The following is a 104,777-nucleotide window of genomic DNA, read 5'->3' as shown; positions in this document are numbered from 1 at the left end:
GCAGCCACCTCATAGACGGCTGTCTCACCGAGACCGGCCTGATCATCAGACCTGCCTGATCAGCAGCACGACATCACGAGTTCAGCCTCAGTAACCACCTGCTCGACAGCCGTCGAGCGCGGGCAACCCGCGCGCGTCGACCTGCGGGACCCTTTCTTCACCGCTCGGCTCCTCCGCCCGAGGCCCACACATCCGGCACGTGGAGTGCAGACGACTACGGGCCGCGCCCCCCGTCCGGCAAGGCCACGAGGGTCGCGGCGTAACGAGTTCCGGCGAACGTGTCGGCCGGGACGTCCTCGTCGATCCTGCCGAGGTCAGCCTAGGTCGTGGCCAGGTCGCTCATCCCAGTCGGCTCAGCGCCGCCGACACCAGCGTCCGGACACCGGGCAGCAGCACCGAAAGGTCGGGGGCGAACAGGGGGCTGTGGTTTCCCGGTACGTTGCCGATCTTCTCGGCCAGGTCCGCTCCGGGGGCCGCGTCCCACACCGCGGGTGGGGTCGACGTCACGTACCAGAAGTCGTAGGGCACGCCCCCGGGCGCGAGGAGGGAGAAGTCCTCACTGCCCATCGCTGGGCCGAAGTCGAGCACCGTGGGCGGTCCGAACAGTTCGCGGTGCACGGCGGCGATCTCGCCGTCGAGGACGGTGTCGTTGACGGTGTTCGGATAGCCGGGCCGGACCGTCACCCCCGGCGGGGTCGGGCAGCCGGCGGTCCGGCACTCGCCCTGAACGATGCGGCGGACGGCTCGAAGGACGCGGTCGCGCACCCGCGTGTCCTGGGTGCGCAGGTTCAGGGAGAGCCGGGCCTCGGCGGGGATGATGTTGTGCTTCGTACCGGCGTGGAACTGTCCCACCGTCAGCACCACCGAGTGGGCAGCCGCGACCTCGCGGGACACCACGGTCTGCAGGCGCGTGACGATGTAGGCGGCCGTCACCACCGGGTCGGTCGTCGACTCGGGGCGCGAGCCGTGACCGCCGACGCCGTGGACGACGACGTCGAGGTCGTCGGAGGCCGACATGATGAGGCCCGGAGTGTGCGGGTAGAACCCGGCGAGGCCAGGCGCGGCGTGCTGGCCGAGCACCATGTCGGGGAGGGGGAAGCGGCTGTGCAGCCCGTCGGCGACCATGGCCGCCGCCCCGCCGCCGGACTCCTCGGCGGGCTGCCCGAGGACGACGAGCGTGCCCGACCAGGTGTCGCGGGCCGCGGCCAGCGCGTCGGCGGCTCCGGCGAGCCATGTGACGTGCAGATCGTGACCGCAGGCGTGCATCACGCCGTCGACGGTGGAGGCGTACTCCAGACCCGTGGCCTCCTGGACCGGCAGTGCGTCCATGTCGCCGCGCAGCCACACGGTCGGACCGTCGCCGTTGGCGAGAACACCGACCACCCCGGTACGGCCGACGCCCTCCGTCACGGCGTAGCCGGCCGCCCGCAGCCGCGCGGCGAGCTTCGCGGCGGTGCGGTGCTCCTGGAAGGCGAGCTCCGGGTGGCGGTGGAGGTCCTGGTAGAAGTCCTGCAGGGCGACGGGCTTCACGTCGGCGGTGATCTCCTGCGTGAGGCGGGCGACGGCGGTCGGTTCGCTCATGCCGCTTCCTCCTTCTCTTCGAATGTCGGCACGCTCGCCAGGAGACGGCGCGTATAGGGGTGCTGTGGGGCGTGGTAGATGTCCCGCACGGGGCCCTGCTCCACCAGTTCGCCCTGACACAGGACAGCGACCTCGTCGCTGACGTGGCGGACGACGGCCAGGTCATGGGAAATGAAGATCATCGTCAGGGACAGGGACCGCCGTAGTTCCTCGAGGAGGTTGAGCACCTCGGCCTGTACGGAAGCATCCAGCGCCGAGGTGATCTCGTCGGCGATCAGCACTTCGGGCTCCACCGCGAGAGCACGGGCCACTGCGATGCGCTGGCGCTGGCCGCCGGAGAACTCGTGTGGGTACCTGTCAGCCGCGGAGCCGTCCAGCGCGACGGTCTCCAGCCACCGTTCGACCGTCGCCGCGTGCTTCCTGGCGTCGGCCCGCAGGGGGTCGACGGCCTCGGCGATGGCCTCACCGATCGTCATGCGCGGGTTGAGGGAGGCGTACGGGTCCTGGGAGACGAGCTGCACCCGACGGCGCACCGCAGCGAATTCCCTGCGCCCGAGGCCGGTGATGTCCTCTCCGTCGAGGAGGATGCGGCCCGCCCTGGCGGGCTGGGTGCCGACGATCGCCTTGGCGATGGTCGATTTCCCGGAGCCGGACTCGCCGACCAGGCCGAGGGTCTGCCCGGTCCGGACCCCGGTGGACACGCCGCGCAGCACGGTTCGCGCGCGCCGGCCGTGTCCGAAGGCGACGGTCAGCTCCTCGACGGCCAGCTTGTGCGGGGACGAGGTCATCCGGCCTGTACCTCCTGTCGTACGGCATGGCAGGCCACGTCGTCGATCAGACGCGGTCGTTCGGTCGCGCAGACCGCGATCGCCACCGGGCACCTGCTGGTGAAGGCACAGCCCCGTGGCCGGTCGGCCGGCGCCGGCGGGCGGCCCGGGATCGTGGCCAGCGGTGCGCGTTCTCCGCTGCCGGTGTCCCGCAGGCGCGGGCTCGCGGCCAGCAGCGCCCGCGTGTACGGGTGCCGGGCGCGGCCCGCCCGCAGGCCGGCCGCGGACAGTTCCTCGACGACACGTCCCGCGTACATCACCACGACCCGGTGGCACACCGTGCCGACGACACCGATGTCGTGGGAGATGAGGAGCACACTCGTGCCACGCCGGTGGTTGATGTCCTTCAGGACGTCGAGGACCTCGGCCTGGACGGTCACGTCGAGGGCGGTGGTCGGTTCGTCGGCGACGATCAGCCGCGGGCCCGGCAGCAGCGCGGCGGCGATCATCGCGCGCTGCCGCATGCCGCCGGACAGCTCGTGCGGATACTGCCTCATGACCCGCGCGGGCTCCTTGATCCGTACCTGCTCCAGGGCCTCGACGGCCCGCCGGTCCGCCTCCACCCCGCTCACGCCTTGGTGCACGCGGAGCGTCTCGGTGAGCTGACCGCGCATCCGCAGCGCCGGATTGAAGGAGGACGACGGGTCCTGGAAGACGACGCCTATCTCGGTCGCCAGCCGCTTGGGATCTGCTTCGGGGGCCACCAGGTCGAGGTCGTCCAGGGTCAGTTCCGCCGCGTGAGCGGACAGTCCCTCGGGCAGGAGCCGGGCCACGCTCATGGCCGTCAACGACTTGCCCGAGCCGGACTCCCCCACCAGGCCGACGATTTCGCCGGGCATGACGTGGAAGGAGATGTCGTCGACGAGACGGGTGCCGTCCGGCAGGACGACGGCCAGGCCGCCCACCGTCACCAGGGCGTCGGCGGGAGCCCGCTGCGAGGGCGTGGCCACGGCGGTGGGACGGACCGCCGCGGACTTCGCCCTCCCACCGCGGGGATCGAGCGCCGCGGCGAGGCCGTCGCCGACGAAGCCCGCGAGAACACCGGTGACGGTGATGGCGACCGCCGGGCCGATCGCCTCGGCGGGGTTGGTGTAGAGGGACTGCAGGCCGGAGTTGAGCAGTGCGCCCCAGTCGTAATCCGGTGCCTGCACGCCGACTCCCAGGAAGGAGAGGCCGGACAGGGCGACGAGCACGTTCGCGAAGGCCACCGACAGCAGTACCAGCAGCGGCCCGGAGATGTTCGGCAGGAGGTGCCGGACGAGCACGCGGTACGGCGGTACGCCCATCAGGCGCGCCTGCGTCACGAAGTCGCGCTGCGCCACGGAGGCCGCCATGTTCGCCGTGAGGCGGGCGAAGGCGGGGGCGCCGCCCAGGCCGATCGCGAGGACGGAGGCGACGGGCCCGGTGCCGAGGACCGTGGCGATCACCAGCGCGAGGATGAGCGCCGGGTAGGAGATCATCACGTCGATCAGGCGCAGGCCCAGCTCGCGGACGCGCCGTCCCGACACCCAGACGCCGGTGCCGAGCAGGATGCCGGCGACCGCGGCGATCGCGGTCGCGGCGAGGGTCATCTCCAGGGTCAGGCGGGTGGCGACCAGCGTCCGCGCCAGTACGTCGCGGCCGAGCACGTCGGTGCCGAGCCAGTGTCCGGCGCTCACGTGGGCGCGGGCGGCACCGCTCAGCGAAGTCGCCTCCTCCTCCAGGAGAAAGGGCGCGACGATGCCGACGGCGACGATCAGTCCGAGGCAGGCGAGGGATACGACCAGGGGTGCGTTCCACCGGATGCGGCGCATCAGCGGCCTCCCTTTCCGGCGAGGGTGCGGGGGTCGAGCAGCGCGAGGACGACGTCGACGAGCAGGTTGAGCAGGGCGGCGAGCAGCCCCAGGATCAGGACGCAGCCCTGGATGACGGGGTAGTCGCGGACGAGGAGCGCCTCCACGACGCGTTGTCCGATGCCGGGCCAGGCGAAGACGGACTCGACGACGACCGTGCCGCCGAGCAGCCCGGCGAGGATCAGCCCGCCGAGGGTGAGCGTGGCGGTCAGCAGGTTGGGCAGGGCGTGTCGGGCGTACAGGCGCAGGGGCGGCAGGCGGCGGCCCCGCGCGGTCCGCATGTAGTCCTGGGCAAGGACGTGGGTGGCCTCGCTGCGCACGATGCGGGCCATGACGCAGGTGGCCGGCAGCACCAGGGCCGCGATGGGGAGCACCATCGACACGATGGTCTCGGCGCCCGCCGCCGGGAACCAGCCCAGCTTGATGGCGAAGCCGAGGACGAGGAGGGTGCCGATGATGTACTCGGGTGTGGCGCCGACCGTCCCGGTGACGAAGGTGAACGAGGCGTCGGTGCGGCGGCTGCCGCGTGCCGCGGCGGTCAGTCCGATCGGTACGGCGAGCAGCAGCACCACGAGGACGGAGAGGAGCGCGATCTCGGCGGTGAACGGCAGGCGGCCGCCGATGATCTCGGCCACGGGCTCCTGCGTCTGGAAGGAGGTGCCCATGTCGCCACGGAGCAGGCCGCTGGTGTATGTGCCGAACCGTACGAGCAGCGGCTGGTCCAGGCCGAGGTCGTGGCGGGCCCGCTCCACGTCGGCAGGGGTCGCTTCGGCGCCTGCCACCACGCGTGCCGGGTCGCCGGGGATGAGCTGCACCATCAGGAACGTGCCGGCGACGAGCGTGACCGCGACGGCGGTGAGCCCGACGAGACGCCGGAGGAGAAAGGTGCCCCAGGGGCCCAGCCGCGCCGAGCCCCCGGCCCCCGCGGCCGCCCCTACGGCCGATGCCGCCGCCATCAGCCGGTGACCCGGATCGTGGAGACGGAGAGGGATCCGCCCGGCATCGCGAAGGAGACGCCCTTGCGGGCGACGTAGTGCACGTCGACCGTGGCCAGCGGGATCACGTCGTTGGCCTTGAGCAGCGCCTCCTGCGCCTTCTGCCAAAATGCGCACTTGGCGTTGCGGTCCGTGGTGGAGGTGGCGGCGACATAGTTCTCGGCGTAGGCCGCGTTCTGCACCGCGCCGTAGTTGAGGCCGCCCTTGGCTGGTTCGGGGCCCAGGAAGTAGGTGCCACCGCGCGCGAGGGTGCCGCTGATCAGCGGGAAGACGGTGACGTCCCAGTCGCCCTGGTTGGCGGTGACGTCGGTGGCCCAGGCCGCGTTGTCGGCGTTGGTGAGCTTCACCTCGGCGCCGGCGGCGCGCAGGGCCTCGGCGACGTAGGAGTTGCCTGCGCCGCCGGCCACCGCGTTGGATCCCTCCAGCTTGACGCTGACGCCCTTCAGGACCTGCTTCGCCGCAGCCGTGTCCGTCCTGGTCAGCAGGGAGCCGTCGGTGGAGACGCACGCCGCCTTGTCGTCCACGTACGACGTGAGGAGCTGTCCGGTGCCGCCGAAGACGTTGTTGAACGCCTTGACGCTGACCGCCTGCGCGATCGCCTTGCGGACCTTCGGATCGGCGCCCGGACGCCCGGGGCGCTGGTTGAAGGCGATGTAGTTGCGGATGAACGGCGCGGACTTGACCGTGAACGTGTCGTTGCCCGCGAACCGCGTGGCGTCCGTGCCGGTGAGGGGGACCAGGTCGAGAGCACCGGTCTGCAACTGGTTGGCGAGGGTCGACTCGTTCTTCGAGATCTGGACGCGCAGGCGGTCGGCCGGCTCCCCCGCGGGCATCGAGGCAAACCGCGGATACGCCTTGAATCCCTTGCGCAGCCGCAGTTCGTACGAGGCGCCGCGCCGTGCCGTCACCATCTCGTACGGTCCGGTGGCCGCGCCCTCGACGGCGCCCTGGGCGAGCGCGGCGGCGCCCGCGTCGAGGCCCGCCTCGCAGACGATCCCGGCGGCGGTGCCGGACAGGCCGGCGAGGACCTCGCCCCACGGAGTGGCGGTGGTGATGGTGATGGTGCCGGCCACGTCGTCGCCGGTGATCGTGGTCTTCTCCCCTGCGTTCGCGGCGCCGAAGGTGAGCAGGGCACCGGCCGAGTTCGCCCGGTAGCGCTTCAGCGAGGCGACGACCTGCGAGGCGGTGAGCGCCGACCCGTCGGAGCAGGTCAGGCCCTTCTTCAGAGTCAGTGAGGTCTTCGTCGGCGTGGACGTCCAGGTGTCGGCGAGACCGGCGACGACCGTACCGCCGTCGTCCTGGCCGACCAGCGGCTGGTACAGCAACGACGTGAGGGCGTAGTCCGTCGACCCCGCGCCCTTTGCCGGGTCGAACGAGGTGACGTCGGAGGTGAATCCGACCTTGACGGTGGCCCGGCCCTTGTCGCCGCTCGATGAAGGACCGCCGGTCGGGCCGGTGGTGCAGGCGGAGGCCAGAAGGGAGGTGACGGCGACCGTGATGGCGCCGGAGAGGAACCGCGAACGGGGCATGGAGGACTCTCCAGGACTGATAACCGAGAAGGGGCCGAGGGCTGGGAGGGGCGAAGGGCCGGTACGGGCCGGGGACTTGGACGGGCCGTGGGCCGGGCCGGGCCGAGGTCGGGGAGCGGGCAGTGCTGCGGTCTGTTGCGGCATACAGAACAGGCCACTTCCCTCCCGACCCCGCAATTGCAAGAATCCGCATCGGAAAGGTGATCGCATGCATGAATCCGCAGGGCCCATCGGCCTCAGGGCCGCCACCACCCCGTCCCGGGGAACACTCGATGAACTCGATCTCGCCCTCGTCAACGCCCTGCAGATGGCGCCCCGCGCCCCCTGGGCGCAGCTGGCCCGTCCGCTCGGCGTGGACGCGGCAACGCTCTCCCGACGCTGGTCCCGGCTGCGGGACTCCGGTGAGGCGTGGATCACCTGCTACGCGTCTCCCTCCCAAGTCACCTACGGTGCCCTCGCCCTGATCGAGGTGTCGTGCGTGCCGCAGGCCCGGGAAGCCCTGGCCGGCCGGCTCGCCCGGCACCCGCAGGCGATGAGCGTGGAACTGGTGGCGGGATCCTGCGACCTGCTCCTGACGGTGGCCACGGCGACCATGTCGTTGATGAGCGGGTACGTACTCGCCCTCGGCCGTATCGAGGCGGTGACGGCCACGCGCACCCACCTGGTGCAGCACGTGCACCGGGACGGCAGCGAGTGGCGCATGGACTCCCTCTCCCGCGACCAGAGGCGCGAGCTGGCGGAGACCGAGGACAGTGGCGCCCACACCGCCGTCGCGGCCACGCTCACGCCCGAGGACCGCATCCTGCTGCGCGTCCTCGCCGAGGACGGCCGCCGCTCCGTCACCTCGATCGCCGCCGAACTGGGCCGCCCGGAGTCAACGGTGCGACGGTCGCTGCACTCTCTGCTCCAAGGCGGCAGAGCGGTACTGCGCTGCGACGCCGCCCACCTGTACGCGGGCTGGCGCAGCTCGGCGACGCTCTGGATGTCCGTACCGCCCGCCCAGCTCATGGCGGCGGGCGACGCATTGAGTCGCCTGCGGAGCACTCGTATGGCGGCGTCGGTGTCCGCCGAGGCGAACCTGCTGAGCGTGGTGTGGCTGCATGCCTTGGACGACCTCGGTCGCTACGAGGTCCAGGCCGCCGCGCAGATCGCCTCCGTGCGCGTACTCAATCGGGCCGTGAACCTGCGCTGGATCAAGCGCATGGGCCGCCTGCTCGGTGGCGACGGCCGCAGCACCGGCTGTGTCCCGGTCGACCCGTGGCACCCGATCGTCTGAACCACCCCCGTCCGAACCGCCCCCTCTCTCCAGGTCTGGTCCGAGTCCTCCTTCCGAGCCTGCGGCTGCGCTTTCCGGCACACCGCCCCCGGTCCTGGCGGATTCATGCAATCCGCAGGCCGGGTGGGGCCGGTACCTGAGGCTGACACCACCGCCGGACGACAGCCGACCGACCGGCACGCCAGCCGGCACAGCGACCGACCGGCTTACCGACCGGCTTCAGCCTCCGTACGGGAAGGACGCCACGCCCATGTCCAGCCGCGCCCACGCCGCCGATGACCTCGTCCACCTCAGCGCTACCGACGCCCTCCAGCTCTTCGCCCGCCGTGCGCTGTCGCCCGTCGAACTCATGCGGGCCGTCGTCGAGCGTGCGGAGAAGGTCGAACCGCGCATCAACGCCTTCACCGAGCGGCTCTTCGACGAGGCCCTGGAACAGGCCCGGCACGCCGAGGCCCGCTACCTCGGCAAAGACGGCCTGGCCCCCCGTCCGCTGGAGGGCATCCCGGTCGCGGCCAAGGAGAAGCACGCCATCCTGGGCCGCACCCTGACCGAAGGCTCCCTCGCCCACGAGGGCCGCATCGCCACGGAGAACGCTCCCGTGATCGACCGCGTCCTCGGCGCGGGCGGCATCATCCACGCCCGCACGGCGACCCCGGAGTTCTCCCTCAGCACGTACACGCACTCCCGCATGTGGGGCATCACCCGCAATCCCTGGAACCCCGAGTTCACCCCCGGTGGCTCCTCGGGCGGCGCGGGCGCCTCCCTCGCCGCCGGTACGACCCTGCTCGCCTCGGCCTCCGACATCGGGGGCTCCACCCGCATCCCGGCCGCGTTCACCGGAACCGTCGGCTTCAAGGCCCCTTACGGACGCAACCCCGGCCTCGGCGTGCTCACCGCCGACCACTACCGCGGCGACGGTCCCATGGCCCGCACCGTGGACGACGTCATCGCCTTCCAGAACGTCCTGGCCGGCCCCGACCCCCGCGACCACGCCTCGATCCGACCCAAGTTGACCGTACCCACCGCGTACGAGGACGTGACCGGCGCACGTATCGCCCTGTGCGTCCGACTCGGCGAGTACGACGTCCATCCGGAGATCGAGGCGCACACCCGCGCCGCCGCCCAGGCCCTCGCGGACGCCGGCGCACACGTGGAGGAGATCACCCTCCCCTGGACGCGCCTCGACCTGCTCACCGCGGTCGCCGGCCATTTCTCGACCCTCTTCGGCGCCCTCGTCGTCGAGGCCGCCGAAACCCACCGCGACCTGCTCAGCCCGTACACGGTCGCCTTCGCCGACACCATGACCCGCGCCCGCACACGGGTGAGTTACCTCGACTCCCTGCGCGCCGAACACCGGTTGCAACGAGCGCTCGCCACCGCCATGGACGGATTCGACGCACTGATCTGCCCCACCACCGCCGTCCCCGGCTGGCACGCGGGCGACGATCTCGCCGGCGACAAGGTCGTGGTGCACGGCGAGGAGGTGGCCGACACCCTGTGGAGCGCCATGACCACGCCTTTCAACATCAACAACCGCTGCCCGGTCCTCAACGTTCCTTCCGGCATGTCGAGCTGGGGAGTCCCCACCGGCCTCCAGATCGTCGGCCGCCCCTACGACGACCCCGCCGTCTTCCGCATCGGCAAGGCACTGGAGACCCTCCGCCCTTGGTCGTACGCCCAGACCGAGGACGGCCTGCTGTAGCCCGGCGAGCGTTGCCGACGCCCCCGCCCACGCGGGAACGCGCGGTCGGCCCCTACCCACCATCAACCAGCCCACCGTCGAAAGGCAGCTCCTGTGACCGCCCCTGAACCCGATCTGCTCTGGCCGGCGTACGACCAGCCGGGCGCCCTGACGGAGATCGAGTCCATCGCGCTCGAGGACCGCGGCCTGCCCGGTTCCACGTACGCCGTCCTGGCCCGCGCCGCCGTGATGTGGCCCGACCGGCCGGCTCTCACCATGCTGCCCAGCGCGGAGCAGTGGACGCGCGGCGAAACCGTGTCCTTCGAGCAACTGCGCGATCAAGTGCACCGCATCGCCAACCTCTTCCACCGGCACGGCGTCCGCCGTACCACCGCCGTGGGCCTGCTGACCCCCACCGCCGCCCTGCTGCCCGCCACCCTCCTGGCTGCCCAGCTCGCGGGCTGTGCGGCACCGGTCAACCCGGCGCTCGCCGCCGATCACGCCGAACGGTTGCTGGGTCTGGGCGGGGCAAGGGTCCTGGTCGCGGCCGGACCCGAACTCGACTCCGACGCATGGCGGACGGCCCGCACCGCGGCGGCATCACTCCGCTGCTCGGCGCTGTTCGCCCTGCGTCCGGTCGGCGCACCCGAGCCCGCGCCCGAACTGGAACGGATCGAGGGGGTCCACGTCGCCTATCTGCACGTCGAGGCCGCCGCCCAGCCGGCAGAGCTCCATCCTGGTGTGGTGCCCCCGAAGGCCGGCGACCTGGCCGCGTACTTCCACACCGGCGGCACCACCGGCGCCCCCAAGCTGGCCGCGCACACCCACGCCAACGAGGTGACCGACGCCTGGATGATCGCGGCCAACAGCACGTTGGACTCCGATTCCGTAGTCTTCGCCGGGCTGCCGTTGTTCCACGTCAACGCCCTGGTCGTCACCCTGCTGGCACCGCTGTTCCGCGGTCAGCACAGCGTGTGGTCCGGCCCCCTCGGCTACCGCGAACCGGCGCTTTTCACACTCTTCTGGAAGATCGTCGCGCATTTCCGGATCGCCACCATGTCCGCGGTCCCGACCGTCTACGCCGGCCTCGCCCGGATTCCGCTCGACGCGGACATCACCTCGCTGCGCTTCGCAATAGTCGGCGCGTCCCCGTTGCCGCCGTCGGTACGTGCGGCGTTCGAGCACCACACCGGCGCCCCGCTCTGCCAGGGGTACGGCCTCACCGAAGCCACCTGCGGCAGCGCTCGGAGCTTTTTGCACGAGCACCAGCGCCCGGAGGCCGCGGGCCAACGCATGCCCTACCAGCGGATGAAGACGATACGGATCGACAACGACGGCACCTGGCACGACCTGCCGCAGGGGGAACCCGGCATTCTCGCCATCAGCGGCCCCACCGTCTTCCCCGGCTACGTCGTCGGCCACGACGACACCGGACCGTGTCTGGACACCCTCGGCAGTGTGCGCGACGGCTGGCTCAACACCGGCGACCTGGCGCGCGTGGATTCTGACGGATTCGTCCACCTGATCGGCCGCGCGAAGGACCTGATCATCCGCGGCGGCCACAACATAGACCCCGCCGTCATCGAGGACGCCCTCCTCACCCACCCGGCCGTCACCGGCGCAAGCGCCGTCGGACGCCCCGACCCTCACTCCGGCGAGGTCCCCATCGCCTACGTCACCCTCAGGCCCGGCACGACCGGCACCGGCCCCGACGAATTGATCGCCTTCGCCGCGCAGCACGTACCCGAGCGAGCCGCCGCCCCCAAGGACGTCATCGTCCTGCCGGCTCTGCCTCTGACCGACATCGGCAAACCTTCCAAGGTCCCTCTGCGCCTCGACGCAACGCGGCGTGCGATCTCCACAGCCCTGGCCGGTCTCGGCACCGCTGTCGCCGACGAACAAATCCGGTGCGAACTGGCAGACGGCCGCCCAATGGTTTCCCTGCCTCCCGTCGTCGACCCCGGCCAGCGCCGCCGGATCACCGCCCAACTCGCCCCGTACGACGTGAACTGGACGTTCACCGGCCTTGGCAGTTCGTGAGGCCGCCCTGCCGTCACCACAACATCCCGGCGGCCGACTGCCGGCAAGGTGGGCCGCCAGGGCGAAACACCTTCCTCCCCGCCCCGGAAGCCACGCCGTCGCTGCGGCGATACGCTCGTCAGCCCCTCGCGGCCTCGGCTCCGAGCCCCTGGCAGCCCGAGATTCTCCCGGAGCCCGCTGACCATACGGAGCCCGGGGCCACGAACCCGACATCATCACCCACCGCGCCACGAAAGCAACGTCCCGTAGCGGCGGACGGGCTCGGCCCGTTCAACGGGAGCGTCCCGACGGACGCGGCTGATCCCCGCCGAGTCGATGATCTTCCCCGAGGCGACCCCGGCCGGCCACGCCTCGGTCTCCTCGACGCGTCTCCCTCCAGAACTCGAGCGTCATATGAGCGTCAAGATTCCTCGAAAGAACCCCAGCAAGCGCCGCCGAATCGGCCGTACCTCTCAAGAAAACGCAGGTCAGGCCCCCTACAGGGCTCGATGCAGCCACTCAACCCCTTTACCTGGAGGAAACAGGTCGAGCAATCCGCCCGGGCCACAAAACCGCAGGTCAGGCACCCTTTTCTGCAGGCTCCAAAATAGCCACGCATTCAACATGCGAAGTCATCGGAAAAGATGTCGGCCTGGACGAGGAAAACACCAGGTCAGAGATGCTTTGCGGTCCGGAACGAGGGCCGCAGGGCGCCCGGAGCGTCAAACGAGCATCAAAAACCCGTAGGTTTGTCGTACGAGATGCCGATGCTCCTCGTGGCCTGACCGGTACCGGCAAGGCAGCGCGGAGCGTCGCCCTCAGGGCGGCGTCCCCTGAGCGGATCTCGCCGAGGTACTTGGACCCGCTGTAATTCGGCCGTTGCTGGGCCCGCCGGCGAAGACCACGGTGTCGCCGGGCTGTTTGCAGGGCAACTGGTGACACGCTCACGACGCCGGCAGGGTCGCCGCTCACAGGAGTAGGCGGTGCTGTCGAGTTCTGGAGCTGCAGTACCCGACGCGACAGGGTCCGGACCCCCAGGAGGGACCGTCGACTGGGCAGACCCCCAACCGACAGCGACGCGATCGACGCCTGACGCATACCTCCGGGAGGAGCGTTCGTAACGAAGACGTCTCGACCTGGTCCGTGCTCTGGCCAGGGGACGGGCATAGCACGGCACGAGGTCCCGGCAGTGGCTCAACGGCCGCCGCCGGGGCCTCGTCGTTCAGTGCGGATATCCATGGCCGGCAACACCGGCCCAGGTCAGCCGGCTGCTTATGGAAAGTGGCAGACCAATTCCTGAGGGCGGGCTGCCACCGAGTCCTGCGCGCAGACCCCCACGCGGGCAGCCGAGTTCGCCGGACCGAGGGTCAGCGGTCGGATGTGCGTGCGTGAGTCCGCTAATCAGCCTGCTGAAAGGACTACGAGCCCCACGTGGCTGCTGTCAGCTGTCCGCGCCGCTGCCGGCAACGACGCAGGACTGACTGTTCTCCCAGCCCCACCCGTCACCGTCGGGGTCGGACGAGCTGCCGTTGACGCAGTACGGGTACCCGTTGGGGGCCGTACCGTCGCCTGCCCCGCCACCGCTGTCGGCGCTGCCGCCCGGGATGACGCAGGACTGACTGTTCTCCCAGCCCCATCCATCACCGTCAGGGTCGGACGAGCTGCCGTTGACGCAGTACGGGTACCCGTTGGGGGCGGTACCGTTGCCCGTGTCGCCCCCGCCGCCGGGCTCGCCTCCGCCGCCGTAGATGGAGGCGGTCTCGGACGTGGCGGCGATGCCGTTGGCTCCGTTGATGAAGCGGTTGCCCCAGCTCGTCAGGGAGTTCGGGTCGAATCCGTTGGCCATGTCGAGGTACTCGACGCCGCTGCCGTTGCCGCTCCAGGACCAGCCGATGTAGCCCACGCCCAGGGACTGCGCGGTCGCCATGATGGCGCCCTCGTCCGGATTGCCGTCGCTGTGCGCGTCGCCGAACTCACCCACCACGATGGGCAGCCCGTTGTTCACGAAGTGGTTCAGGTAGTCCTGCACCTCGGCGGCGGTGTCGTACACGCCGTACATGTGGATCGAGAAGATGGTGTTGCGGTCGGGGTCGGACGCGAATACCGAGGCAGCGTTGGCCCTCATCGTTCCGGACCAGTCCTGCCCCCAGTTAGGGGCGTCCACCATCAGGGCGTGGTTGAGTCCGGCGCTCCGCAACTTACTGATCGCGCTCTTGGTGGCACCCGTCCAGGCAGAAGCGTTCGTGTTGCCGTACGGCTCGTTGCCGATGTTGACGACGACGTAGTCCTCCTGCCCCTCCAGTGCGCTCTTCACGCTGATCCAGTAGTCGGCGGCCTTGTCCAGGGTGGTGGCGGCGCCGTCCTCTCCGTAGCCGGTGGTGTCGTGAACCTCCAGCACACAGATGACCTTGTTGGCTTTGCACTGACCGATGAGACCGGAGACCTGGGAGGCACTGGTCTTCGTCCACCGGTCGCCGCTTCCGAGGACGACGCGGACGGTGTTGGCGCCTTTGGCCGCTATGTCGGCTATGGCGGTCGTCTGCTCGGGATACCAGGTGTAGGCGTGATTGATCCCGCGCATGACGAACTCGTCGCCGTTCGCCTCGACCACCCGTCCGTCGCTGACACGGATGCCGGTGGGCGCGGCCTGGGCCTCGCCGACGGAGGGACCGACGAGCGATCCCAGTAGGCCCAGTGCGGCGGCGAACGCCATGCCCGCCGTTGCCATCAGGGTACTTCTCGGCTTTCGCATCATTTCTCCTCGAGTTCGCGTGCGGGTGCGTGGACAGGTTGAGCGGGACGAGGCCGCAGGGCGGGCAACACTCACCTGACAACGATGTCTGCCGACCTTTGGGCGCGCTTGGTGAGCGCCGGGTGCAGTGCGGTGCGGGTGGCACCGAGGGCAGGCTTCGCCGGAGTCGTGATGGTGGGGGTAGCGCCGGGCAACTGACGTCGTCCAGCCGCGACTTCGGCCAGATGTGGCTCGAACGAGTCGCCGCCACACCATGAGGCACCGGGTGTTACGTCCCTGTCAATAGCGGGTTCACGATCCGTCCACCACGCACAAAACGCCTAGCAGACTAAACCGCTAAACTTCCTGGCCAGCTGCACCGCGAACCGAAGAAGGCTCTTCACCAGCAGAAATATGGCTTGCCCGATTGATTGACAGTCATACGTCACCGCCTTACGTTCCTGCTCAATAAACCGGTGCAGAACTGGAGTTCGCCTCGTCGAGCCGCCGAGGCCAGCTCGCCCACCCGTCGGCCTTCCCGAGGCTGCGGGCCGCTCCCTTCGGCCGAGAGAGACGCGATGCGTACCCACCCCCACGCTCGAACCAGGCGTCCATGGCCTCTGGCATTACTGCCCCTGGCCGCTCTGGCGGGCATCTGCCTGACACTCGTGCGCCCAGTCCCGGCATCGGCCGCCGCCGACTCCTTCGTGACGCGGTGCGGTATCCGCTTCTGCCTGGACGGCGAGGAGTACTACTTCGCCGGGGCCAACGCGTACGGTTCGGGCTCCGGCGACACGGAGACGGAGTACATGGACAAGGCGCGCATCGACGCCCACTTCGCACGCATGCGTAACGACGGTGTCGATGTCGTCCGGCTTTGGATGTTCAGTCACGAGGACTGGCACGGCTTCGAGAAGGCCGAGGGGTGTACAACGAGCAGCAGTTCGCCCAGTTCGACTACATCATCGAGTCAGCCCGAACCCACGGGTTGCGGCTCATGCCGGTGTTCGAGAACTACTGGGAGGCATACGGCAGTATCGACACCCGCCTCCGATGGGAGGGCCTGTCCGGCGGACAGCCGGCTCGCGCCGCCTCTTCGACAAGAAGCGGTGCCCGGATGCTTCACCTCGTACAAGAACTACGTGAGCTACGCCCTGAACCGGACGAACCACTACTCCGGCGTCAAGTACAAGGACGACCCGACGATCTTCGCCTGGGATTTGATGAACGAGCCGCGCTACGAAGCCCAGAGTCCGGAGGAGGACATCGAAGGGACCACCCTACGGGCCTGGGTCGACGAGATGGGCGCCTTCATGAAGAAGATCGACCCGAACCATCTCCTGGGCGCCGGCATTGAGGGGCACGGCACGCAGTACGGGTTCGGTGGCGACGAGGGTAACCCTTCGTCCACCTTCAGCAGTCGCCGTATCTGGACTTCACCTCAGCGCATCCATACCCGACCGAGCACTGGGCGGACCTGACACTCGAAGAGACGAAGAAGCTGATCCGGGCCTGGATCAGCGACTCGCACGACAAGGTCGGCAAACCGTTCTTCATGGGCGAGTTCAACGTCCACAACGTCGACCGCGCCTCCTGGTGGTACCAGGACCGCGAGATAGACGGAAAGTTCGGCGTATCCCAGGGCGGCCCCGAACTCACCGTCTTCCGCAACCACTCCGCTCACATGACCACCAAGAGTGGCCGCACACCGCCCACCACCCCCTCCCCGACCCCGACCACGTCACCCGCGGCCGCCGCCCCAGGCGAGGTCGCCTATCAGCTGTCCGACTGGGGCCCACCTTCAACACGGACGTCACGATCCGCAACACCGGCACCGCCGCGGTCGACCGTTGGGAGCTGTTTTCCACTTCCTCGGCGACCAGGCCATCACCCAGATCTGGAACGCGACCCGAACCCAGGACGGCCGGAGCGTGACCGTGACCCACCCCACCGGCTACAACACATCCATCGCCCCACGGTCCAGCGTGAACTTCGGCTTCAGCGGTACCTCACAGACCGGCACCAACGGCGCTCCGGCGGCCTTCACCCTGAACGGCGCAGTGTGCACCTCTACCTGACCCGACCCGAACACCTCGCCGGCTCCACAGCCGAGTGCGCTTGAGCCACGAAGGACGTCGTGTGCCGTGTGCCGCCGGTGGCCGTCGGCACACGGCATGAGCGCGTTGCCCCCTTGGGCATGATTCCGCACTCCATCAACATTACTAAACCTTGACCTTAACTAAACCGAAAACTAGACAACGTTGTCAGAAGCGGTCAGAGTGTCCTCCGAAATGACGAAGCAGCTCCCCTCACGAAAGGTGTGCGACGTGACGGTGTACGGAGCACTGGACATCGGCGGCACAAAGATCGCCGGAGCTCTTGTGGACGAAGCGGGCACCGTGTTCGTGCGCGCACAGCGGCCGACGCCAGCACAGAGATCCGCCGAGGAACTCATGGCGGCGGTGGCCTCGGTCGTCGACGAACTGACGGCCCATCCGGTGTGGGACGAGATGACCTGCCTCGGCATCGCCAGCGCGGGCCCGGTCGACACCGCCGCGGGCACGGTCAGCCCGGTCAACATTCCGGCCTGGCGGCACTTTCCGCTGGTCGACAAGGTGGCCGCCCACCCGCGTCTGCCGGTGGGACTGAGGCCGGTCCTGGTCGGGGACGCCGTGGCGATGGCTGCGGCGGAGCACTGGTTGGGCGCGGCGCGGGGTTTCGAGAACGCGCTGTGCATGGTGGTGTCCACCGGGGTCGGTGGCGGCCTGATCCTCAACGGTCGGCTCCATACCGGCCGGACGGGGAACGCCGGCCACATCGGGCACATCACGGTCGATCTCGACGGTTCGCTGTGCCCGTGCGGTGCTCCCGGCTGCGTCGAGGGTTTCGCAAGCGGTACGGCAATAGCCGCGCACGCACAGGCGGCCGGGTGGTCCGCGCCTGCCGGGGTGGCTCCGAACGCGGCTGCGGTCGCGGATGCGGCGCGTGCTGGGAACCCGCAGGCGCTGGCTGCCTACGAGCGGGCGGCCCAGGCACTGGCAGCGGCCATTTCGGCGTCGGCGGCGCTCGTCGAACTCGATGTCGTGGTGATTGGTGGCGGCGTGGCACAGGCCGGCGACACGCTGTTCGCTCCCTTGCGGCGGCGCATGGCCGACTACACAGTCCTCGACTTCACACGAGGGCTGCCCGTCGTACCGGCTCTCCTTGCTCTGGACGCCGGGCTCATAGGGGCGGCTGCTGTCGCCTCCTCGCAGCTCGGAACCAGCGCGCTGGCGGCAGGGACACGCTCGTAGCGCGTTTCCCCGTGTCGCCAATCCGTAGCCCGACAGCAACGCCAGAGGGGCGCACCGCGACCGTGAGGTCGGGCCGGTGACGCCCCCGAGAGGGACCAACGCATGGACCGCATGATCAATACCGTTCGTCACTACAGTTGGGGCTCCGCCACAGCCATTCCGGAACTGGCCGGAGTCGAACCGGACGGGACTCCGCAGGCCGAGATGTGGATGGGGGCCCACCCGGCGGCTCCGTCCCTGGTCCGGCGGCAAGGGGAGCCTCAGCCCCTCGACCGGGTCATCGGGGAGGGACCCGAAATAGAGCTGGGTGAGCCGGTTCTTCGACGCTTCGGCCCTCGTCTCCCGTTCCTGCTCAAGCTGCTGGCTGCTGAGGTGCCGCTCTCACTCCAGGTGCACCCGGGCCTGGCCGGGGCCGCCGCCGGCTTCAAGCGTGAGAACGGGCAAGAGATCCCGCTCGACGCCCCCCACCGCAACTATCGCGATGGCAATCACAAGCCTGAGATGGTCGTCGCCCTCGGCTCGTTCGAGGGGCTCTGCGGCTTTCGCACGGCGCGGGACTGTGCCGGACTTCTGAGTGCATTGCACCTCGACCGCATGGATCAGTACTGCGCGATGCTGCGTTCGGTGCCGGAGGAATCCGCGCTCCGCCAGGTTTTCTCGGCGTTCCTGGCCGAGGGGCCCGCGCTCGTGGACGACGTCACGTGGGCCGTGGCACGCGAGGCACGCACGGTCGGCCCGTACCAAGCCGCTTTCGCAGGCTACGCCTCCATCGCACGGGCGCACCCCTCTGACTCCGGGCTACTGGCGGCACTGATGCTCAACCACTTCCGGCTCGCTCCCGGCGAAGGACTGTTCCTCGGAGCCGGAATCCCACATGCCTACATACGGGGCCTGGGAGTGGAAGTCATGGCGACTTCGGACAACGTGCTGCGTTGCGGGCTGACTTCCAAGCACGTGGACTCCGAGGAACTCCTCCGTGTGATTTCCTTCTCGGCCGCTCCCGTACGCACCCTTCGGCCCACCACTACGGACAGCGGCGAGGAAGTGTTCGCCACCCCCGTCGACGACTTCCGACTGTCCGTCGTGCGGCCCGGCCCCCACCGGGAAGCCGTAACGCTTGACTTCGCTGCCCCGCAGATCCTTCTCTGCACAGCCGGCACGGTCTCCGCCATCGGCCCGGAGCGCGAAATCGCGTTGCCCGCCGGCAGCTCCGTATACGCGCCCGCTGGCGAGCCCGTGACGGTGGCCGGGAATGGGACCGTCTACCGTGCCACCGTGGACGTGAGCCTCTCCTGACGCACAGTCAGGGGCCTTCTGCCAATTGAACCGGAGCTAAGCTAGATCTGTTTGACCTCACCGGTTGCCACTCCGCACTTCCGCCTCTAATGTCGTTCCAAGTCGCCAAATTGCAAGGCGACGCACCCACGCTTATCAGCAATTCGAGCGAACTGCTCATGGGTGTTCTCTGGCGATCCAGAACCTCGTCGGCCGGTGAGAGCAGCAATGACTTTCCGGCCGGCGGGGACTCATCCGCCCGGACTGCATCTCTTAATGCAGCATGCGATGCGGAAGCCTCGTTCGTTGCGCCTTCGAAACACAGTCCGGGGCAGAGGAAACCGCCATTCACGGCAGAGCGTGACGCCCCGGCCGGAGATCCGTTCCGGTCCGCGTGCACGCCACCACAGGGGAGCGAGACCTGAGGAAAATCTTGGCCACCGCAGCGGGAGCGCTGCTGGCTGTCACGGCCGCCGTGCTCACGGCACCCTCCGCGGCTCAGGCCGCGGGGGCACCTACGGGGTTCCACGTCAGTGACGGCCACCTGCTCGACGCGAACGGCAACGACTTCGTCCTGCGCGGGGTCAATCACGCGCACACCTGGTACACGACCAGGACACCGCAGGCGCTCAAGGGCATCAAGGCCCTCGGCGCCAACTCGGTTCGCGTGGTGCTGAGCACAGGCGACCAGTGGACCAGGAACGACACCGCGGACGTCGCAGCCGTCGTCGAACAATGCAAGGCCAGCCGCCTGATCTGCGTCCTTGAGGCCCACAACACCACGGGGTACGGCGAGGCCGTTGCCGCCGTCCCGCTCTCCCGCGCGGTGGACCACTGGAGGGGAATCAAAAGCGCGGTCGAGGGGCAGGAAAAGCGCATAATCCTTAACCTGGGCAACGAACCGGTAGGAAACACGGGATACGAGAAATGGACCTACGGAACCGCCGACGCTATCAAGAGCATATGGATCGCCGGATTCAGGCACACCAATATGGTGGACGCCCCCAACTGGGTCCAGGACTGGTCCGGAACCATGCGGAGAGACGCGGCCGGCGTATTCGCATCCGACCCCGACAAGAACACGGTCTTCTCGATCCACATGTACGGCGTCTACGACGCGGCCGTCGAAGTTCAGGACTATTTGAACGGGTTCGTTGCACAGAAACTTCCGATTGTCGTCGGCGAATTCGGCGACGCGCACTCGGACGGCAACCCGACGAGGACGCGAACATGGCGGCTGCCCAGCAGTTGGGAATCGGCTACATGGGTTGGTCCTGGAGTGGAAACGGCAGCGGGGCCGAGTACCTGGACCTGGCCACCGACTTCGACGAGCGCCGCAAAGAGGTCGAGGCCGTGCCCCTGAAACCCGGGGCACGGCCTCGACCAATCTGCAATGACCTACCGCTGCGGCGCTGGTGCGGTGGATCCCCTAGGAGTGAGCGAAGGAGTCGGGACCTGAAGGTCTCCGGTGGGCATGCCCTCTATCAGAGCGAAGAGGGACCGAGCAACCTCCGCACCGAAGTGGTGAACATCGTGGCTCATGGCGGACAGTGGCGGGTGGGTGATCCGGCACAGGTGGGAGTCATCCCAGGCGAGCAGGGAGAGGTCGTCCGGGACCACGAAGCCCATCTCCGCCGCGACTCCCGCGCCGGCGACCGCCATGATGTCGTTGTCATAGATGATGGCGGTGGGGCGTTCCCCCGCCAGGAGGAGTGCGCGGGTCGCACGCGCCCCTTCCTTCCCATCGAAGCCGGTCGCTATCTGGTGTCCTTCTTCAAGTCCGAGCTCCCGCACCGTCGCGGCAAAGGCTGCCGTCCGGATGGCGCTGTGCCCGAACTCGGCTGGACCACCGACCCGCGCCAGCCGCCGGTGGCCGAGCGCGGCCAGGTAGCGGACGGCCTCAGCTGTCGCCGTGGCATCGTCGGTCCACACCGCGGGGAAGGACCCCGTGAGTGACGGGTGCCCGACCGCAACCGCGGGCAGCCCTACTGCCTGAAGCGCCGGAACCCGCGCGTCGTTCTCCTTGAAGTCGACCAGGACAGCGCCGGCGATCGTCTGGCTGCGCCACCACGTCCTGTACACGTCGATCTCTTCGTCGACATCGCGCACCAGCCGCAGAAGCAGCGAACAGGACCGTTCGGCCAGCACGCTCTCGATGCCGGAGATGAAGTCCATGTAGAACGGTTCCAGGCCCAGCAGCCGGGCCGGCCGGCACAGGGCCAGCCCGATGATGTCGACTCTCTGACTGGAGAGGCTGCGTGCTGTCTGATTCGGCGCCCAGCTCAGCTCCCGCGCGGCTGCGAAGATGCGCTCGCGCGTGATATCCGAAACACCCCGTTTGTTGTTGAACGCCAACGAGACGGCACCCTTGGAGACGCCAGCACGGGCTGCGACGTCCTTGATGGTGATGCGTGCCGGACCGGTCACTTGGTATCCGCGCAGTACAGGGCGGACCGCGCGTCCTCCGCGCTGATTTGGCCACAGCCGTCGATCCGGATCCGTACCTGCTCCCCGGGGAGCAGGGTGGTGAGGCCGCGGTCGGCGGCGGCGGTGGGGCTCAGCCGGTCTGCCTGAAGCAGGAGGTCCCTGACGAGGGTGTGTGCATCAACCACGATGTCCACCTTACCTTCGCTCCCCGTGACCGTCTCCACCTCGACGGCGAAGGACGGCTGGGCGTAGGCGAACTCCTTGTCGGGCACCGGGAAGTGCGTGGTCCGCAGGCCGTCGGCGTCGGCGACGAGGAATTCCTTGGCGCTGCGCTCGTCCGGCACCAGCTCGGCGGGAACCGGGAGTCGCGCGACGGAACGCGCGGCTACGGTCACCTCGTGCGTGCCTTGGCCGACGGTGGCACCGTCGGCTTCGAGGCGGCGCAGTGTCACCGTGGTGCGCCATTCGGTGGGGGCCTGGTTGATGGCTGCGAGGACGAGGCCCTCGTCGCCGGGCTGGAGGGTCAGCAGCCGGTCCGCGTAGACACGGCGCAACTCGTGGTGGAGCGGTTTGAGGCGGCCGTCCCCGTCGATCGCGGCCCAGGAGCTCACCGGCCAGCAGTCGTTGAGCTGCCAGACCACGGTGCCGGCGCATGTCGGCCAGTGGGAGCGCCAGTGCTCGATGCCTGCGGCGACGGCACGGGCCTGGACGACCTGGGTCAGGTAGTGCCACCGGTCGAAGTCGCCCTCGGGTAGGGTGAAGTGGCGGGCGACGCCGCGGTTGAGCTTGCCGTTGCCGTCCTCGGCCTTCTGGTGATGCAGCATGCCCGGGGAGTCGGGGGCCAGCACCTCGTTCGGAAGCGCGCGCCGGAGGGTGGCCATCGTCGGCGGGGCCTGCCATCCGAACTCGGCGACGAACCGGGGAACGTTCGTGCGGTATTCAGCGTAGTCCTGGCGGTTCCACACTTCCCAGGAGTGATACGTGCCGTGATCGGGGTCGTTCGGGTGGTGGTCCCACGATCCGGACCAGGGGCTGCCCGCGGCGTAGTGCCGGGTGGGGTCGAGTTCGGCGACCAGACGGGGCAGCAGACCCAGGTAGTAGCCCTCGCCCCACGAGTCGCCCGCGAGGCCGGGCTCCCAGTCCCAGTCGCGGAACCCCCAGAGGTTCTCGTTGTTGCCGTTCCACAGGACCAGGCTGGGGTGCGGCATCAGCCGGACAACGTTGTCACGCGCCTCTGCCTCGATCTCTCCCCGCAGCGGCTGCTCCTCCGGGTAGGCGGCGCAGGCGAACAGGAAGTCCTGCCAGACCATGAGCCCGAGCTCGTCGCAGACGTCGTAGAACGCTTCGTCCTCGTAGATGCCGCCGCCCCAGATGCGCACGAGGTCGACATTGGCGTCGGCGGCCTGGCCGAGCCGGGTGCGGTAGCGCTCCGGCGTGACCCGGGAGGGGAACACATCGTCGGGGATCCAGTTGACCCCTCGGGCGAACACGCGCTCACCGTTGACGACCAAGGTGAAACCCGAGCCCCGCGCGTCGGCCGTGCGGTCAAGTTCGATGGTGCGGAAGCCGATGCGCCGGTGCCAGGTGTCCAGCTGACCGTGCTCGTCGGACAGCGTGACGTCGAGGTCGTACAGCGGCTGGTCACCGTAGCCGCGCGGCCACCAGAGCTGTGGTGCGTCGACCGCCAGGCGCAGCACGGCTTCGTCGCCCTCGAAGCGGACCTCTGCCGTTTCGCCGGCCACCGTGGCGCGAGCCAGCAGGCTCGCGTTCGCACCTCCGGTGGTGCGCTCGACCTGCAGTCTGACCTCGACGTTTCCCGTGGCTTCGTCGACGGTGACGAGCGGCCTTACGGACGCAAGACGCGCCGTCGACCAGTGCTCCAGACGCACGGGCCGCCAGATGCCCGCGGTGACGAGCGTCGGCCCCCAGTCCCAGCCGAAGCTGCTGGCCATCTTCCGGATGTACTGGAACGGCTCGGGGTAGACGTTGGGCCGGTCTCCGGTGATCGCCCGTACCGCTTCGGCCTCTGTGTAGGCGGAGGCGAAGTTCACCTCCAGCCTGCCGGCGAGCCCCGTGACGTCGAACCGGTAGGTGCGGTGCATGTTCCGGGTAGCTCCCACCTCCTGTCCGTCGAAGGTGATCCGCGCAGCGGTGTCCAGGCCCTCGAAGACGAGGTCGGTGCGCTCGTGCCGGCTGTGGTGAAGCACGTCGGTGGCATAGGTCCACGAACGCCGTCCGACCCAGGCGACCTCGGTCTCGTTCAGCTCCAGGAACGGGTCCGGAATGACTCCGGCGGCGAGCAGATCGGTGTGGACGCAGCCCGGGACCTGAGCGGGGAGCTGATCCTGGCCATGACGCAGGGTCCAGCCATCGGTAAGCGGGGTGACGTCTTTCATATGCGGCTCCAATCGCCCAGTGCGCGTGCTGGCAGATGTGTGACGTCGCACAACTTAACCCGCCACTCGATCACTGTCCATAAACCGGTCTAGTCACGGACTTGTAACGCACCGAACATTTCCAGGCCCTCTAACCTGCACCAAAGCATCACCTGGTAACGATTAGGCATCGTCCGGGAAATGAGAGCTTTACCGGTTCACACACTGGCTGTCATAGTGCCAACATCCCACCGCAGACCTGAGCCGCCATCTGAAGGAGTTGGGCACATGGGGAAGACCAAGACGCTCGCAGGTGCACTTTTGGCCATCGCGACGCTGACCGCGACGGGCTGTAGCGGCGGAGGGGCGCCCTCGACCGAGATGGCCGAGGCCCCCGCCGACCCGGGCAAGGCGACCGGCTCCATCACGGTCCTCACCCAGCGGACGGACCTGGTCCAGAGCGGGGCCATGGACGCGTACGCGGCGGAGTTCAACAAGATCTACCCGAAGGTCAAGGTGAAGTTCGAGGGCTTGACCGACTACGAGGGCGAAGTCAAGATCCGGATGAACACCGAGGACTACGGCGACGTCCTCATGATCCCGGCGTCCGTCTCCAAGAACGACTACCCCAAGTTCTTCGCCCCCCTGGGCACCTCCATCAAGATGGCGGACAAGTACCGCTTCAGCGACAAGTCCGCCGTCGACAACAAGGTCTACGGCATCGCCCAGTTCGGCACCGCCAACGGCTTCGTCTACAACAAGGCCCTGTGGAAGAAGGCGGGCATCACCGCCTGGCCCACCACACCGGACGAGTTCCTCGGCGGACTGGAGGCAATCAGGACCAAGACCGGCGCCACCCCCTACTACACCAACTTCAAGGACGGGTGGCCGCTCGTCCAGTGGACCACCAACATCGGCTCCGTCACCTGCGACGAGAACGCCACCAACAAGCTCGCCGGTCCCGTCTCCCCCTGGAAGCAGGGAAGCGAACTCCGGGTGATCGACACCCTGCTGCACGACATCGTCAAGGGGAAGCTGTCGGAGAAGGACCCCAGCACCACCAACTGGGAAGCTTCCAAGACCAAGCTCGCCAAGGGCGAGATCGGCTCCATGATGGTGGGCTCCTGGTCGATCACCCAGATGCAGGATGCCGCGAAGAAGGCGGGCAAGAACCCGGACGACATCGGCTACATGCCCCTCCCGGTCCTGAAGGGCGACGGCCACTGCGCCACCCTCGTCTCCGACTACCAGCAGGCCGTGAACGCCCACTCCAAGCACAAGGAGGCGGCTCGCGCATGGATCGACTGGTTCACCGAGAAGTCGGGCTACTCCGCCAAGGAGGGCGCCGTCCCCACCCTCAAGTCGGCCCCGATGCCGGCCACCCTCAAGGACTTCGTTGACAACGATGTCACCTATGTGGAGCGCTCCGAGTCCGACACGGGCAAGGTCAACGACATCGACAACGCCGCCGAGATCGGGCTCAACAAGCCCGACTACCGCCAGAAGCTGATCGACATCGCCCGCGGAGCCCAGAAGGGCAGCCTCGAGGACTACTTCACCGACCTGAACAAGCGGTGGGACGAGGCAGCGAAGACCGCCGGATCCTGACCCGGCGAGGGAGGCCCCGGCCGAACGACACCGGCCGGGGCCCCACCCTCCCGCGCACAAGGAATCGAGACGCGGATGACGAAAGGCCCGACATGACCAAGACGACCGAGGTCGCGAGCGTGAACACGGACCGCGCGGTGGCCTCCCGTCGCAGGACCAAAGCGAGCGGCACCAGTCACCCTCAGGGACGCCGGACGTGGGGGCAACTGCTCCGCCACGCGACTCCGTGGCTGTTCCTGGCAGCGCCCCTGGTACTGCTGATCACGTTCACCTACGTACCTGTGGGGAACATGATCTATTACAGCTTCACGGACTGGGACGGCATCAGCCCCGACCGGAACTTCACCGGAGCGGACAACTACGTCCAGATCTTCACCCGGCCCGAGCTTTTCCGGGTGTTCTTCGTGAGCTTCTACTACTTGGCAGCCTCCGTGGCGCAGATCGCCATCGCGCTCTACTTCGCCACGGTGCTCAGCTTCGATCTGCGGTTCCGCAACCTGTTCAAGGGCCTGCTCTTCTTCCCCTACCTCATCAACGGCGTGGCGATCGGGTTCGTCTTCCTGTACTTCTTCCAGGACGGCGGAACCCTGGACTCGGTCCTGTCCTGGTTCGGGGCGGACACCGACCACGCCTGGCTGGGCGACCCCGAGTCGGCGAACACCTCACTCGCCGGCGTATCCGTCTGGCGCTTCACCGGCCTGAACTTCGTCCTGTTCCTCGGCGCCATCCAGTCGATCCCCGGCGAACTCTACGAGGCCGCCCAGCTCGACGGCGCGACCCGCTGGCAGCAGTTCCGCCACATCATCGCGCCGAGCATCCGGCCCGTACTGAGCCTGAGCATCATCCTGGCGATTTCCGGTTCGCTCGCCGTTTTCGAGATCCCGTACATCATGACTGGCGGCGCGACCGGCACGTCGACGTTCGTCATCCAGACGGTGAAGCTCGCCTTCCAGTTCAACAAGACCGGGCTGGCCTCGGCCGCCGCGGTGGTGCTGCTGCTGATCATCCTGCTGATCACCTGGATCCAGCGCCGTCTCGTGCCCGACGAAAAGGTGGACCTCGTATGACCACGGCCCAGCAGACAGCTGCCACCACCCGTTCCGTGTCCGACACGCGACGCGTTCGACGCCGTGGCCGCATCGGTCAGACGCTGATCTACCTGTCGCTCGTCATCGCCTCACTGGTGGTCCTTCTCCCGCTCAGCGTCGTCTTCCTCACGTCTCTGAAAACGTCCAAGGAAGCTTCGGACGGCGGCGCGCTGTCGTTGCCGGGCAACTGGTTCAACTTCAGCAACTACGCGACCGCGTTCTCCGACGGCGCGATGCTGACGGCCTTCGGCAATACCGCGTTCATCCTGCTGTTCTCCATCAGCGGCACCGTGATCATCGGGTCGATGACGGCCTACGCCATCGACCGCTTCCACTTCCGGGCCAAGAAGCTCGTCATGGGCCTTTTCCTCATCGCCACCCTCGTACCCGGGGTCACTACCCAGGTCGCCACCTTCCAGGTGGTGAACAGCTTCGGGCTGTTCGACACGCGCTGGGCCCCGATCCTGCTCTACATGGGCACCGACATCGTCTCGATCTACGTCTTCCTGCAGTTCATCCGCGGCATCCCGGTCTCACTCGACGAAGCCGCGCGGCTGGACGGGGCGAACTCGTTCACGATCTACCGGAAGATCATCTTCCCGCTACTCAAGCCGGCGATCGCAACCGTGGTGATCATCAAGGGGATCACCGTCTACAACGACTTCTACATCCCCTTCCTCTACATGCCCTCCCAGGAACTCGGCACGGTCTCCACCGCCCTGTTCCGGTTCAAAGGACCGTTCGGAGCCCACTGGGAGAACATCTCGGCCGGAGCGGTTCTTGTCATCATCCCCACGCTGGTCATCTTCCTGTTCCTCCAGCGCTACATCTACAACGGCTTCGCCCAAGGCGCGACCAAGTAGGGAGCGGGCCGTCCTCCTGCATGCCCGTCAGGTCAGAGCCTCCGTCAGCCCGATCAGCTCCGAATTCCGGGCGATCGCGCCAACCTCGTCGTCATGGCGCGGAGGGAGCATGGTGAGGCGGTCTCCGTCGGCGAGCGCGTCGGCCTGCCGGGTCAGGGCCTTCAGAGGCCGCACCACCACGAGGTACGTCCAGCCGAGGCATAGGGCACCGGCGGCGAGCCCGAGCAGTCCGGCCAGCACCGTGCGGTTCCGCAGGCGGTACTCCGGCAGGGCGAGCGCCGCGGTCGGCGGCCGCCGACTGACCACTGCCCAGCCGAGCGCTTCCGCGGCTCCGCCCGTCCCCCATGGGTCTCTCTCCTGCTCGACGTCAACGGGCGGCATGCGCCCGCCGAGCGAACTGGTCAGGCCCATCGCAGGAGTTGGGGCGAAGGCCGGCGTGGCCCCGGGGGCAGCGGCGAAGTCTGGGATTCATCCAACGTCTCCGCGAGGGGCGAGGACGGTACGTCCACGAGGCGAGTGCGTGAAGCCGTGATGAAGCATCGTCGATCTGTTCGGCCGCGGCCCGCCGGTGTCCACGGGAGGGACGACGGGCACGCATGCCGGGGGTCGCCGGGCACGGGTCGCGAACGAGCCCCTCCCTGCGACGGGCCTCTGTGACGCACAGCATGCGATCGTTCACCGCGTGTACACCGGAGTCCGGTGTTACCCGCCGCGCGGCCGCTGCCTTACGGACACTCTCCGGCACCAGGCTCTCGCAGGTCCAACAACCCCCCTGCAGAGGAGACTTGAGTGACTCACTCCACCATCGTCCGATCAGCCGTGCTGACCGTGACCACGGCTCTCGCGGCGGCGGCACTGGCCGTGCCCGCCGAGGCCCAGCACCGCACATACGCCGGCACCCTGCCCGCCGTGACCCCCCGTGCGGAGACACCTGTGCTGCACGACGGCGACGAGGGCGGCAACGCCGACGCGGACGACCCGGCCATCTGGCGCAACGCCGCCGCCCCCGGCCGCAGCCTCGTCATCGCCACCGCCAAGGAGGGCGGTCTGCGCGTCTACGATCTGGACGCACGACCGGTGCAGTCGGTAGCCGCGCCCCCCGCCGCGGGCGAGGAAGACGCCCCCGGCCGATTCAACAACGTGGACCTCGTGCACGGCCTGCGCCTCTCCTCCGGGAAGGCCGACCTGGCCGTCACCAGCGACCGGGGCCACGACCGGCTGCGTTTCTACCGCATCGACCGCGACCGGGCCGGCGGCCCACTGACAGACGTCACCGCCCCCGCCGCCCCGCCTGTATTCTCACAGGGCCAAGCCGAGATCAACGACCAGCGGACCGCCTACGGCCTGGCGACCTGGACGGACCCGACGACCGGGAAGTCCTTCGCCCTGGTCAGCCGCCGCGAGCGCACCAGCATCGCCCTCCTGGAACTGCTGCCAGCCACGGACGGCAAGGTCACCTACCGCAAGCTCCGCACCCTGGACCTGCCCTCCTCCTTCCGGCTGCCCGACGGCACCTCGTGGTCCCCGTGCGGCGAGCCCGGCGAGCTGCCGCAGGTCGAGGGCATGGTCGTCGACCCGGCCAACGGCATGCTCTACGCCGGCCAGGAAGACATCGGAGTTTGGCGGATGCGTGCCGACCTCACCGGCACGCCGAAGCTGATTGACAAGGTCCGCGAGTACGGCGTTCCCGGCGCCTACGACGAGGAGACCGAGGAGTGCACGCCGGGCACCGACCCCGGCTTCGGCGGCACGAAGATCTCCGCGGACGTCGAGGGACTGACGCTGCTCACCGAGTCCGACGGCGACGGCTACATCCTCGCCTCCAGCCAGGGCGACAACACCTTCGCCGCCTACGACCGCGAGCTGGAGGACGCCAACGAGTACGAGGGCGGCTTCCGGGTCACCGCCGCGAACGACACCCTCGACGGCTCCGAGGAGTGCGACGGTGCCGCCGTCCTCAACGCCCCGCTCGGCTCCCAGTACCCCAACGGCCTCCTCGTCGTCCAGGACGGACACGACGCCCCTGGCGACAGCGACCGCGACTCGACCAACTTCAAGTTCGTCGACCTCGAAAAGGTCATGGACGCCCTCGACGACTGACCGCCTTAACGGGGCCCGTCTGGACCGCCCGCATGCCGACGCGCGGTCCGGACGGGCCCCGCGCGTCGGCGTTCCCTTGAACAGCATGGGTTCATGTGACGGGCCGCAAGCCGGTGGCGCCGACCTCCGCGGCGGCCGAGCACCGGTTCGAGACGGTGAAGGGACCAACCGCAAATTCCGCGCTCGCGAGCCCCGCTCCCGGTCGTCGCACGACATCGTCACGGAGGCACAGGCGCCGAGCCGGTCCGCGACTTCTTGGGACGCTGCCTGAGCGGCGGTCAGGTGGGGGCCTTCGGTGCTTGCCGGGCCAGTGTTCCCGTACTCGGCGACGCGCTCCTCCCTCCAGGAGAAGCCGCCCATGCCGGACAAGGGCGCGCGCTTGATCGCCGCGCTGAGCTCGGAGTCGCGGACGGCTCTATGGTATTGAACTTCGCTGACAAGGCCGTCCTGGGGCTGGCCGGCCCGGAGACCATGAACGAGTTAGTTCTCAGCCGGAGGGAGTTCGGCACCGCCCAGGCCGCGCTTTTCAGCCTGTAGGAACCCGCGGCTCCGTCCACCAGCGCGCCTGCCGCCCTCGTCCCACCAATGTCCAGGACCGCGTACAGAACGATCCGCCCCTTCATGAGGCCCCGGAGCCCGCCGCCCCGTTCCACCCGACCACCGCCCCGAGTCTGACAACGTTGTCCAGCGTTTGGTCTAGTTTAGTTTCGGTTTAGCAGATTCTCGAATTTGCCATTCATTCCTCCTGTACAAACTCAATGTATCGGTTAAGGATCGACCGGTGACTGCACTCTCTTCCCTGCCGCCTCGCTTCGTGTTCGGCGCTGCCACCGCCGCCTACCAGATCGAGGGGGGCGCCCAAGAGGACGGCCGCGGGGTGTCCATCTGGGACACCTTCTGTCGTACGCCCGGCCGTGTCCGGGGTGGCGACACCGGCGACGACGCGTGTGACCACTTCCACCGCTACCCCGAGGACATCGCGCTGCTGCGCGAACTGCGCGTCGGTTCCTACCGGTTCTCCGTTTCCTGGCCGCGCATCCAGGCCGCCGGCTCGGGGCCCGCCAACCCCAAGGGCATCGGCTTCTACGACAGGTTGGTGGATGGCCTCCTCCATGCCGGCATCGAACCGGCCCTGACGCTACCACTGGGACCTGCCGCAGGCCCTGGAGGACGCAGGCGGATGGCGCGTACGGGAGACCGCCGAGCGGTTCGCCGATTACACGCACCTGCTCGCCACCGCGCTCGCCGACCGGGTGCCTCGCTGGATCACCCTCAACGAGCCGTGGTGCAGCGCCTTCCTCGGCCACGCCGACGGCCACCACGCCCCCGGCACCCAGGAAGGCAGACCCGCGCTCGCCGCCGCCCACCATCTGCTGGTCGGGCACGGTCTGGCGCTCCAGGCACTGCGGGCGGCAGGCGTCCGCGAGGCTGGCATCACCCTCAACCTCGACCGGATCACACCCGCCTCCGCCGACCCGCGCGATGTCGGGGCCGCCCTGCGCGCGCAGACCCAGCGCAATCTCGTATGGACGGAGCCGCTGCTGCGCGGTCGATACCCAGACAGCGAGGGCGACACCTGGGAGGAACTCGTCGCGCGCCCCGACTTCCGCCGCGACGGTGACCTCCAACTGATCTCCACTCCCATGGACTTCCTCGGCATCAACTACTACACGCCCTCCGTGGTGCGCGCCGCTCCCTACCGGGAGCCGGACGCTGCTCTGCGTACGGCGATGGACAACCGGTTCGAAGCCGTGCCGATCCCCGGCGTCCGGCGCACCGCGATGGGGTGGCCAGTGGTGCCCGACTCGCTGCACGACTTGCTGGTCACGCTCAAGGAGCAGTACGTCACCGCGCTCCCGCCGCTCTTCCTCACCGAGAACGGCAGCGCGGAGGAGGACCCGGCGCCCGCCGACGGAACCGTGCGTGACGAGGGGCGCGTCGGCTATCTGCGCGACCATCTGGCGGCGGTCGCCCGCGCTGTCGCCGACGGTGTCGACGTACGCGGCTACTACGTGTGGTCCCTGCTCGACAACTTCGAGTGGGCCTACGGCTACAGCAAGCGTTTCGGACTCGTCCACATCGACTACGAGACACTGCGCCGCACCCCCAAGGACAGCTACCGCTGGTACCGGCGCTTCATCGCGGCACACCGCGGCGCCTCGACCGCCGACCAGACGGCCAACTAGTGTCGGCGCCCTGTGCGCTTGACCGATTCATCCCTGGAAGTACGCCATGCCGCTCACCGACCTTCCGCTCGACCAGCTCCACATCTACCGCCCGGAGGTGCCGGAGCCGCCCGACTTCGACGCCTTCTGGACGACGACCCTCGCAGAGGCCCGCGCGGCCGAGGGTGAAGGTGAGGTGAGCGTGCGGCCGGTTTACGACACACTGCTGAACACGGTCGACGTGTACGACGTCCGTTTCCCGGGCTGGCGCGGCGAGCCGGTTGCGGCCTGGCTGCTGGTGCCCCGCCAGGCCAAGGGGCCACTGCCCACGGTGGTCACCTTCGCCGGGTACAGCGGCGGCCGAGGGGTGCCCACGGACCACCTGTTGTTCCCCTCGGCCGGGTACGCCCAGCTGGTGGTGGACAGCCGCGGGCAGGGACACGAGACGCCCGACCGGGGCGAGGGCGCGGGAACCCAGTGGGTGGAGGGGTTCATGACGCGCGGCATCGAGAACCCGCACCACCACTACTACCGGCGGCTGATGACGGACTGCGTGCGGGCCGTGGACGCCGCACGCGTCCTGCCGCACGTCGACGAGAACCGTGTCGTCGTCCAGGGTGGCAGCCAGGGTGGTGGCCTCGCCCTGGCCGTCGCGGGCCTCTCCGGGGACGCGGTGTCGGGCGTCCTGTCCGACGTGCCGTTCCTGTGTCACTACCGGCGCGGCGCCGATGTCGCCTCCGAGGGCCCGTACATGGAGCTGGCCAAGTACTTGCGCTGGCACAGTCGCGAGTCGCCAGACCATGCCTTCGCCACCCTCGGCCACTTCGACGGGTTGCACTTCGGCGCCCGCGCCACTGCCCCCGCCCTGTTCAGTGTCGGCCTCATGGACCCGATCTGCCCGCCCTCCACTGTGTTCGCGGCCTACCACAGCTACGCGGGGGCCAAGGACATCACGGTGTGGCGCTTCGCCGACCACGGCGGCGGCTACGGGTCCACGCCGCGCATCCACCTGAAGTGGCTGCGCGAGCAGGGCCTGGCCCCCGAACCGGCCTAAGCGCCGGGCACACACCAGGTCCCCCCCCCGTTACCTTTTTCGTGGCTCCGCAATGGGGCCTCCGGCCTTCGGGTCCGGCATGACTTCCCCCTCCTGTTGTTGATGATCCGGGGGGGTGGTGTCACCGGGTCCGGAGGCATCGACGGACCGCTGATGAGGGGCTTGAGCACCGGCTTCACCCAAGACCGGAACAGCTCTCCGTAACGTGGATGTGGCAGTTCGGTGCCGAGGCAAGGCCGGATGAAAGCGTGATGGAGGGGCCTGCACGTGTTCGACACCAGCACCATCGACGTTTTCCTCGGCCTGGACGTCGGCAAGGGCGAACACCACGCCACCGCCGTCACCCCGGCCGGCAAGAAGGCGTTCGACAAGCGCCTGCCCAACACCGAGCCCAAGCTCCGCGAGCTGTTCGCGAAACTCCAGGCCAAGCACGGAACGGTGCTGGTCGTGGTCGACCAGCCGGCCTCGATCGGCGCCCTGCCGCTGGCGGTCGCCCGGGACATGGGCTGCCCGGTCGCCTACCTGCCGGGGCTGACGATGCGGCGGATCGCCGACCTCTACCCGGGTGAGGCGAAGACGGACGCGAGGGACGCGTTCATCATCGCGGACGCGGCCCGCGCGATGCCCCACACGCTGCGGGCGATCGACGGCGAGGACGAGACGATCGCCGAGCTGGAGATGATCGTCGGGTTCGACGACGACCTCGCAGGGGAAGCGACCAGGGTCGCGAACCGGCTGCACGGCCTGCTGACCCAGATCCATCCCTCGCTGGAACGGGTGCTGGGGCCGCGTTTGCAGCACCCGGCCATCCTCACGCTGCTGGAACGGTTCGGCTCCCCGGACCAGATACGCAAGGCCGGCAGACGGCGACTGGTCACGCTGCTGCAGCCGAAGGCCCCGAGGATGGCCGAGCGCCTGGTCGAGGAGATCTTCGCCGCCCTGGACGAGCAGACCGTGACGGTCCCTGGCACCGAGGCTGCCGCGTTGATCGTCCCGAGCTTGGCCGGATCCCTGGCCGCTGTCCTTGACCAGCGGAAACTGCTGGCCGGGCGGATCGAGGAACTCCTGGAGGCCCACCCTCTTTCCAAGGTCCTGACCTCGATGTCGGGCATCGGCGTCAGGACCGGAGCCCGCATCCTGATCGAGGTCGGCGACGGCAGCACTTTCCCCACCGCCGGCCACCTCGCCGCCTACGCAGGGCTCGCCCCGGCAACCCGGAGCTCGGGCTCCTCGATCCGCGGCGAACAGCCCTCCCGGAGAGGAAACAAACAGCTCAAACGGGCCTTCTTCCTCTCCGCGTTCGCCGCACTCGGCGACCCGGCATCAAGGGCCTACTACGACAAGAAAATCGCCCAAGGGAAGCACCACACCCAGGCCCTGCTCTGCCTCGCCAGACGCCGGGCCGACGTCCTGTTCGCGATGCTCCGCGACGGCACCTTCTACGAGCCCCAACCCACTGCGGCCAGGTGAGGAGTCCGGACCGCTCGATCAGCCCTCCGGCCGAAGCCGCTGCCGAGCAGCCGCAAGCCGCTGGTCATAATCAGGCGCGAACAGCTCAGGAAGTGCCTTGTCGAGCGTTCCGGCAATCCGATGAATCGGCGCCCAGACCGCCGGATCGTCGACAACGCGGCTGAGGTCCGTCATCTGGAGCTTCTCCAGCCAGTGCGACAGCACCAGTGCCTCGTCACTCGTGAGCTTGATCGTGACCTGGCTATCACCCATGCACACCCCTACGGCTCGGCCCGCCCCTGACCGCACGAACCTACTGGCCTTGGACCTTGACCAAACACATAGGGGCACCCCCCCATACGGCCGATGGGTAGGGTCGGCCCCGGCAGAGCGAACCGGTTGCGTGTGTACAGGAGTGGGCTGATGAAGCGGCCGACAATCCCAGACATCGCGCAGCGGGCGGGTGTCTCCAAGGTCGCGGTGTCGTACGACATCAACGATCGGCCGGGCGTCTCCGCGCAGACCCGGGCGACCCTCAGGGCGACCGCCGACGAACTCGGCTGGCGCCCCAGCAGTGCGGCTTGCGCCCTCACCGGAGCGTCCGCGCGGGCGGTGGGACTCGCGGTCTGCCGGGGTCAGGCGCGTGGTGCGGCGCTGAAGGCGCTCCATCAGCCCGGGGACCTGTTCACGGAAGGTCTGCCGCCGGCATCCCAGGACCCGGAAGACCAAGCGTCGTACCCGGCCGTGGACCACGACCTTTCGGCCGTCGACCGGCACATCCGCCACGGTACGCCGGTGGTACCCGTACACCTTCCCCGTCAGCACCCTGCACATCGGGCAGACCAAGGGCCATTCCTGGTCCGGGCCGCCACCCGGATCACCTCGCCGTCATCCACTACCTCCGCGATGACCAACGCTGACAGCCCGGAAACACCTTTCCCACAAGGGAGTTGACATCAAGCATGTCATGTCAACGAGTCCCCCCACACATCGTCACCACCGACTACGGAACAGAGCCCCTCATTTTACAGACCCCCCGTGCCCGGCCGGCGGGCAAAGGAGACCACTGCACTTGGTGCAGGGACAAGGACTGCCGTGAGTTTGTGACGTACTTCGGGTGAAGGTGGAACGATCCGCCGCGAAAGGCCCGCCTGTTGGGCGGCAGGCGGGTCGAACAGTCAGCCATCGACGCTCCGCGAGGGAGTCAGCGGCTCAGCTGTCGGCGTCGCCGAGCACGCGCCTGAGGCGTACCGCCATGTACTCGCGACCCGGGAGATCCACCTTGGTCCGCCCCTGAGCCGCCTGCATCTGCGTTTCGACGGTCATGCTCCAGGTGTCGACAAGATCGACGTCCCACTGGGTGTTGGGGGGAAGCTGGATCCAACGGAAGGCGGGACAGCTGAAGCCGAAGTAGATGATCTGATGATCGCTGTCACCACCGCACACCACGTCCCAGCTGGAGGGCAAGGGTTCGATGCGGCCGCTGGGGACTTCACTGGTGATGCGGGCCAGGAAGCCAAATCGCTCGGCCGATTCGCCGTGCAGTGCGCCGCCCTTCGACCACCACAGAATGTCCCTTTCGTTGCAGTAAGTCTCACCGTGATTGACGTAGCCTCCTCGGATGGCGCCCTCCCAGCACCGGCGCACCAGTTCGCGTGCGCTGAGGTTGCCCCAGCCGAGGTCGATGTCGCCCTCGTAGCCGCACTCGTCGATGACGACGGGCTTGCCGTATGCCTCCCGCCACTCAAGGGTGTTCTCGGCGGTTCGGTAGGTGTCGACCCTCTGGATGCTGCAGTGCGTGATCCAGGGTCGCGTGTGGTCGAAGAACTGCACGCCGTTGTGGATCGAGGTCAGATGGCCGGCGTGGTCGTCCGCCCCAAATACTGACGCGATCCGCTCCCAGTCGTCCGCGGTCTTATGCGGCAGGAAGTCGTACTCGTTGGCCAGCGCCCACCACACGTTGCGGTGCGCGGCGAGCCGTCGCACCACGTACTTCGTGTAGAGGTCGTCCGCCCACGCTGGCATGGCGGAGAAACCCCACCGGTCGTAGCAGTGGAAGAGGATTACGTCCGCCTCCACCCCGATCGCTCCGAGCTGTTCGACGCACCGGTCCAGGTGCTGGAAGAACGCGACGTCGAAGCGGCTGAAGTCGAAGGATCCGTCCCCGTTCCGCACATAGGGGAAGAGAGCCGGCTCCTCGGTGTTGAAGAAGTACGACTTCGGGAAGACGCACATCCGGACCTTGGTGAAGGGCGATTCCTCCAGGGTTCGAAGCGTGGCCGTCTGCAGCTCAGGGGTCTGGTGTGTCCAGGCGTACGCGGTCGTGCCCAGCGGGAGGTACCGGGTGCCGTCCTGGTAGGCGAAATGGTAGGTGTCGTCGACGGCGACCTGGCCGCGGTTTCCCGCCGAGACCGCGGCGGCCTCCAACGATCCGGTCAGCCCGTCGAGGGAGCGGGCGTTGCACCGGGTCTCGAACGTCCACGTCCCGGTCTCGGGGGGCTGGAAGCGGAGACGGTAGGTTCCCTCTCCGTCGTAGAAGCCGCCGACCCGGACGTCCTGCGAGCCTGCGCGCCGGAACACCGCGTCGAGCTCGACGTCGATGAACGGGTTGCCGTGGCTGGGACCCTGCAGCACGACCTCGGCGACCCCCCACTTCTCGGCTCCGGTCGCCTCGGCCACCTTGGCCGACGCCCGGGGGACCTGGACGGACTCGTAGTCCGCGCCGGGCTCGTGCGGCGCCTCCTGAAGCGCGATACGCGCGTGGGAATTCGTGGGCACCACCCCGGCGAGGTCCTTCCACAGCGCGCCCAGGTCCGCGAGGGACTGCCCGAGTGGGGGGTTGTGCCCCAGCATCGCGCCGAGCGGAATGAACGGCAGGACAGCGAAGTCGAGCATGTCCAGGATGCCGGGCAGATGACGCTCCAGGACGGCTGCAGCCTCCTTCTCGGCCATCAGGTCAGCAAGTGGGGTGTGGGGACCGAAAGACATCGGAGTCTCCTAGGGGGACGAAATTGTGCGCGCAGGCTGGCTGGGCGCGGGTCGAATTGAGATATTGAGCCTTTTCCAACCTGAGGCACCTGCCAGTCGGAGGGCCTCGCAGCAACTCCCCGGAGGCGCCAGTCAACTGGTGAAGACCTGGGCAGAAGCCTGTGCTGGACTCGGGTAGCCGATCAACGACAGTGCACTGACCATTGCGGATGCCGGGTTTGAAAAGGCTCATTGCTTTCCCGGGCGAACAGAGATGCCGACCGGTATCGGTGCGGCACCACACGGTAATTTCGCAGCCGGAAGACGGCGTGCACCGGAACCGTTTGGGGATACGGGTTTGGGGAAGTTGCCGGGCCGTAGACGTGGAGCGGGTCGAGTGGGCCGATCGAACGCCTTCGTGACGCGGATGGATCGGTGCTGTGGTCGGCCGGTTCTCCAGTCCGGCCGGGTCACCGTAGCCGTGCTCGTCCCGTTGGCGAGGGCGGGCGCCGTGCGGCGATCAGTCGTTCAGCAGGCTCCGAGCCACGTCGAAGTCGGTGATCAGGATGTTGACCCATCCACCGCGTACGGCCGCCCGGATGGCAGCCGTCTTCTCCGTCCCGCCGGCCACCCCGATACGGCGTTCTACCGCGAGTAGTTGGTCGGGCTCGATTCCGATAAGCCGATTGTCGAAGGGAGCGCGGACGAAAGCACCGTCGGCGTTGAAGTAGCGAGCGCAGACGTCGCCGACGGCGCCGATTTTCCCGAGCTGCCTCTGGTCCGCGGCTGTGATGGCGTTACCCGAACTGCGCAGCAGCGGTGAGGGATCCACACCACCGATGCCCAGGAGGGCCAACGTCAGCTTGGACCACGCCTGCATGACCTCGGTCATCGCCGGTTCGTGCGACAACAGATCGCGCAGCTCCTGGCTCCCGACCAACGCGGGCGACGGCGCGAACACCGGACGTGCACCGGAGAGCTCCGCCAGACGGCTGGTCAGACGGGTGGCGTGCAGCTGCACTTCGGGACTGCCAGAGCCGCCGACCATTTGCACGACCTGGTGGGCCAGAGCCGATGTCCTGGCCCTCATGACCTTGACCGATTCGAGGAGGGTAGCGCTCCAGGAGGAGACGCCGATAACGTCTCCGCCCTTGAGTGTCGCGTCCAGGTAGGTGGCGGTCGCCGCCGCGAGGGCGGGGATGACGTCTATACCCGTGCCTTCCACCTCGACCACGACGGCGTCGCGCAGACCGTACTTCTCGACGAGGGCTTCCTCGATCTCCGCGTGAACTCCCTCGGGGGAGACCACCACGGTGCGAACCACTCCTCGGTCGGCCGCTTCCTTCAGAAGCCGGGACACGCGAGGCTGAGACATGCTGAGGTGTTCCGCGATCTCAGGTTGGCGGAGTCCGCGCTCGTGGTACATCCGGGCCACCTTGACCAGCAGCCGCAGATGGTCAGGAGCAGGAGTGGCGGGCGTCGTCGTCACTGTTCCTCCGTCCGTGTTCCCCATGGCCGCCGCGGCGCTCGTCCTCGCCATGGAACACCTTATCGTCGTGGTTATGAGCTCGCCGAGCCCGGTTGAGACTTCCTGCGGCGTACCGTTTCGACGCCGGCGACAAGTGGGAATCGGAGCCGCCTCCCACCTTGACCGGCACGTACATGGGCCTGTTCGCGTCGGGGAACAACGCGCAGGGCTGACCGCTCACCTTCATGTCCCGGCGCCCCGTACGCGGTCTCCGAGATTGCGAGCGGCTGCAAGGTGTCGGTGCCAGCGCGCCACCGTGTCGCTCCGCCGCGAGTCGTCCCAGCTCGGTGTGAAGGTCTGAAGGTTGTTGTCCGCGCGTTTTTCCAGGTCGTCAGTCGTCCAGAGGCAGAGTCCGAGTCCTGCTAGCTGGGCGACACCTGCGGCAGACAGCTCGTGGTGCGTGGCGCGGGCGACGGGGACGTCGGAGACGTCGGCCTGTAGTTGCACGAGCGTGTCACTGCGGGTCAGACCACCGTCGGCGACGACCTGCTGAAGGCCGGGCAGGACAGCGAGAACGTCGTGAACCTGGAACGCGACCGATTCCAGCGCCGCACGCGCCAACTCGGCGCGGCCGCTGCCCAGGGTGAACCCGGCGAGGACGGGCACGGCCTCGGCGTCCCACCAAGGCGCTCCGAGACCGCCGAAGGCCGGTACCAGCGTCACGTCCCCCGCGTCCGCGTCGGTCGCGAGCTGGATGAGTTCCGCCGGCTCGGTGCCGAGAACCTCAGCGAGCCAGGTGAGCGTGCGCCCGGCGGAGTGGATGTTGGCCTCGTGGGCGTACGTCGGGCGGTCCGTGTACCAGGCAATCGTGCCGCACACCAGTTCCGTGGGGTCCGGCGTGGGTGCCATCGTCATGACGGAGGAGCCGGTTCCGTACGTGACCTTCACTGTTCCTGGCCGCCAGCCCGCGTGGGCGAACAGCGCAGCGTGGGAGTCGCCCATCACGGCCAGCACAGGTGTGCCGTCCGTCAGTGGATGCAGCCCGCGCACAGCTCCGAAGGAGGCGGCGGAGGGAACGATCCGGCTCAGCGATGCGCGCGGGATGTCGAACAGGTCGAGCAGTTCCTCGTCCCAGTCTCCCGTGGCGAGGTTGAGCAACTGGGTGCGAGAGGCGTTGCCGATCTCGGTGACTGATTCGCCGGTCAGCACGTGCAGCAGGTAGGCGTCCACGGTGCCAAGGCGCAAGGTGCCGGCCCGGCTGTGTGCGCGGGTGGGGTCGTGCCGGTCGAGCAGGTCTGCCATCTTCAGAGCGGAGAACATGGGGTCGAGCGGGAGGCCCGTACGCCGGCGGATCTCCGGGCCCATCCCCGAACGGGAGAGGCGGGCCGCACGCTCCGCGCCACGCCGGTCCTGCCAGCTGACCAGCGGCGCTACAGGCTTTCCGGTGGCCTGCTCCCACAGAACGGCCGACTCCCGCTGGGTGCTCAGGGCCACACCGGCCACGGCGTGCGGGTCGGTGTCCTTCATGCACGCGGCTACGGCCGTGCGCACGCTGCTGAGCAGTTCCAGGGCATCCTGCTCCACCAGACCGGGCCCTGGGAAGAACTGGCGCATGGGCGCCTCAGCCCGGGAGACGACATCGCCCGCGGTGTTCAGGAGCAATGCCTTCGTGGAACTGGTGCCCTGGTCGATGGCGAGAACGTGCGGCTTCATCACACTCGTCCCAGGACGTCGCGCGCGGCGGCTGCGATGCCGTCGGCGGTCAGACCGAAGTGGTCGAGCAGGAACGAGGCGCTGCCGGTCGGGGCGAAGGACGGCACGCCCAGCATGCGCACCGCCACCGGGTGGGTCTCGACGATGACCTTGGCCACGGCGGCGCCCAGGCCGCCGGAGAGCAGACCTTCCTCAGCGGTGACGACGGCACCGGTTTCCCGTGCGGCGGCCACTACGGCGGCGACGTCGAGCGGCTCGACGAAGGTCATGTTGAGCACGCGGGCGGAGATGCCTTCCTGCCCGAGGATGCCGGCGGCTTCCAGCGCGCGGGAGACCATCGTGCCGACCGCGATCAAAGTGACGTCGGTGCCCTCGGCGAGGCGTACGGCCCGCCCGGCTTCGAACGGCGCGTCGTCCGGGGTGACGGCCGGCACCTTGAACCGGGGCACGCGGATGTACGTCGGCCTGCCTGATACGGCGGCCCAGCGCACGGCGCTTCGGGTCTGCGCCGGATCCGCGGGGACGATGATCTCCAGTCCCGGGACGGCGCGCATCCAGGACAGGTCCTCGATGGAGTGGTGAGTGGGGCCCAGCTCGCCGTAGGCCATGCCGGGGCTCTGGCCGCAGAGGACGACGTGGCGGTGGGTGTAGGCGATGTCGGCCTTGATCTGTTCCATGGCGCGGCCGGTGAGGAAGGGGGCGGCGGCGGACGTGAAGGGGATGAAGCCGGCGTTGGAGAGGCCGGCGGAGACACCCACCATGTCCTGCTCGGCGATGCCCACGTTGATCAGGCGGTCAGGGAACTCCTCACGGAACTTGGTCAGGTTGCTGGAGCCGACCGAGTCGTTGCACACGGCCACGATCCGCTCGTCCGCGCGGGCCAGCGTGATGAGTTCGTCGGCGAAGTCCACACGGCAGTCGAAGGTGGGGGCCTGGGTGGCCAGGGTGGTCAATTAGCTCAGCTCCTCAAGCGCGAGACGTACCTGATCGTCGGTGGGCACCTTGTGATGCCACTCGACGCGGTCTTCCATGAACGACACGCCCTTGCCCTTGAGGGTGTTCGCGATCACCGCGACGGGACGTCCCGTCGTCGACGGTGCGAACGCCTCCCTGATGGCCTGGTGGTCGTGCCCGTCGATGACACGGACCTCCCAGCCGAAGCTCGCCCACTTCGCGTCCAGCGGATCCAGGGACGTGGTGTCCTCCGTCCGGGCGCCTTGCTGCAGCCGGTTGCGGTCCACGACGGCCGTCAGGTTGGACAGACGGTAATGGGCGGCTGTCATGGCGGCCTCCCAGTTGCTGCCCTCCTGCATCTCCCCGTCACCGAGCACGGTGATGGTCCGCCAGGTTTCGTGCCGCAGCTTCGCGCCGAGAGCGATACCGGTGGCGACCGGGAAGCCGTGGCCGAGCGGTCCGGTGTTGGTCTCCACGCCAGGGACCTTGAGGCGGGCGGGGTGGCCGTTGAGCGGTGACAAAGGAGCCATGAACTCGCTCAGCCGGGCCCGGGGGAAGAATCCGCAGGAGGCCAGTGTCGAGTACAGGGCCGCGGCGCAGTGGCCCTTGCTCAGCACGAACCGGTCGCGCTGCGGGTGGGAGGGGTCGGTGGGATGCATCCGCAGGGTCCCCCACATGGCCGTGACCAGCAGGTCGGTGACGGACAGGTCACCACCTACATGTCCCAGTCCGGCGGACTGGATGGTGGTCAGGATGTCGCGGCGCACGGCGGTCGAGATCTCGGCCAGCTCCGTGGCGGCCTCGGCGGAGGACATCGCACGCAGCCGCGCACTGCGCTGGTGATAGAGCCGGGCAGCGGCTTCGTCAGACCGCAGCGGCGCCGGAATATCCAGGGTGGTGGTCACGCGCACTCGCTTTCCGCGAGGGCGCGGAACAGCGCTCGCTTCGCAATTCGCTGGGCCCCGAGCGCGTCCTGCGCAAGCTGGGCGGCAGCGAGTTCTTCCTGGTCAAGGTAGGTCAGCGCCTGGTGGAAGGCGCGCATGGTGCGGATACCGGTGCGGGCGGCCTCGACGGGGTCCTCCCGGAAGGGGAACTGGTCGAGTTGCCAGACGCCCTGCCAGCCGGCGTTTTCAAGGGCGAAGAAGAACTCGAACGTCTCCAGCAGGTGCACCGAACCGACGACCATGTCGTCGTCCCAGCCCCGGAAGTTGTCGTTGACGTCGATCGCGAAGAGCTTGTCGCGGGCGATCGCCAGCCGGGCTGCCTCGGCCGGAGTCTCGCCGCCGTACAGGGAGTGGCCGAAGTCCAGGAGCAAGCCGACGTTGTCCACACCCATGTCCTGGATCGCGAGCAACGTGCGGGCCGCGGAGGAGAAGAACATCCGGTTCCGCGGCTCACGCGGTTTGTACTCGATCGCGAACTTCAGGCCGGGGAAGGACTGGGCGAGCTCGCGCAGCGCATCCACCGATTTCGTCCACAGGTCGCTGTAGTCGGCCTGGAAGGGGTAGTCGTAGCCGTCCTGGCCGGGCCAGATCTTGATGTAGTCGACGCCGAGCTCACGGCCCACCTGAGCGGAGGCCGCGACCAGGTCTATGGCCTGCCGTCGCACGACAGGGTCCGGGTTGGTGAAGCCGCCCTTGGCGAACTGGCCCGTGTAGATCTCCGGCGTCACGGCGATGGCCCGCAGGTTCTGCTCGGCCAGGGCGTCGCGGACCTCGGCGGTGCTGATGCCGCCGGGAGGGAAGGGCCAGTTCAGGTCGAGCACGGACAGGTCACCGACAGAGCCGGCGAGCTTGATGGCGTCCAGGACAGTGCGCTGCTCGCCGTATCCGTCCGTGGCATAGCGGTCGACATAGGTCGCGAAATGCCAGACCCCGGCGCCGAAGACCGGCTCGCCCCTGGACGGACTCTGAATGTTTATGCGCGATTGATTGGACATGCATCTCAAGCTACGAAGCGGGATCGGGCATGTCAACCCCCGGCCCTTTCGATCCCTGGCCGGGCGGGCGCGCGCACCGAGAGCGAGAAGGGGCCTACTCGCGGTTGCGGAAAACGTCATAGGACATAGCAAATCATCCCTATTCGGGTGCGCCACGGCGCGCCGGAGAGGCCGCTCGCCAGGGGCCTGACGTCGGCTGGATGGGGGTGATCGAAGTCTTGCCTGTCTGCGGCGCTTCTGGCTGCCCGCGCGGGTCGGACAGTGCACCCCGGGCCTCAGACACCCGCACGAAGGTCCGATAGCAACAGCGGCAGACGCCAGGGCCGCGCCGGACGCGAAAGCAACAGGCGGGGCCCTGAAAGAGCCCTGCGCGGCTCCACTCAGGTGACAGCGACAGGCGTTGCTCGGACCTGCAGGGGGTCGCGGTCACGACGCGGGCTGCGCCGTCTCAGACGCCTGGACAAGGCAGGCCGTAGCGCCCGGGGGCCTCCCCACCCTGACCCGGTTCGGCGCCTCGCCGACGGTTCGGGCTGGTCGCCCGCGCCCGACGGTCCGTCGAGCGCTTACGCAGCTGAGGGGATCCGGCCGCGCAGCGATCAGGAGGGCAGGCCGCTCTGGTCGACGGTCAGCCGCCGGCACAGGGCGTCGAGGTACCCGAGGTGGGCCGACAGGAAGTCGAAGGCCCCATCGGACAGGGACCACTGGATCTGCAGGCCGTCCGCGACGGCGAGCATTTCGCGGGCGACGGCCAGTGCGTCGATGCCGGGATGCAGTGCTCCGGTCTCGATACCGTGGGTGATCGTCTTCGCGATGATGTTCAGCACGCGCTCGTAACGCTGCTGGAAGTAGAGGTGGGCCGGATGGTCGTCCGCACCGGCTTCAGCCGACAGCAGCGCGAACATCTGCATGAGGCCCGGCTGGGTGACGTTGAACCGGGTCTGCTCGGCGATGAGCCGGAACAGCTCGACGGGATCGGGAGCCTCGGGGTCCAGGCGGAAGTAGAACTGTTCGAACGCCTGCGTCTCGCGGGTCTCCAGCACCGCGCGAAGGAGCTCGCTCTTGCTGCCGAAGTGATGCATCAGCCCGGTGTGGGAAATGCCCACATCAACCGCGATCTTCTGCAGCGAAGCGTTCTGGTACCCCTTGCGGGCGAAGTGGGCGACCGCCGTCTCCAGAATGAGACGGCGCCGCTCATCCGCAGCCGCGTACGTTCCTGTCCGGCGGCGGGTCCGGGGCTGCTTGGCGGTGCGGCGGGCAGGGGTGGCGGACGACTCGGCGGCGCTGGACATGAGGATGAGGATACGTCGTACTCCCATCCAGGACGTGCGAAGTTTCTCTAAAACCTTACATTTGAGTCTGTTTTTAGTTTAGTGTCGGCCCGTCCTTGCGGCGTCAAGCCGCACACCACGGGCGGGCGGCTCCTGCGCTCCCATGCCAGCATCCGCCCGACACCGAAGGACAGCGCGCCATCGGACTGAACGTGACTTGCCGTTTCCCGTGACCTTGAAGGCGACATGACGCCCCTGCCACACGATCCCCGCGCCGAGTTCACCAGCCTCCTACGGCAACTCACGAGTCAGCTGCCGCCTGACCAAGGGGCCCTCCAGGCACTCACGAACCACCGCCCCTTCCTCCTGCAGGCGTACCTCGACGGGTATCGACTGCCCCCCTGGAAGACGGTGGATCTTCTCCTCACCGACTACGAGTGGCACTGCGGGGACAGCACGCCATGGCGCCATCACCTGCAGGCGCTGCACGAAGAGGTGGCGCAAGCCGACATGGCCGCCGTCCAGCAGTCCGCCGCCGACAGCCCTGCGAAAGCCGCCGCACCCCCTGCGGACTCATCCCGCCTGACCGGCATCCGCCCAAGCGGCGGCGCGCCGGCCGACCCCGCGCGCGAGGCGTCGCTTCCGCAGCCCACCCGGGCAGCCGAGAATCGCCCCTCTCCATCGCCGGCGAGTGCAGATCGCATAGGGCGCAGAGCCAGCGCCGCCCTGGCCGCGCTGGCTTTCGGTGCTGCAGCACCGACGGTGCCCTCGACCGCACCCTCGCCCCAAGCCCAGAGGCCTGCCATCCCAGAGCTGCCGCGCCACATGGTCGAGCAGGCGCGGCATGCCGCTCGCCGTCTCCGGGCCCTACGCGCGGACGGCAGGTCCGGAGAGGCGCATGCACTGCTGGCGGCAGCCGCTGCCGCGTCGCCCGAAGACGTCGTCGCGCTGATCGACGCGCTCCAGGAGAGCGGCCAGGACATGGAGATCCCGGACCTCCTGTGGGAGCTGGCTTCCTTGTGCCCAGGGGAGCAGGCTCGGACCTCGGCGGCGCTCAAGACGCACGGCCGGACCGCTCACGCCGGCCATAGCCTTCGCCTGGCCGCCGGCCTCCCGGCAGCTGCCGTCGCAGAACTGGCCGGTGAACTGTTCAGATCCGGCCACGTCGATCTGGGAACCGAGCTTCTGAAGGCAGTACTCATCACCCGACCACGGGCCGACGCCGTAGCCATCGTCCAGGCCAAGCCCTCCCTGACAGGACAATTGATTGCTACAGCACAGAACGTCTCTGCAGACTGCCACCGCAGCCTCTTGTTCATGCTGCGTACGGACGGCGACCTCGCCGGCCGGTGACCTCGCCACCTAGACGCCAGCCATAGGCCGGGTCCGGCCGAACTCCCCTTTCTCAATGCAGCCCATCCCCGGCGGGGAAGCGGATCCACACCGCTTTCGCGCCGGGGCGCGGTCGTTTGCGCAGCCGTCACCCCGGTCGGCGGCAGGGTCGAGCCCAGCGCCTCACCGCAGATGATCATGTGAGTTGCGTAAGCAAATCAGCTACCAGAGCATGTGACGGAATCGTGACCTGCGTCACTCTGTTAAAAACCTGTAACCAACTCGGTTTTTAAGTTACGGTGCACGGCATCTGAACACTTCCAGCCACTTCTGTGGCACTGGGCGGAACCCGGTCTCGCGGTGCCGCCCCCATTCGGAAGGACACGCGATGACGCGTACTCCTGCGGCCTCCCCGCCTCCCGCCTCGACGGCGGGCCTCACCTCCGAACACGGCACCCGTCTGGGTTCCCGGCTGACCATGGTCCTTCTGGCCATGCTCTGGCCGGCCCAGATGCTCACCGTGGCCGGAGTGTTCACCTCCACCTCCCAGGGGGCCATCGCTCAGCACTTCCAGACGACACAGATCGCCTGGTTCATGACGATCTACGCTCTGGTAGTGGCGCTCGCCACCCCGTTCGTGGCCAAAGCCGGAGACCTCTTCGGCCGCAAGCGCGTCATGCTCGCGATCCTCGTCGCAGGCCTGATCGGCGACCTCGTCGTCGTCCTGGCGCCCTCCTTCGAGATCATGCTCGTCGGCCGTGCCATCGCGGGGCTCTACGGACCCATGGCCGCTCTTGTGTACGCCTCGGCGCGAGACGTCTTCCCTCCCCGGTACGTCGGCCTGGCCACCGGCCTGATCGGCAGCTCGGCAGGCATCGTCCTGGTCGTCTGTCCCCTCGTCGCCGGTTGGCTCCTCGACCACACCGGCTTCCACGGAGTGCTCTGGGCGCTCGGTGGCGGCATCGCGCTGGGTCTGCTCCTGGTCCTGGTTTTCGTGCCCGACATCCCTCCGACCGAAGAGCGCGTTCACTTCGACTGGGCCGGCGGCCTGCTGCTGGGCAGCAGCGCGACCGTCCTCGTCTACGCACTGGGGCAGGGCGGGACATGGGGCTGGACCGACGGCCGCTTCCTGGGCCTGATAGCTGCCGCGATAGTTCTCGCCGTGCTGTTCGTCGTCGTCGAGCGGCGAGTGGCGGAACCTCTGTTGGACGTGCGCATGCTCGCCCGCCCCGGAGTCTCCACCGTCCTGGCCGGCTCAGCGATCGCGCAGGGCACCTTCTTCAGCGCCGGAACCATGGTGGTCTTCGTCGCGCTCTACCCCTACATCCCCGGTGCCTCCTCGGGCCTCGGATGGTCAGGCACCCACACCGCAGTCGTCGGTACCCCGGCAGGACTCCTGGTCATCCTGGTCGGCGTGGGCGCCGGCCTTCTCACCCGGAAGGTCGACCCGCGTCTCCCCTGGCGGGCAGGACTCGTGATCACCACCGCGGGTCTGATCGCCCAGGGCTTCTTCCACCACAACGAACTGCAGATCATCCTCGCCGGCTGTCTGACCAACATCGGCGCCGGCCTGGTCCTCTCCTGTGCCGGCATCCTCCTCCTCGGGGTGGTCTCCCACCGGGAACAGGGCGTGGCCAGCGGCATGGCCGTCATGCTCACCAACCTTATGAACGCCCTCACCACCCAGCTCATGTTCACCGCGCTCAACAGCGACCGGAACATCCTCAACGGCACCGCCTTCTACACGGACGACGCGCTCAGCAACGCCTACTTCACCCTCGCCGCCTGCATGGGTATCGCTCTCCTGCTGTCGTTCCTCATCCCCAGGGTTCTTCGGCCTGACCAGATCGAGACCGGCACCACCGAACAGGCCACGTCCAACCGCTGAACCCCGCCGGATACGCAAGGGCCACCCCCTGGCGTATCCGGCACCGCCCGTTTCTCCCGTCAGCACGCCACTCCACCGACGAGCCCTTGGCCTGAACAGGCAGCCGCTCATCGCAGCAAGAAGGAGACCCTTCGTGACCACCCCCCACCCCGCAGCCGCCTCACCCCTGCCGTACCAGGACCCTCAGCTCAGTGTCGAGCAGCGCGTCGCGGACCTGCTTGCACGCATGACCCTGGAGGAGAAGGCCGGCCAGCTCTTCCACACCATGGTCACGATGGGCGAGAACGGGACCCTCGCCGACGACCCCGCCAGGGCCCCCGGCGGCACCACCGCCCGGATCATGGTCACCGGCCAGTACATGTCGCACTTCAACCTCCTCGGCGCGGGAAGCCCCCGCGAGATGGCCCAGTGGCACAACCACCTGCAGGAACTCGCCGCGCAGACCCGGCTCGGCATCCCCGTCACCCTCTCGACCGACCCGCGTCACTCCTTCACCGACAACCCCGGCACCGCGATGATGGCCGGCCCGTTCTCGCAGTGGCCCGAGCCCCTCGGTCTGGCTGCCCTCGACGACCCGGAGCTGGTGCGCTCCTACGCCGACACCGTGCGCCGCGAGTATCTCTCCGTCGGCCTCCGCGTCGCCCTGCACCCCCAGATCGACTTGGCGACCGAGCCCCGCTGGTCCCGCATCCCGGGCACGTTCGGCGAGGACGCGGACCTGACCTCACGCCTCGTGAGCGCCTACATCACCGGCCTGCACGGACCGAGCAGAGAACTCGGCCCCGACAGCGTGGCCGCCATGGTCAAGCACTTCCCCGGCGGCGGCCCGCAGAAGGACGGCGAGGACCCCCACTTCGGCTACGGCCGCGAGCAGGTCTACCCAGGCGGACGCTTCGAATACCACTTGCAGCCCTTCAAGGCGGCCATCGAAGCCGGCGCCACCCAGGTCATGCCGTACTACGGCACGCCCGTCGGCACCGAGCACGAGGAGGTCGGATTCGGCTTCAACAAGGGAATCATCACCGGCCTGCTCCGCGAACAGCTCGGCTTCACCGGCCTCGTCGTCGCGGACTGGGGCCTGATCACCGACAACGACATCATGGGCGAACCCCACCCCGCCCGGGCATGGGGCGTCGAGCACCTCACCCCCGAAGAACGGCTGCTCAAGGCGTTGCACGCCGGAGTCGACCAGTTCGGCGGCGAACGCTGCCCCGAACTCGTCGTCGCACTCGTCCATGCCGGGCGCCTACAGGAATCCCGCCTCGACGCATCCGTCGCCAGGCTCCTTGCCGAGAAGTTCCGGCTCGGCCTTTTCGACGACCGCCGCTTCGTCGACCCCGACCACGCCGAGAAGACCGTCGGCCGCGCCGACTTCCGCGCCGCGGGCGCCGCCGCCCAGCGCCGCTCCGTGACCGTCCTCAAGAACGAAGTCATCCCCGGCACCGCCCTGCTCCCCCTCACCGGACGGCCCCGCCTCTACGTCAAGAACATGGATCCGGCCGCCGCGGCTCCGTACGCCGACATCACGTCCGACCCCGCGGAAGCACACTTCGCCGTCCTTCGCCTGAACACTCCCTTCGAGCCCCGGCCCGGACTCTTCGAATCCTTCTTCCACGCCGGCCGCCTCGACTTCCCCGAGGACGAACTGAAGAAGATCCTCACCCTGCTCGACACGGTGCCCACCATCGTCGTCATCCACCTCGAACGCCCAGCGGTCATCCCCGAGATCGCCGACCGCAGCGCGGCACTACTGGCCGCCTACGGCGCCGACGACGAGGCGATCCTGGACGTCCTCTTCGGCAACGCAACCCCTGAGGGACATCTGCCCTTCCAGCTGCCCCGATCGATGGACGAGGTACGGCGAGGCCGGCCCGATGTACCCCAGGAGAGCACAGACCCCCTCTACGCCTTCGGCCACGGTCTGACCCTGCGCCCCACAAGCTCCTGAACCGCTCCCCGCCAGAGGGCTTTCGATCTAGGCGAATCGCCCTTTATCTCTTATTAGGTTCCTCGCCAGGCGGGTGTGGTCTCGTCCGTTACGCGCTTGGCGAGGTTGTCGATCGAGGCGATGTGGATCACGGCTTCGGAGCTGGTGGTGAGGGTTTCGTAGTCGCGGGCGAGGCGGCGGTGCATCATGATCCATCCGATGCTGCGCTCGACGACCCAGCGTCTCTTCACGATGTGAAATCCGCGCTTCTCGGGGTTGCGATTGACGACTTCGACGTCGATTCCGGGGGTGGCGCCGTGTTCGATGACGGCGTTCTTGAAGCCGGTGTCGACCCAGCTCTTCTCAAGGGTCGGGTACGTCTCCTTGGCTTGGCCGAGGAGACGTACCCCCATGGCGTTTTCCGAGAGGCCGGCGCCTGCGATGGTCACGGCGAGGATGAGGCCGATGGCGTCGGTCAGGATGCCTCACTCCCGTCCGCCGATCTTCTTGGCGGCGTCGGTTCCCTGGCTGGTCAGGGGCACGTCGGTGGAAGTCTTGACGCTCTGGGTGTCGATGACGGAGGCCGTCGGTTCGGGCTTACGACGGCACCTGGAAGCGGATGCTGGAGCGACTACAGGTCCAAGTCGACGCGCAGGAGTTGATCACCTGGGACGTGGGCGTGGATTCGACTGTCTGCCGTGCCCATCAGTACGCCGTCGGCGCGCGCAGGAAGGGGATCTGCGGCGCGAGTTGCCCGGCGGGATCGACACCGAGCCGGACGACCATGGACTCGGACGGTCCCGAGGTGGCCTGACTACAAAGATCCACCTCGCGACCGAGCAGGGGCAGAAGTCGCTGCTGATCACTGCCAGGCACCGGCACGACAGTCCGCAGTTCCAGCCTGTCCTCGAGCGCATCCGCGTCCCCCCGCACCGGTCCTGGACGACCGAACACCAAACCGTCCAGGGTTCGTCCCGACAAAGTCCACGGTTCTCGCGCGAACCGCGCCTACCTGCGCAGACGCAGGATCGGATGCGCTGTCCCGGAAAGGCCGACCAGATCCGCAACCGCAAGAAGCTCGGCTCCCGAGGCGGCCGGCCGCCGGTCTTCAACCAGGAGGACCACAAGGAGCGCCACGCGGTGAAGTGCGGATCAACCGGCTGAAACGGCACCGCACGGTGGCCACGAGATACGACAAGTTGGCTGGGCGCTACGAGGCGACAGTGCTGGTCGCAGCCATCAACGAGTGGCTTTGACCAGCACGCTCGCAACAGACCCTAGTCCCCAGGCGGCCGCATGCCCCTAGTACGGGCGGCCCTCGATGCCGCGTCGGAGCCAAGGAGGGCAAGGACTTCGCGTGCGAGGCTCGGCTGGCTGGAGGCGGCCAGTACACCCCCGCTGAACGTCGAGCTGATGGCGGTATCACCTGGAAGCGGGCCGATGACGACGACGCCCGGCAGGTCCATCAACTCGCTGTGCTGTTGAAAGGCCAGGTCGGCTTGGCCGGACGCCAGCAGGCTGCCTGCGGGCACCCCCGGTGGCACTTGAACGAGCCGGTCACACAGCATGTCGTCGAGAGCGAGCCGGGTAATCAGATCATTGAGGGCCGTACCGCTGGGGCCGGTGGAGTAGGCGATCCCCTTCGCGGAGGTCAGCGCGGCTCGCAGGTCAGATTCCGACCCGAGCGCCGGAACAGGTGTCCCTTCTGCCACGGCGGCAACGACCTGGGAGACCCATAGCGGTCGCGTCGTGCCCTTGAGGATGTGCCCTTCCTTCTCCAACTCGGCCAGTGCGCTGTCGGAGAGGACGAGCAGGTCGGCCTCGGCGCCTTCGCGCACCCGCCGCGCGATCTCGACCCCGCCGGCGGAATCGAAACGCACAGAGAGCCCGTGAGCGAGCCGAATGTGTTCGGACAGCTCGACCAGTACGGGCCGCGTCGCCATCGAAGACAGCCCGGAGATGCCTCGGTCCACATCGCCTCCTTGGTGTCCGGCAGATGGTACGGCGCGCGGCCACGTGCCTCAATACCGGTCTGACAGACTGGCGATGTGAGCACAACCCGGAGCACGGCGGCTGGAAAGGTCCTGGAGGTCCTCTCGGCCTTCGACCGCGAGCGCCCATCTCAGACGTTGTCGGAGATTGCCCACCGCACAGGGCTGGCCCTGAGCACCACGCACCGGGTGGTGGCCGAGCTGGCGGGCTGGGGCGTGCTGGAGCGGGCCGCGGACGGGTCCTGGCACGTGGGGCTGCGGCTCTGGGAGATCGCCTCGGGCTGCCCGCGCACCCAGATCCTGCGCGATGTGGCGCTGCCGTTCATGCAGGACCTGTACGAGGTCACACACGAGAACATCCAGCTCGCGGTGCGGGAGGGCACGGAACTCGTATTCATCGAGCGGATCGCCGGGCACCGCTCGGTGGAGCTGCTGACGATGGTCGGGACGCGTTTCCCGATCGCCTCCACAGGGATGGGGCGGGTACTTCTCGCGCACGCGCCGCAGGAGATCCAGGAGGAGGTCCTCGACGCGCCGCTGCGGGCATGGACCCCGCACACGGTCGTCGATCCGAAGGCGCTACGGGCGCAGTTGGACCGGATCCGCCGCGAGCACGTCTGCGTCAGCGACCGGCAGCTGTCGGAGAGTACGGTCGCGGTGGCCGCGCCCGTACGGATCGGGCGGGTCGGGCCGGTGAGCGCCGCCCTGGGGGTGGTGATCACAGCGCAGGGCGCGGGCGGTACGCGCCGGTTGCGGGAGCCGCTGATGCGGGCCGCGCACGGAATCTCCGACGAGCTCGGTCGGCGTACCCGCACGACCTCCTGAGATTCCGGACCGGGAAGGGCTTCCGCCTGACGGAAACGGCAGCGACCTGGCATCGGACCGGGTGTCAACGTTCGGGGTAGTCCAGAACGTGCGCCCTCGCTCAGGAGTTGCCATGGCCGATGCCCTCGTCGACACCGTCGCCTCGGTCCCCGTGGCTGTCATCGGTGCCGGTCCCGCCGGCCTGATGCTGGCACACCGGCTCGGGCGCGCAGGGGTCGGGACGATCGTGCTCGACACCCGTACCCGGCACGAGATCGAGACGACGCAGAGGGCCGGGATCCTGGAGGCCGACGTGGCCCGGGACCTGGTCGAGACCGGTGTCTCCGACCGGATCCTGCGGGACGGCCACGAGCACGAGGGCACCGAGCTCCGGTTCGGTGGCCGGGCTTACCGGATTCCTTTCAAGGCCCTGGTGGGCGAGTCGGTGTGGCTCTACCCGCAGACCGACGTGTTCATCGACCTGGCCGACGCGCGGGAGCGCGACGGCGGCACGGCCCACTTCGGTGTCAGGGATACCGAGGTCCTCGACATCGCCACCGGCTCCCCGCGCGTCCGGTACACCGCGGCCGACGGGTCCCGGCATGAGATCCGCGCGCGGTACGTGGTCGGCGCGGACGGGTCCCGCAGCATGTGCCGCGACCTGGTGCCGGAGGACCGGCGGACGCGGTACGGCAAGGAGTACCCCTTCGCGTGGTTCGGCATCCTCGCCGAGGCGCCGTTGAGCGCACCCGAGCTGGTCTACGCCCATTCCGAGCACGGCTTCGCGCTGATCAGCCAGCGCACCGAGGCCGTGCAGCGCATGTACTTCCAGTGCTCCCCCGACGAGTCCGTCGGCGCCTGGTCGGACGACCGCATCTGGGACACCCTCCAGGCGCGGGTGGCCGGTGAGGACGGCTTCCGGCTGAAGGAGGGGCCCGTCATCGATAAGACGGTACTGCGGTTCCGCTCCTTCGTGCAGGAGCCCATGCGCTGGGGCTCAATGGTGCTCGCCGGTGACGCCGCGCACACAGTGCCGCCAACCGGCGCCCGCGGGCTCAACCTGGCGCTGCACGACGTGAAGGTCCTCGCCGCCGTAATACTGCGGGCCCTCGGCCGCGAAGGCGAGGCCGCGCTGGACGAGTACCAGCCGCGGGCCCTCCAGCGGGTGTGGCGGGCCCAGAACTTCTCGTACTGGATGACCCAGCTGCTCCACACCGCGCCCGGCGCCTCGGCCTTCGACCTGCGGCGCCAGCTCGGCGAACTCGACAACGTGGTGGGCACACACGCCGGACGCGCCTACCTCTCGGAGCAGTACACCGGCTGGCCTCTCAGCGCCCAGGGCTGACGGTGTCCCCGGCCCGGTCGGCTCCTGCCCCGACACTCCCAGGAGACCTCCCATGATCATCGACTGTCACGGTCACTTCACCACCGCGCCACCGCAGCTGGCCGAGTGGCGCGACCGGCAGATCGCGGCCGTCGACTCCCCGACGGACGCACCCGACCCCGACGACCTCGTCATCACCGACGACGACCTGCGCCAGACCGTCGAGGGCAACCAGCTGCGCATAATGGACGAGCGCGGCAGCGACCTCACGATCTTCTCCCCGCGGGCCAGCTTCATGGCCCACCACATCGGCGACTTCGCCGTCTCCTCGGCGTGGGCGCGGATCTGCAACGACCTCGTGCACCGCGTCAGCACGCTCCATCCCGACCGGTTCGCGATGGGCGCGATGCTGCCGCAGTCCCCCGGCGCCGACCCGGCGACCTGCCTGCCCGAGCTGCGCCGCGCGGTCGAGGAGCTCGGCGCGGTGACGGTCAGCCTCAACCCAGATCCCTCGGGCGGCCGTTGGACGGCGCCACCGCTGACGGACCGGAGCTGGTACCCCCTCTACGAGGCGATGGCCGCGTACGACGTCCCCGCGATGATCCACGTCTCCACGTCCTGCAACCCGGCCTTCCACACCACCGGCGCGCACTACCTGAACGCCGACACCACGGCCTTCATGCAGCTCGTCCAGGGCGACCTGTTCGCCGACTTCCCGACGCTGCGGTTCGTGATCCCGCACGGCGGCGGTGCCGTGCCGTACCACTGGGGCCGGTTCCGCGGCCTGGCGATGGCGCTCGGCAAGCCGGACCCGGAGGCACTGCTCGACAACGTCTTCTTCGACACCTGCGTCTACCACCAGCCCGGCATCGACCTGCTCACCCAAGTGATCCCCAGCCGGTCCGTCCTGTTCGCCAGCGAGATGATCGGCGCGGTCCGCGACATCGACCCGCGCACCGGCCACCACTTCGACGACACGAAGCGGTACGTCGACGCCACCCCGCACCTGTCGGACGAGGCCCGCGCCGCCGTCTACTCCGGCAACGCCCTGCGCGTCTACCCCCGACTCGCCGCCCGCCTCGCCGCGGCCGGCCGCTGACCCCAGGAGAAGTACGCATGGAACACACCGAGATCGGCGTCGTCCACACCAAGATCGACCGGGCCGGCCCCGAGGCCGTCACCGAACTGTCGAAGTACGGCGTCGCGACGATCCACGAGGCCATGGGCCGGGTCGGGCTCATGCGCCCCTACCTGCGCCCGGTCTACCCGAAGGCCCGGATGTGCGGCACCGCCGTCACCGTGCTTCTCCAGCCCGGCGACAACTGGATGCTGCACGTCGCCGCCGAACAGCTCCAGGACGGCGACGTCGTCGTCGCGGCCTGCACGACCGAGAGCGAGGACGGGTTCTTCGGCGAGCTGCTCGCCACCTCCTTCCGCGCCCGGGGCTGCCAGGGCCTGGTCATCGACGGCGGTGTCCGCGACATCGCCGACCTGGAGGGCATGGACTTCCCCGTCTTCTCCCGCGCGGTCAACGCCAAGGGCACCGTCAAGGCCACCCTCGGCTCGGTCAACGTACCCGTCGTCTGCGGCAACGCCCTTGTGCGCCCCGGTGACGTCATCGTCGCCGACGCCGACGGCGTCGTCGTGGTACCGCGCGAGCGGGCCGCCGAGGTCGCCGCCTCCTCGGCCGCCCGCGAGGCCAACGAGGAGGGCAAGCGCACGCAGTTCCGTGCCGGGAAGCTCGGCCTGGACATGTACGGCATGCGCGGCCCGCTGGCCGAACTCGGCCTGCGCTACGAGGACTGACGAGGACGGACCAGAACCCATGACGATCGACTTCGAGAAGACCCCTGGCTGGCTCAACTGGTACGCCGGCCCGAGCCGACCGCGGTTCCGGCTCCCCGAGGGCGCCGTCGACGCGCACTGCCACGTCTTCGGCCCGGGCGCCGAGTTCCCGTACGCGCCCGAGCGGAAGTACACGCCATGCGACGCGTCCAAGGGCCAGCTCTTCGCGCTCCGCGACCACCTCGGTTTCACCCGCAACGTCATCGTGCAGGCCACCTGCCACGGCGCCGACAACCGCGCCCTGGCCGACGCCCTGCGCGCGTCGAAGGGCACGGCCCGGGGCGTGGCGACCGTACGCCCTGACGTCTCCGACGAGGAGCTGCGCGAACTGCACGAGGCGGGAGTGCGCGGCGTACGGTTCAACTTCGTGAAGCGGCTGGTGGACGCGGCGCCACGACAGGTCCTGCTGGACGTGGCCGAGCGAATCGCCCCGCTGGGCTGGCACGTCGTCGTCTACTTCGAGGCGTCCGACCTGCCCGACCTGCGCGACTTCTTCCTGTCGATCCCGGTCCCGCTGGTCGTGGACCACATGGGCCGACCCGATGTCACCAAGGACCCGGACGAGCCCGAGTTCCAAGCTTTCCTGAACTTCCTGCGGGCCCGGCCGGACGTCTGGTGCAAGGTGACCTGCCCGGAGCGACTGACGGTGGACGGCCGACCGGCTCTCGACGGTGAGCAGGAGGCGTACCGCGACGTAGTTCCCTTCGCCCGGCGCGTGGTCGAGGAGTTCCCCGACCGGGTGCTGTGGGGCACGGACTGGCCGCACCCGAACCTCGTCTCCCACATGCCCGACGACGGCCTGCTGGTCGATTTCATCCCGCACATCGCGCCCACGCCGGAGCTCCGGCACAAGCTCCTCGTGGACAACCCGACGCGCCTGTACTGGCCTGCCGCCGACTGACTTCCCCGTACGATTGGAACCCCACCCATGTCACTGGACAAGACCTACAAACTGGTGCCGGGGACGACCATCTTCGACGCCGAGCAGTCCGCCAAGGGCTATCACCTCAACCAGTTCTGCATGTCGCTGATGACTCCAGAGAACCGTGCGGCCTACCTCGCCGACGAGCGGGCCTACTTGGCCGCGTGGCCATTGCGCAAGGAGCAGAAGCAAGCGCTCCTCGACCGGGACCTCAACGCGGCGATGCGCGAAGGCGGCAACATCTACTTCCTCGCTAAGTGGGGCGCGACGCTGGGGTTCTCGTTCCAGCAGATGGCCGGCTCGATGACCGGCATGACCGAGGAGGAGTACCGCGCCATGATGGTCGGCGGCGGGCGCTCCGTCGAAGGCAACCGGATCGACCACGCCGTCCTGGAGGCGGCGTACACGAACCCGGAGCCGCCGGCCGAGCACGCCACCATCACCGGCGCCGTCTTCACCTCGCACGTGCCGGCGATCGGTGCGGCGCTGGACCACGGCAAGACCGAAGAACCTTACTGGAAACCGGCCTTCGGGGGGTACGACTACTCCAAGGCGTGGGAGCGGGAGAACGTCCCCGACGTGATCTTCCTGGTCTACAACGACCACGCCAGCGCCTTCGACCAGTCGATGATCCCGACCTTCGTCCTCGGCACCGGTGCCTCCTACCCCATTGCCGACGAAGGGTACGGCCCCCGCCCCGTGCCTGGCATCGAGGGCGACTCCGGCCTGGCCGCACATATCGCGCACTCCCTCATCCGGGACGACTTCGACCTCACCCTCGTCAACGACATGGCCATCGACCACGGTCTGACCGTCCCGCTGTCGCTGATGTTCGGCGACGCCGAGAAGTGGCCATGCAAAATCATTCCGTTCCATGTCAATGTGGTGCAGTATCCGGTCCCCTCCGGCGCCCGCTGCTTCAAGCTCGGCCAGGCGCTGCGCAAGGCAATCGAGTCGTACGACCGCCCCCTCAAAGTGCAGGTGTGGGGCACCGGCGGCATGAGCCACCAGCTCCAGGGCCCGCGTGCCGGCCTCATCAACCGCGAGTGGGACAACGCGTTCCTGGACCGACTGATCGCCGACCCCGCGGGACTGGCCGAAGTACCGCACCTGGAGTACGTCGAGGAGGCCGGCTCGGAAGGCATCGAGCTGGTCATGTGGCTGATCGCCCGCGGCGCGATGAGCGACGTGGACGGCACCGGCGACGTCGAGGTCAAGCACCGCTTCTACCATGTGCCCGCGTCCAACACGGCCGTCGGCCACCTGATCCTGGAGAACCACCCCCGGGCCGACGCGCCCACCGAAGGAGAGAACTGACATGACCGACGACCGAACACTGCGGATCGCCCTGGCCGGCGGCGGCGCCTTCGGCGCCAAGCACGCGACCGCACTCCGCCGCATCAAGGGCGTCGAGGTGGCCGCCGTCGTGAGCAGCAACCTGGAGCGAGCCCAGAAGTTCGCCGCCGAGCAGGGCGTCGCACGAGCCGCCACATCCCTGGACGAGGTGCTCGCGATGGACGACATCGACGCCGTCGTCCTCGCCACCCCGACCCAACTGCACGCCGCGCAGACCCTGACCTGCCTCGACGCGGGCAAGCACGTGCAGACCGAGATCCCGCTCGCCGACTCCCTCGCCGACGCCGAGGCGTGCCAGGCGGCGCAGGAGCGCACCGGTCTCGTCGCAATGGTGGGCCACACCCGCCGCTTCAACCCCAGCCACCAGTGGGTACGCCAGCGGATCGCAACCGGCGAGTTCGGCATCCAGCAGATGGACGTGCAGACGTACTTCTTCCGCCGGGAGAACCTCAACGCGCTCGGGGAGCCGCGCTCCTGGACCGACCACCTGCTGTGGCACCACGCCGCGCACACCGTCGACCTGTTCGCGTACCAGACCGGCTCGCCGATCGTGCAGGCCCACGCAATCCAGGGCCCGATCCACCCCAAGCTCGGCATCGCGATGGACATGTCCATCCAGCTGCGCGCGGAGAACGGCGCGATCTGCACGCTGTCGCTGTCGTTCAACAACGACGGGCCGCTCGGCACCTTCTTCCGCTACATCGGCGACACCGGCACCTACATCGCCCGCTACGACGACCTGTTCACGGGCAAGGACGAGCCGATCGACGTGAGCGGTGTCGACGTGTCGATGGACGGCATCGAGCTCCAGGACCGCGAGTTCGTCGCCGCGATCCGCGAGGGCCGTGAGCCGAACGCGTCCATCGCCCAGGTCCTTCCCTGCTACCGAACCCTGGCGGCGCTGGAACAGCAGCTCACCGCCGCTGCGGGCTCTTGACCGCGCCGCCGCGTGCCGACACGGGGTGGGCCCCGCGCCGGATCGGGCCCTTCGAGGTCCCGGCCATCGGCCTGGGCTGCATGAACCTCAGCCACGCCTACGGCGTAGCGCCCTCGTCAGAGGGCGCTGAGCGGCTGCTCCTGACGGCGCTGGAGGAAGGCGTAGCGCTATTCGACACCGCCGCCCTCTACGGTTTCGGCGTCAACGAGGAGCTCGTCGGACGGGTGCTTGCCGGGCACCGGGACCGGATCGTGCTGGCCAGCAAGTGCGGCATGACCGGCGTCGACGGCCGCCGCGTCATCGACGGCCGGCCCGGGACCCTGCGGCGCACCGTCGACGAGGCGCTGGCCCGGCTCCGTACCGACGTGATCGACCTCTACTACCTGCACCGTCTCGACCGAGCGGTGCCGGTGGAGGAGAGCGTCGGGGCGTTGGCCGGGCTCGTCGAGGCGGGTAAGGTGCGGGCGCTGGGCCTGTCCGAGGTGTCCGCCGCGACCCTGCGGCGCGCCCACGCCGTGCATCCGATCGCCGCATTGCAGAACGAGTACAGCCTGTGGACGCGCAACCCCGAGCGGGGGACCCTGGATGCGGCCCATGAACTCGGCGTCGCCCCTGTGGCGTTCAGCCCTCTGGCCCGGGGGTTCCTCACCGCCGCGCCCCCGGACTTCGGCGCCCTTCCCGCGGGTGACATCCGCCGGGGCATGCCCCGCTTCGACGAGCGCCACTATCCGAGCAACCTGGCGCTGCGGAGCAAGCTGGAGAAGATCACCGACGGTGCCGGCCTCACCCTGCCCCAACTGGCCCTGGCCTGGGCCTCTCCCGTGGTTCCCACGTCGTGGTCATTCCGGGAACTCGGTCGGTGCCCCACCTGCGGGAGAACCTGTCCATCCTCGACCTCGACGTACCCGGCGAAGTCCTCGACATAGCTGGACAGGTACTGAACGGCACGACCGTCCACGGGGCCCGCTACAACGAGGCCACGCTCGCCGAGATCGACACCGAGCGCTGCGAGCAAGCAGGCTGAGAGCGGGCCAGGGGAGCGATACCGACACAGAGGTTGACAGAGGGGCAGTCAATGATGACCGCACCGCAGCTCTCGGGCCTTGGCCCGAAGCCGGGTAGTTAACGTTTCCGCAGGTCGCGCAGACGAGTTGAAGAATTATCGACGCAGAGCAACGGAACTCGTTGGTACAGGCAGTCGACCAGGACAGCTTGTCCCGAAGGAACTCCGTTGTCCCGTCATTGTGTCCTGCCATCTGCGCTGACGACCATCACCCGTTTGGTCACTGTGACCGCGAGCCGGTTCACTCCCAGGCATCCGGGCGAGTTGACTGCCGTCATGCCGTTCGAACTGGTGGACGCGGTCCTTGCGGAGACGAGGACGATGCAGCAGAGGTTGCGTGATCTTCCGTCGCGGGTCGGAGTCTACTTCCCTGCCGGCGATGTGCCTGTTCCCCGAGGTCGGCCACCGGCTGGTCCGGGACAAGCTGACCGCGAGTCTATCTGGGATGCCGGCCCGGCCGACGACGCCAGTAGCGCGGTTCGGGCCGTACCGGATGGTGTCGTTCGACGGCTGCAGTTCGGACGCGCCACCGGCACCGCGCTGGCCGCCGTCCTCTTCGGCGACGCCGACCCGTCCGGCCGCCTCCCCCGCCACCGCCGCCCAGGGCCCCGGCCCCACCTCGGCCGCCCACCTCGGCAACGGACCCACGGTGTCCCACAGCGAAGGCCACCTCGTCGGCTACCGCTACTACGACGCACAGGGCCAGAGCCCGCTGTTCCCCTTCGGCCACGGCCTGTCCTGCACCACGTTCAACCTCGGCAGCCTGGAAGTCGCCTACGACGCCGGGAGCAGGACGCTCACCGCCGCCGTCACCCTCACCAACTCCGGCAACCGGTAGGGCACCGACGTCGTACAGCTCTACGCCGCCCTGCCCAGCGGTGCTCAGGCCGAGCCGCGCCGCCTGATCGGCTTCCGCAAGGTCACCCTCGCACCGAGGGCGAGCACCCGCCTCACCTTCACCGTGGACGCCCGCGACCTGTCCGTCTGGAACGCAGGCGCCTGGAAACTCGTCCCCGGCTCCTGCACCATCCACGCCGGCCGCTCCTCGCGCAGCCTGTCCGCCCAGCGCATCCTGGCCATCGGCTGATCGATACCGCGCCCCGGAACCAGCTGCCGGGCCGGCCGACCGGGGAGCCAGCCGGCCCGTGCGGTGCTCACGTACACGGGGGCGGGGCGAGGTGGCGAGCACCGATCAGGGCGGGACCCGGGTCTCGTCCTTGTCCGCCATGCGCCTGCCGACTCGGGCGGCCGTCTCGCGCAGCCAGATGTGGGCCGCGTCGTGGGTGTGAACGGGGTGCCACCACAGCGCTTCGCGCAGCGGGACTGCCTCGTACGGCGGCTCCAGTACGCGTACGTCGGCGAGGGGCGCGAGGAGGCGGGCGAGGCGGGCCTGGATCAGGGCGATACGGCTGGTGCCCTCGACCAGCAGGGGCAGGAGCTGGAAGCTGTCGACGGCGATCTCCATGCGCGGTTCGATGCCGAGCATGCCGAGCTGGCGTACCGCCGGTGCGTCGTAGGTGCGCTGGTAGGTGACCCAGGGCAGGCGGGCCAGGTCGTCCCGGTTCAGCTGGTCGCCGACGCCCGGATGGTCCCGGGCGACGAGGAAGACCCAGCGGTCGTCGTAGAGATCGGTGGAGGGGAAGTCACTGATGACGCCGTGCGGCATGAAGAGGCCGTCGGTGGTGCTGAGCAGGGTGCCGGTGTCGTCGACGACGGTGGTCGGGGTCTGGGCGAAGCGCAGGCGGATGCCGGGGGCCTCGTCGTGCACGACCCGGGCCAGTTCGGTACCGAAGACGGCGACGGCGTAGTCGGAGGCGACCAGTTTGAACTCCCGGCTCTCCTTGGCCGGGTCGAAGTCGGCCTGGCTGGCGAAGAGGCGTTCCAGCACGTCGTAGGCGGCGGAGGTGCGGTCGAGCAGGACCTGTCCGAGGGCGGTGAGCTCGTAGTGGCCGCCGACCCGGGCGAGGAGGTCGTCGTCGAAGTGGCGGCGCAGCCGTGCCAGGGCCGCGCTCATGGCCGGTTGGCTCAGGCCGACGCGCTGCCCGGCCCGGGTGACGTTGCGCTCCTCCAGCAGCGCGCGCAGCGCGACGACGAGGTTGAGATCGAGCCGACTCAGATTCACGGGTCATCCTCTTGCTGTAGGGCACCGACCAGCGAAGATTCACACCGTGGATGGCAACCATCCAGATAATCGATTTCCCTGATCACGGTGGGCGAGTCCAGATTAGTCCCACCGCAATCAGGAGGACATGTCCGTGAAACCTGAACCCGAGTCCGCGCTCTTCGCAGGACCGTTCGCCCTCGCCACGCTCTCCGCCCCGGAGAGGCCCGCGTTTCCCGCCCTCGTCACACCGGACGCCCGGATACTCGATCTGCGGGCCGCCTTCGACGACGAGCAGCTGACCGTCCGGGGAATCCTGGAGGTCTGGGAGACCGCCCTCCCCCGGCTGCGGGCGCTGGCCGGGGACGAGGGCTCCGGACGGGAGCCGCTGGCGGACTTCCGGGTGCACGCCCCCGTCGAGGCGCGCCAGGTCTTCCAGTCGGGGGCGAACTACCGGCAGCACGTGATCGACCTGCATGTCTCGCACCGGGCCCCGGACGACGACCGTTCCGAGGAGGAGCGGCGCGCCGAGGCGGCGGAGATCATGGACCGCAGGGCGGCGGAGGACCTGCCGTACGTGTTCATCGGCCTGCCAAGTGCGGTCACCGGCCCGTACGACGACGTCGTCCTGCCCGCCTGGGCCGGAAAGCCCGACTGGGAGCTGGAGTTGGCGGCCGTCATCGGCCGGCCCGCGTACCAAGTGTCGGTGGAGGAGGCGCTGGATCACATCGCCGGTTACACCATCGCGAACGACCTGACCGACCGCGCCACCGTCTTCCGCCGGGACATGCCGCAGATCGGCACGGACTGGCTGCGCAGCAAGAACGCGCCCGGCTTCACGCCGCTCGGCCCGTGGATCGTGCCCGCCGGGTCGATCGCCGACACCGGCGACCTGCGGGTCACGCTGAAACTGAACGGCGAGACCATGCAGGACGAGTCCACCAAGGACATGATCTTCGACGTCGCCCGCGTCGTTGCGTACGCCTCGCAGACCGCCCAGCTCCTGCCCGGCGACCTCGTGCTGACCGGCAGTCCCGCCGGGAACGGCATGCACTGGGGCCGGCTGCTGCGCGACGGCGACGTCATGGAGGGTTCGGTCACCGGACTCGGCGTCCAGCGCTCCCGCTGTACCGCGGAGGAGACCCCGTGAGCCTGGACCCCACCGACCCGGCGGCCTCGGTCGCCCGGGCGGCGAAAACCTGCTCCAACTGGGGACGCTGGGGCGAGGACGACGTACTGGGCACCCTGAACTTCCTCGACGAGGCCAAGCGCCGCGAGGGGGCCGCGCTCGTACGGCGGGGCGCCAGCTTCTCCCTGTCCCAGCGCTTCGACATCGACGGGCCCCAGAAGGGCTGGCGGCGGCGCACCAACCCCGTCCACACCATGCTCGACACCGGCACGGACGCCGCTCTGGGCAACCAGGGCCTCCCCCACGGCATCGGCGGCGCCGACGACGTGATCGCGATGCCGCTGCAGTGCTCCACGCAATGGGACGGCCTGGGCCATATCTTCGACCACGGCAAGGCGTGGAACGGCCGTCCTGCCGAGAAGGTCGTCACGTCCGACGGCGACCTGGTGACCGGCATCGAGCACATGGCCGCCCACGTCGCCGGACGCGGCGTCCTGCTGGACGTCGGCCGCGCGATCGGTGACGACGGAGAACTCCCCGACGGGTTCGCGATCACCGAGGACCATCTGACGGCGACCGCCGAAGCACACGGGGTCGCCGTCGGCCGCGGCGACATCGTGCTCGTGCGCACAGGGCAGCTCACCCGGGTCCGCCGCCACGGCTGGGGCGACTATGCGGGCGGGCCCGCCCCCGGGCTGTCGTTCACCTGCGCCGGCTGGCTGCACGGCAGCGAGATCGCGGCCGTTGCCACCGACACGTGGGGCTTCGAAGTTCGGCCGAACGAGTTCGAGCACGCCTTCCAGCCGCTGCACCAGGTCGCCATCCCCCACATCGGGCTGCTGATCGGCGAGATGTGGGACCTGGAGGCGCTCGCCGAGGACTGCGCGGCCGACGGCGTCTACGACTTCTTCCTCACCGCGGCTCCACTGCCCATCACCGGAGCCGTCGGCTCACCGGTCAACCCGATCGCCGTCAAGTAGCCGGTCCGGCCAGTCCGGTCTGACCACAGACCGGTGGAACAAGGGAGTTCCCTCATGAGCACAGCCCGTACGGTCCTGGTGATCGGCGGCGGCGCGGCCGGCAACGCCGTCACGATCCTCCTGCGCCGGGCCGGCCTCGACGTGCACCTGATCGAGGCCAAGGACGACTGGAACGCCACCGCGGGTTCCGGCATCACCCTCCAGGGCAACGCCCTGCGGGTCCTGCGCGAACTCGCCGTGTGGGAGCAGGTGCAGGCGTCCGGGTTCGGCTTCGGGTCGGTGGGCATCACCACCCCCGACGGCACCGTCCTGCACGCCGCCCGCGACATCCGCTCCGGCGGCGACGACCTCCCCGCCACCGTCGGCATGCGGCGCCCTCAGCTCCAGCAGATCCTCATCGACGCCGTCCGCGCGAGCGGAGCCACCGTCCGCCTGGGCGTCACGGCCACCGCCCTGGACCAGGACGCCGCCGGCGTCACCGCACGCTTCTCCGACAGCACCTCGGGCCGCTACGACCTCGTCGTGGCCGCCGACGGCGTCAACTCCGCCACCCGGGCCGCGATCGGCATCACCGACAAACCCGAACCCACCGGCATGGCCATCTGGCGCGTCGCGGCCCCCCGCCCGGTCGGCGTCACCCGCACCGACCTCGCCTACGGCGGCCCCGCCTACATCGCCGGCTACTGCCCCACCAGCGAGACCACCCTGTACGCCTACGTCGTCGAGGCCAACCGCGACCGCGCCTCCATACCACCCGAGACCTACGCCGACGAGATGCGCGGCCTGGCCTCCGCGTACGGGGGGTTCTGGCCGGAGATCACCGCGCACATCACCAACCCAGCGCAGGTCAACTACACCTGGTTCGACCGGATGCTCGTCGAGGGCTCCTGGCACCGCGGCCGGGTCGTCCTCGTCGGGGACGCCGCCCACTGCTGTCCGCCCACCCTCGCCCAGGGCGCCGCGCTGTCCCTGGAGGACGCGCTCGTGCTCGCCGAACTGCTCACGGGGGCCGAGAGCTGGGACGACGCGCTGTTCCAGGCGTACTACGAACGTCGGATCGCCCGCGTCCGCCCTGTGGTGGAGGCGTCCGTGCAGATCGGGCGGTGGCAGCTCGACGGCGTCCGCGACGCCGACGTCCCCGGCCTGATGGGCCGCACCATGAACCTGCTCAGGGAGCTGCCGTGACTTCGCCGACCGTCGACGTGCACGCCCACGTCCTGCTGCCCGAGGTCGAGGCGCTCGTCGCCGGGCTGCCGGGACTGGCGGAGGCCAAGGCGCTGGACGCCCGCCGCAACGGCCCCGCCGCCCTCGCCGTCAGCGGCCCCATGGTGGGCGAGCGCCTTCCGCGGCTCACCGACGTGGGCGTGCGGCTGGCCGCGATGGACGCGCAGGGCGTGGACGTGCAGCTGGTCAGCCCCTCGCCCTCGCACTACCACTACTGGGCGGACGAGGGGACCGCCGAGAAGGTGTACCGGCTGGCCAACGAGGCCACCGCCGCCCACTGCGCCGGGGCACCGGACCGGCTGCGGGGCCTAGGCTTCGTCCCCCTCCAGCACCCCGACCACATGGTGCGCGCCCTCGACCACGCGCTGGAACAAGGGCTCGCCGGGGTGGAGATCTCCAGCCACGCCCCGGGACGGGAGCTGTCCGATCCGGCGTACGAACCGTTCTGGTCACGGGCCGAGGAGACCGGCGCGGTCCTGTTCCTGCACCCCTTCGGCTGCACCCTCGACGAGCGTCTGGACCGGTGGTACCTGTCCAACACGGTCGGACAGCCGACGGAGAACGCCGTCGCCCTCTCGCATCTGATCTTCTCCGGGGTGCTCGACCGGCACCCCGGGCTGCAGCTGATCGCCGCGCACGGCGGCGGCTACCTACCCACCCACATCGGCCGTTCCGACCACGCCTGGTCGGCCCGCGCGGACGCGGGCGCCAGCTGTGCCCACCTGCCCAGCAGCTACCTCAAGCGGCTCTGGTTCGACTCGCTCGTCCACGACCCGCACGTCCTGCGGGAACTAATCCGCGTAGCGGGGGCCGACCGGGTTCTGCTCGGTTCGGACTTCCCCTTCGACATGGGCGCCGACGACCCGGTCGCCGCCCTGCGCGCCGCGCGCCTGTCCGAGGACGACTTCGACGCCGTACGCGGCCGCAACGCCGGATCCCTGCTCCGTCTCACCCCTGCCTGAGGAGGAACCATGAGCTCCCGTCTGCTCACCCATCTGCGGCACGTCGACCTCGCCGTGCCCGACTACGACAAGCAGCTCGACTTCTACGGCGACGTCTGGGGCCTGACCAAGGTCGCCGAGGACTCCGGCATCTCCTTCCTGGCCGCCGAGGGATCCCCCGAGCAGTACGTCGTGCGCCTACGCAAGGCCGAGGAGAAGCGCCTCGACCTCGTCTCCTACGGCGCGGCGAACCCCGCCGACGTGGACACCCTCGCCGAGCGGCTGCTGGCCGGCGGCGTGCGGCTGATCTCCCGGCCGGGCGCCGTCGACACCCCCGGTGGTGGATACGGCTTTCGCTTCTTCGACGTCGACGGCCGCACCATCGAGGTCTCCGCGGACGTCGAGGTGCGGCAGCACCGCAAGATCGAGGAGAAGGAGGCCATCCCGGTCAAGCTCTCCCACGTCGTCCTCAACTCGCCCGACCTGGACCGCACCCGCGACTGGTACGAGCGCCACCTCGGCTTCCGCCTCTCCGACACGCTCAGCTCGCCGCACATGGGCGAGGTCATGCACTTCATGCGGATCAGCAACCAGCACCACTCCATGGCGATCGCGAAGGGCCCGCACACCTCCCTGCACCACGTCTCCTTCGAGATGCGCGGCATCGACGAGTACATGCGCGGCTCGGGCCGCGTCATCCGGGCGGGCTTCAAGAAGGTCTGGGGTCCGGGCCGGCATATGGCGGGCGACAACACCTTCACGTACTTCCTCGACCCGCACGGCAACACCGTTGAGTACACCACCGAGCTGGAGAACCTCGACGAGGACACCTGGCACCCCCACGTCTACGACTTCTCCAAGCCCGAGGTCACCGACCAGTGGGGCACTGCCAACCCCATGAACGAGCTCATCGCCAAGGAGTCCTTCAACGACCCCGACCGCGGCGTGTTCGTCGCCCCGCCGGTCTGAGCCGACCGACCCCCCGTTCCCGGGGACGCGGCAGCCCTGTCCCTGCCCTGGCTCACGCCGCCGCGTCCCCGTGGTCCCGCGCCCTGTCGCGCGGGCCCCTCCCCACCCTCCCCTCCGGAGCCGCACATGCGTTTCGCCGCGTACGAACATCAGCACCGCCGCCGCGTGGCTGTGGTGGAGGAGGACGGCACCCTCTTCCCGCTGCCCGGCGTCACCTCGCTCACCGCCCTCCTCGCCGAGGGCAACGGCCTGCCGGGGCTGCTCACCGCCGGTGCGGCGGCCCTGGACGTCCCGCCCGGTCCGCACGTCTCCCGGGTGCGCCTGCTCTCCCCCGTGCAGCCGCCGTCCGTGCGGGACTTCGTGACCTTCGAGGAGCACGTCGAAGGGGTGCGCCGCGCCGTGGAGGGCGTGGCGGGCGTTCCCGAGCAGTGGTACGCGGCGCCGACCTTCTACTTCACCAACCCGCACGCCGTCTACGGGCCGCACGACGAGGTACCCGTGCCACCCGGTTCGGCGGTGCTCGACTTCGAGCTGGAGGTGGGCGCGGTGATCGGCCGCGAGGGCCGCGATCTCACCCCGGAGCAGGCCCGCGACCACATCGTCGGCTACACCGTGTTCAACGACTGGTCCGCGCGGGACCTGCAGTCGGCGGAGATGAAGGTCGGCCTCGGCCCCTGCAAGGGCAAGGACACCGCCACCACCCTGGGCCCCTACCTGGTTACCGCCGACGAGCTGGAGCCGTACCGGGACGCCGACGGCTTCCTGCGCCTCGCGCTGACCGCCGAGGTGAACGGCCAGGTGGTCGGCGAGGACTTGCTGTCAAACATGAGCTGGACGTTCGAGGAGATGACCGCTTACGCCTCGCGCGGCACCCGGGTCGTGCCGGGCGACGTCCTGGGCTCCGGGACGTGCGGAAACGGCGGTTGCCTCGCCGAGCTGTGGGGGGTGCGCGGCGAGCAGACCCCGCCGCCGCTCGGGCCCGGTGACACCGTGAGCCTCACCGTCGAGGGCATCGGCACCCTGGCCAGCACCGTCGTGCCCGGTGTGGAGCCCGTGCCGCTGCCGTCCGGCCGGCGCCGCCGTCGGGAGCGGCCGTGAACGCCCTCTCTCGCGGCAGGCTTTCGGGCAAGGTCGTCGTCGTCACGGGAGCGGCTCGCGGACAGGGCGCGGCCGAGGCCGCGGCCCTCACCCGGGAGGGCGCCCTCGTCGTCGCGACCGACGTGGCGGCGGCACCGGGCTGTCACCGCCTCGACGTCAGCAGCGAGGAGGACTGGGCCGAACTGGCCGCCGAACTGCGCGGGACACACGGCCAGGTGCACGGCCTGGTGAACAACGCCGGCATCACCTGGCGGGCCCGACTCGGGGACGTACGGCCCGAGGACATGGCGCGCGTGCACTCCGTCAACGTCACCGGCCCGCTGCTCGGCATCAAGCACCTCGCACCGCTCATGCCCGCCGGCTCGTCCATCGTGAACGTCGGCTCCTCGGCGGCCCTCACCGCCCATTACCCAGTCGCCTACACGACCAGCAAGTGGGCCCTGCGGGGCCTGTCGAAGGCGGCCTCGCTGGAGTTGGGCCCGCGGGGAATCCGCGTCAACACGATCCACCCCGGCTACATCGAGACCGAGATGACCGCCTCGGCCGCACCGGACTTCCGGGAGGCCAACGTCCGCGAGACCCCGCTCGGCCGCACCGGAACCGTCGACGAGGTCGCCCCGCTGGTCGTCTTCCTACTGTCGGACGACTCCTCGTTCATCAGCGGTGCTGAGATCCCGGTGGACGGCGGCCTGACGGCGCACGGCGGCGTCAAATCCGTCTCCGATGCCCTGCGCCCGGAGGCCGGCGGGTGAACACGGTCCTCGCCCGCGTCGGCGCCGCCCGCGCCCGTCCGGTCGTCGCCGGCTGCCGGTCCGCCAACCTGCCCGGCAGCCCCGCACGAAAGGAAACCCCCGCGTGAACAAGGTCCGAGACAGTGCCGCCGAGGCGGTCGCCGACATCACCGACGGCGCCTCGCTGGCCGTCGGCGGCTTCGGTCTCTCCGGTGTCCCCGCCATCCTCATCGACGCCCTGTACGGGCAAGGGGCGACCGCTCTGGAGGTCGTGTCCAACAACTGCGGCCTGGACTGCCGCGGACTCGGGGTCCTGCTGGCCGTCGGCCGCATCGCCCGGGTCACCGGTTCCTACGTCGGGGAGAACAAGGAGTTCGCCCGCCAGTACCTGGGCGGCGAGCTGGAGGTGGAACTGACCCCGCAGGGCACGCTCGCCGAGCGACTGCGCGCGGGCGGCGCGGGCATCCCCGCCTTCTACACGCCCGCCGGTGTAGGCACGCAGGTGGCCCTCGGCGGCCTGCCCTGGCGGTACGCGCCCGACGGAACGGTGGCCGTCGCCTCCCCGGCCAAGGAGACCCGCGAGTTCGCGGGACGCCCCCATGTGCTGGAGCACGGCATCACCACCGACTTTGCCCTCGTACGGGCCTGGCGCGGCGACCGGCACGGCAATCTCGTCTTCCGTCGCGCCGCCGCCAACTTCAACCCGCTCGCCGCCATGGCCGGTCGCGTCACCGTCGCCGAAGTCGAACAGCTCGTGGAACCAGGTGAACTGCACCCCGACGAGGTCCACCTGCCGGGCATCTACGTGCAGCGAGTGGTGGAGCTGACCCCGGCCGAGGCCGCTGACAAGCAGATCGAGAAAAGGACCCTCCGCGCATGAGCACCCTGGGCTGGAACCGCGACCAGATGGCCGCCCGCGCCGCCGCCGAACTCACCGACGGTTCCTACGTCAACCTGGGCATCGGCCTTCCCACCCTCATCCCCGGGCGCCTCCCGCCCGGCGTGCACGTCGTGCTGCACTCCGAGAACGGCATCCTCGGCACCGGCCCCTACCCCGTCGAGGAGCAGGTCGACGCAGACTTGATCAACGCCGGCAAGGAGACGGTGACCGTCCTGCCCGGGGCGAGCTTCTTCGACTCGGCGCTCTCCTTCGGCATGATCCGCGGCGGTCACATCGACACCGCCGTCCTGGGCGCCATGCAGGTGTCGGCCCGCGGGGACCTCGCCAACTGGATGATCCCCGGCAAGATGGTCAAAGGCATGGGCGGGGCGATGGACCTCGTCCACGGGGCCCGCCGCGTCATCGTCCTGATGGAACACACCGCCAAGGACGGCACGCCGAAGATCCTCCAGGAGTGCGTCCTGCCGCTGACCGGTGAGCGGTGTGTGCACCGGATCATCACCAACCTCGGCGTCATCGACGTCACCGACCGCGGCCTCGCCCTCGTCGAAACCGCCCCGGGGGTGACCATCGAGGACATCACCGCACGCACGAGCGCTCCGCTGCGCCTGGACAGCATCACCACGGCCTGCTGACCGAGCATCACCCCGACGCGCGGAACACGAGGCGGCGGCCTGCGGACCGGGCCGTCGCCCCGACATCCATTGACACCGGAGAAACACCCTCGCAATATAGTCAGTACACCAATGATTGATCTACTGATCATATGAGGCCGCTCTCCCCGCCTCTCTCTCCGGTGCCCTCCACTCCTTCCATCCCAGGAGGCCGTATGCCCGTGACCCCTGTTCCTCTCCGTATCGCCGTGGTCGGCGGTGGCATCGGCGGACTGGCCGCGGCGTTGGCGATCGCCCGCGCCGGGCACCGCGTCACGCTGGTCGAGCGAGCCGCCCGGTTCGGCGAGATCGGCGCCGGTCTCCAGCTCGCCCCGAATGCCTCTCTCGCCCTAGCGGAACTCGGCGTCCTCCCGGCCGTTCAGTGCACCGCGGTCGCCCCGCCCCGGCTCGTCATGATGGACGCCCTGACCGGCGACCAGGTCACGTCGCTGGACCTTCGCAGCGCGGCCTACACCGAGCGTTTCACCCACCCCTATCTCGTCACACACCGCACCGATCTGCACGCGACGCTGCTCGCCGCCTGCCAGGAACACCCCGCGGTCACCCTGCGCACCGGCCACACCGTCACGCACGTCGACCAGGACGGGGCCGGGGCCCGGCTGCACTTCGCCGAGACCCACCCGGTGCTGGCCGTGGACGCGGTCGTGGCCGCGGACGGCCTGCATTCACGCCTGCGCCAGACCCTGGTGGGCGACGGGAAGCCGGTCTGCTCCCGCTACGTGGCCTTCCGCGGAGCACTGCCCATAGAGAGGATGGCCGGTCCGATGTCCCGGCACGCCGCCTCGGAGGCGGTCATGGTGTGGGCCGGGCCCCGCATGCACCTGGTGCAGTACCCCGTACGCCGCGGCGAGCTGTACAACCAGGTCGCCGTCTTCGAGAGCGACCACTACACCCCGGACTCCGACGACTGGGGCACCGAGGCCGAACTCGAGGAGCGCTTCGCCGGAACCTGCCGGACCGTACGCGACGCCCTGCCGCTGATCTCACGCGACCGGCGATGGCCTCTCTACGACAGGGAGCCAATCGAGGACTGGGTGCACGGCCGGATCGTCCTGCTCGGCGACGCCGCCCACCCGATGCTGCAGTACCTGGCCCAAGGCGCCTGCCAGGCACTGGAGGACGCGGTGGCCCTGGGGCACGCACTCGGCCAGCTCGGCGACCCCAGCGAAGCCTTTACCGCCTACGCCGCGCAACGAAAGGACCGGGCGGCACGCATTCAGACCAACGCCCGCAGCTTCGGCGAGATCTGCCACCTGGAGGGCATGGGCGCCACCCTCCGCAACCTCCTCCTCGCGTCCCGCGAACCCGACGACTTCGACGACATGTCCTGGGTGTGGACGCCGACCGCCTCCGGCACCCCCGCCCCGTGAGCCGACCACCTCAGGAGGACACACCATGACAACCGACGACTCCGTCTACCAGGCTCTGGAGGGCGCGGGCGCCGCGCCACTGTGGCGCTTCTACGGCAACCTCTTCCCCGCCGAGCCCCAAAGCCGGGCCATACCCCACCGCTGGAGCTGGCAGGAGCTGCGTCCGCATCTGCTGCACTTCTCCCGGACCCTGTCGCTGGAGAAGGCGGAACGCCGCGTGCTCATGCTGGTGAACCCCGGCCTGACCGACCCCCCGGCCACCGTCAACACCCTCTACGCGGGACTGCAGATCATCCTGCCCGGCGAGACTGCCCAGGCCCACCGGCACACCTCCAACGCCTTCCGCTTCATCCTGGAGGGGTCCGGCGCCTGGACGACGGTCAACGGCGAACGCGTCCTCATGTCCCCCGGCGACCTCCTCCTCACCCCCGGATGGCACTGGCACGACCACACGCATGAGGGCGACGCGCCGATGATCTGGCTCGACGCCCTGGACTACCCCCTCGTCAACGCGCTGGAAGCCGGCTTCTACGAGAAGTACCCCGAGCGCCTCCAGCCCGTCACCCGCCCGGACGACGCCGGCAGCAGACAGTTCCTCCACGGCCGGCTGAACCCGGTCTGGCTCAAGCAGGAGGGCCCCAACTCCCCCGTGACGCGCTACACCTGGGAGGAGACCCACCGCACCCTGGACGGCATCGCCGACAGCGCCGAGGGCAGTGACGTCGACGGCATCGTCCTGGAGTACACCAACCCGTGGACGGGCGGCCCGGTCATGCCCACCATCGGCTGCCGCATCCAGCGGCTGCGTCCGGGCTTCCAGGGAGCCGGCCGCCGCCACACGGCCTCCACCGTCTTCAACGTCGTCCGCGGCGAGGGCGCCACCATCGTGGACGGCAAGCGGCTGGAATGGTCCGAGCACGACACCTTCGCCGTGCCCGGGTGGGCGTCCTACCGGCACGTGAACACCTCGCCCTCGGCGGACACCGTCCTGTTCTCCTACAGCGACGAGCCCGTCATGCGCTCCCTCGGCCTCTACCGCACGGAAGACGCCGACCCCGGCGCCTGACCCCTGCCCCGGCCCGACACTGATCCGACACCTCACAAGGAGGCCCTGATGCGCCTGGCCCTGTTCAACGAGGGGCGGCTCGGACTCGTCGACGGCGATGACCTCGTCGACGTGACCGACCGACTCGCCGACCCCGGCATATCTGGCCCGGCGGGAGCGCTACACCGGTACATCGAGACCACGGCCCGCGACGGCGCCACCCCGCTCGATGTCTCCGGCCTCCCACGCATTCCGCGCGCCGAAGCAATTCTCCAGGCCCCACTTCCCCGCCCCGGCAAGATAGTCGGCGCGCCGGTCAACTACCTCGACCACAAGGCCGAGATGGAGTGCACCACCTCCATCGCCGACCTCGGCGTCTTCCTCAAGGCCAACTCCTCGGTCATCGGCCCCAGCCAGGACATCCTCCTGCCCTACACCGACAAACGCACCGACCAGGAAGGTGAACTGGGCGTCGTCATCGGTCGCACCGCCACCCACGTGAGCGCCGACGAAGCACTGGACCACGTTTTCGGCTACACCTGCCTGCTGGACATCACCGTCCGCTCGGGCGAGGACCGCTCCACCCGCAAGTCGTTCGACACCTTCACCCCCCTCGGCCCGTGGGTCGTCACCGCGGACGAGATCCCCGACCCGGACTCCCTCGACCTGCGCTGCGACGTCGGCGGCGCCACCCGGCAGCGGACGAACACCGCAGACCTGATCTTCGGCGTCCGTGAACTGATCGCCTACACCTCCTCCGTCATGACGCTGCACCCCGGCGACGTCATCGCGACCGGCACACCGGCCGGCGTGGGACCGCTCAGCCACGGCGACCGGGTCGTCCTGGACATCGAGCGGATCGGCCGTCTCGAAGTCAGCGTCGACGGATCACGGGCCGTCCCCTACGAGCAGCGCCCCGGACGTCGCACCGGCTGACGGCGCCGCCTCCGCGCGAGGGCGTCGGCGCTCATAGACTCGCGGGGTGCCGGCCGGCAGTCCGGCCGGCACCTCTCGGAGACCGAACGAACGGAGCACCGGTGGCGCGCGCACTGGACCTGGACAACTACGTCGGACATCTGATCCGACGCGCGGAACAGGTACACACCGCGCTGTGGTCCCGGCACGTGTCCCGGGAGATCACCTCGCAGCAGTTCGCCGTCCTCAACGCCCTGCGCCGGGAACCCGGCATCGACCAGCGCACCGTCGCCCACCGCACCTCCCTGGACCGCTCCACGATCAACCAGATGGTCCGGCGCCTGACCGACCAGGGTTATCTGAGCCAGGTACGGGACGTGGAGGACCGCAGGCGCACCCTGCTGGGTCTCACCGACGAAGGCGCCGGACTGCTCGATTCCCTGATCCCGCCGGCGAAACGGATCAACGAGCGCCTCCTGGAGTCACTGCCGGAGAGCGAGCGGTCCCTGGCCACGAAAATTCTCCGCGAGATCGCCTCCACGGACAGCGAGTCGCCTGACGGCTGAGCCGGCCTCTCACGCTCTCTGCACGGGCGGGGGTCCGGCTGCGCCACCACGGGCCGCGTCGTGGAAACTCCCGGGACCACGTGCTGGCTGAGGCTGACCCCGTGGAGTGGACACCCTGACAATGGATCTTGACGGTCCAGGGAGGCCGCGGATCTCGGTGTCACTGCGGAGTCGCTGCGGATTTGGGTCCGCAAGGATGAGGCCCCGGCCATATCCGACGGCCGTGACGGCGGCGTCAACGTGGCCGAGGAACTGGCCCGGCTGCGGGCGGAGAACACCCGGCTGCTCAAGGCCGAGCAGGAGTGGCGCCTGGAGCGCGAGATCCTGCGCCGGGCAGCCGCCTATTTCGCGCGGGAGGTGAAGTGAGATCCCGCCGCTGGGGCTTCATCTCCGAGAACCGCGCCGACTTCGGCGTCCAGCGGATCTGCCGGGTGCTGGGGGCGTCCCGCGCCGCCTACTACCGGCACCTGGCCACCGCACCGGCCCGCGCCGAGCGCCAAGCCAAGGAGAAGCGGACCGTAAGCGAGATCCGCGCCATCCACACCGAGCACCATGGCGCCTACGGAGCTCCGCGCGTCCATGCCGAGCTGCGGGCGAGGGGGCGGAGGATCAACCGCAAGCGCGTCTCCCGGCTGATGCGGACCAACCACATCGTCGGTCGGCACCTGCGGAGGAAGAAACGGACGACGATCGCCGACAGAGCCACGGTACCCGTGCCGGACCTGGTGATGCGCGATTTCACCGCGGACACGTTGAACACCAGGTGGTGCGGCGACATCACGCACATAGCCGTCGGTTCGACGTGGCTCTACCTCGCCACGGTGATCGACATCTGCTCGAGGAAGGTCGTGGGCTGGTCAATCGCGGACCACATGCGCACCTCGCTGGTCACCGGCGCGATCGAGATGGCCGTGGCCTCCCGCGGCGGCCGGGTTCACGGCGTCGTGTTCAACGCCGACAGGGGCGCCCAGTACAACGCGGCCGCCTTCGCCGACGTCTGCGGCACGGCATCCGCCGCAGCATGGGCCGGGTCGGTTAGCTATGACAATGCCCTCGCCGAGTCGTTCTTCCAGAGCCTCAAGCGCGAACTGCTTCACGGACGCCGCTGGACATCCAAGGCACAGACCCGCCTCGAGCTGTTCCGCTGGCTGTCGTACTACAACCGGCGCCGTCGCCACTCCGCACTCGGCTACCGCACACCGGCCGAGTTCGACAACTCAACACGACACGTACGCTGTCACTCGTCGCGTGAAAACCGGTGTCCACTCCCCGGGATCAACCTCAGGGAGGAGTCGCCCCTCCGGCGACGACATTGCCGCTCAGGGATGACAATGTCGCGCGAGGTCGTACGGAGGCGCGGTTGCCGGGGCCGGACACGGTGCTGACAGCGCGAGACCCCTGGCGACGAGGCCCCCGGGTGTAGGTTTCGGAGCTGCCCGCTGCTGCGTTGTCTGGTGTCAGGAGATGCGACAGGTTTCGCAGGCGTGTTTGAAGTACGCTCCCCCGTTCGGCGAACTTACCGTCGCAATCGCCCTCTTGAAAGCGGCCGGCGCCTCCAGTGCCAGGCCATTCCGCCATCAGTCGGCTGCCCGCCCGGGCTAACGGCTCACGAGAGACGTCGCGCGCCTGGCCCCATTCGGACGGTGACATCCTTGGAAGTCAGTGGGGTGTGCTCTGCGGAGCACTGGACGGTGATGTGGACCGGGGCGCCGCAGTCTGTGTGGGTCACGTCCAGGACGGGGCCCGGGCTCTTGGGGTCGACGGCGTGGGTCTCGCCCCACTGGCTGAGAGCCACCAGGACGGGCCACAGGTCCCAGCCTTTACGGGTCAGGTGGTACTCGTTGCGGGAGCGTCGGCCCGGCTCCTGGTAGGCGACAGCCTTCAGCACGCCAGCTGCGGTCAGCTTCCGCAGGCGGTCGCTGAGGACGGCCTCCGAGAGGCCGATGTGACGGCGGAAGCCGTCGAAGCGGCGCACCCCGTTGACGGCGTCACGCAGGATCAGCAGCGTCCATTTCTCCCCAACTAGATCCAGCGCGCGCTGGACTGGGCAGTTCTCCGTACTCACCTCAAGCCACTCCATCCGGTCATCGTAGAGCCCCTGGCTTCGTCATTGACAGTCAGATGAGGGCGCAGCTAGCTTCACTTGTGAAAGTCAGATCATCAGAAGGAGGTGGCTGGGCTGTGGGGCGAACACGTACGTACAGCTGGGACGATCCGGCGATCCCGGCGCAGGCCGCTGCGGGCATGGCCGGTCTCGACTTTCTGCGCGAGGTGCAGGCGGGGCGGCTTGCCGCGGCGCCCGTCGGCCGGACCCTCGACTTCGCCCTGGACGAGGTGGAACACGGCAGGGCGGTCTTCTCCCTGGTGCCGGGCGAGGAGCACTACAACCCGATCGGCAGTATGCACGGCGGCGTTTTCGCCACGCTGCTCGACTCCGCGGCGGGCTGCGCCGTCCAGTCCACGCTTCCGCCGGGGATGGCGTACACCTCGCTCGATCTGACGGTGAAATTCCTGCGGCCCGTCACTGTGGACACGGGCCGGGTGCGCGCCGTCGGCACGGTGATCAGCGGTGGCCGCCGAACCGCTCTCGCCCAGGCCCAGTTGGTCGACGCGGCGGACCGCCTGCTCGCGCACGCCACCAGCAGCTGCCTCCTCTTCCCGGTGCCCGTGTGACGTTCTGAGACGGCGGGACACCGCGATGCCAGTGACCGATGAACCGGTCACTGGCATCGCGGTGTCTCGCTGTCGCGGCGGTCTTTCGAGCCTCGCGCTCCTGCTAGGTTCAGGCACCGAGGTGCTGGCGCAGCCACTGGCCCATCTGCTGGATGGCCTGGTCGGTCTCGGGTACGCGTCCGGCGCTGAGGATGAAGGAGTGCTGGCCTTCGGGCAGCGGGTGGACCTCGGAGGTGATCTTGAAGTCGGCGAGGCGGCGTCCGAGCGCGGCGCCGTCGTCGGCGAGGGTCTCGTACCCGCCGAAGTGGACGGTGGTGGGCGGCAGGCCGGTCAGGTCGGCGTTCACGAGGCTGATCTGCGGGTCGGCGAAGTCCACGGCGGGGTCCTGGAGCCAGGCTGACCGGAAGAGTTCCAGCGTGGACCTGCTGAGCATCTTGTCGTTGTCTTCGTTCGCGTCGACCGAAGGGTTTTGGATGGTGAGGTCGGTCCACGGTGAGACGCTGACGATTGCGCCCGGGGTCGCCTCACCCTTCGCGAGCAGGCGCAGCGGGAGCATCACTGCGAGGGTGCCGCCGATGGAGTGGCCGGTGCTGCCGATGTTCTTCGGCTCGTAGCTCTGGGAGAGCAGCCAGCGGCAAGCGGTCTCGGCGTCGTCGAGCTGGGCCGGGTAGGGGTGTTCGGGGGCCAGGCGGAAGTCCACGATCAGTGAGCGCGCGCCGGCGGCCTTGGCGATGGGACCGGCGGCCTTACGGTCGGAGTACATGGAGGCGGTGACGGATCCGCCGAAGTGGAAGTGGAGCAGCGCCTTACCGGGGTTGGCGCCCGCGGGGATGGCCCACAGGGCGGGGACGCCGCCCGCGTCGACCTCGGCGTAGCTGACGCCTTCGGGTTCGGTCGAGGCGCGCTGGTAGGAGTCGATGATGTCGCGGATCATCGACAACGGGCGCGTCTACCTACGCGAGATGGTCTTCGGCGACCCCGTCGAACCCCACCACCACGAGGCCCTCAGCATCACCGGACAGACCGAGTAGGCCATGGCCGCCGTGCTGTGCCGGGACGCCCAGGTCGGCGAGGCGGACGCGGCAACAACGGCGCGCGTCGTGTCAGCCGTGATGTTCCTAGCGATGGCGGCCAGCGTGAACGTCGCCGCGAGCGTCGACGAGATCCTGCGCGACATCCGTGAGCAGATCGCAGTTCTGCTGACACGTTGACGTCGGCTGCGCAGCCCACGCTTCACGGGCATGCGCCCCGGAACCGACTCGCGCACGGCAGGACCGGCGCGCCGGGCGCCGGCGGCCTTCGCCCAACGCCTCCGCCCGGCCGCGGACGCCTCGGCGCCCACGTGTGCGGTCGACGTGCACCCGTACCGCGCCCCTGATCAGCCTGCTTCGGTCAAGGATGCGCGCGCGGCGGCGAGGATCTCTTCGGAGAGCGGGGAGCCGTTGGTGGCCCGGGACAGAACGAGCGCTCCGAACAGGGTGCACAGGCGGACGATGCCGTCCTGGTCGTCGGCGGCGAGGAAATTGGCGAAGTCGGCCACCCCCTCGGTGTAGACGTGACGGGCCTCACGCCCCCCGCCTTCGCGCGCGATGTCAGTGGCGAGCGCAGCGACCGGGCAGCCGTCCGCCGGGTCGTCGCGGTGCTCGACGGAGAGGTAGGTGTCGATCAGCGCCTGCTGGGCGGCCTCGCGCTGCCCGTCATGCCGGTCGAGCCCAGCGCTGTAGCGCTGGGCGAGTTCGGCGAAGGCGTGGGCGGTGGCCTCGTCGACGAGCGCCTCCTTGGAGGCGAACTGCTTGTAGAACGCGCCGTGTGTCAGGCCGGCCGCCTTCATCAGGTCGGCGACGCTGACCTGCGTGCCCTGATCCCGGAAGAGCCGGGATGCGGTGTCCACCACCCGCCTGCGGTTTTCCTCCGCCTGTGCCTGCGATACGCGGCCCATGACCACCTCCGGCTTGGATGTCGACTGGCATCTATCGTAGACCCATGTTTAGATTGGACGCATAATCTAACTTGTTGCGGGTGGTCGACGGCACCCGCCAGGACCAGGAGCGAGCATGGAACTGAAGAACACGGTCGCGGTCGTCACCGGCGCCAACCGAGGGCTCGGGCGACACCTCGCAGCCCAGCTCGTCGAGCGCGGCGCGAAGGTGTACGGCGCGGCCCGACGCCCCGAGACGGTCGACGCACCGGGTGTCATCCCGCTGCGGCTGGACGTCACGGACGAGGCGTCGATACGGGAGGCCGCCCGCGTGGCGTCCGACGCGACCCTGCTGATCAACAACGCGGGCATCTCGACCGGCGCGACGCTGATCGAAGGCGACGTGGCCGAGGTGCGCCGCGAGATGGAGACCAACTTCTTCGGCCCGCTCACCGCGACCCGGGCCTTCGCCCCCGTCATCGAGCGCAACGGTGGCGGCGCCGTACTCAACGTCCTGTCCGCCCTGTCCTGGTTCCACCCGGCCGGCCTCGGCTCCTACGCGGCCTCCAAGGCCGCCGCCTGGGCGCTGAGCGACGCGACGCGTGAGGAGCTGGCACCGCGCGGGATCACCGTCTCGGCGCTGTACGTCGGCTACATGGACACCGACATGGCCGCCGACGTGCCCGCCGACCAGAAGGTCGCCGCCGCCGATGTCGCAGCCCAGGCCCTGCAGGGCATCGAGTCCGGCCTGCCCGAGATCCTCGCCGACGAGACCAGCCGGTACGTCAAGCAGGGCCTGTCCGCCACACCCCAGTCGAACGCGGGCTGACACCCACCCTCGTCCACCCCGCCCGGCCGCCTTCCCACCCCTCATGCAAGGACATCTCATGCGGCACACGACCTTCGGACACCGGACCGGACTGCGCGTCTCCGAGTACGCGCTCGGGACCGCGAACTTCGGCACCGGCTGGGGAGCGGGCGCCGAGCCGGACGAGGCGCGCCGGATCTTCGACCGGTTCGCCGAGGCCGGCGGCACGTTCCTGGACAGCGCGGACGGCTACCAGTTCGGCGAGTCGGAGGAACTGACCGGAAAGCTGATCTCTGCCGACCGCGACCACTTCGTTCTGGCCACGAAGTTCGCCCTCGGCGCCGCCCCGCAGCCGGACATCTCCAAGACCGGCAACAGCCGCAAGAACATGGTCGCCTCGGTGGAGGCCAGCCTGAAGCGCCTGGGCACCGACTACATCGACCTGCTCTGGGTGCACTTCCCCGACGAGCTCACTCCGATGGAGGAACTCCTGCGCGGACTCGACGACCTGGTGCGCGCCGGCAAGATCCACCATGCCGCGCTGTCCAACTTCCCCGCCTGGCGCGTCTCGCGCGCCGTGACCCTCGCGGACCTGAAGAACTGGGCCCCGATCGTGGGCATCCAGCACGAGTACAGCCTCGTCGAACGCACCGCAGACCGTGAGCTCCTGCCCATGGCCGAGAGCCTGGGCCTGGGTGCCGCCCTGTGGTCGCCGCTCGGCGGCGGTCTACTTACCGGCAAGTACCGCAGCTCGGCCGAGGGGCGCCTGAGCGATCTGGGCATGGTCATCCACACCGAGAGCAGCGGCCAGAAGACCGCCGTCGTCGACAACGTCCTGGCGATCTCGGAGGAGACCGGCGTGACGCCCGCCCAGGTGGCGGTAGCCTGGATGCGCGAGCGCGCCGCCCGTTCCGTGGCCACGCTCGTCCCGATCATCGGCCCGCGCAGCCTCTCTCAGCTCGACAGCTACCTCGGCGCCCTCGACATCCAGCTGACCGACGCGCAGTACACCCGCCTCACCGATGTCAGCGCGGTGCCGCTCGGCGCACCCCACGAGGGAATCGCCGCCTCCCTGGACCGCCTCCAGGGAGGCGCCGCCGACCGAATTAGCGCCCCGGTCGTTCCGGTGGCCTGATCGCCGGACGCGGCCGCAGACGCGGTGCGCCCGCGCCGTAGCCAGAGAAACGACACAAGCTATCTCGTACTGGGAGAATCAGGGGTGAGCGGAGACCCTGCCCTCACGGACGGGACACGGAACGGAGACGAAGATGAGGGCTTTCATGGTTGAGAAGTACGGCGACCAAGCCGGGATGGGCGCCGCCGAGCTACCCGACCCCCAGGTGGGCGCCGACGACGTCCTGGTCAAGATCCACGCGGCGGGCGTCAACCCGCTGGACCTCCGGATCCGCAACGGGGACTTCAAGGCATTCCTGCCCTACCGGCTCCCGCTCGTTCTGGGCAACGACCTCGCCGGGACGGTCGTCCGGGTCGGCCCGTCCGGCACCCGCTTCGCGGTGGGCGACGAGGTCTACGCCCGCCCCGACAAGGACCGCATCGGCACCTTCGCCGAACTCATCGCCGTTCACCAGGACGACCTGGCACCCAAACCCGCCACGCTCACCATGACCGAGGCCGCCTCCCTCCCCCTGGTCGCCCTGACCGCGTGGCAGGCCCTGGTCGAGCGGGGCCACGTACAGCCGGGTCAGAAGGTCCTCATCCACGCCGGCGCAGGCGGCCTCGGCTCCATCGCCGTCCAGCTGGCCAAGGCACTGGGCGCGCACGTGGCCACCACCGTGAGCACAACCAAGGTCGACCTGGCCAGGGACCTCGGCGCGGACGTCGTCGTCGACTACCGCACGCAGGACTTCGAAGAGGTCCTCAACGGTTACGACGTCGTCCTCGACAGCCTCGGCGGCGAGAACCTCGCCAAGTCCCTGCGCATCCTCAAGCCCGGCGGCACGGCCATCAGCGTCGCGGGCCCGCCCGACCCGGCCTTCGCCCGCGAACTCGGCGCAAACCCGGTCCTCCGCCTGGCCATGACCGCCCTCAGCTTCAAGACCCGGCGCAATGCGAAGCGCCTCGGCGTGACGTACTCGTTCCTGTTCATGAAGGCCAGCGGCGACCAGCTGCGCGAACTCACCCCCCTCATCGACGCCGGAAAGGTCCGTCCCGTCATCGACCGCGTCTTCCCGTTCGACGAAACTCTCCAGGCCATGGAGTACGTCGAGAAGGGACGCGCGAAGGCTGGGAAAGTCGTCGTCTCCATGACGTGAGCGCGGGCACAGCCCGGCCGAACGCGGAGGCAGCCCGTCACCACGAGAAGCCCAACCCCCACACCCCGTCGCCTACCGCACACCAGGACCCGGCATGAGCGCATCGTCCAGCTCCCCCACACCCACCCCGTCGTCGTACAAGAACGTGCCGACCCGCTCCGTGTCCGTGCGGGGCGTCAACTTCGCCTACCGGCAGCTCGGCCCGGACGACGGCGTACCGCTGATCCTGCTAAACCACCTGTCCGCGGTCCTGGACAACTGGGATCCACGGGTCGTCGACGGACTGGCTGCCCGACGCCGCGTGATCACCTACGACAACCGCGGCGTCGGCGCGTCCGGTGGCTCCACGCCCGACACCATCGAGGCGATGGCCCGCGACACCGTGCTGTTCATCCGGGCACTCGGGTTCGACCGGGTCGACCTGCTCGGCCTGTCGATGGGCGGCTTCATCGCCCAGGTCATCGCGGCAGAGGAACCCGACCTCGTGCGCAAACTCATCCTGGCGGGCACCGGCCCCGCCGGCGGACCCGGCATCGACAAGGTCACGTCCCTCACCGTCCAGGACATGCTGAAGGCGACGCTGCGGCGCAAGGACCCGAAGCACTACCTCTTCTTCACCCAGACCGAGGGCGGCCAACGGGCGGCGCGGGAATTCCTGGCGCGGCTGAAGGAGCGCACGGACGACCGCGACAAGGCGGTCTCGGTGCCGTCGTTCCGTGCCCAACTGAAGGCCATCAAACGCTGGGGCCGCACGGCACCACAGGACCTGTCGCGCATCCAACAGCCGGTCCTGGTGGCCAACGGCGAGAGCGACCGGATGGTCCCGAGCGTCAACACCATCGACCTGGCGGCCCGACTGCCCCGGGGGGAACTCGAGCCCCTCTACCCCGATGCCGGACACGGCGGGATCTTCCAGTACCACGACAGATTCGTTCCGCGGGCGCTCGCATTCCTGGAACCGTAGCCACCAGTCAGACAGGGCCCAAGGCCCCTACCTCGCACCCAGTGAGACCGGCACCAGAAAACCCGTCCTCCCACATTGCCACCATGAACAGCGACCCCAGCTTCGGTCAGCTGTTCATTCGGTGCTTCGCCCGCGCCCCTCCTGCGCCTGCGCTCGCGTCCTCGGCCCGGCCGGGAGCACTCGAGGTGGTTCCTCGGCTGGTGGCTGGTACTCATGAAGCTGGGTGGTGCCGCGCGATGCTTCGTCAGCGGATCGGGGGCAGTGCCTTGTCGGGGCGGGCGGTGTGGACGTAGCGGACAGCGGTTCCGGGATGGATGCCGAACAGGTGCACCAGATGCACTGGGCCGACGGTCTGCCGGGCCTCGTCCAGTACGCGGTCGCTCCACATCTGGCGCGGGGTGATTCCGGTGCGGTCGAACGCGCGGCGCAGTGCGCAGTAGCTGACGGGCGGAAGGGCGGGGTGGTATGCAGAGTGCGTAGTCACCAGCAGGTACGGGCTGGGGGATGCGGGCCACTGGTCGTGCCGTCGCAGGAGCCAGTCGTCCACAAGGCGGCGGGTCAGCGAGTCGAGGTAGACCGTGTGCGGCTGGCCCCGCAAGTGGACTCACCACGCTGTAGTTGCGCCACTCGCGAATATCGGCTGTGTGCATCACAGTCTGCCTTCCCGGACGGTCCTGCCGCGCGTCGGCCGCACACAGTCAGACCCCCTCAACTCACCGACGCTATCGAGAGATCCTCTGCCCTGTGCCGTCCCCGACGCGGAAACCATGCCAGCCGTCGAACCCGGCGGCCGACGCCCAGAGGAGACCGTGAGCCCGCGCCATTCGCGATCGACGGCCGTGGGGCTATCGGGGGATGAAGGCGCTGACGGTTTTGCCTCCGGAGGGCTGGTGGGTGATGGCGGTGGTGCGGGCGAGGTGGTTGACCATGTGCCAGCCGAAACCGCCGTCGGCGCCGGTCAGGTCGGGGGTGCGCAGGTGGGGCACCCGCGGGCTGGGGTCGTCGACGGCGACCTCGATGGCGTCGGGGTGGGCGGTCAGCCGGAGGCTGAAGGCGCCGCCGCCGTGGCGCAGGGCGTTGGTGACCAGTTCGGAGACCACCAGGACGAGCGTATCCGCCATGTCCGGACGGGGTGCTGGGGTGAGGCGGTCGGTGAAGGCGCGAGCGGCCCGGCGGGCCTGGCTGGCACCGGCCGCGCTGTCACCCCGGACCACGGCCACTACGGGGGGAGTTGAGGGGATGCTGATCGTGGTGCTGTTCATACGCGTACACCCCGCCTGTGATCGGTTGTGCGGCTTGTGACGTGACACCCCACCTGCCCGCTCCGGTACCCCCTCACACTCCCGGCGGGTGTGCTCCAGTGCAGTTTCCAGGTGCTTCACACCGCAGGGCTTCACTGTCAGCCATCGCAGGAAACCTGTCCTGACGGAGGTAGACATCTGGTCGTTGTCGGGGTTAGTGTCTTGTCAGTAGCGAAGAGATCGAGCAGGCCCGGCAGGGATGAACTGCCGGGAAGTAGTACACGTAAGTGCAGTCGGTGCGGTGGTGGAGTTCCGAAGCCAGGGTTGTCGCAGGAAGGCGACGGGGCTGACCCCGCACCGGGTGGCCCGCAGTGAATCAGGGGCCGCCGCGAGCAGCACCGCAGTACGCAAGTGCAGTGCGCAGTACCAGTGGTCCCTCGGTAAATGGCGTCAGGCTGCGGCGCGCGTACCGGGAAGTTCGGCAGTGAGGTTCTAAGCCAGAGCAGTAGCAGGATGGGCGACGGGGCTGGCTGCCGAAGGAGTGGCGCTGTGAGAGGCCACCAGCAGGGCGGTGCGGTGGTGGAGTTCCGAAGCCAGGATTAGGCATGACGGTGACGGGACTGACGACCGGACCGGGTGACCCGCAGGTTTCAGGGGTCGCCGTTAAGCATCACAGCAGCAGGACAAGTAGCACCTCGGTGAAGACGTCTGGCTGTGGGCGTGCGCACCGGGAGGTTCGGCAGGGGGGTTCTAAGCCAGGGCAGTTGCAGGACGGGCGACGGGGCTGGCTGCCGGAAGGAGTGGCGCTTTCACAGGTCACCGAGCAGTACGCAGTACAGCAGTAACCAGTAAGTGATTCAGAGGGTAAGAACGGAGGAGTTGAGCGCCATCAGGATCGCCCGGGCGAACGACGTGTGCCCGGGTACCGCAGGACATCGATAGTGAGGTGGTCTCCGGTCAAGCAACCGCGATCCCCGCAGCCCCCGGACCTCTTCCCGGCAGGTATGCGGAAACACAGAGCCGGCATAGCCGATCAAAGCCGGCTGATGGTGTAGCAGTTCCTTCGGGGCCCGGGTGCCATATGGCACCCGGGCCCCTCCAACGCGTGTTCCACAGGAAGGTACAGATGACAGCAGACGACTCGTTCGGCCGCCTCGACGACGACGACTACCCCGCCTACACCATGGGCCGGGCAGCCGAGATGCTCAACACCACACAAGGCTTCCTCCGCGCCATCGGCGAAGCCCGCCTCATCACCCCGCTCCGCAGCCCCGGCGGCCACCGCCGGTACTCCCGCTACCAGCTCCGCATCGCCGCCCGCGCCCGCGAGCTCGTCGACGCCGGCACCCCGATCGAGGCCGCCTGCCGCATCGTCATCCTCGAGGACCAACTCCAAGAAGCCCAGCGCATCAACACCGAACACCACCGCACAGCGAAAGCGACGGGACCGTCCAAACCCCTGGTGGCCTGAGGCGCTGCGCACCCGTTGGATACCGGCGGGCTGCGTCGTCGCACACCCACGTGCGGGAGTGTTGTGCGTGGTTCGTCTACCACTACGACACCTGGGGGCCTCTCGGCGAGGCACTGCTGCGGCGTCTGGACCATGCCAACATCTTCCTGATCGTCGCCGGCACCTGTACTTCCCCTGGCCGTGATACTTCTGCCGCCTGGGCAGGGGTCAGTGCTGCTGTGGATCGTCTGGGCGGGGGCGTCGGCGGGTATCGCGTTCCGGGTCCTGTGGGTCGGAGCTCCGCGCTGGCTGTACACACCGTGCTACCTGGCCCTGGAGGGGGGGGGCGCCGGTGCGGTACCTGCCCGACTTCCTGCATACTGGCGGAGCGGCTGTATTCACGCTGATCGTGACCGGCGGCCTCCTCTACAGTGCGGGCGCGGTCGTTTACGCACTCCAGCGGCCCGATCCCTCGCCTCGCTGGTTCGGCTTCCACGAGGTGTTCCACGCGTTGACCGTGGCGGCCTTCACCGCGCACTACATGGCTATCTTTCTCGCCGTCGGCTGACCGCGTCCTCGGGAAGGCCGGGGGACGCGCTTCGGCCCGGAGGGGCGGCCAACTGCCTTGCCCAGGCCACCTCGGTACTCCGCCGGATTTGGAACGCCCGAGTCCTTCAGCTTCGAGGCTCTTCGGGCGGTGTGTGAGAGGTGTGCTTTCCGGCCGTGGGGGATGCTTCGGTGAGGTCGGCGCCGTGGTCGGCGTCGCGGCGGGTGGACTTGGTGCCGTACCAGTCCAGGCACATCACGGTGGCGTCGTCGTGCAGGTTCCCGTCATGGGCGTGGACGACGTGCTCGATCAGGACACGGGCGGCCTCCCGCGGGTGCAGGTCCTGGGTGCTCTCGATGAGGGCCGGCAGATCGAGGTCCGCAGCGCTGCGCTCCAGCATTCCGTCGGTGAGCATGACCAGCCGGTCCCCGGCCCGCAGGTCCAGCTCCTGGACCCTGTACGTGTGTGGCGCTATGAAGCCGAAGGGCATATCGACGGCCGGTGTGATCTCCTCGACCTTCCCGTCGCGCAGGCGCAGGGGCCAGGGGTGGCCGGCGTTGATGAACTCGGTCCGGCCGTCGTGCAGGCTGATCCGCAGCAGTTGTCCGGTGACGTAGCGGCCGCCGCTGTGCTCTGCCACGGCCCGGTCGGCGCTCTGCGCCTGTTCGGCGAGGCAGGCCCCCTGCCTGCGGGCGCGGCGCAGTGCTCCTACGAGGAGAGTGGCCAGGAGCGCGGCGTCCACGTCGTGCCCCATGGCGTCGGTGACGGACAGCTGGACGTGGTCGCGGTCTATGACGTAGTCGAAGGTGTCGCCGCCGACGTGCTCGGCCGGCTCCAGGGCCCCGGCGACCGCGAACTGGGCCGCCTCGCAGGCCAGCGACGTGGGCAGCAGCCGGTGCTGGATCTCGGCGGCCAGGCTCAGCGGGGAGGTACGACGGCCCCACTGGTACAGGTCGGTGAAGGGCCGGTTCGCGATGATGATGTAGGCCAGTGCGTGGGCGCTCCGGCTGATTCTCAGCAGCGTGTCCGGGCCGGGGTGGTCGGGGAGATGGAGTTCCAGGAGCCCGAGTGCGTCCCCGCGATTGGTGACGGGTGCGATCACCAGCGTCCACGTACTGCCCTTCACGGCCTCCACATGTGGCTGTTGGGTCCGGATCACCTTGTCGTAGACGGTGCCGGAGACGGCGATCGGATCTGCGGAACGCTCCAGGTCGATGTCGTCCGTGGTGCCCAGGCGGACGACGGAGGCGCCGGTGAAGTCTGTGATGAGGAACGACACCGACCGGGCCCCGAGCTGTCTTCGCAACGAAGCGGCTATGACGTCGACGGACTCCACCGGCGGCGCGGCCTCCGCCGCGGCCAGCGCCTCACCCAGCCCGTCCATTCCACAGTCCTCCATGGGAGCGCCCTTCCGCCGGCGTGCCCCGCCCCCGTCTGTACCTGGTGACACGACTCTTCGGGCGAACACAAAGAGGCAAGCTACCCCACCGCAGGCACGGGGTCCCATACGGTCGGGCGATGTGCCCGCGCGCATGGTCCGCGACCACCCCGGCATGCGTACGCACCGAAGCGCTTCTCAGCCCCGCGACGAGCGATGGGTTGGCGCAGTCGGCTTCTGGCAGCGGGCTTGCCTGCGCGCCGCCCGCCGCTGCGAGGGCCTGATTGCACCGCACACGGCAGGGAAGGAAGAGACCGTACGAGGCGATGAGGGCGCCGGCTTTGGTCCGGCGAGGATGAGAGGACGGGGCTATGAGCAGTGTGTGGATGTACGGGCAGGACAGCGGCTACACGCTGGGGCAGTCGCTGGTTGGTTTCACCGTGGAGGCCGCTGACGGAAGCGTGGGGCACGTGGATCGTCAGCAGGACCAGCCCGGAATGCAGCACCTGGTCGTCGACACCGGCGCGTGGAAGTTCGGCAGAAGCGTGCTGATCCCGGCCGGTGCCGTCACTGCCATCGACACCGAAGCACAGACGGTGAAAGTCGCACCGCCGAGGGAGGAGATCAAAGCCGCTCCCCGGTTCACCACCGACAGCGAGACAGGTAATCCCGACTACCTGTCCTCGGTCGGCGACTACTACCTCTCGCTCCACCCGACGCTTTCGACCTGAGCCGAACGCAGCCGTCGGCACCAGGCTTGTGCCCGCCCGGCGGCACAGCACCCCAGGTCAGTGCTCCGGCCGCAACGCCCGCCCCCTCTGGCAAGGCTGTCAGTCAGGCCGGAGCTCCGGTGCCGGAGCATGACCGGCCGGCCCCTGCCCCTGCGCCTGCGCCTGCGCCTGCGCCTGCTGCGGATTGCTGGGGGGCGGGGCCGGTTGTGGGTCGCGGCGGTGTCAGGTGATGCGGGCGGCGTCGAGGGTCGGGTATATGTGCAGGATGGTGTCGAGGCCGCGGATGCTGAACAGGCGGGCCAGCCGTGAGGAGGGGGCGGCGATGCGGAGGTCGGTGGCCTGGTGGGTGGAGATGATCAGCACGAGAAACATCGAGTCCGCGAACGTGATGCCGCTGGCATCCAGAATCACTCCTCCATGCGCAGCGACGGCAGCGTCGATCTGCGCTTGCAGAGGCGGCAGGGACTGGAAGTCGAAGTCTCCGCGAGGGGCGATCACCGGCAGAGGCCCGGAACCGTGGTGCCGGGGCACGGAAGTCGTCATCGGGCAAGTATCGCTTCCAGGCGACCGTCGCGTCATCGGCCGGATTCACGTGAGGCCGGGCACCAGTTCCCCTCACCCCGGGCGATGAGCAGCCGCTCGGAATCGCTGATCAGCTGGCCCCACGGTCACGCTCATGACCCGGCTAAGTGGTCGCCTCCGGAGGCGGGGTCGTGTGGGGCTGGTCAGATGTTGGGGCTGCGCGGTAGAGGGCGCGGGCGCGGTGCAGGGCGTGCCGCCTCCGGGGCCTGGTCCTCAGACGGGGCGCTTGGCCATGACGACCACACCTGGCCCGCTCCACTCATCCGCGGGGAGCCGGAGTTCGGCGACCGGGTGCAGTCCGGCCTGCTCGATCAGGTCCACGAGCTGCTCGGGCCGCCACTTGTGCGTGGTCCAACGAACGGGTACTCCTCCGTATGCCTCGGTGCGCACAGCGTCCTCGTCGCCGACGTGTGTGCCGGCGATGAAGTGCCCGCCCGGCTTCAGAGCGTGCACGAAATGGGCAAGGACCTGTGGAAGGACATCACGGGGGAGGTTGAACAGGGACCACCACCCGAGCAGGCCGCCGAGGGAGGCTTCACCGAGGTCGAGCTCGGTGGCGGAGGCGACGCTGAAGCGGCATTGCGGATGAAGACGGCGTGCGTTCTCGATCATGCGGGGAGAGAGGTCTACCCCGGATACGTCGAGTCCGCGTTCGGCGAGGTAGCCGGTCACCGTGCCGGGGCCGCAACCGACGTCTAGGACGGGCCCGAGCTCGCCCACGGTGTCGGCGAAGGCGTCGATCGACGCCTTGAGCCAGGGATGGCGACGGATGTCACCCATGCCCGTCGTCAGCACCATGTGGGCGTAGGTGTCGGCCACCTGGTCGTAGGTCTCACGGACGACATCGAGATCGGCTGGGCGGTCAATATGGTGTGCGCGCATCAGCCAACAATAGGGCGGTGGCGTTGTCTAATCCGGGGGCGTGGATATGAGGTCATCCTGCCCGACGAGTCCTGGCACGGGCACGGCAGACTGCGGTCCCGGTGATCCACGTCTCCCGATCGGCCTTCCTGTCATGCCTGTTGCCCTTGCCCGTCCGATCGTCCTTACCAGGCCCCGGCGTCCTATCTCTGACCCACGGTGCAAAGTAGAGCCGCACTCGCTACCGGTTCTGGCGGCGTGCGGCGGGGTCTCGCTCGGCGACGTGCCGCGCAACCGCGTCGACGCCGGGAAGGCGGGCGTACCGCTCCAGGGAGCGGACGGAGGCGTGGCGGGAGCGGGCCAGCAGCATCGGGGTGGAGGTGCCACCCTCCGCATCGTGGGTGAGCGCGGAGTGCCGTAGCCGATGAAGTGTCCAGCCGTCCAGGTCCTCGATGTCCTCGGGTGAGGCGAGCGGGTTGGCCAGGAGCCGGGTGTTCTTCTCGAAGATCTCCTCGGCCCGGCGGTAGGAGAGCCGAGCATGGCCTGTCTCCGGGCATACGTCGAGCGTCGGCGTTCCGGCCGGGGCCTTGCGGTCGGTGAGGAACAGTGGGCCGCGGGTGCGGCGGGCGATGAGGCGGGGCAGGAGCTGGGCGGTGCCGGACTGCCAGTGAATCCACTCCGTGGCCCCGCCCTTGGCGGTGATCTTCCCGCGCTTGTCCTGCGGATAGAGGTCTTCCACGTTCAGGCACAGCACCTCATCGGCCCGCGCGGCGGACTCGTAGAGCATCTTCCAGAACGTCTTCTCCCGTAGGGTTCCGGGCCGGTCAGGGCGCCGTCCTTGCCGTAGTGCAGCACTGTGTTCGCGCTGTTCCAGTTCTCCACGAACTGGAGGCCGCCGTGAATCTCGCGGCGCAGGCCAGGGCTGGCGAGGTAGTCGCAGGCGAAGACCGTGCGTACGGCGCGGCCGAGTTCTTCGAGGGCCTGGTAGGTGGGGTGCTTGGGGCCTCCGCGGGCGAAGCGCCGCAGCACCTGCTCCGCCTCTGCGGTCGCGAGCCTCAGCGCGGTGGCGTACTTGACCATCTGGTCGTACTGCTGCTCGATCAGGCCCCAGCGGATCGGCCGGGTCAGCGAGCCGCCGAGCGCTGGCCAGCCGGGCGGGGCGTCGTCCGGGCGGTAGAGGCGGATGCTGCCGATGTTCTTCAGCCTCGGCAGCAGGCGGAAGTTCAGCAGCTCGGTGAAGGCGAACCCGACCACGCTCGCGCCGTGAGTGTCTACGTAGTTGGACTCGATCTCGGCGTCCGTGCAGTGCCGCAGCAGGCCCTCGATCATCGCCGCGACCTCGGACGACGAACAGCTCTTGAGCTGGGAGTAGATGCAGACGTTCTTCTTCTCCACGTGCCAATAGATCATCACGCCGTTGCCGCCGTAGCGGGCGTGGTACTCGGTCATGAAGTTCGAGGACCAGGAGCCGAACTTCTTCGAGTCCGAGGCGCACGCGGTGCCCTGTCCCCACCAGGCGACATCCCGGGCGGCGAACGTGCCGTTCACGAGCCTGGTGACGGCGGCGCGGAGGTTGTAGACGGTGATGAAGTGCCGGCGCACGTGCCGCAGGGCGGCCTCGGTCTCGCCGTGTTCGCCGGTCGCCACAATCGCCCGGATGCCCATGTTGGTGCCCAGGGCGAACAGCGCGAGCAGCAGGCGGCGCTGGAGGGTGGTGCGGTCGATGCCCTCGTACGCGGCGACCGAGGAGAACTCGTCGGTGAACCCGGTGAGGAAGTCGGCGTTCTTCAGCACGTCCAGGAGGTCGAGCACGCCCCAGCGGCGTACGACCTCGTCCTTGAGGGCCTGGAGGCCGGTGGGCTCGTCCAGGGGCTCCAGCTTCGGCACGGTGATCCACGGCTCGCCCTTGCGGGTGGTGATCTTCACGCCGCCCGCCGAGCCGTCCGCGAGCGCCGCCGACAGCCTGTCCAGGCTCGCGGTCATCCGCCGCTTCAGGCCGGTGACGAACTCCTTGGGGTCCTCGGGCTGCCGGATCGCGGCGTAGTGCACGGTGCGGGCCGACTCGAAGTCACCGGGCAGGTCGTCCTCCGGGTGGCCCCACCGCTTACCGCCCTCGACGTAGATCTCCCGGCGCCGGATTGCGTCCCGCAGCGCCACCAGCACGCACAGCTCGTACGGGATGCGCTCGACCTTGCCTTTGTCGTCGACGACGGCCTCGCGCCAGTCCTTGCGTACGACGCCGTCCGTCGGCACCGCGTCGCCGGCGTCGTAGAAGCGCGTCTCGCCGTCGACGTCGGCGTACTTCGCCAGCAGCGCGAGCGCGTCCATCACCGTCCGGTAGGCGGTGTTGTTGCACTTGAAGCCCAGCGTGTTCAGCAGCGGCGGCAGCATCTGCCGGTAGTACGAGCTGTACGAGGAGCGGAGCGTGGTGCGGACCTTGGCCTTGAACGCCTTCTCGTTTGCCTTGGCCTCCGCGACCAGGTCGCGCAGCGTCTTCTCGCCCACCACCGGGTAGAGCACCTTGCGCACGGTCCCCTCCGGCTGCCCGACCGCCGCGTCGGCGAGGCGGAAGAGGATGCCCTCCTTGCCCCTCACCTTCTTCAGCTCCGCCGTCAGCTGCCGTTCCACCCGTCGCTCGGCGCGGGCGTTGATCTTGTGGACCAAGGCGACAAGCAGTTCCACCAGAGCGTCGGTGATCTCCGCCTGACGGGACGCGCACAGCGCGGCCAGCAGCGTCGTCCTCACGTCCTCGCCTGCGTCCCGGAAGTCCGAGGGATACATCTTGATCGCCCGTGCCCGCCAGGCGGCCACCAGCTTCTCCGAGCAGTCCGCGAACAGCCCCTCCGCCAAGCCGAGCTGACGTACGGCTGTGAGCTTGGCGATCTCCGTCAGGAGCGAGTCCAGACCCACCGCGCCCGGGTCCCGCTTCAGCGATGCCAGCAGCGCGGTGCCGTCCTCGTTGCCCTCCGCCACCATGTCCAGCAGGCGGCGGGCGCACGCCTCGCCCAGGCGCGCGACGGTCTGCGCGCAGAAGACGCGGTCAGCCCGCGCCCGTGCCGCGGCCACGATCCGCTCGATGCGACCCGGGGGCTCGGTGCGGTCGCTGCGGCACTGCACCAGTAGGGCCCTCGCGCAGCCGGTCCTCCACCAGCTCCACCGGACAGACCTCGTCGGCGAGCCAGGCGGTCAGGCGTTCCTCATCGGCGCGGGATGCCGGGCGGAACCCGAGGGCCTCGCGGATCTGCGTACGGTGGCCCTTCGCGGAGCGGGACGACAGGTCGTACTTCGCCAAGCCCTCGGCCGGTACCTTGACCACGTCGGCCACATAGTCGACCGCGGCCGGCGGAAACTCCTCCACGAACTGGGGGAACCACCCCTCCAGCTCGAAGTACTTCAGCATCAGCGCGAATCCGAGCCTGGTCGGGCCGGACTTGTTCGCAACCAGGTCCCAGTCGCCGCCCACCGGCGTCCAGCACGCCACCACATCCTCGGGCGACCACTCCCGGCGCATGAACGTTCCCACCCCTCCGTCGACAACTCGTTCGGCCTAACGAACCGGCCAGGCGCGAAGCAACGGGGGAGCGGCAGAGGGCGACGGCTACTTTGCACCGTGGGTCAGAGATAGGACGCCGGAGCCTACCAGCGCCGAACGTGAGCGGTTGAAGAAGGCGGCCTACGGTCACAAGACCGCGTACCAGGCCCGGCAGCGGGCCGCGATCGTGCTGCTCGCGGCCCGCGGGCGCCCCAACACGCACATTACCCGCGAGACGGGTCTGCACCTGGACACCGTGCGAACCTGGCGCAACCGCTTCGCCGACGGCCGGCTGCCAGCCCTGGCCGACCGCAGGCGCTCGGGGCGCCCGGCCCGTTTCACGCCCGTGCAGGTCGCCGAGGCCAAGGCTCTGGCCTGCCAGCTCCCGGCCGAGACCGGGGTCCCGTTGTCGCGCTGGTCCTGCCCGGACCTGGCCGCCGAGCTGACCGCGCGCCAGATCACCGACAGCATCTCCGCGTCCACGGTGCGCCGCTGGTTGCGCCAGGACGCGCTCAAGCCCTGGCAGTACCGGTCCTGGATCTTCATCCGCGACCCGGACTTCCGCGCCAAGGCCCAACGGGTCCTGGACCTCTACGCTCGCACCTTCGAAGGAAAGCCCCTCGGCGCAGACGAGTACGTCGTCTCCAGCGACGAGAAGACCTCGATCCAGGCCCGCTGCCGCTGCCATCCGACCCTGGCCCCGGGCCAGGCCAGGGCGATGCGCGTCAACCACACCTACAGACGCGGCGGCGCCCTGGCCTACCTGGCCGCCTACGACGTCCACCAAGCCCGAGTGCTCGGCCGCTGCGAACCGCGCACTGGCATCGACCCGTTCATGAGCCTGGTCGCCCAGGTCATGACACAGGAACCCTATGCCAGTGCCAAGCGCGTCTTCTGGGTCGTCGACAACGGCTCCTCCCACCGTGGCAAGAGGGCCGCCGACCGGCTGACGGCCGCGTTCCCGAACGCCGTCATGGTCCACACCCCCGTGGACGCCTCCTGGTTGAACCAGGTAGAGATCTACTTCTCGGTGGTGCAGCGCAAGGTCGTCTCACCCAACGACTTCACCGACCTGACCCAAGTTGGGGACCGGCTCCGAGCATTGGAAGACCGCTACAACGCCACGGCACAGCCGTTCCAGTGGAGGTTCACCACCTCCGAGTTGGACGATCTGCTGGCCCGACTCGACCGGCACACACCCGCCGACCGTCACCAAGAATCCTCCGTCGCCCTGGCTGCCTGATCAAGCCCCGAAGGACTTCCGGAACGGACCACTAAGCTTGTTCTTTTTCTTCCGGGCTCGAACGCCGTCCCGTACTGGGTCGCTCACCTGGGGGTTCGCCGGACGTGGGGGCGGCCTTCGTCTGATCATGTGCTCCGACCAAGGTGCACGTGACCACGACGAAGGCCGTGAGGATGAGTCTGCTGCCTGATGCTGTCCGGAGGGAGGCGGTCGCGGAAGCGTCACGCTTCCGGGGCGAGTTCTATGAGTGTCTGGGCGCTCGGCGCGACGAGTTGTTCGAACTGTCCGACGCCGTCTTGTGTGCGGACGGTGCGGTGAAGTCCCCGGTGGATCTGACGTTGCTGCCGGAGCATCGTCGTGGGCGCGGAGCGATGTACGGAGGTCTGAATCACGGCCGGATCGACGTCGGCCGGCTGCGTACCGTGCTGGCCGGACTGTCGCTGCCGCGGTTCGAGGGCGGGCGCCTGGTGCTGGCGGTGGATGTGTCGCCGTGGCTCCGCTCGGACGTGCCGTGCTCGGCGGACCGTCTGTTCTGCCACGTCTACGGACGGGCGAAGACGGCCTCGCAGTTCATTCCGGGCTGGCCGTACTCCTTCGTGGCCGCGCTGGAGCCGGGTGCCACGTCCTGGACCGCAATCCTGGACGCGGTCCGGCTCGGGCCCGCGGACGACGCGACCGCGGTCACTGCCGCCCAGCTCCGAGGAGTGGTCGAACGACTCATCGCCGCGGGCCAGTGGCAGGCCGGGGACCCGCATATCGTGATCGTCAGCGACGCCGGCTACGACGTCACTCGCCTGGCCTGGGTCCTGCGTGACCTGCCGGTCGCACTGGTCGGCCGGGTCCGCTCCGACCGCGTGATGCGTCTGCCGAAGCCACCACGGATGAACGGTGTCAGCGGCCGGCCGCCCAAGCACGGACCGGAGTTCCGCTTCACCAAGCCGGAGACCTGGCCCGAGCCCGCGATCACCACGGTCACCGACTCCGCCAACTACGGCAAGGCCGTCACCCAGGCGTGGGACCGAGTCCACCCTCGGCTCACCCACCGCTCCTCATGGCTCGACCACGACGGTGAACTACCGTTGGTCGAGGGGACGCTGATGCGGTTGAAGGTGGAGCACCTGTCGAAGGAACGGGATGCCCCGCCGGTGTGGTTATGGTCCTCCAAGACCAGTACCACCCCGGACGACGTGGACCGCTTCTGGCAGACGTTCTCCGCCGCTTCGACCTGGAGCACACGTTCCGCTTCGCGAAGCAGACCCTCGGCTGGACCACCCCGAAACTCCGCACGCCCGAGGCCGCGGACCGCTGGACCTGGATCCTGATCGTCGCCCACACGCAGCTCCGCCTCGCGCGACCGCTGGCCGCGGACCTGCGCCGGCCCTGGGAGAAACCCTCCGTCGCCGACCGGCTCACCCCGGCCCGGGTCCGCCGGGGGTTCAGGAACATCCGCGCCCACCTCGCCTGCCCGGCCCGTGTTCCCCAACCCCGGGGCACCGGCCCCGGACGGCCACCCGGCTCCAAGAACAAACACCGGGCACCCCGCTGCGACGTCGGAAAAACCGTCAAACGCCCCGAGACCCTCAAGGCCATCGGCATGCCCGGAAGATCTTGGTAGACAGAGCACAAGTTCAGCGAGCAACCGTATAGCTCAGGTCGTGGGCTGTCAGGGACGAAGGGGTCAGCCGCAGCCACATCGTGCCGCGCTGAGCAGGCTCACCATGCAGGTAGCGGACGAAGCGTGAATCCCAGCGGGACTCATCCGTGCCCAGATAGCGGACCAACTTGCGGCGCCCACGCGGGACGTCGAAGGGAACGAGTTCAGCCCGGCCACGGGCGATGACCTGGCGGACAAGCCCCGTGGCGATGTCACATACATCCACCACAAGAGCGATTTGCGCTTCCGCGCTCACCCGGTGAAACAGCTTGGCCCACGGCCCGGTCAGAACCCAGAAGGCGCCCTCCTCCCACAGAAACCACACAGGCCGCACGCTCGGTCCATCAGTAGCAATGCGCGCAGTGAGCGGCTGAGCGAGGAAGACATCAATATCAAAGGGAGGAGGCATCACGTGGTCATGGTCGTTCTTCCAAACGCCGCCGAACACCCCGACCTTCGACCTAGGTCGAGCCATCGGTAGACCTGGCAGATCCTGGTAGATAAAAAACAAGGTAAGACCTGGAAGGAATCCACCGGCCCCGACCGCGACGCCAAGCTCGACCGCATCGAGCACGTCCTGGAGCACTTCCCCGACCGCGTGTTCGCCTTCGAACAGTGAACCGTTCCGGGTTCGGTAGAGACTTCAGCCTGTGGTTGTGACCTGGGGTTTCGTGGCCGTGAAGTAGTAGTTGGTCTCGTATTCGGCGGGCGGGATGTGCCCTATGTCACCGTGGAGCCGGCGGTGGCAGTACCAGTCGACCCATTCCGCGGTGGCCAGCTCAACCTGGGAGAGCGTCCTCCAGGGTCGCCCCGGTTTGATCAGCTCGGTCTTGAACAGGCCGATCGTGGACTCCATGAGGGCGTTGTCGTAGGCGTCGCCGACGGAGCCGATCGAGGCCGCGATGCCGGCGGCGTCCAGGTGCTCGGCGAGCCGGAAACTCGTGTATTGCGACCCGACATCGGAGTGATGTATCAACTCGCCCCGCTGATGCGGCTGTTCGTCTCGGTCGCGTTGCCACAGAGCCATGTCCAGCGCGTCCAGGACGAGCCGTGTCTCCTTCGACAGGGCGGCGGACCAGCCGACGATCCTGCGGGAGAAGGTGTCCGCGACGAAGGCGACGTAGACCACTCCCGACCAGGTGCTGACGTGAGTGAAGTCGGCGACCCAGCAGCGGTTGGGGGCCGGCGCGACGAAGTTGCGGTCCAGCAGGTCCGGTGCCCGCTCGACGCTGCCGTCCGGGATCGTGGTGATGATCTTCTTCCCGCGGACGACACCGGCGACGCCCAACTCGCGCATCAGGCGTTCGACGGTGCACCGGGCTACGAGGTGACCCTGGCGGTGCAGCTCACGCCAGACCTTCCTGGCCCCGTAGACACGGTAGTTGGCCTCGAAGATCTGCTGGACGAGCGGCTTCAGCTCCGCATCACGGACGGTGCGGGCCGCCGGGGCCCGGAGGCGTTTGTGGTGGGCGTAGTAGGTGGAAGGGGCGATCTTGCAGTCGTGCTCGGTGAGCACGCGGCAGATCGGCTCGACACCGCCGAAGCGGTCCCGGTGCTCGTCGATGAACGCTACGAGCGTGTGTGTGGCCGGTCGAGCTCGGCCGCGAAGAAACTCGCCGCAGCCTTCAAGATGTCGTTCGCCCGCTTCAGCTCGGCGATCTCCTTCTTCATCGCCTTGATCTGCGCGGACTCCTCCGTGGTCGTCCCCGGCCGTCGCCCGGAGTCGACCTCGTCCCGCTTCACCCAGTTCCGCAGGGTCTCGGCCGAACCGATCCCGAGCTTCTGGGCGACCGCCCTGAAGGCGGCCGACTCGTTCGGATAGTCACCACGGACCTCGGCGACCATACGGACCGCTCGTTTGCGCAGCTCAGAGGGATAGGAGGAAGGGCGTGCCATGACTCATTCCTTTCACGGAATCGAGTCTCTACCGAACCCGGAACGGTTCAACAACCAGTGCGTCCGTTGCTACGGCCCGCCCCTGGACACCATGGGCCACGGGCTTGCGCGGACCGTGGCGCCGCCTGACGCCATGCTGTGGCCAGGCGTAGAGGTCGGGGAAGGCCGATGTCAGAGGGGGCTCGTAGAGTGCGGTCGTGGTGAAGGTGCCGTGGGAAAAGCTGGCCGAGTGCCCGAAGCAGTCCGAGTCCTTGGTGACGTTGCTGATGCTGCGTCTTCGAGAGCGGGCGCAGCCTGTTGACGGAGCTGGCGGGGATGGCGGACGGGATCTGTTCGAGTACACCCCTGAGCGTGAACTGGTTTTGTACGAGGCGAAGTCGTTCACCGGCCGAATGACTTCAGGGCGTCGTAAGCAGGTGGAACGGTCCCTGGTGTCGGCGGCACGGCACCAGCCGGACCACTGGGATCTGCTGGTGCCGATCGATCCGAACCCCGCCGAGCAGCAGTGGTTCGACGGGCTGCGCGTGGCGTTCCCGTTCGTGCGTAGGTGGTTGGGGCGCAGCTGGCTGGATGAGAAGTTCGCGTCCCGGCCCGAGCTGGTGCGCTATGCGCTGCAGGAGAGCGGCGACTACATCCTTGAGCGCATCGCCGAGGCTCGGGCCGAGCGCGATGTCCTAGCTGGCGGGCTCGTGGACTACGTCGGGCGAGCCCGTGCGCTTCATGCGCGGGCCCAGGAGATCTCCCCGCACCACGAGGTCCACACTTCTCTCGGCGCGGACGGGCGGTCCGTTGTGCGCCTTGTGGCCCGCGGGTCGGCACCGGGTGAGCAGGAGGCCATCCGGTTCACCGGCCGGATCCGGTTCGCTGCTGATGACCAGCAGGAAGTGGAGCGGCAGCGCCGGTTCGAGGAGACCATGCGTTTCAGCGGCGAGGTGGAACTGACTGCGGACAACCTCGTCGAGGCAAGCTTGGCTGGCCCTGCCGGGCTCGGACTGGAGCGGCTCGCGGTCGGCGGCGTCCGCATCACCTCGCCTCGGCATGAGCTGACAGCGCCACTCCGGGGGCAGGTGGCTATCCAGCGGTCCTCCGGTATTCCGGTCAGTTCCTTGCCCGTGTCCTTCACGCATCGGGTTGTCGGTGCCGACGGCGGGACCTTGCATGGCAGCGACGGAACCGGCTTGTTGCGTGTGAGTCTGCGCTACAACCGGCGTGATCTCTTCTGTCAGCTGAAGCTCTCCTTCGAACCGCAGGACTCGGTGATGCCGCAGGTGATGATGCCGGTGCTCCGGTTCATCGCCCAGAGCAGGCCCGGGTGCTCCATGGAGCTCGTTTGCTCCGGGGACGAAAAGGGCCGGGTGAGTGCGCCGATCACTGCGGACATCATGCCGAGAGGCTGGGAGCCGGACGAGATCCATTTGTGGGCCGATGCCTTCGAAGACCTCGCGCAACTGCAGAGCCGAACCGGCCAGTTCTTTCCCATCCCCGACGATTTCACCAAAGCCGACGTGCAGCAGGTCAAGGAGATCCTTGCACTGCTCGACGGGCAGAAGGTAGTTCTGCGTGGTGACACCGTGTCTGTGGGTGTGGTGAGCGCCGAGGCCCTCGATCAGCTGGCCGATACCCGCAGCGGGATGTTTCGTCTCACCGCCGGGTACGAGGGGATGCTCTTCACGCTCGGCCAGCACCAGATGGATCTCGGGCCCTGCACCGAGACCTACACCATGGACAAGATCCTGAACATGAAGGAGGCCCGGCGTGACATCGCTGCGCTCGGGCATGCGACCGCAGTGCTGCGCCTCGCCAGGAACTTCCCGGCCGTGCGCTATCTGGGAGCTGAACGGCCCGAGTAGGAAGCAGGTGGCAGCCCAGAGCAACTGGCAGCACGGTGGCAGAACAAGGTGTAGGGCCATGAGGCACCGGGCTTCGTGGAGGCATACCGCTACCGACCTCATGGGTTCTGTGTCTTGCCTCGGGTCGCGACAGCACACCACTCATTTGTGTGCCTGCTCGACGCTGCCACGAGCCGACGGTCAAGGGTTCACTCTGTGCTAACCAAGATCCGGGCAAGAGGCGACCAGCCGCTTGCAGCTTGGCCCAATCGTGGCCGTTTCCACTGGTCAGCGGCCATGCGAGGCGTGTACCGCCAGCAGACTAAAACCTTTGCTGGGACTCTGAGCAGGTGGCTGAGCGGGATCGCTCAGCACCACGAAATTCCCGGCGCCTTGCCATACCCGCGCAGTCAGGCGGCCGCCTGATCAGCGGGGCAACGCGCCTGACGCTCATCAGAACGAGCGTCAAATGAGCGTCACGATGCCTCTGAGAGCGTCATTTCAGCGTCAAGATATCGCCCGTAACGCCCACAATGCACATAGCGCACACCACCCAAACCCGCAGGTCAGACGCCCTTTGCCACAGGTTCAAGGATCGCCACGCACTCCACATGATGCGTCATCGCGAAACATGCAGAACCAAAACAGGTTAGAGAAAACAGCAGGTCAGCGGCGCGCGAGAAGCAGAACGGACGCAAGGCCAATGTGCATTACGGGCACGATGAGCGCTACGTGCGAGGGTGGCTTGCGGCTCACTCGGTCGAGCCCCTCGTTGCGACAGGTGACGGAGCCGGGCTGCGGGAACGGCCGCCCCTTCTTGTGCGACGGCCGAACAGCAGCGGCAGGCCGGCACACCGTTCCGATCTTCTGGGTCCCGCGTTCGCGCCGTGGCCGTCAGCCGGCTGTCAGGATCTCCACCCCGTGCGCGCCGAGCTGTTCGAGGGCGGGGTGGTCGGGGTCGGCGTCGGTGATCAGTCCGCTGATGTCAGCCCAGGGCAGGACTCGGAACCGGGAGGCGGTGCCGATCTTCTCGGCTGAGGCGAGGATGTAGGTGTCCGAGGCACGTGCGGCCAGGGCGCGTTTCATCGCCGCCTCCTCCGCGTCCCCCGTGGTCAGTCCGGCCTCCGGGTGGACGCCGGTGACGCCGAGGAGACAGAGCTCGGCCGAGACGTTCAGGGCGGCTTCGACCGCCGCGGCGCCGCAGGTGACGGCCGAGTGTTTGAAGAGGCGTCCGCCGAGGAGGAAGACCTCTGCCTGGGGGTGGTCGAGCAGTGCGGCCGCGATCGTCGGACTGTGGGTGATCACGGTGCAGGCCAGGTCCGGCGGGAGTGCCTGGGCGACGGCGAGGGCGGTGGTGCCGCCGTCCAGGATTAGGGCGCTGCCGGGCCGCACGAGCCCGGCGGCGACCGCGGCGACCTGCCGCTTGCCGTCCGGGGAGACGGCCTGGCGGGCGGCGTAGTCGGCGATGGCCGGTGAGACGGGCAGTGCTCCGCCGTAGACGCGCTGACACAGTCCTTCGGCGGCGAGGTCGCGCAGGTCGCGGCGCACGCTGTCCTCGGAGATGCCCAGGATGGCGGCGACATCCTTGGCGACGATCTTGCCCTCGCGGGCGAGCAGCCCCAGCAGGTGGTCGCGCCTCTCAGCAGCCAGCATCCTTACTCCCTCACGTTGTTGCACGTTTCTGCGTGTATCGTAGCGTGCCATGACTGAGAAACCGATGCTCATCCTCATCGCCGGCCCGTACCGCTCCGGAACGGACGGCGACCCGCAGGCCATGGCCGCGAACCTGGCCCGCCTCGAAGAGGCGGCCTGGCCGGTCTTCGCCGCCGGCCACGTCCCGATGATCGGGGAATGGGTCGCCCTGCCCGTCCTGCGCTCCGCGGGTGCGAACCTCACCGATCCCCTCGCCGACCAGGTCCTCTACCCGACCGCCGACCGCCTGCTCGCCCACTGCGACGCCGTGCTCCGGCTTCCCGGCGACTCCACCGGAGCCGACCAGGACGTGGCCATAGCCCGCCGCCGCGGCCTGCCCGTGTACCACCACGTGGACCAGATCCCGCACCGCACCCCGCAGGAGACCGCGTGACCCCCGGCCCCGGCACCGACATCCCCGACCACCGCGGCCGCACCGGTCTCGACCAAGCCGGCCGGGACCTGGAGCGCAATCCCGACATCGTGGTCCGCGACGTAGAACTCACCTCACAGGGCTGGCACGTCCTGCGCCGCACCACCTACGACTACCGCCGCCGGGACGGCCGCTGGATCACCCAGCAGCGCGAAACCTACGACCGCGGCAACGGAGCGGTCGTCCTGCCCTACGACGCCGAACGCGGCCGCGTCCTGCTCACCCGCCAGTTCCGCTACCCGGCCTACGTCAACGACCATCCGGACGGCATGCTCATCGAGGCCGCAGCCGGGCTGCTCGACGGCGACGACCCGCTCGCCGCCATCCGACGCGAGAGCGCCGAGGAAATCGGCGTCACGCTGGGCCCACTCACCCACATCCTCGACGCCTACATGAGCCCAGGCTCCGTCACCGAACGCCTGCACTTCTACGCCGCCCCCTACACCCCGGCCGACCGCACCGCAGAAGGCGGCGGAGTCGAGGAGGAAGGCGAGGACATCGAAGTGCTCGAACTGCCCTTCACCGAAGCCCTCGCCATGGTCCGCGACGGACACATCACCGACGGCAAGACCATTCTCCTCCTGCAGTGGGCCGCCCTGGACGGACCCTTCGCCGCCACAACGACCACCCACTGAGGCGCACCATCCCGCGGGCTCCGGGGGATCAGCCAGGACCTTCTCGGGGCACGGTCGGCAGGGCGCACCGTCCAGCGACGGTGCCCGCCGCCGTCACGCGGTAGCTGACTCCGACACGTCAAGACACTCAGCGACCCGGCGTGGCTGTGGGGGCCCTCAGGCGGCAGGAAGCCGTCCAGTGAGTGCACGTCGTCGTACAGCCGCGCCTTCAGCCCAAGCCGGCACGCCTCGGTGAACCGCTTCTGCGGGCGGGCCTTCGGGGCGCTATGCCTGCTCGGCCTGCCGCAGGACCCGGCCGTGCCTCATCGGCTTCGCCGGCGCCCGCGTCGCCTCGCACAAGGGCACCCTGCGCCCCGGTCGGCGGCTACCAGCCCGCGGCTTACAGCTGAAAGGGCAGGCCAGGTCCGGTGCGGCAGAACATTGCTGGGCGGCGAGTCCGAATGACGATGCTCGGCCTGCTTCCCCAACGGCGCGACTTCAAGCGAGGTAGGGACCCGCCCGGCGCACCGTCTGGCCACCCCCTCTGTGTCAAACCGTCAGATCCATTGCACGAGCGAACGGAAGAAATACTGTGACTGCCGAAGAGATCCTGGTGATCGGGGCCGGCGTGGTGGGGGCCTCGGTCGCGTATCACCTCACCGAACTGGGGCATGACCGGGTGACGGTGCTCGACATGCGCGAGCGTGCGGTTCTACCCGGTTCGACGGGCCTGGCCCCCGGGTTCATCGGCCAGCTCAGCGCCACCGCGGAACTGACCGTACTGGCCAAGGACAGCGTTGCCCGTTACCGCGCACTTTCGGACGACGGCCCCGTGGATGCGTTCTGGCAGGTCGGCTGCCTGGAGGTCGCCACCACCCGGGCTCGCCTGGAGCAAGCCCACCGAGATGTCGAACACGGCCGAGGGCTCGGTGTCGAGGCGCGAGTGATCGACGCTGCCGAGGCCGTCGCACTGGCCCCCGCCCTGGTCGATGCGGAACGCGCTCTGGGCGCGCTGCACATCCCCTCCGACGGTGCCGCCGACCCGGCCGCCCTCACCCACGCTCTCATCGCCGCCGGCGAGAGGCGAGGAGCCCGCTTCCGCTTCGACACCCCCGTGCTGGCGCTGGAGGTCGAAGGGCGCCGGATCGTCGGCGTGCGCGCGGGCAAGAACGGAACGCTGCTCAGGGCCGACCGCGTCGTACTCGCCACGGGCATCTGGGGCCCCGTCCTGGCCGCGGAAGCCGGAGTACGGCTGCCCATGGTGGACGTTCAGCACCCCTACCTGTTCACGGCCGAGCGGCCCGAACTCGACGACACCCCCATCGACACACCGATCGTCCGCTACCCCGACCAGGCGGTCTACACCCGCCGTCACGGGCGCCGGTACGGACTGGGAAGCTACGCCCACGCACCACTCCCGCTGACCCCGTCACCCACACTCGCATCTGCGGAGGTCACCTACCGGGAGAGTGACTTCGGTACCGCCATCGCCGAGGCCACCGCCCTCGTCCCGGCCTTCCAGGAAGCATCCCCGGACGCTCGGCTCAACGGAGTGTTCACACTGACACCCGACGAGATCCCCCTTGTCGGGCCCGCGGCCGAAGTGACCGGGCTGTGGATCGCGGAAGCCTGCTGGGTGACCCACGCCGGAGGCGTCGGCAAGCAGATCGCCAACATGCTCCTGGGCACCGGCGACCTCCTCGTCGACCCTGAACGACTGGCCCCCGGCCGCTTCGCCGCCTGGAGTGACGAAAAGATCCGAGAGACCGCACTCGGCCACTATCAAGGCATCTACGACGTCCACTGACACTGGCCACGCAACGTGCCCCCGGCCGGCTTGTCGCAAGTTCACTTAGGCGCTGTTTCTCGGATCATGTTCTGAGCCAGATGACGAGGGCTGCGAGCGTGACGGTACCGAGGTAGATGTAAGCGCGCTTCTCGTAGCGGG

At 68.9% G+C, this 104,777-nt stretch carries 90 protein-coding genes and 7 pseudogenes; 61 read left to right on the top strand and 36 right to left on the bottom strand.

The window, feature by feature from the left end:
* Positions 1-339: 339 nt before the first annotated feature.
* From ACH4KB_RS35240 to ACH4KB_RS35220, 5 genes are read right to left on the bottom strand one after another with little or no spacing between them, the layout of a single operon-like run.
* A complete protein-coding gene (locus tag ACH4KB_RS35240; RefSeq protein ID WP_398070737.1) occupies positions 340-1,581 on the bottom strand; it encodes an amidohydrolase in 1,242 nt (413 codons plus the stop codon).
* Positions 1,578-2,369, bottom strand: coding sequence for an ABC transporter ATP-binding protein (locus ACH4KB_RS35235; RefSeq protein ID WP_398070735.1), 792 nt, complete (start codon positions 2,367-2,369; stop codon positions 1,578-1,580). Before ACH4KB_RS35235 ends, ACH4KB_RS35240 begins: the two co-directional genes overlap by 4 nt.
* Positions 2,366-4,201, bottom strand: coding sequence for a dipeptide/oligopeptide/nickel ABC transporter permease/ATP-binding protein (locus ACH4KB_RS35230; RefSeq protein ID WP_398070733.1), 1,836 nt, complete (start codon positions 4,199-4,201; stop codon positions 2,366-2,368). The genes ACH4KB_RS35235 and ACH4KB_RS35230 overlap by 4 nt, the downstream gene beginning before the upstream one ends.
* Positions 4,201-5,196 carry an ABC transporter permease gene (locus ACH4KB_RS35225; RefSeq protein ID WP_398070731.1) on the bottom strand — a complete coding sequence of 332 codons (996 nt, stop codon included), beginning with the start codon at positions 5,194-5,196 and terminating at the stop codon, positions 4,201-4,203. The genes ACH4KB_RS35230 and ACH4KB_RS35225 overlap by 1 nt, the downstream gene beginning before the upstream one ends.
* Positions 5,196-6,764 (bottom strand): ABC transporter substrate-binding protein, encoded by a 1,569-nt coding sequence (locus ACH4KB_RS35220; protein WP_398070729.1) that lies wholly within the window; start codon positions 6,762-6,764, stop codon positions 5,196-5,198. Before ACH4KB_RS35220 ends, ACH4KB_RS35225 begins: the two co-directional genes overlap by 1 nt.
* Positions 6,765-6,972: 208 nt before the next feature.
* Between ACH4KB_RS35220 and ACH4KB_RS35215 the strand changes: the two genes are divergently transcribed.
* The 3 genes from ACH4KB_RS35215 to ACH4KB_RS35205 all read left to right on the top strand — a co-directional run bounded on the left by ACH4KB_RS35215 (position 6,973) and on the right by ACH4KB_RS35205 (position 11,761).
* Complete coding sequence (locus ACH4KB_RS35215; protein ID WP_398070728.1) at positions 6,973-8,040, top strand: Lrp/AsnC family transcriptional regulator; 1,068 nt, start codon at positions 6,973-6,975, stop codon at positions 8,038-8,040.
* 250 nt (positions 8,041-8,290) lie between these two features.
* Positions 8,291-9,742 (top strand): amidase, encoded by a 1,452-nt coding sequence (locus tag ACH4KB_RS35210; protein ID WP_398070726.1) that lies wholly within the window; start codon positions 8,291-8,293, stop codon positions 9,740-9,742.
* A 93-nt stretch (positions 9,743-9,835) separates the two neighbouring features.
* Entirely contained in the window at positions 9,836-11,761 is a 1,926-nt protein-coding gene (locus tag ACH4KB_RS35205; RefSeq protein WP_398070724.1) for an acyl-CoA synthetase, read from the top strand.
* A gap of 1,420 nt (positions 11,762-13,181) precedes the next feature.
* Here ACH4KB_RS35205 and ACH4KB_RS35200 read toward each other — a convergent pair.
* Positions 13,182-14,468 carry a cellulase family glycosylhydrolase gene (locus tag ACH4KB_RS35200; RefSeq protein ID WP_398070722.1) on the bottom strand — a complete coding sequence of 429 codons (1,287 nt, stop codon included), beginning with the start codon at positions 14,466-14,468 and terminating at the stop codon, positions 13,182-13,184.
* A 671-nt stretch (positions 14,469-15,139) separates the two neighbouring features.
* On the opposite strand from ACH4KB_RS35200, the gene ACH4KB_RS35195 reads away from it, so the two are divergent.
* The 5 genes from ACH4KB_RS35195 to ACH4KB_RS35175 all read left to right on the top strand — a co-directional run bounded on the left by ACH4KB_RS35195 (position 15,140) and on the right by ACH4KB_RS35175 (position 20,402).
* Positions 15,140-15,952: a hypothetical protein gene (locus ACH4KB_RS35195; RefSeq protein ID WP_398070720.1), complete on the top strand. Its 813-nt coding sequence runs from the start codon at positions 15,140-15,142 to the stop codon at positions 15,950-15,952.
* 369 nt (positions 15,953-16,321) lie between these two features.
* Entirely contained in the window at positions 16,322-16,549 is a 228-nt protein-coding gene (locus tag ACH4KB_RS35190; RefSeq protein ID WP_398070718.1) for a cellulose binding domain-containing protein, read from the top strand.
* A 249-nt stretch (positions 16,550-16,798) separates the two neighbouring features.
* Entirely contained in the window at positions 16,799-17,764 is a 966-nt protein-coding gene (locus tag ACH4KB_RS35185; protein ID WP_398070716.1) for an ROK family protein, read from the top strand.
* 102 nt (positions 17,765-17,866) lie between these two features.
* Positions 17,867-19,060 carry a mannose-6-phosphate isomerase, class I gene (gene manA / locus ACH4KB_RS35180; RefSeq protein WP_398070714.1) on the top strand — a complete coding sequence of 398 codons (1,194 nt, stop codon included), beginning with the start codon at positions 17,867-17,869 and terminating at the stop codon, positions 19,058-19,060.
* A gap of 373 nt (positions 19,061-19,433) precedes the next feature.
* On the top strand, positions 19,434-20,402 hold the full coding sequence (locus ACH4KB_RS35175; RefSeq protein ID WP_398070711.1) for a cellulase family glycosylhydrolase: 969 nt from the start codon (positions 19,434-19,436) through the stop codon (positions 20,400-20,402).
* A gap of 35 nt (positions 20,403-20,437) precedes the next feature.
* Here the strand turns inward: ACH4KB_RS35175 and ACH4KB_RS35170 are convergent, their stop codons facing one another.
* Positions 20,438-21,466: a LacI family DNA-binding transcriptional regulator gene (locus tag ACH4KB_RS35170; protein WP_398070709.1), complete on the bottom strand. Its 1,029-nt coding sequence runs from the start codon at positions 21,464-21,466 to the stop codon at positions 20,438-20,440.
* The gene (locus ACH4KB_RS35165; RefSeq protein ID WP_398070707.1) at positions 21,463-23,862 is read right to left on the bottom strand and encodes a glycoside hydrolase family 2 protein; all 2,400 of its coding nucleotides are present in this window, start codon (positions 23,860-23,862) and stop codon (positions 21,463-21,465) included. The genes ACH4KB_RS35170 and ACH4KB_RS35165 overlap by 4 nt, the downstream gene beginning before the upstream one ends.
* A 267-nt stretch (positions 23,863-24,129) precedes the next feature.
* Here ACH4KB_RS35165 and ACH4KB_RS35160 point away from each other — a divergent pair, with 267 nt between their 5' ends.
* The 3 genes from ACH4KB_RS35160 (at position 24,130) to ACH4KB_RS35150 (ending at position 27,400) form a co-directional block, all read left to right on the top strand.
* The gene (locus tag ACH4KB_RS35160; RefSeq protein ID WP_398070705.1) at positions 24,130-25,449 is read left to right on the top strand and encodes an ABC transporter substrate-binding protein; all 1,320 of its coding nucleotides are present in this window, start codon (positions 24,130-24,132) and stop codon (positions 25,447-25,449) included.
* A 92-nt stretch (positions 25,450-25,541) separates the two neighbouring features.
* Positions 25,542-26,516: a carbohydrate ABC transporter permease gene (locus ACH4KB_RS35155; protein ID WP_398070703.1), complete on the top strand. Its 975-nt coding sequence runs from the start codon at positions 25,542-25,544 to the stop codon at positions 26,514-26,516.
* Positions 26,513-27,400, top strand: a complete 888-nt coding sequence (locus ACH4KB_RS35150) for a carbohydrate ABC transporter permease (protein WP_398070701.1) — start codon at positions 26,513-26,515, stop codon at positions 27,398-27,400. Before ACH4KB_RS35155 ends, ACH4KB_RS35150 begins: the two co-directional genes overlap by 4 nt.
* Positions 27,401-27,427: 27 nt before the next feature.
* Here the strand turns inward: ACH4KB_RS35150 and ACH4KB_RS35145 are convergent, their stop codons facing one another.
* Entirely contained in the window at positions 27,428-27,811 is a 384-nt protein-coding gene (locus tag ACH4KB_RS35145; RefSeq protein ID WP_398070699.1) for a HAMP domain-containing protein, read from the bottom strand.
* A 378-nt stretch (positions 27,812-28,189) separates the two neighbouring features.
* On the opposite strand from ACH4KB_RS35145, the gene ACH4KB_RS35140 reads away from it, so the two are divergent.
* From ACH4KB_RS35140 to ACH4KB_RS35125, 4 genes and pseudogenes are all read left to right on the top strand, one after another.
* A complete protein-coding gene (locus tag ACH4KB_RS35140) occupies positions 28,190-29,500 on the top strand; it encodes a phytase (RefSeq protein ID WP_398070697.1) in 1,311 nt (436 codons plus the stop codon).
* Between the two features lie 781 nt (positions 29,501-30,281).
* A pseudogene (locus ACH4KB_RS35135) lies at positions 30,282-31,686 on the top strand (GH1 family beta-glucosidase).
* A gap of 46 nt (positions 31,687-31,732) precedes the next feature.
* Positions 31,733-32,719: an acetylxylan esterase gene (locus tag ACH4KB_RS35130; protein ID WP_398070695.1), complete on the top strand. Its 987-nt coding sequence runs from the start codon at positions 31,733-31,735 to the stop codon at positions 32,717-32,719.
* 267 nt (positions 32,720-32,986) lie between these two features.
* Positions 32,987-34,189: an IS110 family transposase gene (locus ACH4KB_RS35125; RefSeq protein ID WP_398070693.1), complete on the top strand. Its 1,203-nt coding sequence runs from the start codon at positions 32,987-32,989 to the stop codon at positions 34,187-34,189.
* Positions 34,190-34,207: 18 nt separating this feature from the next.
* Here the strand turns inward: ACH4KB_RS35125 and ACH4KB_RS35120 are convergent, their stop codons facing one another.
* On the bottom strand, positions 34,208-34,441 hold the full coding sequence (locus ACH4KB_RS35120) for a hypothetical protein (RefSeq protein ID WP_398070691.1): 234 nt from the start codon (positions 34,439-34,441) through the stop codon (positions 34,208-34,210).
* Between the two features lie 150 nt (positions 34,442-34,591).
* Between ACH4KB_RS35120 and ACH4KB_RS35115 the strand changes: the two are divergent.
* Positions 34,592-34,801: pseudogene (locus tag ACH4KB_RS35115) on the top strand (LacI family DNA-binding transcriptional regulator); the annotation flags it as partial.
* Here ACH4KB_RS35115 and ACH4KB_RS35110 read toward each other — a convergent pair.
* From ACH4KB_RS35110 to ACH4KB_RS35075, 8 genes and pseudogenes are all read right to left on the bottom strand, one after another.
* Positions 34,801-35,091, bottom strand: a pseudogene (locus ACH4KB_RS35110) (transposase family protein); the annotation flags it as partial. The pseudogenes ACH4KB_RS35115 and ACH4KB_RS35110 overlap by 1 nt on opposite strands.
* 289 nt (positions 35,092-35,380) lie before the next feature.
* A complete protein-coding gene (locus tag ACH4KB_RS35105) occupies positions 35,381-37,156 on the bottom strand; it encodes a DUF5605 domain-containing protein (RefSeq protein ID WP_398070689.1) in 1,776 nt (591 codons plus the stop codon).
* A gap of 499 nt (positions 37,157-37,655) precedes the next feature.
* On the bottom strand, positions 37,656-38,624 hold the full coding sequence (locus ACH4KB_RS35100) for a sugar-binding transcriptional regulator (protein ID WP_398070687.1): 969 nt from the start codon (positions 38,622-38,624) through the stop codon (positions 37,656-37,658).
* Positions 38,625-38,846: 222 nt separating this feature from the next.
* A complete protein-coding gene (locus tag ACH4KB_RS35095; RefSeq protein ID WP_398070685.1) occupies positions 38,847-40,316 on the bottom strand; it encodes a glycerol kinase in 1,470 nt (489 codons plus the stop codon).
* A complete protein-coding gene (locus ACH4KB_RS35090) occupies positions 40,316-41,269 on the bottom strand; it encodes a transketolase family protein (RefSeq protein ID WP_398070683.1) in 954 nt (317 codons plus the stop codon). The genes ACH4KB_RS35095 and ACH4KB_RS35090 overlap by 1 nt, the downstream gene beginning before the upstream one ends.
* The gene (locus ACH4KB_RS35085) at positions 41,270-42,175 is read right to left on the bottom strand and encodes a transketolase (RefSeq protein WP_398070681.1); all 906 of its coding nucleotides are present in this window, start codon (positions 42,173-42,175) and stop codon (positions 41,270-41,272) included.
* Positions 42,172-43,209, bottom strand: a complete 1,038-nt coding sequence (locus ACH4KB_RS35080; protein ID WP_398070679.1) for a sugar phosphate isomerase/epimerase family protein — start codon at positions 43,207-43,209, stop codon at positions 42,172-42,174. The genes ACH4KB_RS35085 and ACH4KB_RS35080 overlap by 4 nt, the downstream gene beginning before the upstream one ends.
* A 596-nt stretch (positions 43,210-43,805) precedes the next feature.
* A complete protein-coding gene (locus ACH4KB_RS35075) occupies positions 43,806-44,498 on the bottom strand; it encodes a TetR/AcrR family transcriptional regulator (protein ID WP_398070677.1) in 693 nt (230 codons plus the stop codon).
* A 390-nt stretch (positions 44,499-44,888) separates the two neighbouring features.
* Between ACH4KB_RS35075 and ACH4KB_RS35070 the strand changes: the two genes are divergently transcribed.
* From ACH4KB_RS35070 to ACH4KB_RS35060, 3 genes are all read left to right on the top strand, one after another.
* On the top strand, positions 44,889-45,830 hold the full coding sequence (locus tag ACH4KB_RS35070; RefSeq protein WP_398070675.1) for a hypothetical protein: 942 nt from the start codon (positions 44,889-44,891) through the stop codon (positions 45,828-45,830).
* Between the two features lie 367 nt (positions 45,831-46,197).
* Complete coding sequence (locus ACH4KB_RS35065; protein ID WP_398070673.1) at positions 46,198-47,697, top strand: MFS transporter; 1,500 nt, start codon at positions 46,198-46,200, stop codon at positions 47,695-47,697.
* 133 nt (positions 47,698-47,830) lie between these two features.
* Positions 47,831-49,645 carry a glycoside hydrolase family 3 protein gene (locus ACH4KB_RS35060; RefSeq protein ID WP_398070671.1) on the top strand — a complete coding sequence of 605 codons (1,815 nt, stop codon included), beginning with the start codon at positions 47,831-47,833 and terminating at the stop codon, positions 49,643-49,645.
* A 53-nt stretch (positions 49,646-49,698) separates the two neighbouring features.
* On the opposite strand, the pseudogene ACH4KB_RS35055 reads toward ACH4KB_RS35060, so the two are convergent.
* Positions 49,699-50,226 (bottom strand): annotated as a pseudogene (locus ACH4KB_RS35055) (transposase); the annotation flags it as partial.
* 103 nt (positions 50,227-50,329) lie between these two features.
* Positions 50,330-50,452 carry a hypothetical protein gene (locus ACH4KB_RS35050; RefSeq protein WP_398070669.1) on the bottom strand — a complete coding sequence of 41 codons (123 nt, stop codon included), beginning with the start codon at positions 50,450-50,452 and terminating at the stop codon, positions 50,330-50,332.
* 204 nt (positions 50,453-50,656) lie between these two features.
* On the opposite strand from ACH4KB_RS35050, the gene ACH4KB_RS35045 reads away from it, so the two are divergent.
* On the top strand, positions 50,657-50,788 hold the full coding sequence (locus ACH4KB_RS35045) for a hypothetical protein (protein WP_398070667.1): 132 nt from the start codon (positions 50,657-50,659) through the stop codon (positions 50,786-50,788).
* Between the two features lie 113 nt (positions 50,789-50,901).
* On the opposite strand, the gene ACH4KB_RS35040 is transcribed toward ACH4KB_RS35045, so the two are convergent.
* Complete coding sequence (locus ACH4KB_RS35040) at positions 50,902-51,597, bottom strand: substrate-binding domain-containing protein (RefSeq protein WP_398070665.1); 696 nt, start codon at positions 51,595-51,597, stop codon at positions 50,902-50,904.
* A gap of 75 nt (positions 51,598-51,672) precedes the next feature.
* Here ACH4KB_RS35040 and ACH4KB_RS35035 point away from each other — a divergent pair, with 75 nt between their 5' ends.
* From ACH4KB_RS35035 to ACH4KB_RS34985, 11 genes and pseudogenes are all read left to right on the top strand, one after another.
* Positions 51,673-52,440, top strand: coding sequence for an IclR family transcriptional regulator (locus ACH4KB_RS35035; RefSeq protein WP_398070663.1), 768 nt, complete (start codon positions 51,673-51,675; stop codon positions 52,438-52,440).
* Between the two features lie 112 nt (positions 52,441-52,552).
* Positions 52,553-53,764 (top strand): 4-hydroxybenzoate 3-monooxygenase, encoded by a 1,212-nt coding sequence (locus ACH4KB_RS35030; RefSeq protein WP_398070661.1) that lies wholly within the window; start codon positions 52,553-52,555, stop codon positions 53,762-53,764.
* Positions 53,765-53,816: 52 nt separating this feature from the next.
* Positions 53,817-54,842: an amidohydrolase family protein gene (locus ACH4KB_RS35025; RefSeq protein ID WP_398070659.1), complete on the top strand. Its 1,026-nt coding sequence runs from the start codon at positions 53,817-53,819 to the stop codon at positions 54,840-54,842.
* 17 nt (positions 54,843-54,859) lie between these two features.
* Positions 54,860-55,549: a 4-carboxy-4-hydroxy-2-oxoadipate aldolase/oxaloacetate decarboxylase gene (gene ligK, locus ACH4KB_RS35020; protein ID WP_398070657.1), complete on the top strand. Its 690-nt coding sequence runs from the start codon at positions 54,860-54,862 to the stop codon at positions 55,547-55,549.
* 19 nt (positions 55,550-55,568) lie between these two features.
* Complete coding sequence (locus ACH4KB_RS35015) at positions 55,569-56,489, top strand: amidohydrolase family protein (protein ID WP_398070655.1); 921 nt, start codon at positions 55,569-55,571, stop codon at positions 56,487-56,489.
* Between the two features lie 27 nt (positions 56,490-56,516).
* On the top strand, positions 56,517-57,827 hold the full coding sequence (ligA, locus tag ACH4KB_RS35010) for a protocatechuate 4,5-dioxygenase subunit alpha (RefSeq protein WP_398070653.1): 1,311 nt from the start codon (positions 56,517-56,519) through the stop codon (positions 57,825-57,827).
* Position 57,828: 1 nt separating this feature from the next.
* Positions 57,829-58,803 (top strand): Gfo/Idh/MocA family oxidoreductase, encoded by a 975-nt coding sequence (locus ACH4KB_RS35005; protein ID WP_398070651.1) that lies wholly within the window; start codon positions 57,829-57,831, stop codon positions 58,801-58,803.
* Positions 58,800-59,729, top strand: coding sequence for an aldo/keto reductase (locus ACH4KB_RS35000; RefSeq protein ID WP_398070649.1), 930 nt, complete (start codon positions 58,800-58,802; stop codon positions 59,727-59,729). Before ACH4KB_RS35005 ends, ACH4KB_RS35000 begins: the two co-directional genes overlap by 4 nt.
* Entirely contained in the window at positions 59,663-59,827 is a 165-nt protein-coding gene (locus ACH4KB_RS34995; RefSeq protein WP_398070647.1) for a hypothetical protein, read from the top strand. Before ACH4KB_RS35000 ends, ACH4KB_RS34995 begins: the two co-directional genes overlap by 67 nt.
* Before the next feature lie 418 nt (positions 59,828-60,245).
* The gene (locus ACH4KB_RS34990; protein WP_398070645.1) at positions 60,246-60,704 is read left to right on the top strand and encodes a hypothetical protein; all 459 of its coding nucleotides are present in this window, start codon (positions 60,246-60,248) and stop codon (positions 60,702-60,704) included.
* Positions 60,705-60,722: 18 nt separating this feature from the next.
* Positions 60,723-60,953: pseudogene (locus ACH4KB_RS34985) on the top strand (fibronectin type III-like domain-contianing protein); the annotation flags it as partial.
* A gap of 105 nt (positions 60,954-61,058) precedes the next feature.
* On the opposite strand, the gene ACH4KB_RS34980 reads toward ACH4KB_RS34985, so the two are convergent.
* Positions 61,059-61,988 (bottom strand): LysR family transcriptional regulator, encoded by a 930-nt coding sequence (locus tag ACH4KB_RS34980; RefSeq protein ID WP_398070643.1) that lies wholly within the window; start codon positions 61,986-61,988, stop codon positions 61,059-61,061.
* Positions 61,989-62,115: 127 nt separating this feature from the next.
* Here ACH4KB_RS34980 and ACH4KB_RS34975 point away from each other — a divergent pair, with 127 nt between their 5' ends.
* The 15 genes from ACH4KB_RS34975 (at position 62,116) to ACH4KB_RS34905 (ending at position 75,895) form a co-directional block, all read left to right on the top strand.
* The gene (locus ACH4KB_RS34975; RefSeq protein ID WP_398070641.1) at positions 62,116-63,117 is read left to right on the top strand and encodes a fumarylacetoacetate hydrolase family protein; all 1,002 of its coding nucleotides are present in this window, start codon (positions 62,116-62,118) and stop codon (positions 63,115-63,117) included.
* Complete coding sequence (locus ACH4KB_RS34970) at positions 63,114-64,076, top strand: cyclase family protein (protein WP_398070639.1); 963 nt, start codon at positions 63,114-63,116, stop codon at positions 64,074-64,076. The genes ACH4KB_RS34975 and ACH4KB_RS34970 overlap by 4 nt, the downstream gene beginning before the upstream one ends.
* A gap of 54 nt (positions 64,077-64,130) precedes the next feature.
* Entirely contained in the window at positions 64,131-65,261 is a 1,131-nt protein-coding gene (locus tag ACH4KB_RS34965) for an FAD-dependent oxidoreductase (protein WP_398070637.1), read from the top strand.
* Positions 65,258-66,262 (top strand): amidohydrolase family protein, encoded by a 1,005-nt coding sequence (locus ACH4KB_RS34960; protein WP_398070635.1) that lies wholly within the window; start codon positions 65,258-65,260, stop codon positions 66,260-66,262. The genes ACH4KB_RS34965 and ACH4KB_RS34960 overlap by 4 nt, the downstream gene beginning before the upstream one ends.
* Positions 66,263-66,271: 9 nt before the next feature.
* Positions 66,272-67,210 (top strand): VOC family protein, encoded by a 939-nt coding sequence (locus ACH4KB_RS34955; protein ID WP_398070633.1) that lies wholly within the window; start codon positions 66,272-66,274, stop codon positions 67,208-67,210.
* Positions 67,211-67,336: 126 nt separating this feature from the next.
* Entirely contained in the window at positions 67,337-68,308 is a 972-nt protein-coding gene (locus ACH4KB_RS34950; protein WP_398070631.1) for a fumarylacetoacetate hydrolase family protein, read from the top strand.
* Positions 68,305-69,060 (top strand): SDR family NAD(P)-dependent oxidoreductase, encoded by a 756-nt coding sequence (locus tag ACH4KB_RS34945; RefSeq protein WP_398070629.1) that lies wholly within the window; start codon positions 68,305-68,307, stop codon positions 69,058-69,060. The genes ACH4KB_RS34950 and ACH4KB_RS34945 overlap by 4 nt, the downstream gene beginning before the upstream one ends.
* Positions 69,061-69,163: 103 nt before the next feature.
* Positions 69,164-69,919, top strand: coding sequence for a CoA transferase subunit A (locus tag ACH4KB_RS34940; RefSeq protein ID WP_398070627.1), 756 nt, complete (start codon positions 69,164-69,166; stop codon positions 69,917-69,919).
* A 5-nt stretch (positions 69,920-69,924) separates the two neighbouring features.
* Positions 69,925-70,575, top strand: coding sequence for a CoA transferase subunit B (locus ACH4KB_RS34935; RefSeq protein ID WP_398070740.1), 651 nt, complete (start codon positions 69,925-69,927; stop codon positions 70,573-70,575).
* Between the two features lie 194 nt (positions 70,576-70,769).
* On the top strand, positions 70,770-71,984 hold the full coding sequence (locus ACH4KB_RS34930; RefSeq protein ID WP_398070625.1) for an FAD-dependent monooxygenase: 1,215 nt from the start codon (positions 70,770-70,772) through the stop codon (positions 71,982-71,984).
* Between the two features lie 25 nt (positions 71,985-72,009).
* Positions 72,010-73,050 (top strand): cupin domain-containing protein, encoded by a 1,041-nt coding sequence (locus ACH4KB_RS34925; protein WP_398070623.1) that lies wholly within the window; start codon positions 72,010-72,012, stop codon positions 73,048-73,050.
* 48 nt (positions 73,051-73,098) lie between these two features.
* The gene (locus ACH4KB_RS34920) at positions 73,099-73,965 is read left to right on the top strand and encodes a fumarylacetoacetate hydrolase family protein (RefSeq protein WP_398070622.1); all 867 of its coding nucleotides are present in this window, start codon (positions 73,099-73,101) and stop codon (positions 73,963-73,965) included.
* 101 nt (positions 73,966-74,066) lie between these two features.
* Positions 74,067-74,510 carry a MarR family winged helix-turn-helix transcriptional regulator gene (locus ACH4KB_RS34915; RefSeq protein WP_398070620.1) on the top strand — a complete coding sequence of 148 codons (444 nt, stop codon included), beginning with the start codon at positions 74,067-74,069 and terminating at the stop codon, positions 74,508-74,510.
* Positions 74,511-74,750: 240 nt separating this feature from the next.
* Positions 74,751-74,876: a hypothetical protein gene (locus ACH4KB_RS34910; protein ID WP_398070618.1), complete on the top strand. Its 126-nt coding sequence runs from the start codon at positions 74,751-74,753 to the stop codon at positions 74,874-74,876.
* Positions 74,873-75,895, top strand: coding sequence for an IS3 family transposase (locus ACH4KB_RS34905; RefSeq protein WP_398070616.1), 1,023 nt, complete (start codon positions 74,873-74,875; stop codon positions 75,893-75,895). Before ACH4KB_RS34910 ends, ACH4KB_RS34905 begins: the two co-directional genes overlap by 4 nt.
* A gap of 221 nt (positions 75,896-76,116) precedes the next feature.
* Here ACH4KB_RS34905 and ACH4KB_RS34900 read toward each other — a convergent pair whose 3' ends face one another.
* Positions 76,117-76,590, bottom strand: a complete 474-nt coding sequence (locus ACH4KB_RS34900) for a winged helix-turn-helix transcriptional regulator (RefSeq protein ID WP_398070614.1) — start codon at positions 76,588-76,590, stop codon at positions 76,117-76,119.
* Positions 76,591-76,691: 101 nt separating this feature from the next.
* Here ACH4KB_RS34900 and ACH4KB_RS34895 point away from each other — a divergent pair, with 101 nt between their 5' ends.
* The gene (locus ACH4KB_RS34895) at positions 76,692-77,183 is read left to right on the top strand and encodes a PaaI family thioesterase (protein ID WP_398070612.1); all 492 of its coding nucleotides are present in this window, start codon (positions 76,692-76,694) and stop codon (positions 77,181-77,183) included.
* A 109-nt stretch (positions 77,184-77,292) separates the two neighbouring features.
* On the opposite strand, the gene ACH4KB_RS34890 is transcribed toward ACH4KB_RS34895, so the two are convergent.
* On the bottom strand, positions 77,293-78,117 hold the full coding sequence (locus ACH4KB_RS34890) for an alpha/beta hydrolase (RefSeq protein ID WP_398070610.1): 825 nt from the start codon (positions 78,115-78,117) through the stop codon (positions 77,293-77,295).
* A 100-nt stretch (positions 78,118-78,217) separates the two neighbouring features.
* On the opposite strand from ACH4KB_RS34890, the gene ACH4KB_RS34885 reads away from it, so the two are divergent.
* On the top strand, positions 78,218-78,394 hold the full coding sequence (locus ACH4KB_RS34885) for a hypothetical protein (RefSeq protein WP_398070608.1): 177 nt from the start codon (positions 78,218-78,220) through the stop codon (positions 78,392-78,394).
* A gap of 167 nt (positions 78,395-78,561) precedes the next feature.
* On the opposite strand, the gene ACH4KB_RS34880 is transcribed toward ACH4KB_RS34885, so the two are convergent.
* Positions 78,562-79,122: a TetR/AcrR family transcriptional regulator gene (locus tag ACH4KB_RS34880; protein ID WP_398070606.1), complete on the bottom strand. Its 561-nt coding sequence runs from the start codon at positions 79,120-79,122 to the stop codon at positions 78,562-78,564.
* A gap of 115 nt (positions 79,123-79,237) precedes the next feature.
* On the opposite strand from ACH4KB_RS34880, the gene ACH4KB_RS34875 reads away from it, so the two are divergent.
* The 4 genes from ACH4KB_RS34875 to ACH4KB_RS34860 all read left to right on the top strand — a co-directional run bounded on the left by ACH4KB_RS34875 (position 79,238) and on the right by ACH4KB_RS34860 (position 83,146).
* Positions 79,238-79,930 (top strand): SDR family oxidoreductase, encoded by a 693-nt coding sequence (locus tag ACH4KB_RS34875; RefSeq protein ID WP_398070604.1) that lies wholly within the window; start codon positions 79,238-79,240, stop codon positions 79,928-79,930.
* Between the two features lie 58 nt (positions 79,931-79,988).
* Positions 79,989-81,044 (top strand): aldo/keto reductase, encoded by a 1,056-nt coding sequence (locus tag ACH4KB_RS34870; protein ID WP_398070602.1) that lies wholly within the window; start codon positions 79,989-79,991, stop codon positions 81,042-81,044.
* 133 nt (positions 81,045-81,177) lie between these two features.
* The gene (locus ACH4KB_RS34865) at positions 81,178-82,182 is read left to right on the top strand and encodes an NADP-dependent oxidoreductase (protein ID WP_398070600.1); all 1,005 of its coding nucleotides are present in this window, start codon (positions 81,178-81,180) and stop codon (positions 82,180-82,182) included.
* Between the two features lie 94 nt (positions 82,183-82,276).
* Positions 82,277-83,146: an alpha/beta fold hydrolase gene (locus ACH4KB_RS34860; protein ID WP_398070598.1), complete on the top strand. Its 870-nt coding sequence runs from the start codon at positions 82,277-82,279 to the stop codon at positions 83,144-83,146.
* Positions 83,147-83,390: 244 nt separating this feature from the next.
* Here ACH4KB_RS34860 and ACH4KB_RS34855 read toward each other — a convergent pair whose 3' ends face one another.
* Both ACH4KB_RS34855 and ACH4KB_RS34850 read right to left on the bottom strand, forming a co-directional pair.
* A complete protein-coding gene (locus ACH4KB_RS34855) occupies positions 83,391-83,744 on the bottom strand; it encodes a hypothetical protein (RefSeq protein ID WP_398070597.1) in 354 nt (117 codons plus the stop codon).
* A 247-nt stretch (positions 83,745-83,991) separates the two neighbouring features.
* The gene (locus tag ACH4KB_RS34850; RefSeq protein WP_398070595.1) at positions 83,992-84,408 is read right to left on the bottom strand and encodes an ATP-binding protein; all 417 of its coding nucleotides are present in this window, start codon (positions 84,406-84,408) and stop codon (positions 83,992-83,994) included.
* Positions 84,409-85,513: 1,105 nt separating this feature from the next.
* On the opposite strand from ACH4KB_RS34850, the gene ACH4KB_RS34845 reads away from it, so the two are divergent.
* Both ACH4KB_RS34845 and ACH4KB_RS34840 read left to right on the top strand, forming a co-directional pair.
* Positions 85,514-85,858, top strand: a complete 345-nt coding sequence (locus ACH4KB_RS34845; RefSeq protein ID WP_398070593.1) for a MerR family transcriptional regulator — start codon at positions 85,514-85,516, stop codon at positions 85,856-85,858.
* A 74-nt stretch (positions 85,859-85,932) separates the two neighbouring features.
* Positions 85,933-86,405, top strand: a pseudogene (locus ACH4KB_RS34840) (hemolysin III family protein); the annotation flags it as partial.
* A gap of 106 nt (positions 86,406-86,511) precedes the next feature.
* On the opposite strand, the gene ACH4KB_RS34835 reads toward ACH4KB_RS34840, so the two are convergent.
* Complete coding sequence (locus tag ACH4KB_RS34835; protein ID WP_398070591.1) at positions 86,512-87,783, bottom strand: PP2C family protein-serine/threonine phosphatase; 1,272 nt, start codon at positions 87,781-87,783, stop codon at positions 86,512-86,514.
* A gap of 350 nt (positions 87,784-88,133) precedes the next feature.
* On the opposite strand from ACH4KB_RS34835, the gene ACH4KB_RS34830 reads away from it, so the two are divergent.
* Positions 88,134-88,493: a PRC-barrel domain containing protein gene (locus tag ACH4KB_RS34830; protein WP_398070589.1), complete on the top strand. Its 360-nt coding sequence runs from the start codon at positions 88,134-88,136 to the stop codon at positions 88,491-88,493.
* A 222-nt stretch (positions 88,494-88,715) separates the two neighbouring features.
* Here ACH4KB_RS34830 and ACH4KB_RS34825 read toward each other — a convergent pair whose 3' ends face one another.
* From ACH4KB_RS34825 to ACH4KB_RS34805, 5 genes are all read right to left on the bottom strand, one after another.
* Entirely contained in the window at positions 88,716-89,036 is a 321-nt protein-coding gene (locus tag ACH4KB_RS34825; protein WP_398070587.1) for an STAS domain-containing protein, read from the bottom strand.
* 252 nt (positions 89,037-89,288) lie between these two features.
* The gene (locus ACH4KB_RS34820; RefSeq protein ID WP_398070586.1) at positions 89,289-89,957 is read right to left on the bottom strand and encodes a class I SAM-dependent DNA methyltransferase; all 669 of its coding nucleotides are present in this window, start codon (positions 89,955-89,957) and stop codon (positions 89,289-89,291) included.
* A gap of 220 nt (positions 89,958-90,177) precedes the next feature.
* Positions 90,178-90,723, bottom strand: coding sequence for a site-specific integrase (locus tag ACH4KB_RS34815; protein WP_398070584.1), 546 nt, complete (start codon positions 90,721-90,723; stop codon positions 90,178-90,180).
* Positions 90,678-93,053 (bottom strand): Tn3 family transposase, encoded by a 2,376-nt coding sequence (locus tag ACH4KB_RS34810; RefSeq protein WP_398070582.1) that lies wholly within the window; start codon positions 93,051-93,053, stop codon positions 90,678-90,680. Before ACH4KB_RS34810 ends, ACH4KB_RS34815 begins: the two co-directional genes overlap by 46 nt.
* On the bottom strand, positions 92,977-93,459 hold the full coding sequence (locus ACH4KB_RS34805; RefSeq protein WP_398070580.1) for a DUF4158 domain-containing protein: 483 nt from the start codon (positions 93,457-93,459) through the stop codon (positions 92,977-92,979). Before ACH4KB_RS34805 ends, ACH4KB_RS34810 begins: the two co-directional genes overlap by 77 nt.
* 136 nt (positions 93,460-93,595) lie before the next feature.
* Between ACH4KB_RS34805 and ACH4KB_RS34800 the strand changes: the two genes are divergently transcribed.
* Both ACH4KB_RS34800 and ACH4KB_RS34795 read left to right on the top strand, forming a co-directional pair.
* Positions 93,596-94,711 (top strand): IS630 family transposase, encoded by a 1,116-nt coding sequence (locus ACH4KB_RS34800; RefSeq protein WP_398070578.1) that lies wholly within the window; start codon positions 93,596-93,598, stop codon positions 94,709-94,711.
* Between the two features lie 173 nt (positions 94,712-94,884).
* A pseudogene (locus ACH4KB_RS34795) lies at positions 94,885-96,326 on the top strand (NF041680 family putative transposase).
* A gap of 13 nt (positions 96,327-96,339) precedes the next feature.
* On the opposite strand, the gene ACH4KB_RS34790 reads toward ACH4KB_RS34795, so the two are convergent.
* Positions 96,340-96,774: a pyridoxamine 5'-phosphate oxidase family protein gene (locus ACH4KB_RS34790; protein WP_398070739.1), complete on the bottom strand. Its 435-nt coding sequence runs from the start codon at positions 96,772-96,774 to the stop codon at positions 96,340-96,342.
* Positions 96,775-97,008: 234 nt separating this feature from the next.
* A protein-coding gene (locus ACH4KB_RS34785) for an IS3 family transposase (RefSeq protein WP_398070576.1) occupies positions 97,009-98,261 on the bottom strand; the annotation gives its coding sequence in 2 pieces (ribosomal slippage) (positions 97,009-97,979 and positions 97,979-98,261; 1,254 coding nt in all).
* A gap of 197 nt (positions 98,262-98,458) precedes the next feature.
* Here ACH4KB_RS34785 and ACH4KB_RS34780 point away from each other — a divergent pair.
* Positions 98,459-100,111, top strand: a complete 1,653-nt coding sequence (locus ACH4KB_RS34780) for a hypothetical protein (RefSeq protein ID WP_398070574.1) — start codon at positions 98,459-98,461, stop codon at positions 100,109-100,111.
* Positions 100,112-100,984: 873 nt separating this feature from the next.
* On the opposite strand, the gene ACH4KB_RS34775 is transcribed toward ACH4KB_RS34780, so the two are convergent.
* Positions 100,985-101,743: a DeoR/GlpR family DNA-binding transcription regulator gene (locus tag ACH4KB_RS34775; protein WP_398070572.1), complete on the bottom strand. Its 759-nt coding sequence runs from the start codon at positions 101,741-101,743 to the stop codon at positions 100,985-100,987.
* 49 nt (positions 101,744-101,792) lie between these two features.
* Between ACH4KB_RS34775 and ACH4KB_RS34770 the strand changes: the two genes are divergently transcribed.
* The 3 genes from ACH4KB_RS34770 to ACH4KB_RS34760 all read left to right on the top strand — a co-directional run bounded on the left by ACH4KB_RS34770 (position 101,793) and on the right by ACH4KB_RS34760 (position 104,636).
* Complete coding sequence (locus ACH4KB_RS34770; protein WP_398070570.1) at positions 101,793-102,176, top strand: DUF4406 domain-containing protein; 384 nt, start codon at positions 101,793-101,795, stop codon at positions 102,174-102,176.
* Positions 102,173-102,850 carry an NUDIX domain-containing protein gene (locus ACH4KB_RS34765; RefSeq protein ID WP_398070568.1) on the top strand — a complete coding sequence of 226 codons (678 nt, stop codon included), beginning with the start codon at positions 102,173-102,175 and terminating at the stop codon, positions 102,848-102,850. Before ACH4KB_RS34770 ends, ACH4KB_RS34765 begins: the two co-directional genes overlap by 4 nt.
* A gap of 571 nt (positions 102,851-103,421) precedes the next feature.
* Positions 103,422-104,636 (top strand): NAD(P)/FAD-dependent oxidoreductase, encoded by a 1,215-nt coding sequence (locus ACH4KB_RS34760; RefSeq protein ID WP_398070566.1) that lies wholly within the window; start codon positions 103,422-103,424, stop codon positions 104,634-104,636.
* Positions 104,637-104,777: the final 141 nt, after the last annotated feature.

Origin of the sequence: Streptomyces sp. NPDC017520, from assembly GCF_044329855.1 — a bacterium.
Classification (GTDB): domain Bacteria; phylum Actinomycetota; class Actinomycetes; order Streptomycetales; family Streptomycetaceae; genus Streptomyces.
Note: the sequence above shows the minus strand (reverse complement) of the source record. Positions and strands in the feature narration are given on the sequence as shown.

Bases quoted from the DNA above. Each gene is read 5' to 3' on its own strand.
- ACH4KB_RS35240 (WP_398070737.1), bottom strand. From the start codon at position 1,581: ATGAGCGAACCGACCGCCGTCGCCCGCCTCACGCAGGAGATCACCGCC.
- ACH4KB_RS35235 (WP_398070735.1), bottom strand. From the start codon at position 2,369: ATGACCTCGTCCCCGCACAAGCTGGCCGTCGAGGAGCTGACCGTCGCC.
- ACH4KB_RS35230 (WP_398070733.1), bottom strand. From the start codon at position 4,201: ATGCGCCGCATCCGGTGGAACGCACCCCTGGTCGTATCCCTCGCCTGC.
- ACH4KB_RS35225 (WP_398070731.1), bottom strand. From the start codon at position 5,196: ATGGCGGCGGCATCGGCCGTAGGGGCGGCCGCGGGGGCCGGGGGCTCG.
- ACH4KB_RS35220 (WP_398070729.1), bottom strand. From the start codon at position 6,764: ATGCCCCGTTCGCGGTTCCTCTCCGGCGCCATCACGGTCGCCGTCACC.
- ACH4KB_RS35215 (WP_398070728.1), top strand. From the start codon at position 6,973: ATGCATGAATCCGCAGGGCCCATCGGCCTCAGGGCCGCCACCACCCCG.
- ACH4KB_RS35210 (WP_398070726.1), top strand. From the start codon at position 8,291: ATGTCCAGCCGCGCCCACGCCGCCGATGACCTCGTCCACCTCAGCGCT.
- ACH4KB_RS35200 (WP_398070722.1), bottom strand. From the start codon at position 14,468: ATGGCAACGGCGGGCATGGCGTTCGCCGCCGCACTGGGCCTACTGGGA.
- manA (WP_398070714.1), top strand. From the start codon at position 17,867: ATGGACCGCATGATCAATACCGTTCGTCACTACAGTTGGGGCTCCGCC.
- ACH4KB_RS35165 (WP_398070707.1), bottom strand. From the start codon at position 23,862: ATGAAAGACGTCACCCCGCTTACCGATGGCTGGACCCTGCGTCATGGC.
- ACH4KB_RS35160 (WP_398070705.1), top strand. From the start codon at position 24,130: ATGGGGAAGACCAAGACGCTCGCAGGTGCACTTTTGGCCATCGCGACG.
- ACH4KB_RS35155 (WP_398070703.1), top strand. From the start codon at position 25,542: ATGACCAAGACGACCGAGGTCGCGAGCGTGAACACGGACCGCGCGGTG.
- ACH4KB_RS35150 (WP_398070701.1), top strand. From the start codon at position 26,513: ATGACCACGGCCCAGCAGACAGCTGCCACCACCCGTTCCGTGTCCGAC.
- ACH4KB_RS35145 (WP_398070699.1), bottom strand. From the start codon at position 27,811: ATGGGCCTGACCAGTTCGCTCGGCGGGCGCATGCCGCCCGTTGACGTC.
- ACH4KB_RS35130 (WP_398070695.1), top strand. From the start codon at position 31,733: ATGCCGCTCACCGACCTTCCGCTCGACCAGCTCCACATCTACCGCCCG.
- ACH4KB_RS35120 (WP_398070691.1), bottom strand. From the start codon at position 34,441: ATGGGTGATAGCCAGGTCACGATCAAGCTCACGAGTGACGAGGCACTG.
- ACH4KB_RS35105 (WP_398070689.1), bottom strand. From the start codon at position 37,156: ATGTCTTTCGGTCCCCACACCCCACTTGCTGACCTGATGGCCGAGAAG.
- ACH4KB_RS35095 (WP_398070685.1), bottom strand. From the start codon at position 40,316: ATGAAGCCGCACGTTCTCGCCATCGACCAGGGCACCAGTTCCACGAAG.
- ACH4KB_RS35080 (WP_398070679.1), bottom strand. From the start codon at position 43,209: ATGTCCAATCAATCGCGCATAAACATTCAGAGTCCGTCCAGGGGCGAG.
- ACH4KB_RS35075 (WP_398070677.1), bottom strand. From the start codon at position 44,498: ATGTCCAGCGCCGCCGAGTCGTCCGCCACCCCTGCCCGCCGCACCGCC.
- ACH4KB_RS35065 (WP_398070673.1), top strand. From the start codon at position 46,198: ATGACGCGTACTCCTGCGGCCTCCCCGCCTCCCGCCTCGACGGCGGGC.
- ACH4KB_RS35045 (WP_398070667.1), top strand. From the start codon at position 50,657: ATGCGCTGTCCCGGAAAGGCCGACCAGATCCGCAACCGCAAGAAGCTC.
- ACH4KB_RS35030 (WP_398070661.1), top strand. From the start codon at position 52,553: ATGGCCGATGCCCTCGTCGACACCGTCGCCTCGGTCCCCGTGGCTGTC.
- ACH4KB_RS35025 (WP_398070659.1), top strand. From the start codon at position 53,817: ATGATCATCGACTGTCACGGTCACTTCACCACCGCGCCACCGCAGCTG.
- ligK (WP_398070657.1), top strand. From the start codon at position 54,860: ATGGAACACACCGAGATCGGCGTCGTCCACACCAAGATCGACCGGGCC.
- ACH4KB_RS35015 (WP_398070655.1), top strand. From the start codon at position 55,569: ATGACGATCGACTTCGAGAAGACCCCTGGCTGGCTCAACTGGTACGCC.
- ligA (WP_398070653.1), top strand. From the start codon at position 56,517: ATGTCACTGGACAAGACCTACAAACTGGTGCCGGGGACGACCATCTTC.
- ACH4KB_RS35005 (WP_398070651.1), top strand. From the start codon at position 57,829: ATGACCGACGACCGAACACTGCGGATCGCCCTGGCCGGCGGCGGCGCC.
- ACH4KB_RS34990 (WP_398070645.1), top strand. From the start codon at position 60,246: ATGTGCCTGTTCCCCGAGGTCGGCCACCGGCTGGTCCGGGACAAGCTG.
- ACH4KB_RS34975 (WP_398070641.1), top strand. From the start codon at position 62,116: ATGTCCGTGAAACCTGAACCCGAGTCCGCGCTCTTCGCAGGACCGTTC.
- ACH4KB_RS34965 (WP_398070637.1), top strand. From the start codon at position 64,131: ATGAGCACAGCCCGTACGGTCCTGGTGATCGGCGGCGGCGCGGCCGGC.
- ACH4KB_RS34955 (WP_398070633.1), top strand. From the start codon at position 66,272: ATGAGCTCCCGTCTGCTCACCCATCTGCGGCACGTCGACCTCGCCGTG.
- ACH4KB_RS34950 (WP_398070631.1), top strand. From the start codon at position 67,337: ATGCGTTTCGCCGCGTACGAACATCAGCACCGCCGCCGCGTGGCTGTG.
- ACH4KB_RS34930 (WP_398070625.1), top strand. From the start codon at position 70,770: ATGCCCGTGACCCCTGTTCCTCTCCGTATCGCCGTGGTCGGCGGTGGC.
- ACH4KB_RS34925 (WP_398070623.1), top strand. From the start codon at position 72,010: ATGACAACCGACGACTCCGTCTACCAGGCTCTGGAGGGCGCGGGCGCC.
- ACH4KB_RS34920 (WP_398070622.1), top strand. From the start codon at position 73,099: ATGCGCCTGGCCCTGTTCAACGAGGGGCGGCTCGGACTCGTCGACGGC.
- ACH4KB_RS34900 (WP_398070614.1), bottom strand. From the start codon at position 76,590: ATGGAGTGGCTTGAGGTGAGTACGGAGAACTGCCCAGTCCAGCGCGCG.
- ACH4KB_RS34890 (WP_398070610.1), bottom strand. From the start codon at position 78,117: ATGATCCGCGACATCATCGACTCCTACCAGCGCGCCTCGACCGAACCC.
- ACH4KB_RS34885 (WP_398070608.1), top strand. From the start codon at position 78,218: ATGGCCGCCGTGCTGTGCCGGGACGCCCAGGTCGGCGAGGCGGACGCG.
- ACH4KB_RS34880 (WP_398070606.1), bottom strand. From the start codon at position 79,122: ATGGGCCGCGTATCGCAGGCACAGGCGGAGGAAAACCGCAGGCGGGTG.
- ACH4KB_RS34875 (WP_398070604.1), top strand. From the start codon at position 79,238: ATGGAACTGAAGAACACGGTCGCGGTCGTCACCGGCGCCAACCGAGGG.
- ACH4KB_RS34870 (WP_398070602.1), top strand. From the start codon at position 79,989: ATGCGGCACACGACCTTCGGACACCGGACCGGACTGCGCGTCTCCGAG.
- ACH4KB_RS34865 (WP_398070600.1), top strand. From the start codon at position 81,178: ATGAGGGCTTTCATGGTTGAGAAGTACGGCGACCAAGCCGGGATGGGC.
- ACH4KB_RS34860 (WP_398070598.1), top strand. From the start codon at position 82,277: ATGAGCGCATCGTCCAGCTCCCCCACACCCACCCCGTCGTCGTACAAG.
- ACH4KB_RS34850 (WP_398070595.1), bottom strand. From the start codon at position 84,408: ATGAACAGCACCACGATCAGCATCCCCTCAACTCCCCCCGTAGTGGCC.
- ACH4KB_RS34845 (WP_398070593.1), top strand. From the start codon at position 85,514: ATGACAGCAGACGACTCGTTCGGCCGCCTCGACGACGACGACTACCCC.
- ACH4KB_RS34835 (WP_398070591.1), bottom strand. From the start codon at position 87,783: ATGGAGGACTGTGGAATGGACGGGCTGGGTGAGGCGCTGGCCGCGGCG.
- ACH4KB_RS34830 (WP_398070589.1), top strand. From the start codon at position 88,134: ATGAGCAGTGTGTGGATGTACGGGCAGGACAGCGGCTACACGCTGGGG.
- ACH4KB_RS34825 (WP_398070587.1), bottom strand. From the start codon at position 89,036: ATGACGACTTCCGTGCCCCGGCACCACGGTTCCGGGCCTCTGCCGGTG.
- ACH4KB_RS34820 (WP_398070586.1), bottom strand. From the start codon at position 89,957: ATGCGCGCACACCATATTGACCGCCCAGCCGATCTCGATGTCGTCCGT.
- ACH4KB_RS34815 (WP_398070584.1), bottom strand. From the start codon at position 90,723: ATGCTCTACGAGTCCGCCGCGCGGGCCGATGAGGTGCTGTGCCTGAAC.
- ACH4KB_RS34790 (WP_398070739.1), bottom strand. From the start codon at position 96,774: ATGCCTCCTCCCTTTGATATTGATGTCTTCCTCGCTCAGCCGCTCACT.
- ACH4KB_RS34775 (WP_398070572.1), bottom strand. From the start codon at position 101,743: ATGCTGGCTGCTGAGAGGCGCGACCACCTGCTGGGGCTGCTCGCCCGC.
- ACH4KB_RS34770 (WP_398070570.1), top strand. From the start codon at position 101,793: ATGACTGAGAAACCGATGCTCATCCTCATCGCCGGCCCGTACCGCTCC.